Source organism: Streptomyces griseochromogenes (assembly GCF_001542625.1).
Taxonomy (GTDB): Bacteria; Actinomycetota; Actinomycetes; order Streptomycetales; family Streptomycetaceae; genus Streptomyces; species Streptomyces griseochromogenes.
Map to the genome: position 1 here is coordinate 1,989,273 of NZ_CP016279.1, position 115,343 is coordinate 2,104,615.

The window sequence follows — 115,343 nt, forward strand, 5'->3', positions numbered from 1 at the left end:
CGCCGCGATTCGCACCGGTCGTGCGCACCCGGCGATGTTCAACAAGATCGTGGCCGACTACTACGGTGCCCCGACGCCGATCAACCAGCTGGCCTCGTTCTCCGTGCCGGAACCGCGCATGGCGGTCGTGACGCCGTTCGACAAGAGCGCGCTGCGCAACATCGAGCAGGCGATCCGCGACTCCGATCTGGGCGTCAACCCCAGCAACGACGGCAACATCATCCGGGTGGTCTTCCCCGAGCTGACCGAGGAGCGCCGCCGCGACTACATCAAGGTCGCCAAGGGCAAGGCCGAGGACGCCAAGGTGTCCATCCGCTCCGTGCGCCGCAAGGCCAAGGACGCCATCGACAAGCTGATCAAGGACGGCGAGGTCGGCGAGGACGAGGGCCGCCGTGCGGAGAAGGAGCTCGACGACACCACAGCCAAGTACGTGGCTCAGGTGGACGAGCTCCTCAAGCACAAGGAAGCGGAGCTGCTCGAAGTCTGATGAGCGACTCTTCCTGGGGAGTGCCGCCGCAATCCGGGTACTGGGGGCCCACTGAGCGTGGGCCTGTCCAGGGGGCTGCCCCGGCGGGTCCCACGTACGATGCGCCTCAGGCGCAGCAGACTCGCCCCATGCCCATCGTGCCCGACGTACCCGCGTATGGCGGAGACCAGGACGACGACCGGGGGGCCGCCCGGCTGGGTGGCCCCTTGTTCCGGGACGGGACGCCGCACCCGGCGCAGCTTCAGGCGCCGAACGCCACCCAGAGTCCAGCGCAGAATCTCTCGCAGAATCCGGAGCCCATGTCCGACGCCCCGCAGCCGGCGCCAGCGCCGCAGAAGAAGAGCGCGGGCCGTGACCTGAGCGCGGCCATAGGGGTCGGTGTCGGGCTCGGTGTGGTGATCGTCGCGTCGCTGTTCGTCCGCAAGGCCGTGTTCGTGGGCGTGGTCGCGGTCGCCGTGGTCGTGGGTCTGTGGGAGCTGACCAGCAGGCTCCAGGAGCGCAAGGGCATCAAGGCGCCGCTCGTGCCGCTCGCGGTCGGCGGTGCGGCGATGGTGGTCGCCGGGTATGTGCGGGGAGCCGAGGGCGCCTGGGTCGCCATGGCCCTGACCGCGCTCGCGGTTCTGGTCTGGCGGATGACCGAGCCGCCCGAGGGCTACCTCAAGGACGTCACGGCGGGCGTCTTCGCCGCGTTCTACGTGCCGTTCCTCGCCACGTTCGTCGCGCTCATGCTCACCGCCGACGACGGCCCCTGGCGCGTGCTCACCTTCCTGCTCCTGACGGTCGTGAGTGACACGGGTGCGTACGCCGTCGGCTGGCGCTTCGGCAAGCACAAGCTCGCACCGCGCATCAGCCCCGGCAAGACCCGTGAGGGCCTGCTCGGCGCGGTGCTGTTCGCCATGGTCGCGGGCGCGCTGTGCATGCAGTTCCTGATCGAGGGGGGCAGCTGGTGGCAGGGCCTGCTGCTGGGCCTCGCGGTGGCCGGCAGCGCCACCCTGGGCGACCTCGGCGAATCCATGATCAAGCGTGACCTGGGCATCAAGGACATGGGCACGCTGCTCCCCGGGCACGGAGGGATCATGGACCGGCTGGACTCGCTCCTGCCGACGGCTCCCGTGGTGTGGCTGCTGATGGTGATCTTCGTCGGCTCCGCGTGAGGGCCGTCCGCGTACGGCTTTCGGGCCTCGTCCTGCCGTGCGCGGGGCGGGGCCCTTTGTCGTAGGCCCTGGCCCTAGGCGTCGTCGGCGTCCCAGTCCGCCAGCGGCCGGCCCTCGGCGGTGGTGATCTCCAGCAGTGTGCAGCCCATCAGCCGTACGGCCGCGAAGAGGCGGTCGCGGACCTGTGTGCGGTCCTCGGGCGGGAAGGAGACGCGGATCTGGTGGCGGCCGGAGCGGTCGTAGGTGAGGTGCCAGTCCGGGCCGACGGTGGCGAAGTGGTCCTGGCCCCGCGCTCCGTCCTCGGACTGCCACGACCCCCGGTCCACGGTCGGGGCCAGCACATCGCGCAGGATCCGCAGCCGCTCGGCGTACGGCCGTGAGCCCTCGGACAGCCCTAGGCAGCGGTGCAGCCGGGGCCCGCAGCCGTTGAACCAGGGCGCCAGGTCGGGCTCCATGCCGGCCAGAACCTCTGAGCGCAACCGCCCCGTCACCCACTCCTCGACGAACCCGGCCGCACCCGGCGCGAACTCCTCCCGCCCGGCGCCCCGGCCCACGACCACCACCGGCCACTCCCCGGGGTCCCCCTCGGTACGCCAGCACAGCCGGTCGGCGTCCATCGTGCCGCCCCAGACGAGCAGGCCGTCGTACCACTCCAGGCCGTTGTGCGGACTCGTGCCGAACGGCGTGCGCAGATACAGGTAGTCGCAGAACTCGCCCCAGCCGTACGTCTCGGCCAGCAGCTTGTAGTCCGCGGGCAGCAGCACCCCGAGCCGCGCCTCGGCCTCGGCCCAGTCCCCGCGGGCGTCGACCGGGTCGCCGGGCGGGGGCACGGCCCGGGTGAGCGCGTCCAGACCCGTCACGGCAGCTCGACCCGGCGCGGAGCCCTCTCGGCCGACTCTCCGGTGCTGCGGACGTACGAGGTCTTCGCGGCAGGCATGCGCTCAGCGTAGGGAGCGGGCGGGGCCCGGCCAAGCGGGTTTCCGATACCCGAGGCACGAGACCTCCGGGGCTCTTGATTCCCAGGCGCTCAGCGGCGGCCTCGCCGGTCTTCGTAGGAGAGAAAGTAGCTCACCACGCTGAGCAAGCCGAAGATCCCCAGGCCGAAGGTGCCGAGAATCGTCCGGATCCCCTCGCCGTCCCACACGGAGCGCACCCCGCCGGCGAGCCCGCCGACGGCCATGCACACGCCGAGGACGGCGAAGTGCGGACTCCGGAGCCTCAGCCAGTGCCGCAGGTCCGGACGACGGCGCCCCGGCGAGGGCGGACCGGCGGAGTGTGCCATCGGTGCGTCACCCTTCCCGAGTACGGAATCCAGGGCATTGTCCTGCGGGAGGTGTGCGAGGCGTCACCCGGGGGCGACTGGCGCGTTCACAGGGGGAGCAGGCGAAAAGCCCTTCGAAGGATTCAGATGATCAAGTCTTCCCGGATCGCGGCCGTCACACTTCTCACTGTCGGCGGCCTCGCCCTGTCCGCGTCCAGCGCTTCGGCGGTCGCGCAGCACGTCGATTCCCTTCCGGCGGGCGGTACGCACCTGCCGCTGCCGCCCACGGTTTCCCAGCCCGACGGTTCGCCCACCGGCGCAATCCTGTACAGCGTCGCGGATCCCATCGGCTTCGGGCCGCTCAACGTCGGCATCCCCGCACTGGGCGTGCTGTAGGCGGGCCGCACCCGGTCCGGGCGGGCCCGCCCGAGACCGAGGCTCCGGAGCAGCGGATTCGATCTGCGACACTGATACAGCCATGCCTAAGCCCGGAGAACTCACTTTCGTCGCCCCGCGCGGAGCCAAGAAGCCGCCGCGGCACCTTGCCGACCTCACGCCCGCCGAGCGCAAGGACGCGGTGGCCGAGATCGGTGAGAAGCCGTTCCGTGCCAAGCAGCTCGCGCAGCACTACTTCGCGCGGTACGCGCACGACCCCGAGCAGTGGACCGACATCCCGGCCGGCTCGCGGGAGCGGCTGCGCGAGGCGCTGTTCCCGGAGCTGATGACCGTCGTACGGCATCTGTCGACCGACGAGGGGACGACCCGTAAGACGCTGTGGCGGCTCTTCGACGGCACGCTCGTCGAGTCGGTGCTGATGCGGTACCCGGACCGGGTGACCATGTGCATCAGCTCACAGGCGGGGTGCGGGATGAACTGCCCGTTCTGCGCGACCGGGCAGGCGGGGCTCGACCGGAATCTGTCGACCGCCGAGATCGTGCATCAGATTGTCGACGGCATGCGGGCTCTGCGGGACGGAGAGGTTCCCGGCGGGCCGGCGCGGTTGTCCAACATCGTCTTCATGGGGATGGGCGAGCCGCTCGCCAACTACAAGCGGGTGGTGGGCGCCATCCGGGCGCTCACCGATCCCGCCCCGGACGGGCTCGGGCTCTCCCAGCGCGGCATCACCGTGTCGACCGTCGGACTCGTCCCGGCCATCCACCGGTTCGCCGACGAGGGCTTCAAGTGCCGGCTGGCGATCTCCCTGCACGCCCCCGACGACGAGCTGCGCGACACCCTCGTCCCCGTGAACACGCGGTGGAAGGTGCGCGAGGTGCTGGACGCCGGGTTCGAGTACGTCGAGAAGTCCGGGCGCCGGCTGTCCATCGAGTACGCCCTCATCCGCGACATCAACGACCAGGCCTGGCGCGGTGACCGGCTCGGGCGGCTGCTCAAGGGCAGGCCCGTGCACGTCAACCTCATTCCGCTGAACCCGACGCCGGGTTCGAAGTGGACCGCCTCGCGGCCGGAGGACGAGAAGGCGTTCGTGGAAGCGATCGCCGCCCACGGGGTGCCGGTCACCATCCGGGATACGCGCGGGCAGGAGATCGACGGGGCGTGTGGTCAGCTCGCGGCCACCGAGCGGTAATCTGGCCGAGTTCCATCGCATCTCATCACATCTTCATATTCCGACAGGGGAGCGCCACAGCGCTGAGAGTGCGGCAATCGGGCCGCAGACCCTCTGAACCTCGCCCAGGTCATTCTGGGTAGGAAGTTCGGTCTTCACTCATGCTGTTGCGCCCTGCCCGGATTCCTCTCGGAAGGACCGGGCGGGGCCGCGTTCTTCCTGGCCAACCCCCAGGAGGACATTCACGTGCACACCAAGACCCTCGTGGCCGCGGCGGTCGGCCTCGGCCTGCTCACCCTGTCCGCGTGCGGATCGACCGACACCAAGGGTGCTGCGGACTCCAAGACCGTGACCCTCGTCAGCCACAACTCGTGGGCCGTGTCGAAGAACGTGCTCAAGGACTTCGAGAAGCAGTCCGGGTACAAGGTCAAGGTCCTGGAGGACGGCGACGCGGGCCAGGCCGTCAACAAGGCGATCCTGACCAAGGACAACCCGCAGGGCGACGTCTTCTTCGGCGTCGACAACACCTTGCTGTCCAGAGCCCTCGACAACGGCCTGTTCCAGCCGTACGCGGCGAAGGGGCTCGACACGGTCGGCGCCGGCTACCAGCTCGACCAGGGCCGGCACCGGGTCACGCCGGTGGACTACGGCGACATCTGCGTCAACTACGACAAGGCCTACTTCAGCGAGCACAAGCTGGCCCCGCCGCAGACCTTCGCCGACCTCGTCAAGCCCCAGTACAAGAACCTCCTCGTCACCGAGAACGTGGCCACCTCCTCGCCCGGCCTCGGCTTCCTGCTCGGTAGTGCCGCGCAGTACGGCGACGGCTGGCAGGGCTACTGGAAGAAGCTCAAGGACAACGGCGTCAAGGTCGTGGACGGCTGGGAGCAGGCCTACTCCCAGGAGTTCTCCGGCTCTTCCGAGGGCAGGAAGGCGGGCGGCGACCGGCCGCTCGTGGTGTCGTACGCCTCCTCCCCGCCCGCCGAGGTGATCTACGCCAAGAAGCGGCCCGGCACCGCGCCGACCGGCGTCGCGACCGGCACCTGCTTCCGGCAGATCGAGTTCGCCGGGCTGCTGAGCAATGCCAGGAACACCAAGGGCGGCAAGGCGTTCATCGACTTCCTGCTCTCCAAGGAGTTCCAGCAGGACATGCCGCTGAACATGTTCGTGTACCCGGTGGTGAAGGGCGCCGCGGTGCCCGCCGACTTCACCAAGTACGGGCCGGCCGCCAAGAACCCCGAGACGCTGGCCCCCGCCAGGATCGCCGCCAACCGCGACCAGTGGATCAAGTCGTGGACGTCGCTCGTACTGAGGTAGCCGAGGGGCGCAGGCGTGGGAGCGCGGCGCGGCTCGGGCTCATGGCCCTGCCCGTCGCGTTCTTCGCCGTGTTCTTCGCCTGGCCCGTGGCCGCGATCGTCGCGCGCGGGCTGAAGGTGGGCGGCGTCTGGCAGTTCGGGCGGATGGCGGACGTCGTCGCACAGCCGGACATCCGGCACGTGCTGTGGTTCACCACCTGGCAGGCGCTCGCCTCCACCGCGCTCACCCTGCTGCTCGCCCTGCCCGCCGCCTATGTCTTCGCCCGTCTGGACTTCCCCGGCAAGCAGGTGCTGCGGGCCGTCGTCACGGTCCCGTTCGTGCTGCCCACCGTCGTCGTCGGCACCGCCTTTCTGGCGCTGGTCGGGCGCGGCGGGCTGCTGGACGAGCTGTGGGGCGTACGGCTGGACACCACCGTGTGGGCGATCCTGCTGGCGCACGTCTTCTTCAACTACGCGGTCGTCGTCCGTACGGTCGGCGGGCTGTGGGCCCAGCTGGACCCCCGGCAGGAGCAGGCCGCCCGGATGCTCGGCGCCTCGCCCCTGCGGGCCTGGCGGAAGGTGACTCTGCCCGCCCTCGCGCCCGCCGTGGCCGCCGCCGCGCTGATGGTGTTCCTGTTCACCTTCACGTCCTTCGGCGTGGTGCAGATCCTCGGCGGGCCCACCTTCTCCACCCTCGAAGTGGAGATCTACCGCCAGACCTCCGAGGTCTTCGACCTGTCCACGGCAGCGGTCCTCACCCTCGTCCAGTTCGTCGCGGTGGGCGCGATCCTCGCCGTGCACGCCTGGACGGTGCGGCGGCGGGAGACCGCCCTGCGCCTCGTCGACCCGAAGGCCACCGCCCGCCGCCCGCGCGGCGCCGGGCAGTGGGCGCTGCTCGCCGGGGTCCTCGCCACCATCGCCCTGCTCCTCGTCATGCCGCTCGCCGTGCTCGTACGGCGCTCCTTGGACGCGCCCGGCCTCGGCTACTACCGGGCGCTGACGAACGCCGACGGCGGCACCTTCCTCGTGGCTCCGCTGCACGCCGTGTGGACCTCCCTTCAGTACGCCGTCGCCGCCACCGCCATCGCCGTGCTGATCGGAGGCCTCGCCGCCGCCGCACTGGCCCGCCGGGACGCGGGACGGCTGGTGCGCGGCTTCGACGCGCTGCTGATGCTGCCGCTCGGCGTCTCCGCGGTGACGGTCGGCTTCGGCTTCCTGATCGCGCTGGACAAGCCGCCGCTGGACCTGCGCCAGTCCTGGATCCTGGTACCGCTCGCGCAGGCGCTGGTGGGCGCCCCCTTCGTCGTACGGACCATGCTGCCGGTGCTGCGGGCGGTGGACGGACGGCTCCGGGAGGCGGCTGCCGTGCTCGGGGCCTCGCCCTGGCGGGTGTGGCGGGAGGTCGATCTGCCGCTGGTGCGCAGGGCGCTGCTGATCGCGGCCGGGTTCGCCTTCGCCGTGTCGCTGGGGGAGTTCGGGGCGACCGTGTTCATCGCGCGGCCGGACAACCCGACGCTCCCGGTGGCCGTGGCCCGGCTGCTGAGCCGGCCCGGGGACCTCAACTACGGGCAGGCGATGGCCCTGTCGACGATTCTGATGCTGGTGTGCGCGGCCTCCCTGCTCGTCCTGGAGCGGCTGCGCACCGACCGGACGGGGGAGTTCTGATGCTGCTGAGCCTTCGGTCCGCGACCGTGCGCTTCGGCGGGCGGCCCGTGCTCGACGCGGTCGGCCTCGACATCACCGAGCACGAGGTGGTGTGTGTGCTCGGGCCCAGCGGCAGCGGGAAGTCGACGTTGCTCAGGGCGGTGGCCGGGCTGCAGCCCCTGGACTCGGGACGGGTGCTGCTCGACGGCCGCGACCAGGCGGGCGTGCCCGCGCACCGGCGGGGCGTGGGGCTGATGTTCCAGGACCACCAGCTCTTCCCGCAGCGGGACGTCGGCGGCAATGTGGCCTTCGGGCTGCGGATGCACGGGGTGCCGAGGGGCGAACGGGACGCCGAGGTCGGGCAGTTGCTGGAGCTGGTCGGGCTGCCGGGGGCCGCCCGGCGGGCCGTGGCCGCGCTGTCCGGCGGTGAGCAGCAGCGGGTGGCTCTCGCCCGGGCGCTGGCGCCCCGGCCCCGGCTGCTCATGCTCGACGAGCCGCTCGGCCAGCTCGACCGCTCGCTGCGCGAGCGGCTCGTGGTCGAACTGCGCGAACTGTTCGGCCGGTTGGGTACGACCGTGCTCGCCGTGACCCACGACCAGGGCGAGGCCTTCGCGCTGGCCGACCGGGTGGTGGTGATGCGGGACGGGCGCATCGCCCAGTCCGGGACGCCGCTGGAGGTCTGGCAGCGGCCCGCCGACGAGTTCGTGGCCCGCTTCCTCGGCTTCGACAACGTGGTCGCGGCCACCGTCGCGGACAAGGTCGCGAACACCCCGTGGGGCAAGCTGCCGGTGCCCGAGGGCTCGCCCCAGGGCAACCGCCCGCTGCTCGTCCGGCCCGCCGGAGTCCGGCTCGTGGCGGCCGACGGAGGCCTGCCGTGCACGGTGACCGCCCGCACCTTCAAGGGCACCCACGTGGCCGTCCGTCTGCAGCCCCGGGACGGCGGCCCGCTTCTTGAGGCGGCCTGCGCGCTCCGGGACGCGCCGGAGACCGGGGCCGAGGTGGGGACCGAGTTCGACGAGGCGGAGATCGTCGTGCTCGGCTGAGCACGAACGCGGCCCGCCCCCGGGGATACGGGGACGGGCCGCGGTGCTGTACGACTGGGTGCGAAGTGCGGCGTCAGCCGCCGTTCTTCGCGCCACGGCGGCGCATGCCGAAGTAGACCGCGCCACCGCCGATGACGACCAGGGCGCCGGCGAGACCGGCGATCAGACCGGTGTTGGAGTTGGCACCGGTCTCGGCGAGGTTCGAGTCACCGGCCGCCGGGGACGGCGCGTTGCTCGACGTGCCCGCCGGGGCGGTGCTGCTCTCGGAGGACGACGGAGTCGGGGTCGCGGTCTTGGCCGGGGCGGACTTGGACGGCGACGGCGTGGCCGACGGCGTGGGAGTCGGGGACTCCTTCTTCTTGCAGGCCGTGGCAGGGGTCACCAGGTTGGGCTTGATGTCGTCGTCGACGGTCTTGCCCGCCGTGACGTGGATGCGGTAGGTCGCGTTGGGCTTCCACTTCTCGGCGAAGGTCACCGTGGTGCCCGCGGCCGAGCCCTTGATGTCCTGCGGCTCGCCCACCTGCTTGTCGTCGGCACCGTTGTTCTCCAGGAACACGGTGATGGTGGCCGGGGTCCCGGCGGCGTCCTTGTCGGTGACGACGATGACACCCTTGTTTCCGTCGCACTGGGCTTCGGCGGAGAACTCACGGATGTCGCACGCCATCGCGGTGCTGGACAGACCCAGCGCCAGCGCGGCGGACGCGGAGGCAACACCCAGGATGCGCAGGGAACGGTGTGCGTTGCGGCGAGTTATGGACACGTTTGTCCTTTACAGAGTGCATAACTGCGGGGGGCTGAGGGAGAGATGGGACGACGTGGGAGGTGAAGTCCCAGCACCCCCAAGAGGCTCACAGGTTTATAAGCGCTCCGTAAGAAGTGTCAACGCATATGCCCGCACGGGCCGTTGGCTTTACCCGCTTATTAATTGCAGAGACGTTTCAACGCCTTCGGAGGCTGCTCGATCCGGTCAACGAGGGCGATACGGGACTCCCTCGCCCTCGGGCGGGCGAGCCGTGTCGGGCGGGTGCCGGATGCACCCGCCCGTGCCGGGCGCCGACGTTCGGCACGCGAGGGTCAGCCCTGGACCGCCGCCGGGTCCATCCACGTGACCTCCCAGGTGTGGCCGTCGAGGTCGTCGAAGGCCCGGCCGTACATGAAGCCGTGGTCCTGGGGCTCGCCGTGGGCGGTGCCCCCGGCCGCGATCGCCCTGTCCACCAGCTCGTCCACCTTCTCGCGGCTCTCGGCGCTCAGACACAGCAGCACCTCGCTGGACTTGGTCGAGTCCACGATCTCCTTCCCGGTGAACCGGGCGTAGTGGCCGCGGGTCATGAGCATCGCGATGATCGTGTCGCTGATCACTACGCAGACGCAGTCGTCGGTGCTGAACTGCGGGTTGATGCCGTAGCCCAGCTCCGTGAAGAACTTCTTCGTGGCGGGGACGTCGCTGGTGACCAGGTTCACGAAGATCATCTGCTGGTACATGGGGCTCTCCCTCGGGGTCCGTGCGCTTGCTGCCGTTCGGTGGGGTAGACGCCGGGCCCGCGCGGAACTCATCGGCGGCCGCGGAACTTTTTTCCCGCGACTCTCGCGCGTCTCGCGTACGACGTCTCAGCGGGCCCGCGGCAGCGCCGCCAGGTCGGCGACCACGAGGGTGAACGGGCCGAACAGGGCGAGCAGGGCGGCCGCGCGCAGGGCCGCGGCACGGCGCAGCATCGTGGCCGGAGCGCCGAGGCGCAGCAGGGCGGCGGTGGTGTCGGCGCGGCTCTGACGGGCCTCGACGGCCGCCGTCAGCAGGGTCGCCACCGTGCATCCGGTGACCAGGAGCGAGCCCAGGGTGGTGAGCGGGCCGAAGTCGGGTGCGGGACCTTCGTACAGGACGGTCATGGCGTAGGCGGCGGACGCCACCGCGCAGACCACGCCGAGGGGACGGCCGATCCGGGTGGCCTCCGCCATGAGGACCCGGCCGGCCAGGAGGCGGAGCGCGGCCGGGCGGCCGGACTGCAGCAGCCGGCCGCAGAGGTCGGTGAGGCCGGGGGAGACGAGCACGAGGCCGGCGCCGATGATGATCCAGCCGATCAGTACGGCGGCGTCGGAGGGCAGGTCGGTGAAGGTCCGCACGGGAGCGGAACGGCTCGCGTAGGCCAGCACGGTCATTCCCGCGGCGAGCGTGGCGACACCCCAGGGCAGACCGGTCACCGCGCGGCTCGGCCGGCCGCCCGGGACGGCGTCGCTCCAGCCGCTGTCCGGGGCCGGGGGCTCGGCCACGGCGTCCGGGCCCGCGGGGCCGTCCTCCGCGCGGTCTCCGGCGGGTCGCGTTCCGTCGTCGCCCTGCGCGCTCGCCGCGTCGGAGCCACGGCCCTCCGTACGGCTGCCCCGCGTCCCGGACCGCGCGCCGAATCTCCCGTACGCCCCGAAGGTCTCCCTCTTCTGCGGCCGGCCCTGCGCGCCGCAGCGGCCGAGGGCGAGGGCGTGCCGCCCGGTGGGCGGGCGGTGGTTTCGCGGGCGCAGGGCGAGGACCACCGTCGCCGTCGCGACCGCCGGGAGCAGGGCCAGCAGGGTCAGTGTGGCCGGGAGGGGGAGGGGCTGGTCCGTCACCAGGAAACCGGCCGCCGCACCGTCGAGGGGCAGTCCCGTCAGGTCGCCGCGCAGTTGCAGGAAGAGCAGCAGCGCCAGCAGCGAGCCCAGGGCACAGGACAGGGCCGTGGTCAGCGCCGAGATCGCCATCAGACGGGCCGGACCGAGGCCGACCGCCGACAGGCCGGGGCGCGGCCGGGTGCCGGGGTCCGTGCGGGCCACCGCGAGCGCGAAGTGCGCCGCGGCCGCGAGCGGTACCAGGCACCAGGCCAGGCGCAGCGCGGCGGCGCCCGGCGTCTCGGGATGGCCCATCGCGTAGCCGAGGCTGGACAGCAGGAGGAAGCCGGTGCCGGCCGAGGCCACGGCCACCAGGAGGCGGCGCAGCTGTACGGCAGGCCGGGCCGCGTGGGTCAGACGGAGAGCGAGCACGCGGCGGCCCGGCCTTCCGCCTCCGGGAGGTCCGGCAGATGCACGGTCTTCACACACCGCCCGTCCAGCAGGCAGACCGTGCGGTCGACGAGGGGCGCGATCTCGGAGTCGTGCGTGGCCATGACGACGGTGATGCCGTGCGAGCGGGCCGCCGTGGTCAGGGTGCGCAGCACCGGTGTGCGGTCGGCGCGGTGCAGCGGGGCCGACGGCTCGTCCGCGAAGAGGACCGTGGGCCCGGAGGCGAGCGCACGGGCGATGGCGACGCGCTGGCGTTCGGACTGCCGCAGCTCGTGCGGGCGCCTGCGGACCTGTTCGCCGACGTCGAGGCGCTCCAGCCACTCCAGGGCGGCCACCTTGGCCCGGCGGCGGCCGGTGCCGCGCAGCATCAGCGGGAGGGCGGCGTTCTCCCAGACGTTGAGCTCCGGGACGAGCGCGGGGGCCGGGTCGATCCAGCCGAACCGGTCGCGGCGCAGCTGCTCACGGGCCACCGGCCCCATCGTGTGCACCGGCGCACTGTTGAACCAGACCTCGCCGCGCTCCGGCGTGACCTGCCCGGACAGACACCGCAGCAACGTGGTCTTGCCGCTGCCGCGCGGCCCGCTGACGGCGACGATCTCGCCCTCGCGTACGCCGAGCGAGGCCCCGGCGAGACCGGGCGAACCGTCCTGGTGCCTGAAGTGCAGCGAGCGTGCCCAGAGCACATCGTTGTCCGGCGGAGCCTCCATGGGCGTACACCTCGGTTCTGATCCGTATATCCGTGCCTGATCCCCCGTCCGGGGGAACGAAGGCTCGGCCGATCGGTCACTGGAACGCTAGGCAGCCGGGACGGAGAGCCCGGACAGCACACGGCCCCGGGCTGCCGTTCTCACTCGAACGGGCGGCGCCGGGGCCGGTGCTGATCAGCTGATCAGAGGTATGCGGATCAGAGCTTGGTCCACGCCTCGGTCAGCGTCGCGCGCAGGATCTGCTCGATCTCGTCGAAGGTCTCCTGGTTGGAGATCAGCGGCGGGGCGAGCTGGATGACCGGGTCACCGCGGTCGTCGGCACGGCAGTACAGGCCGTTCTCGAAGAGCGCCTTGGAGAGGAAGCCGTACAGGACGCGCTCGGTCTCCTCCTCGTTGAAGGACTCCTTGGTGTTCTTGTCCTTCACCAGCTCGATGCCGTAGAAGAAGCCGTTGCCGCGGACGTCGCCGACGATCGGCAGGTCGTGCAGCTTCTGCAGGGTCTGCAGGAAGGCGCCCTCGTTGTCCAGCACGTGCTGGTTGAGGTTCTCGCGCTCGAACAGGTCGAGGTTGGCGAGACCCACGGCCGCCGACACCGGGTGACCACCGAAGGTGTAGCCGTGCAGGAAGGTGTTGTCGCCCTTGTAGAAGGGCTCGGCGATCCTGTCGGAGACGACGCAGGCGCCGATCGGGGAGTAGCCCGAGGTCATGCCCTTGGCGCAGGTGATCATGTCCGGGACGTAGCCGAACTTGTCGCAGGCGAACATCGTGCCCAGGCGGCCGAAGGCGCAGATGACCTCGTCCGAGACGAGCAGCACGTCGTACTTGTCGCAGATCTCGCGCACGCGCTGGAAGTAGCCGGGCGGGGGCGGGAAGCAGCCGCCGGCGTTCTGTACGGGCTCCAGGAAGACCGCGGCGACGGTGTCCGGGCCCTCGAAGAGGATCTCCTGCTCGATCTGGTCGGCGGCCCAGCGGCCGAAGGCCTCCGGGTCGTCGCCGAAGAGCGGGGCGCGGTAGATATTGGTGTTGGGCACCTTGTGCGCGCCCGGCACCAGCGGCTCGAAGGGGGCCTTCAGGCCCGGCAGGCCGGTGATGGACAGGGCGCCCTGCGGGGTGCCGTGGTAGGCGACCGCACGGGAGATGACCTTGTACTTGGTCGGCTTGCCCTGCAGCTTGAAGTACTGCTTGGCGAGCTTCCAGGCGGTCTCGACGGCCTCGCCGCCGCCGGTGGTGAAGAAGACCTTGTTCAGGTCGCCCGGGGCGTAGTCGGCGATGCGCTCGGCCAGCTCCACGGCCTTCGGGTGGGCATAGGACCACACCGGGAAGAACGCCAGCTCCTGGGCCTGCTTGAAGGCGGTCTCGGCGAGCTCCGTGCGGCCGTGACCGGCCTGGACCACGAACAGGCCCGCGAGACCGTCGAGGTAGCGCTTGCCCTTGTCGTCGTAGATGTAGGTGCCCTCGCCCCGGACGATGGTCGGGACGGGAGAGTTCTCGTACGAGGACATGCGGGTGAAGTGCATCCACAAGTGGTCGTACGCGGTGCGGCTGAGGTCCTTCTGGGTCACGGTTATCGGGTTCCCCACATGTAGGTCTGCTTCTTGAGCTTCATGTAGACGAAACTCTCGGTGGAGCGCACGCCGGGAAGGGCCCGGATGCGTTTGTTGATGACGTCCAGCAGGTGGTCGTCGTCCTCGCAGACGATCTCGGCGAGGATGTCGAACGAGCCCGCGGTCATCACCACGTACTCGACTTCCGACATGCCGGTCAGCGCGTCCGCGATCGACTCGACATCGCCCTCGACGTTGATCCCGACCATCGCCTGCCTGCGGAAGCCCACGGTGAGCGGGTCCGTGACGGCGACGATCTGCATCACGCCCTGGTCCAGCAGCTTCTGGACGCGCTGGCGCACGGCCGCCTCGGACAGGCCGACGGCCTTGCCGATCGCGGCGTACGGCCGGCGGCCGTCCTCCTGGAGCTGCTGAATGATGGCGAGGGAGACGGCATCCAGCGTCGGGGTGCCGTTCCTGGACTCGCGGGACGAGTCCCTCTGGTCTGCGCTTCGACTGGCCACGACCTCACTGTGCACGACGTCTCGACAGTTTCGCAAGGCCCCGGCGATGAAATTCGTTGTTTTCGATCCCGAGACTTGCGGATTTCGCAGAAGCGGTGGCGGTGGGGGTGTTGAAAACGTGAGTCCGGAGACTAGGGTTGGGGTGTCTCAGAGACTGGACAGCCGGACAGCTGGACAGCTCGAACCCTTGAACCAGATCAGGAGGCCGGCAGTGAGCACCGAGCTGCGTCGTCTGCGCAACTACATCGACGGTGAGTTCCGGGACGCCGCCGACGGACGGACCACCGAGGTGGTCAACCCCGCGACGGGCGAGGCGTACGCCACCGCTCCACTGTCCGGGCAGGCGGACGTGGACGCCGCGATGACGGCCGCCGCCGCGGCCTTCCCGGCCTGGCGCGACACGACCCCCGCCGAGCGCCAGAAGGCCCTGCTGAAGATCGCGGACGCGTTCGAGGAGCGGGCCGAGGAACTGATCGCGGCCGAGGTGGAGAACACGGGCAAGCCGACCGGGCTGACCCGCTCCGAGGAGATCCCGCCGATGGTCGACCAGATCCGCTTCTTCGCGGGCGCGGCCCGGCTGCTGGAGGGCCGCTCGGCCGGTGAGTACATGGACGGGATGACGTCGATCATCCGCCGTGAGCCGGTCGGCGTCTGCGCCCAGGTCGCTCCCTGGAACTACCCGATGATGATGGCCGTGTGGAAGTTCGCCCCGGCGATCGCCGCGGGCAACACGGTCGTCCTCAAGCCCTCGGACACGACCCCCGCCTCCACCGTCCTGATCGCCGACATCATCGGCTCGATCCTGCCCAAGGGTGTCTTCAACGTCATCTGCGGCGACCGCGAGACCGGCCGTCTGATGGTCGAGCACGACACCCCGGCGATGGCCTCCATCACCGGCTCCGTACGCGCCGGCATGTCCGTCGCCGAGTCGGCCTCCAAGGACCTCAAGCGGGTCCACCTGGAGCTGGGCGGCAAGGCGCCGGTCGTCGTCTTCGAGGACACCGACATCGCCAAGGCCGTCGAGGACATCTCGGTGGCGGGCTTCTTCAACGCCGGCCAGGACTGCACGGCCGCGACCCGCGTCCTCGTCCAGGAATCCATCCACGACGAGTTCGTGGCGGCGCTCGCCAAGGCGGCCGCCGAGACGAAGACGGGCCAGCCGGACGACGAGGACGTGCTCTTCGGCCCCCTGAACAACCCGAACCAGCTCAAGCAGGTCTCCGGCTTCATCGAGCGCCTGCCCGCGCACGCCAAGGTCGAGGCGGGCGGCCACCAGGTCGGCGACAAGGGCTACTTCTACGCCCCGACCGTCGTCTCCGGCCTCAAGCAGGACGACGAGATCATCCAGAACGAGGTCTTCGGCCCGGTCATCACCGTCCAGTCCTTCTCGGGCGAGGAGCAGGCCGTCGAGTGGGCCAACGGCGTCGAGTACGCCCTCGCCTCCTCGGTGTGGACCAAGGACCACGGCCGCGCGATGCGCATGTCCAAGAAGCTGGACTTCGGCTGCGTGTGGATCAACACCCACATCCCGCTGGTCGCCGAGATGCCCCACGGCGGCTTCAAGAAGTCCGGCTACGGCAAGGACCTGTCGGCGTACGGGTTCGAGGACTACACGCGGATCAAGCACGTGATGACGTCCCTGGACGCGTAGCGCTCCGCCGGTCGGCCGCCTTTCGGGTGCGGGTGCGTGGTGGCTCGTCACGCCCATGCGGCGGAGTCGCACATCGATACGGTCCCGCGCCCCCAGGCGGGTGGTCGACAGGGTGTCGGGAAGACCCGGCCTCGCTTGACGCAGCGTCGATTGTCCATACCCGGGGCACCAGGGCATCCTGCCGTGGTGCCCCGGACATCCTCGCTTTCGCGTCCCGTCTCCCGCCGTTCCCTGCTGCGCGCCCTCGGCGGCACTGCCGCGCTCGGCGCGCTGGCCGGCTGCGGGGTGCCCGCCGCCTATGTCGAGCCCGGCGACCGTGCCGTACCCGACGATTCCGCCGCCGACCGGAAGCTGACCTGGGCGAACTGGCCGCTGTACATCGACACCGATGACAACGACCCGAACAAGCGGCCCACACTGGATGCCTTCCGGAAGCGCACCGGCATCTCCGTCGACTACGTCGAGGAGATCAACGACAACGACGAGTTCTTCGGCAAGATCAGCCCCGCGCTGATGAACCACCAGTCGACCGGTCGCGACCTGATCGTCATGAGCGACTGGATGTGCGCGCGGTTCGTGCGGCTCGGCTGGGTGCAGCGGATGGACCGGGCCCACCAGCCGAACGTGGCGAGGTACCTGGATCCGCTGCTGAGCTCGCCGGCCTTCGACCCGGGCCGCAGGTGCACGGTGCCGTGGCAGTCGGGCATCACCGGCATCGCGTACAACCGCCGCAAGCTGGGTCGCGAGGTACGACAGGTCTCCGACCTCTGGTCGAGCGATCTCAAGGGCCGGGTGACCTTGCTCTCCGGACTCGACGAGGCGTTCGCGCTGCTGATGCAGGGCGACGGCGTGGACATCACCAAGTGGACGGCGGACGACTTCCACCGGGTCTGCGACCAGGTGGAGCGGGAGGTCCACCGGGGCCAGATCCGCCGCTTCACCGGCAACGACTACACCAAGGACCTGGTCAGCGGCGACGTCCTCGCCTGCCAGGCGTACTCCGGGGACGTCATCCAGCTCCAGGCGGACAACCCCGACATCCGCTTCGTCGTCCCCGAGGAGGGCGCCGAGCTGTGGTCGGACTCCCTGATGATCCCCGACCGGGCCCGCCACAAGTCCAACGCCGAGCGCCTGATCGACTACTACTACGACCCCGAGGTCGCCGCGAAGCTCGCCGCCTGGGTCAACTACGTCTGCCCGGTCCCGGCGGCCAAGGAGGTGCTGGCCGCGTCCAAGGACAAGGACACGGCCGCCCTCGCCGACAACTCGCTGATCTTCCCCGACAGCACGATGCGCAAGCGGCTCGTCATCGCCCGGGACATCACGTCGACGGAGCGGGTGGAGTTCGCCAAGCGGTGGAACAGGATCGTGGGGTTGTGAGAGGGGCCGGCCGCCGACTTCCGCCGGCACACCGGCCATGCCTTCTACCGTAGAGAGTCGTACGTGCATGGAGGGGGAGAAGAAGATGACGGTGTGGGGGCTGGTCGTCGAGGCGACCACGGGTGCCGGTGAGCGCAAGCACACGGAGGCCAACGTGGTGGCGCACATCCGCGGATCCCGCTCCGATGCGCTCGCGGAGCTGGAACGACGGGCTCGGACCTACTCGCCCGAGCACCCCAGAAGCCCCAGGCGCCGTCGGCTCCTCAGGGACGGCGACGGATTCCTCCTCGTCGTCGACGGGGCGTGGCAGTCGTTCGTCACCCGTTTCACGGTGGCGGAACTGCTGGAGGACTCCGCCGCACCCGTCGTCCCGGAACCCGTGGAGACGCCGAGCGAGCCCGTCGCCTCACCGGATGAGCCGGACGAGCCGGATGAGCCGGATGATCCGGATGAGCCGGATGAGCCGGTGGACCAGGTCGAGCGGTACGCGGACGGAGTACCGGTCAGGCCGACATGGCTGGGGCGCGACGACCTGCCGTGAGCGGGTGGACCACGTATCGGACGCCGTACCCGCCGCAGGCCGTGCCAGTTGAACACAGGGAACCGAGAGAACCGGGGCGCGTCCGAGCCGGAACCGGGGCGGTCGGCCCGCTCAGGCGATGCGGGCCGCAGCGTTCGTCGCCGCCGCTGCCCCGCGTCCACCCCCGGTCCTCACCACATCCCGTCAAGACCGTCCCGGCACACCCCCATTCCTCGGTACCATCTCAACCCAGTGATGCGCCCGGGGGAGGACTGTTGATCGAACTAGCCGTCATGGTGCGGGAGTTGAGGGAACAACTCAACCAAGCCATGGCCCAGACGGGACCCGGTCCGCTCCGCTTCGAGCTCGGGGCGGTGGAGGTCGAGGCGACCGTCGCGGTCGACCGCACCGCAGGTGCCGGCGGCAAGGTGAAGTTCTGGGTCGTGGAGGCGAGCGGCGACGCGTCCCTCACCGACTCCCGGACCCATCGCATCACGCTCACGCTCCATCCCACCCTGGTGTCACCCGACGGCACCCACCACCGCGTACTGGTCGCGGGCGATGAGGCGGACGGGGAGCGTTGAGGATTACGCCTTGTTCACGCCGATGACGCAGCGGGAAGGCTAGTCGTACGCTGTCCAGTACCGGACTGCGGACGAAACTCGATGACGGCCGGAGGGGGTCACGAGGTGGAGGGGCGCAGCGCCGCACGCGTTCGCAACGAACTCATGGCCGAGATGGCCGGCGTGCTCGCGGCCACGGACACGGTACGGCGGCAGACCGGCGCGGACATGCTCGTGGACGACCTGTGCGCGGAGCTGCGACTGTCCGTCGAGCCACGCCAGGACCAGCCGCTCGGCCTGTGGGCGCGGCGCGTGGTCAAGACGTGTTCGGAGACCGACGAGGGACTCCAGACCCTGGTCCGCTGTCTCGGGTACGCGGAACAAGGATCGGTGAACGTGCTCGCCCTGTGGCGGCTGGTGGACGAGTGGGAGGCCGCGGCCTTCTTCAAGGACACGGATCTGCATCCCCTTCGGCCCATCCTCCGGGAAGTCCGTTCCACCGCGCTGCTCACCACCCTCACCCGCCGGGCCAGCCACTCACGCACCCAGGAGCTGGAGGAATGGTGCGACACGGCCTGGGAGGTCTTCCTGCGCCTGGCCGGGGACAACACGGCGGCGGACGAACTGCCGCCGTCCATGGCGTTCCTCTCTCTCGTCTCCGAGTATCTGGTGAAGGAAGGCCGCACGGAGGACGCGGAGCATCTGCGGCGGTGGAATCGCAGGGAAGCTCAACTCCGCGGGCATGTGGAGGAGTTGGCGGTCTGGCAGCAGGGCGAGTTCGTCTCCCCGGGCGAACCCTCGTTACATCCGGCCTACCTCCTGATCCAGTTCGAGCCGGACGGTGTGGATCCGGACAGCTTCTGGGTGGCCCACTGGCGGCAGTCCGACTCCGACGGCTGGCACCCCATTCCCGGTGAGACGCTCAATCTGCGCCGAGACGAACTTCCGGCGGCCGTGGACCGCCTCATCGAAGAGGCCGAGGAACGCTGGTGGGACCTGCGTCAGCCCGTCGTGATCGAGTTCATCCTCCCTTGGGCCTTGCTGGGAGAGCCCGTGGAGTGGTGGCACAAGGAGAGCGACGCGGCCGTACCCACCCCCTTGGTCATGGACTACACCGTCGTCGTACGAAGCTTCGAACGGCTGCGCAAGGCTGCCTGGCACCGGCCGTGGAACAAGCGCTGGCGGCAGCTGAAGGACAGACCCGCGGAGAGCCGCTCGTACTGGAGCCTGCCGAACCAGCCCGCCTTCGACCTGGAGCGGGAGCTCAAGGACGACCAGCAGATCGTCTGCCTCGTGCTGAGCGAACCGCCCGGCACCGATTCGCCCGCGGCCCGGCAGGAGTTCATCGCGGCCCTGCGCGCCGGTATCCCGGCCATCCTCTGGGACCGCTCGGGCTCCGGCGCCGAATTCCGGGAGGCGGCCGCCGACATAGTCCAGGAACGCGGCCTGGCCGGAGTTCTGGAGCGCACCCGCGGATGGCGCGGTAAGGCGCTGAAGCTGGGACCGGACGAATGGCACAGACATGTGGGCCGTCATCTGGCCCTGCTCCTGGACGATCCGGAGCGCATGCCCGGCCCCTCGGGCTCGGGCGGCGATCCCCACAGCGCGAGGTGAGACGTTGACCGCGGACGGGGGACAGAAGAGAGGGCCTCTGTGATGTCAAGCGCGTCGTCCGATGGGCACGGCCACCCGCCCGGACTGTGGGTAGGCTGGCCCTCCTACGGGGGAGTCACCACCGGAACCGGAGGGCTCCCGTCCTCGTTCCCGCGACCACAGCGATGCCTTGAGAGTGACCATGGCCAGTGACAACGCTCGGCGTGACCGGTCAGGGTCCGGAGCTGATCTGACACGCCTGTGGAGCGACTGGCGCTTCGAAGGCGGGGCATTACCCCGGGAAGTCTTCCTCGTCGTCGACTCCCACGTGACCATGCGGGTATGGGACGAGGCCATCGACGGCCTCGGCCGAGCTCTCGCCGGGAGTTTCACCGCGGTGCACCAGGTGACGCTGCTCGGCACGGACGAGATGCTCCCGGCCTCCGTCCATACCGCGCCCGACCCGGGCACACCGGCGGACGCGGCACGTCGCCTCATCCTCGTGGTCACGGACGGACTCGCGGCCGGCTGGCATCTCGGTTCGGTGCAGCCCCTCTTGAGGCGCTGGGGCCAGTCACAGCCCGTCGCCGTGATCAACCCGCTGCCACCCCACCTCTGGTTCCGTACCGGACTCGACGTGCTGCACGTGCGGATCAGGGCACTCAGCCCCTGGGCCGCCAACGCCGAGTGGGACTGGCAGGAGCGGGAGGTCCCCGTCACGCGGGGAGGCGCTCCGGCCGACTCGGGACCACCGGTCGCCGACACCGACGACGAAGTCCCCCCGGTCGCGGTGCCCGTCCTCTCCCTCACGCACCACGGCGCGCGTGCCCTGTCCGGCATGCTGGGCGGAGCGGAGCCGCATGCGCTGGACCTGCCCGCCACCCCGGCCAACGCGTGGAAGGGGCGGCCCGACGCGGCCCGGAACTTCCCGTGGGCGACCGAGCTCGACGATTCCGCAGAACCGCTCTCCGCCGTCGACCGCGTTTTCGATTTTCGCGCGGCGGCGTCCCCTACGGCCTTCCGGCTGGGCACCCGCCTGGCCGCGGCACCCCTCAGCCTGCCGATCGTCCGCAGGCTGATCCGGTCGACTCCCGGCGCCGGGCCGGTGCACGCCTCCGAGTTCTTCATGAGCGGCCTCGTCCAGCCGACCGGTGTGCACCTCGACGCCCCGGGCGCGATGGTCTACGACTTCCTGCCCGACGCCCGCGAGCAACTGCTCGCCCTGGGCCGCCGCAGCGCCACCGCCCGTACACTCCGCGACGTCCGCGAGGTACTGGCCGCGGATCCGTCGTCCGCGTCCCTCCTGCCGCCCCCCTCGGAGCCGTTGAACAAGGCGTCACAGCCGCCGGTGACCCACAAGAACGCTCCCTTTCTCCGTATTGAGCTGACGGCTCTGGATGCCTTGTCCGGGTCACACCTTCAGCGCGCCCGATTGTTGCGACATGCGCTGAAATGGCACGATCAGCGGTATGCAGTCTCGCTTGCCAAGGCCCCGGCCGCCGGAGCCGCCATAGCCCCGTCCACCGCTTCAGGAGCCACCGAAGGAGCCCCGCCGATGTCGACCACGCCCCAGCGCACCGTGGAGGGAGAGCGCACCGTACAGCCACGCGTCTGGGGGAACCTGCCGCCGCGCAACCAGAACTTCACGGGTCGCAATGAGCTTCTGGACCTGCTCGAACATCGGCTGCGGGAGGGCACGACGACGGTTCTGCCCGAGGCGATCCATGGCATGGGCGGCGTCGGCAAGACACAGCTGGCGATCGAGTACGCCTACCGCCACCAGGCGGACTACGACATCGTGTGGTGGATCCCCTCGGAGCGGCCGGGTCAGATCGGCCAGTCGCTGGTGGAGCTGGCGAAGCGGCTGGGGCTGGTGACCACGTCCGAGGCCAACATCGCGGGCCCGGCGGTCCGGGAGGCGCTGCGCGAGGGACGTCCGTACTCCAGGTGGCTGCTCATCTTCGACAACGCAGACAGCCCCGAACAGGTGCGCCCCTACTTCCCGACCGGCGGCACGGGCACCATCCTGGTCACGTCCCGCAACCGTCGCTGGGGACTCGTGGGCGGCTCCCTCGAAGTGGACGTGTTCACCCGCGAGGAGAGCATGGAACTGCTGCGCGGCTCCGGGCCCGAGCTCGCGGAAGGGGAGGCCGAGGCACTGGCCGAGGCTCTCGGCGACCTGCCGCTGGCCCTGGTGCAGGCAGCCGCCTGGCGGGCGGAGACCGGCATGCCCGCGTCCGAGTACCTCCGGCTCTTCGAGAGCAAGCAGAACGAACTCCTCGAGACGGCCCCGCCGCCGGACTACCAGCTGCCGGTGGCCGCCGCGTGGAACGTCTCCCTCGACCATCTCGAGACGCGCAGTCCGGGCGCCCTGCGGCTTTTGCAGCTGTGCTCGTATTTCGCCCCCGACCCGATTTCCAGGCAAATCCTCTCCGGCCCGGGATACAACACCACTTTTCCCGAGCTGGATTCGGCTCTGAACGATCCGATGAAGCTCGCGCGTGCGATACGGGAAATCAATCGCTATTCGCTCGCCCGAATCGACCACCGCACGAACTCCATCGAGATGCACCGGTTGGTCCAGCACGTTCTGATCAACCGAATGAGCCCAGAGGAGCAGAACCGCATGCGCGAAGGCGCCCACGCCCTGATGGCGTCCGCCGATCCGCGGACGCCCACCAATCCGGAGAGCTGGCCTCGGTACGCGGAGCTGTACTCGCACGTCATCGCCTCTGGCGCCATCACCTCCGAGCAGCCCTGGGTGCGCCAGCTGGTGATGAACATCGCCAGGTACCTGTACTACTGGGGAGATCACGAAGTCTGCCTGGACTTCTCGGAGACCGCCTGGAACGCGTGGGTGGACGTCTTCGGCGAAGAAGACGTGAAGACCCTCCTCATGGGCAATTGGCTGGTTTTCGTGTACCTGATGGTCGGCCGGTACAGCGACGCCTCCACCCTGGTGGAGCGCATCCGGGTCGCCTTCGAGCGCGTCTCCTCGCCGGACAGCGAGGAGACTCTGGACACCATCCAGATGGAAGCCGCCGTTCGCCGTGTCCAGGGCCGCTTCCTCGACGGCGCCGAATTGGACAGGGTCGTCTACGAGCGGGCGAAGCGGGCCTTCGGCGAAGACGACCCGGCCAGCCTGAACATGGCTCACAACCTGGGCGTCACCCTCCGCCTCACCGGGGCCTTCCGCGAAGCCCTGGAACTCGACAGCAAGACCTGGCACCTGAAGCAGCGTCTGTTCGGACGCGACGACCAGCGCAGTCTCATCACGGAGAACTCCATCGCCATCGACGTGCGCGAGTCCGGCGACTACGTCGGCGCGCTCGGGCTCCAGGAAGCCGCGCTGGACGCCTTCCAGGACATCTTCGGCAACGACAACCCGGCCACGATCAGCACCGAGCGTGAACTGGGCATCGCGTGCCGGAAGGCCGGTCTGCACCCCCGCGCGCTGGAACTGGCCATCAAGGCCCACGAGGCCTTCACCCGGCGGTACGGCGACACCCACCCCCAGTCCCTGGCCACCGCCCTGCCGCTGGCCGTCGCCCTCCGCCAGAACGGCGACCTCGAGGCGGCACGGGCACGCGGGGCTCAGGCCTGCACCGGTTACCGCAAGGTCTTCCACGCGCAGCACCCCTACGCCCTCTCCGCCGACGTCGGTCTCGCGGTGTCCGAACGCCTGCTCGGCAAGCCGGAGGAGGCCCGCCGGCTGGACGACGCGGCGCTCGTCGCGCTGTCCGACAGCCTCGGCGCCGACCACCCCTTCACCCTGGTGGCCGCCGTGAACCTGGCCAGTGACCTGGCGGCGCTCGGCGAGCACGAGGCAGCGAAGGACAGGGGGCGTGACACGCTGGACCGGTGCCGGCAGACCTTCGGCCCCGACCACCCGACCACCCTGGCCTGCGCCGGGAACCTGTCGCTGGACCTGATGTCCGTGGGGCTCGACAGCGAGGCCACGGCGCTGCGACTCGACACCGAGGAGCGCCTGCGCCGCGTACTGCACACCCAGCGTGCCGATGAGGAGGAGGCCACGCCCCACCCCGCGACGGTGGCCTTCCTGAGCGGCACACGCCTGAACTGCGACATCGACCCCATGCCGCTGTAAGAAGGCGCCTGAAGGCCGGGGGCCGCGCGGCGTCGTCCGGGCGGCCCCTCAGCCGAACGGCCCCGGCCGGCTCGCGGCGGCACCCAGCCACGCCGCCAGGGCCAGCGGATCGGGCCGCTGTCCGTGCTCCTTGTGCAGACTCTCCCGCACGGCGCGGGCCCACTCCGGCGACCGCGTCAGAAACCGGCACGCGGCCCGGTCTTCGGGACGGTCGGCCAAGGCCCGGCCCAGCGCCGCCCACGAGCCCACCACGGGATCCCCGTGCCGCAGCTGATCCGCTAACTCCCGTAGGGCAGCCGACCGCTCCCCACGAGCCAGGAGGAAGTCGATGGGGTCGGCTCCGCGTACCCGGTCGCCGGTGGCGGAGGGATCCCGCCAGGAGCCGTCCGGATCGGTGAGGCGATGTCTGGCCAGGACCGCCGCCGTGTCGAGGAAACAGGCATCGCCGTCCGGCACGAGCGACGACGCGGTGTGGGCCAGCGGGGGACAGGCGTCTCCCTGTCGCCACGCGCGCACCGCCTCGTCCACCAGGTCCGGCGACGGCCGCACATGATGCTCGCGCCACCGGGCACGGTGACTTGCCAAGGCCTCACGAGCCAGCCGCAGCGGCGCGTCGGGGACGTCGTCGCCGAGCCAGCCGGCACAGCTGTGCAGAAGTGATTCGAGGAGTCGGCGCCCCAGGGGCGTCAGCCGTTCATGACCCCGGACACTGCCCAGCGTCGACCACACGGCCTCCCTCCACAGGGCGAACTCGAAGTGGGCCAGGGGCGCGTGCGCCACGTCCGCGGCACGTCGGTTGACGCGCCAGAACCGGGTCACTCCGAAGAAGGCGTAGATCCCCTGTAAAACGCCCTCCAGCGGCCTGGGATCGTCCCGCCACGGCGCATGGAACAGCTCCGACGGCTCCTGCGTCTCCTCGGCCCGTCGCACCAGTGGCGCCACATGCGTCAGGGCGCCGAGTTTGACGTGCTGGAATTCATGCACCAGGGTCGCGGCCAGCTCACAACCCTCGTCGGGCAGGGAGGCGTTGATCCCTCCGAAGGCCTCGGCGGAGGAGCTGCTGTACGGCCGAAACCTTTCTCCTTTCGGCATGGGAGTGATGGACCTCAGGCCTCGACGTATCGCGTCCGTCTGGGCCGGTGTGTCGCGGAGCAGGACGTTCCATGCCTCGGTGAGCGAGGACTGCCAGGACCGCGCCTCGGAGTCCGGGAGAACTCGGGGGGCGGTGGGCCCGAAGAAGGTGCGATAGGGGTCGTGTTCCTCGAGGGTCACGGACCCGGCGGCCTCGTCCTGTCCCAGCGTCAGCCGGCGAGTGGGCCGCCAGCCCGGTGCCTGCCGCTCCCAGTCGGGCCCCACGACGACCTCGTCGCCGCCACAGGTGATCCGTACGCCCCACCGGTCCCCGGCGACGCGCGCGGTCGTCCAGTCCTCCCGCGCCGGAAGAACCGCGCACCCCAGTCCGGGAAGGGACACCGTCCCCTCGAACGCGGGAACCCTCAGCGTGAACTCGATGCGGGCCGCGGCGGACGCGGCGGCGGCCAGCGAGGCCAGGTGCCCCAGCGTCGCCCAGATCGGGATGTCACTCCGCAGGGTGCCCCGCAGGCGCCTCAGAGCGGCGGACGCCCATGTTCCGGAACCCGGAGCCATCAGGACTTCCTCGACCACCCCGGGTGCCTCGGCCTGCGCGCGCTCGAGCGACTCCCAGGCTTCGCGGAGGGACACCGGGAAATCCCCGGAATCGGAGGCGACGCGGATGCTCCGGTCGTACAGGGCCCGCAGAAGCAGTAGCCGGCGACTGCGCTCGGCGCCGAGCAACTCGTCGATGACAGCACCGTCGCCGTCCCCGTGGAGGAGCCCGTGGAGGCCGTCGGCCGGGATGCTGTGGAAAGCGGATCGATCGTCAGGTGCGCCGCTCACCGAGCGCACCGGCATTCTCCCCGCATCACGGTGGCTGCCCTACTTCTCAGCGACGCCGCCTCCGCCCCCCGGACTGACACCGGCCACCGTGAGGGCGTGAGGATCGTCGACATCCTCCAGCAGACGCCGGAGTGACTCGGACAAGGCGGGGCCGTCCAGAGAACGCAGTGCCTGAAGTGACACTCCTGAGAGGTCCATGAGTCCGGATTCAAAGGCCGGCATCGCCCGCTCCACGGCTGCCAAGTCCCCTCCTCTGCATGATCGTTCGAGCCGTCGCTTCTCATCTAATGATGGCCCAGCCAACGGGTGCCCGAAACCCTGCGTACCGGCCAGTTGTCATACAAGTCAGCTGTGCCACACGGCGAGTTCAGCCGTGTCGCACCGCGAGTTCGGACGCGGCGCGGTCCACTTCGCGCAGTTCCTCCGAGTCCTCCTCCCAATCCCGCAGTACTTCCATGAACCTGTCGAGGGTGCCGGGATAGCGCAGGCAGGTGCGCAGCACGCCGTATACCTCGTACCGCAGCCGGTCGTCGCGGGGCCGATGGGCGGCCACCCGGGGGTCGACGCCCTCCAGGACGGTGTCGAGGCCGTTCGGCCGGCGCAGTGCCGAGAGGGCCGTCAACGCGTCGACCAGGTCTTTGAGTTCGCGCATCGTCAGGGTGTGCGGCAGCGAGGCGAGGCTCGGACGAAGCGGTGACGTGACGTGGGGGGAGACCGGCCCGGGCCGCTCGGGGAGGCCCGCGCAGACGTGGAGCAGTTCGCGCTCGGCAGGGTCCAGTTCGTCGTACCAGCGCCGCACCCGCACCGCCGCGAGCCGGCCGAGGCCGTCGGAGCGGTGGTGGGTGGTGATCATGCCGATGACGACACCGCCGGACCAGAGGACGGCGCCGGACATGCCCTCCCAGGGCGAGTGCTCCGGCCCGACCACGTCGGCCGGAGGCGGGACGGCGACCTCCAGGGTGCCCTCCCGCCGGTTGGACAGGACGGACACCGTGCCGTCGACGTGGCAGGAGTCGCGGTATCTGCCGGGTGAGCCCTCGGGGCCGGGGCCGACGTCCTCGCGCAGCTTGAAGCGGGGGAAGCCGACAGCGGTGACGGGCAGCGTGACGTCCGTCTCCGGGAGCACCGCGTAACGGGGCGCGTGCCGGACGGGCGGGGCCGCCGGGAGGTGTTCGCCCATGTCCAACAGGGCGAGGTCGGCGGGGCCGGAGCGCATGACCACGTCGGAGTCGGCGGACCACTCACCGTCCTGGTCCGCTTCGAAGCGGACCTGAACCTTGGTGAAGGGCGGCTCGACCACGTGAGCGGCGGTCAGAACGTACCGCCCGCCGACGCGGTAGCCGGAGCCCCGGCGACGCGGCGCGCCCGCGGGGAGATCCACGATCACCTCGGCGACCCGGGTTATGTCCAGCCCCGCACTTCCCCGTTGCTGTTCATTCACCCGGGGGATCTACCCCACGCTGTGGCCGGGTAACTGCCTCCGGCGAGGCGCGCCCCCATGGCACCGCGACAGTCCTCCACTCGCCAGGTGATTGACTACGCCGCATGGACCTCGCGCGGACGGCCCAGGACCCTGCTCCCCCCTTGGACCCCGAACTGGGCGTGGCACTGGCGGCTTTGGGGGACAGGGCGAGGGAGCCGTACACCCCGGAGAACCTCGCCGACCGGCAGGAGCGGGATGCCGCGGACCGGCCCAGGCCGACGGTCACGGATCTCCGGGCCGACGGCCGCTTCGAGGTCGATGAGCTGCGCGTGCCGGGGGAGTCGGGTGCGCCGGACGTCACGCTCGTGAGTTCGCGTCCCGCCGGGACCGCCGGTCCGCTGCCGCTGCTCTACTACATGCACGGCGGCGGAATGATCACGGGGAACGCGTGGTCCGTACTGCCGCGTCTGCTGCGCGAGGTGGCGCTCCCGCTGGAGATGGCGGTCGTCTCCGTCGAGTACCGGCTGGCCCCGCGGGCGCGGTATCCCGCACCGCTGGAGGACTGTTACGCCGGGTACGTCTGGGCGGCTGAACACGCTGCCGCGCTGGGCATCGACGCGGACCGCGTCGTCATCGGCGGAAAGAGCGCCGGCGGCGGACTCGCAGCGGCACTCGCTCTCCTCACCCGCGACCGGGGCGGGCCCACCCCGATCGGGCAACTGCTGCTGTGCCCGATGCTCGACGACCGCAATGACACCGTCTCCAGCCATCAGATGGCCGGAATCGACACCTGGGACCGAACCTCCAACGCGACCGCGTGGCAGGCCCTGCTGGGCGACCGGTACGGCGCCGCGGACCTGCCGCCCTACGCGGCTCCCGCCCGGGCCACGGATCTGTCCGGGCTGCCCCCCGCCTACATCGAGGTCGGGTCGGCCGAGACGCTCAGGGACGAGGACGTGGCCTACGCCCAGGGGATCTGGCAGGCCGGCGGCCAAGCCGAACTGCACGTATGGCCCGGGGCCTGTCACGGCTTCGACACCTTCGCCCCGCGAGCGGCTCTGAGCCAGGACGCCCGCGACGCCCGCTCCCGCTGGCTGCGGCGCATCCTGACACCGTCCGGCACGGGCAGTGGGCCCGCCTGCTGAGAAGCCGGGACCCGACGGAGCGCGGCTTTCTGTCAACTCGTCGTACAGCAGGGTGGGTTGCTTACTACAGTCCTTTCATGGCGCGTCGCGAAGAGCAGTGGTTCGAGCTGTCCGAGGTCGTCCGTCAGCTGAGAGGCCAGCTGAATCAGGCGATGGCCGAGGGCAAGGACGACGAGATCCGTTTTGAACTCGGCCCGGTGGAGATGGAGTTCGAGGTCGCCGTGACCAAGGAGCGGGGCGGCGACGGCGGACTCAAGGTGGGCGTGCTGTCGCTCGGCGCGAAGGGATCCCGGTCCACCGGGACCAAGAACCGGATGAAGCTGACCCTCACGCCGCAGAACCGGCAGGGCGGTCCGACCCGCATCTCCGGAGTCGAGCGGACGCTGCCCCAGGGCTGATCGGGCCGCTGATCACCGGACGCCGGACACGGCATGAAGACGGACAGAGTGGTCGAGGTCTGGGTCCGACTCGACAACGGGGAGTGGGCCTGCGGCTCCGGCTATGTGGTGGCCGCACGGCTGGTCATCACCGCCGCGCATGTGATCGTCGCGCACCCTGCCGGGGACAGGTCGTTCCACACGCTTGCCAGCAGCCAGGACATCCGTCTCCGGGCCGAGCACGCCGACACCCTGTTCTCCGGCAGCGTCGTCTGGCGGGGCCAGGGCGAGGACCTGGATGTAGCGCTGATCGAGATCACGGACGAGGCCTGGCCCAAGGACCCCGTGACCCCCGTGCGTTGGGGGCGTACGACTTGTCAGAAGACGCGGGTGGACTGCGTCGCGATCGGATTCCCACAGGTGCTGCGGCTCGCGGATCTTCGCCGTGAGCGGGAGCAGCTGAGCGGCAGCATCAACCCGGCCACCGGAGACAAGTCCGGGCAGTATCACGTCCAGGTCGACGACGCTCCCGCCCGGCACATGGACGGCGACTCGCCCTGGGCCGGGATGTCGGGTGCCGCGCTCTTCAGCAACGGCCTCCTGATCGGTGTCGTGATCATCGACCTCGACGGCTTCGACGGGCACCGGCTGACCGCGGTCCGGATGACCGAGGCTTTCGCCGACGCCGGCTTCCTCCGCCATGTCGGAGCCTACGGCGGCGCCGCCGACCGGCCCGGCACGACATACACACCGGTGCTGGAGTCCGCCGAGCTGGCCGCCCTCTTCAGCGTCCGGCGGGCCCCGCAGCGCCCGCACTCGCCCGCCACCCTCCTGACGGCCCAGGCCGCCGCCGTACGGTGGTTCCGCGGGCGGGACGGAAAGGTCGCCGACCTGCAGAAGTGGCTGGCGTCCGGCGAGCCGCTGAAGGCGCGTCTCGTCGTCGGTCCCGGCGGCTACGGCAAGACCCGCCTCGCGCGCCAACTCGAATGCAGAGCACGTGGTACCGGATGGATCACCGGCATGGTCCAGGCCGAGCGGACCGAGAAGCTGCCCGCCGACCCGCTGGAGAGGCTGGACTCGTGCCGGCTGCCGCTGCTGCTCATCGTGGACTACGCCGAGACCCGGCCCGATGTGGTCCAGCGCCTGCTCGAAGCCGTGGACCCGTACGAGGGCCCCAAGGTCAGACTCCTCCTGCTCGCCCGGTCCCCCGGTAAATGGTGGGAGAGCCTGTGGGGCTCCACCTGGCAGCTCCAGGAGGCCGTGGCCCTCGACGACGTGGACGTGCTGGGACCTCTGCCGCCCGACGGCGACCACCGGCTGCGAGCCTTCCGCGAGGCCGCCACGGATCTCTCCCGCGCACTGCCGAACGTGCGCGGCCTCAGGACGGTGGAGTGGGGCGACCTGACCGAACAGCTCCCTGTCCCCGACCTGAGCCAGAAACGCTTCGGCTCGATCATGCAGATCCACCTGGCCGCGCTGGTCGCCCTGCTGCAGAAGGGGCCCACTCGGGTGTCCGCGGCCAATGGAAGCACCACCACCCACGAGGACCTGCTGATCACCCATGAGATGCCCTACTGGCGGGCGAGCGCGAAGAGCCACCAGGTGAGGCTGGGTGACGACAGCCTGGCCAACGCCGTCACCGTGGCGACCCTGATGGGCGCGGCCAACCGGGACGAGGCCCTCGCGGTGCTCGCCCGCGTGCGCGGACTGGACGGGCAGAGCGAAGGGCAACTGATGGACGTGGACCAGTGGCTGACCACCCTCTACCCCGCCTCCGGCACCGGACGCTGGGGAGCACTGGAACCGGACCGGCTGGGCGAGCACCTGGTCGGCCACCGGTTACGGGACTGGCCCGACCTGCTGGCCAAGCCCCTGGCCGCCGCCACCCCCGCACAGCTCCACCGGGCCTTCCACGTCCTGGCCAGAGCGGGCGTGGACCATGCCACAGCCCGTACGGCACTGCGCTTCCAGGTCGTCGAGCAACTGCGGCGCACCGGCCCCACGGCCTTGGCGGTGGCGCTGGAGACGGAGGTGCCCGAGTTCCTCATCGAGGTGCTGGAAGAAGCGGTCCAAGGCGCGGCCGACTCCCCGGAGACGCTGGCGGAACTGGCCGAGGCCTTTCCCGCCACAGCGCCTGAACTGGAAATACTGGCCGAGCGAGTCACCCGTCTGGAGGTAGCGGTGTGCCACTGTCTGCTGGCAGCCGGTCTCGGCGACTACCTGCCCCGCCTCGCCCGCGCGACCAGACGGCACGCCGAGTACCTGCACGCACTCGGCCGCACCGATGAGGCACTGGCCGTACAGTCCGAGGCGGTCGGCCTGTTCCGGGAACTCGCCGGCAGATCCCGAGGGAAGGGAGCCCAGCCGTGAGCGGCTCCGACTACCAGGCGGAATTCGCCGCGAGCCTGACCGAGCAGGCCGCGTATCTGAGTTCGCTGGGCCGCTTCGCCGATGCCTTGGAGCCGTCCACGGAGGCGTGCGAGATCTACATGAGCACGGGGGTGGGGGACGCGGCCGCCAGGGCCGAGGCGTTCACCCGGCAGGTGATCGTCCTCGCACGGCTCGACAGGACGAATGACGTGCCCATGTGGGCACACCTGGCCCTGGCGCACTGGTACGAGCTGGGGGCGCCCGGCAACCGGATGCTCATGGCGAGGATCCTGCACGTGATCTCCGTACTCCAGATCCTGGCGGGTGAGGACGGTGACGCGGTGATCACTGCCGCGGACGCGGTCGGCCTCGCCCCCGGATCGCGGACGGGACGGCGAGGCCCGACCGAACTCCGGCTTCTGGTACGCGTCCTGACGGCCCACGCTATGGCGCTGGCAGGAGCGGGACGTCCGGGGGAGGCCGCCGAGGTCGCGGGCGAGGCCCTTCGGAAGCGCCTCGCGGACACGGCAGAGACGGCCGACGTTCTCGAAAGCCTTGCCGATCCCGGACAGACGCACAGACCCTCCCCACATCTGCTGCTGGCCGGACTCGACGCCTCCCTGGCCGACATCGCCGGAACGCGCGGCGCCCGTGTCGCGCCGGAGGACTCGGTCCTGCTGAACCGGCATCTCATGCGGGAGGGGAGCGATTCGGCCCAGCCGTCCCTGCTGACCGCGCTGGCCGCGCGTTTCACGCAGCTGAGCGCGGAGGGGCGGAAAGAGGAGGCGGCGGACTGGCTCAGTGAGGCGATCTCCACAAGCCGCCAACTGCTCACGGACGGGGAGCCCGGCTACGGCCGGCACGTCACCCGCGTCATGGGTGACATCGGGGACTTCCTGTGGAGCCGTCTCGACCAGTGCGACGCCGAGGACCTCGATCGGCTGGTCGACATTCGCGGGCTGGCCTACGAGGGCTCGGCCGAAGCGGGAGACACCGGGCGGGCGGATGCCGCGTTCAGACTCGGAACCGGGCTCCTGGCCCGATTCGAACGGGGCCACGAGACGCGGGACCTGGAAGACCTGCTCGCGCTGCTACGGAGATCCGGTGAGCGTTTCCCCACGTCCGAACTTCGGCATGGCATGGCATGGCTGGCCTCGCGTGCGCTGACCCATCGCTATGACCTCACCGGAGATCGCGCTGATCTGTACGAGGCCATCGAGCATGGAATCAAGGCCATCGTCGCCGACGACGAACCCGGCACAGGCACCGGAGCGGCCCACGTCGATGCCATGTCGCGCCTCAGCCACAGGCTGTGGCACCGCTACAACACCTTCGGCACGCCGGACGACCTGGAAGCGGCGATCACGCTGATCGATCGCTCCCTGAGTGTTCTCGGGGACCACCACGCGGAACGCGCACGCCTGCTCGTGAGCCTCGGCACCGTGCTCTTCGCCCGGTACGACAGAAGCGGGGACCCGGCGGATCTCGACCGGACGATCGACCTCGCCCGCGAGGCATCGGGGGACGAACCCGCCAGGATCCCCGCGCTGGAACTGCTGTGCACGGCGCTGATCCGTCGGTACGGGAAGTCGGACAGCAGCCACGATCCGGGCGAGGCCGTCATGGCGCTTCGGCAACTGATCTCGGCGCTGCCACAGGGACATGAAGCAAGGGCCGAACACCTGGTCAACCTGTCGGTCATGCTGCGACAGCGTCACTCGCGAACGATGGATTCCGTGGATCTGCAGGAGGCGTTGGCGGCCGGCAGGCAAGCCGTCGCACTCCTGTCGGCCGACGATCCGCGTAGATCAGCCGCACTGTTCAATCTGACCCGCGTTCTGGAGGACGTTCATAAGCGTTCAGGGGACCGGCAGCTGCTGAGTGAGGCGGTTGACGCAGCGGAGGAGGCTGTTTCCCGCAGCCCTGACAACGCGCCGGACAGAGCGGCGGTCGTCGCCAACCTCGCCCAGGCGCTGGGCGCCAGGTGGCTCGCGCAGGGTGTGAAGGCCGATCTGACCGAGGCCATTTCCCTCGCCCGGCACGCCGTGGAAATCCTGCCGGCCGATTCCCCCACTCGAGCGCCCCTCCTCGATCTGCTCGAAGCGCTTCTGCGGTACGGCGTGGAACACGAGGCCGACCACGGGATCAGAGGTCAGGCGATGAGCCTGGCCTTCGAACGCGGCTCCCCTGAGGCCGGCCTCGCCGAGGCGATCGCCGTGCTGCGGAGCGACACCGCCGCGCCGAACGCGCTGCCCCTGGAACGCATCCGCGCGGCCGAGCGCCTCGGGCGCCTCGCGATGACCGCGGGTCAGTCGGAGGTGGCTCTGGAGGGCTACAGCTTGGCGGTCGACCTGCTGCCGCTCGCTCTCGCCGCTCGCCGTGGCCGTCCGACCCGGCGCGGCGGCACGGAACCAGGTGACCTGGACGAGTTGGTCAACGACGCCGCCGCCGCCGCGATGGCCGCAGAACGCTGGGAGCAGGCGGCCGTACTGCTGGAGCGGGGACGCGTGGCTCTGCTCGCTCATTCGCCGGGCCCCGACCAGCGGCTGGAGTACCTTCGGGCACTCGATCCCGAACTCGCCGATCATTTCGAGGAGTTGGGCGACCGCATCTCCCGGGGCGAGCCGCGGGGAAGGCGCCCCGGCCTCGTGGCCGAATGGGACCGGCTGATCGAGCAGGTGCGTCTGTTGCCGGGCATGAGCTCCTTCCTGGCACCGCCCAGATTTCAGGACCTTGCGGCACAGGTGCAGGACGGCCCCTTGGTGATGGTCAACGTGAGCCGGTACCGGTCCGACGCCATCATCGTCACTTCCGGCGGTGTAATTGCCGTACCGCTGCCCGGCCTGCACGAGGAACTCCCCCAGCAGCTGAGGCGCTTCCGCTCCACGCTCGCGGCCAGGTACGCCCCCTTGGAGGATCACCTCAAGGCGGAGGGAACTCTCCGCGACGTGCTGCACTGGCTCTGGTCGGCCGTCGCCCAACCGGTGCTCGACACCCTCGGCCTGCGGAACCCGCGCCCGGACGAGCCCCTCCCACGCCTGTGGTGGATCCCCACGGGATTGCTCGGTCTGCTTCCCTTGCACGCCGCCGAAGAACCGAGGGCCGTCCAAGGGGCACTGAGCATGCTCGACTGTGTCTGCCCCTCCTACGCGGCCACGATCAGCGCACTCGGCGAGGCACGTAGGAAACCCCACGCCCCCCTGTCCGCCCTCGTGGTCGCTCCGACAGGGAGCCCAAGGGTGGACGACCTGCCCCACGCGGAGCGGGAAGCCCACGAGGTACTGGCCCGCATGGGCACCGCGCGGCTGCTCTCCGGCACCGAGGCGACCAAGGACGCGGTGCTGTCCCAGCTCCCGCAGGCATCCGTGGTGCACTTCGCCTGCCACGGGGTCATGAATCCGGGCTCCCTGCGCGCCGGAGGCCTCGAACTGGCCGACGGACCGCTGACCACCGCCGAGCTGCGCGCCGCCCAGGCGACAGCCCCGCAGCTGGTGGTCCTCTCCGCCTGCGGGACCGCCTCCCGGCCCGCGGCAGACGCGGACTCGCCCTGGCAGGCGGTCAGCCTCCCCGCCACCCTGCACCTGGGCGGATACCGGCACGCCATCGGCACCCTCTGGGAGGTCGACGACCGGACACACGCCGACATGGCCTCACTGTTCTACGCGGCGCTCACCGACAGGGGATCCGTCTCCACGGACGACTCACCCCGGGCGCTGCACGAGGCCGTGCGGAGAGTACGCGCCCGCTACCCGCACATCCCGTCCCTCTGGGCCGCACACATCCACGTAGGACCCTGACATGGGGACAACGTCATCCGGTCCGCCGAAGGCCGATTGCCCCATGGCTGCCGGAGCGTCCTTCCTCCTACGATGGAAGTCACCGTCGGGGGAGGGTGGACGTGACACGCAGATCACCGCAGGGGGCCGGGCACCGGCTGGAGGACTCGATCGCCTGGGCGGTCAGGAACGCGGACGGGGTCGTCGCCATCGGGGTCGCCCTGGTGGTCGGCATCATGGACGTCCTCAACCAGAACATGGACTCCAACATCGTCTCCGGCGCGACCCTGCTGGTCCTCGCCGCACTGGTCTTCGGTTCACTGACCGAGCGCAGACGCCGGGTCGCCGACATCCACCGGGCGACCGAGGGGACGAGCCGGGCCATCGAGGACCTGGCCATGGTGCGGACCCTGACCGGGCCGGAGGTGGCGCTGGCGCACGAGCGGGCCCGGCGCAACACCACCCGCTGGGTGTTCAAGGGCGGCACCGGCACCTATCTGCGTGCCGTCACCCTGCCGGAGTGCGTCCTCGAGGCGCAGCGGCAGCGCCGCTCCCTCAGCATGAAGATCGACATCGTCAACCCGGCCGATGACCAGGTCTGCGCCGCCTACGCCCGGTTCCGGCGCACCTTCGGCCAGGACCACGGGGGCGACTTCGCCGAGTGGACCACCGAGCGCACCCGCAAGGAGTCGTACGCCACCGTGGTCGCCGCCGTCTGGCACCGGCAGCGGCTGGACACCCTGGAGATCGACGTCCATCTCTCCTCGGTGGCACCGGCGTTGCGCTTCGACCTCTCCGACACCTGTCTGATCATCACCCAGGACGACCCGCGCCGGGTCAGCCTGCAGGTGGAGCGGGACCGGCCGCTGTACGACTACTACGTCACCGAGCTGCACCAGAACAGGGAGCAGGCGGTCAAGCTCGACCTGCGGGAGGCCGTCCCGCTCGGCGACGAGCCGACCGTCGACGAGGTCAGACGTCTTCTCGAACGGCTCGGACTGCCGCTGCCGTCCAGCTTCACCGACCCTGACGTCGGCGACATCATCGACAAGGCGCTGCGCGCGGAGAACCCCTACCGCAGGTGAGCGCCGTGTTCCGGCCAAGGGGGACACGATGGACTACCCGGCCCTGGTACGGGCCGCCCGGCGGAAAGCCACCGCCGAGCTGATGCGGCACGCCGCATCCGAACTGGACCGGATCGTCTCGGGCCGTCGCGCCCTGCGCGCGGTGCGCCATCCTCTGGGGTTCGCCTGCCTGCCGATCCTGCGGGACGGTGCCGACGGGGTCTGCGTCCACCTCTTCGGTATCTTCGGGACCGAACCGGCCGCCCGGGAAGTGCCCCAAGTGCACTGCCACAGCTGGGACTTGACCAGCACAGTCCTGTACGGCCGGCTCGGCAACCAGCGCATGGACGTCGACGACGACACCACCGAGGACGCCACCCACCGTGTGTTCGAGGTGCTCAGCGATCCCTCGGGAGTCGACAACGTCCGGCCCACCGCGCGGGTCGTACGCTGCCTGCCCGGCGCGGAGCAGACCAGCTCCCGCGGCCAGATCTATGCCCTGCCGGCGGGTGAATTCCACACCACCAGGGTGCCGGACGGGCGCCCCACCGCCACTCTGGTACTGGGCCGGACCCTGCCCGGCCGGGTGGACCTGTCCCTGGGCCCGTTGTCGGCACCGGGCCACCGCATGGTCCGCCGGACCTGCGACGCGACCGAGACCGCCCGGATCGCTCGGGCCGCCCTCAGGAGGATCCATGAGCCCGAACCCTGACCCCGCGGCCCCGCCGCCCGGCTTCGCCTCCGAGCACCGTACGGCGGTGGCCGCCGCCGAGGAGGCCGGCGCGCTCCTGCGATCCCGCTTCCCCGACGGATTCGCCGCCCGCCCCAAGGGCCAACTCGGCGACGTCGTCACCGACTTGGACGTCATGGCCGAGCAGCTCGTCGTGGGCCGCATCCGCAGTCACTTCCCGCACGACCGCATCCTCGCCGAAGAGTCGGGCGCGATCGACGGCGACGGTGACGGCGGCGGCCGTACCTGGCTGGTCGACCCGCTCGACGGCAGCAACAACGTGGTCATCGGCCTGCCCGTCTACGTCGTCGGCATCGCCCTGTGCGTGGACGACGCCCCCGTGGTCGGTGTCGTCCACGACCCGATGACCGGCCGCACCTGGTCCGCCCTGCGCGGCGGCGGCGCGCACGGCCCGGCCGGACGGCTCGCCGCCCCCGCCCCCGCGCGCCCCCTCCCCGAGTCCGGCCCCCTGCTCGCCTGGACCCAGGGCCACGCCGTCCGCCGCGACGACCTCGCCGCCTGCGCACTGCGCCACACCCTGGAACTCCGCTCCCGGCGGCTGCTCCAGCTGTGGGCACCCCTGGTCGCCTGGGCCATGCTCGCCCGTGGCGACATCGACGGCTTCGTCGGCTACCGCGCCGAGGCGATCGACCTGCCCGCCGGCGCACTGCTCGCCCGCGAGGCCGGCGTGGCCGTACGGCACCTGGACGGCGGCGAGTTCGTCGGCGGCTTCAGCGGGCCGGACACGGGGCGCTCCTTCGTCGCAGGGCGCCCCGACGTACTGCCGTACCTGCTCGACCTGGTCGCTACGACCTCTTCTTCTTCCGGCACCGTGGGCATGCGCACGGCGGGAACCGGCCCGACAGGTCCATCGGCGCGGCGTCCTTCGGCGGCCGGTACGTCACCTTGGGGCCCCAGCTCCGACCGCCGTCCCGGGAGACCCTCAGCGTGAGGTACGCGCCGATCACGCCTTCGTCCTCGTCCTGCTGCATGCCTTCGCCTTTCACTTTCCGTGGTGATGCATGCACAGAGTGGGGTGGAGTTGGGTACCTTCGGAAGGTGACCCAGCGTGACAACGGAGTGCGCAAGAGGGGGAGTTGAGCCGGTGGCCATCGAGGACAATCCGCGTACGCGGGAGCAGTATGGACAGGAGCTGAAGCGGAGGAGGGAGGCGGCGGGGCTCACGCAGGAGGAGTTGGGCGAACGTGTCGTGATGTCGCGCACGCACATTGCGCACATCGAGGCAGGGCGCCGACGGCCGGACGTGGAGGATGCGCGGCGGCTGGATCAGGTGCTGGACACGGGTGGGTTCTTCGAGCGGTTCCTGCCGACGCTGGATGGCAGGAACGTGGCTGAGCACTTCAAGGAAGCCTTGGAATTCGAGGGCGCAGCGACGGTCGTTAAGGAGTACGCACCCACCCTGGTGCCGGGCCTCTTGCAGACGCAGGCGTATGCGTACGAAGTGCTCGGCACGGGCTATCCGCGCCAGAGTGATGAGGGGCGCGAGAAACTGGTGGCGACTCGCCTCGAACGGGCCCGCCTTCTCAACAACTTCGAGTCGCCCGAGGTTTGCTTCCTGCTCGACGAAGCGGTGCTACGACGTGTGGTCGGCGGGCCGACGGTGATGTGCGAGCAACTCCTGCACATCACGGAGTTGGGAACGAGTCGTCGCATCCGCGTCCACGTGCTGCCCTACTCCGTGGGAGCCCATGCCCTCCAAGCAGGCTTCCTCTCACTCATGTGGTTCGAGGAATCGCCCCCCATCGCATACGCGGAGGGTGTGAACAGCGGGCGCATCCTGGAGCTTCCGTCCGTGGTGCGTGGGTGCCAGGAGCTTTACGATCAAGCGCTGGGCGACGCTTTGTCGCACCGTAAGTCCCTGGATCTGCTGAGGTCCGTCGCGGAGGATTACGAACATGAAGCGCAGCGAGCACCTCATCCCTGATGCATCGGTACTGCCGGGCTGGCGCAAGTCGACGTACAGCGGTGGCAGCAGCGACAACTGCCTAGAAGTGAACGACGCCGCCGCCCCCACCCACATCCCCGTCCGCGACAGCAAGACCCCCACCGGCCCCGCGGTCCTCTTCTCGGCCCCCGCCTGGTCGGCCTTCGTCAGTGCTGTGAAGGCCTAGAAGCGGCCGCAGGGCTCGCGGTCAGCTCCAGGGCCAGGCGGCGTTCTCGTTGAGGGAACCCACCGCCAGACCGCCCGCGCAGGCGATCAGCCAGTCCGCCGACGGCCACCGCGCAACCAGGCGACGTACGGCCGCGCCCGCCTGCGTGGGCAGGATGCAGCCCAGCAGCATCAGCGCAGCCAGATCACCGGCCCCGGCATCCTGGTTCTCGGTCAGCGCATACCCGGCGGATATCGCCATGGCGGCGAGGATCAGGTTGCGCAGGTCGATCGCGCTCAGCGACGGAAGATCTGCTCCGGAGCCCCGGCGGACCGTGTAGACGATCAGCGCGGCCACCTCGGCAGCTATGGCGAAAAGTGCCACCAACACGGCTTGCCCTCCTAGAACTTGCAGGCCTTCTTGAGCGCGGGGATACCGAGCAGCGCGGCGATGGCCTTGCGATGCGCGGAGGTGAGCTTGCGGCGCTTGGCGTAGGTGCGGATGAGCTGCGCCGTCTTCTTGACGCCGATCTTCTTCACCAGGCGTACGGCGGTGACGACCCGCTTGGAGGATCCCGCCGGAGTGAACGCGGCGATGAAGCCGGCCACGGTGGCGGCGCACCACAGGACCTTCTTGGTGGTGGACCACCAGGAGGGGTCGATGACGATCGGGAAGGCGCTCTTGGCGTCGAATTCGACGTGCTGGATCAGCTTGTTGCCGACGACCTTGTAGCTGGTGGGGACGTCGTTGCCGTGGGCGTCCTTGGCCCAGGGCGCGTCGAAGAAGCCGGCGGGCTCCTTCTGCGGAGCCTTGTCGGCCCGGTCGTCGCCCTCGGAGTACAGGGACACCGAGCCGTCGTCGTGGGTGACGACCTTCATCCCGGCCGGGATGGTGAAGCCGGTCTCGTAGTCGTGCGGTGCGGTGCTGTCCTTGAGGATGTTCAGGGTGCGCGAACCGCCGTCCGTGGTGGGCTGCACCACCGTGTCGACCGGGCCGGACGAGGTGTAGACGACGTTTCCGCCCACCTGCGTGCCGTGCGTCCCGGCCTCCGGGATGGTCAGCCGGTTGGGCATGGCCTCGTTGCGGATGTCGATGGCGCTGTTCCTGCCGTCCCACGGGATGGAGACGATGTTCTCCTCCGTCGCCGCGATCGAGGCGTACGTGGCGTCCGACGAGGTGGCGGCGGTGATGTCGGCCGCGTCGGAGTACGTGTTCGCCAGGCCCAGGGCCGTTTCGGCGGCCGTCGGCTTCCAGGAGGTGTCCACGGTGAAACGGACGGGGTCGGACCAGCCGTTGGCGTAGTGGGTGCCGTCGTAGGTCGTGGTGCGGAAGCTGTAGGTCCTGCCGGACACGAGCTTCCCGGCCGGGACCTTCACCTGTGACGTGCCGTTGGAGGGAACCGGGTCGGCGTCGACGGTGGCGACGACCTTGCGCGTCGCGACGTCGGTGATCTCGTAGGTGCCGACGACCTGGTCCTCGCCGTTGTGGTCCGCGGTGGAGAACCGGAGGATCGGCGTGGTGGTGTTCACCTTGAAGAGCCCGCCGGTGGAGAGGAACGGCGCTCCGGCCTGGAGGTTGGAGCCGTTGTACGGCCGGTAGTTGTAGGTGACCTCCAGGGTCGGGACCTTGTCCTGGTCGGTGGCGTTGGCGGAGTAGAAGCGCTTCCAGGCGTAGGTGTCGGACTCGTCGGACGCCTTGAGGGCGAGGGAGCCGGTCTCCGCCTTCGCCGAGGACCACGTCTGGGCCAGCTTGGTGATGTCGGCCGTCGCCCATCCGGCGTTGTTGCAGGTGGTGGACTTGGTGTCGGTCGAGGTGGCGATCTTCTCCGTCATCCGGGGCTGCTTGCTCCAGCGGGTGTTCCGGTCGGCGCCGTCGGCGGCCCACACCTCCCAGCCGCGCTTCTCGCACGACCACGCGTGGTAGTTCCACAGCTTCAGACTCGCCTTGGAGACGAGGGAGTCGGCGAAGTTCGCGGTCCGGAAGGTCAGGAACGAGCGGGCCGTGCGCTTGGTCGTCCCCTCGTGGTCGCCGGGCCAGCCGATCTTCAGGTCGGTGCTCGCGGACTGGTCGGTGGTGTCACCGCCTTGCACAAAGGTGTCGAAGAGCACGTCCAGGGCGTCGGTGGCCGGGTCGATCGTCACCGGATACTGCGTCTTCGGGTCCCCCAGCCAGTCGGCGTCCGGCTTGAGCGAGAGCTCGACCGTGCTGCCCGACCGGGTCACCTGCATGGGGATCCGCTTGCGGCGGGTGTGTTCGCCGGAGCGCGGGTCGACCTGGCTGTCCCACATCGTCGGCGCGGACATAATGGCCACCGTCTCGCCGGATCGGTCGAGGAAGTCCACCCCGCCACCGGCGTTCGCCTCGGCGCTCATGCCATGTGGCAGTTCGATCGGCAGCGTCATCGGGGCGCCGCCCTGCGGGGCCTTGTGCAGCTTCAGATACTGCTCGAACCCGGTACGGGTGGCCTCCACGATCAGGTCGCCACCGGGCACGGCGTCCTCGTAGGTGGCGATGTTGCCGGACAGGCGCGGGGCCGGCAGGCCGCCCTTCCACCGCACGGCGATCCGCCGGCCGCCGCTGCCCAGGGTGATCAGGTCACGGGCCTGGTCCTGTGGGGCGGTGGCGGCAGCCCTCAGGGACGCGGCAGGCGCGCCGCCCTTGCCGGCGAGCCTCAGCCCCTCCGGGTGGGCTTCGGCCGAGACGCCGCCCGACGCGTCGCGCTCGAGGTCGAGATCGACGTCGACCCACCTGCCGTCCTTGATCATGCGGATCGGCCCGGCAGCCGTCTCACGGGTCAGGGTGCCGTCCGGATTGGCGTGGACGGTGTCGGTCTCCGTGCGCAGTTGCAGGACCTCGACCTTGCGGTCCTGGACCTTCGCCGCCGCCAGCGCCGCCTCGGGGCTCTCGGCCTCCTTGATCGGGTGCGACTGCACGGACTCCAGCGCCTGCTCCAGCTCCGACATGGCCCGGTCGGCCTGAGCGTCGGCAGCCGTGGGGTCGTTGGCTGCCTCGGCGATGTGCGGAGTGGACAGGAGGACCGCTCCCGCGGTCAGCATGGCTATCCCCGCAGTGCCCGTGGTCCGGGCCCGCCAGGTGCTGCTCATATGTGTGCTCCCCAAATGCGGCCTGCGCGTCAGCCGGTTCGCGGCGGTGAGCAGGCCGTATGTGATCTCTTGGCGGCCCGAATAGAAACATATATGACCTGATCTTGGCCAATTCTTGGTTGTTTCTTTCGGTTGTGCCGTGCGTAAGGGGCGCTTTGGGGTGTGCTAGGGGGATGTCTTCAAACGGTGTGTGCGGCAAGTAAGTTGAAGCCGGCACGGCGGTCTCGCCGTGCCGGCCTGGCTGGATGCCTCGGAGTGCCTCGACCCCGTCAGAGCTTCCCGCCGATCTCGCACGCCCGGCACGGCGGCTGGCCGCAGGTGCACTGCATGAGGGCGTCGAGTACCTCGTGGTCGTGGTAGAGACACTCGTCCCGGCAGGTGTGGCGCGGAATGAACCCCGCCGCGATCTCGCCGGGCCACGGCTCGTGGCCGTCCCTGCAGCGGGCGAACCGCTCGGGATCGGTGGAGTGGAGGTCGTGCATCTTCGACCGCGCCTCGTCCTCCAGCTGTCGCACGCGCTCCATCAGGCTCTTGAGCTCGGCGGCGATGCCGGAGTAGTGGTCGGTACCGGTCCTCACATGTGCGGCCCGCAGCGCCATCGCCGCGTTACCCAGAAACCTGCCGGCATCCTGAAGGTCGGTCACGTGATGCATCTGAATGCCATTCACGCTCCGCACCCATACGGCGTCCATGCTGCTCACTGATCCACCTTCCCGGCGTACACCTGGGTCGTGCGCAAGACGGCATGCGCGGCGCCGGTGCCTCCGCATAAGGAAAAAAATTCAACCTATTTAAGGACGCTAAGGGCGCGAGTTGTGCCCGTCCAGTGGTTTTGGGGTGAATCGGCTCACAAGAGCCGTGTGCGCAGCAGGCACGATGTGCTCCGAAGGTCATTCCCCATTCGTCCGGTGGATCTTATGAATCGTCTGCTGATTTCCTGCCCGTGGGCGCTATTCGTTATCCGGCGACCGTGTAGGAGCGCGCTCCTGTTCCGGCGAGCCCGCCGCCGTCGACGATCAGGTACTCCGGCCGGATCGGCCGCCCGTCGAACCAGCACTCCAGGATCTCCCGGGTACCGGCCGCGTAGCGGGCCTGCGCCGACAGGGTCGAGCCGGACACGTGGGGCGTCATCGCCTCGTGCGGCATGGTGCGCCAAGGGTGGTCCGAGGGCGGCGGCTGCGGATACCAGACGTCGCCGGCATAGCCGGCCAGTTGGCCGCTGTCGAGGGCACGTACCACGGCGTCCCGGTCGACGATGAGCGCGCGTGCGGTGTTGACGATGTAGGAACCCCGCTTCATGGCGCCGATCATGTCGTCGTCGAAGAGATTCATCGTCTGCGGATGCAGCGGAGTGTGGATCGACAGCACGTCGACCGCGGAGGCCAGCGAACGCGCGTCGGGATGCCAGGTCAGCCCCAGTTCCTCCTCGACCTCCTCGGGCAGCCGGTGCACGTCGTGGTAATGCAGGCGGACGTCGAACGGCTTGAGGCGGCGCAGTACCGCCTTGCCGATACGGCCGGAGCCGAGGACGCCGATGTCCATGCCCTCGATGTCGTAGGAGCGGGAGACGCTGTCCGCGATGTTCCAGCCCTTCTTGGCGGTCACCCACTCGTGGGCCGGCATGTAGTCGTGCACCAGGGTGAGGATCTGCATGACGGCGTGCTCGGAGACGCTGATGCTGTTGCTGTACGTCACCTCCGCCACCGTCATGCCGTGGCCGATGGCGCTCGGCAGGTCGACGTGGTCCGAGCCGATCCCCGCGGTGATCGCGAGTTTGAGCCGGGGAGCGGCGGCGATCCGCTCGGGGGTCAGATAGGCGGGCCAGAAGGGCTGCGAGATCACCACGTCGGCATCGGGCAGCTCGTGGTCCAGGGTGGAGCCGGGCCCTTCCTTGTCGCTGGTCACGACATAGGTGTCGCCCCGGTCCTCCAGAAATCTGCGCAGTCCCAGCTCGCCCGAGACGCAGCCGAGGAGCCGGCCCGGGGTGAAATCTATGGCTCGTGGGGTCGGTGTGGTCTGTCCGCCCGGATATCCGGTGATGCTGGGAATGGCGTCGCGGGCGTAGTCCGGAGGGTAACCGCCCACAGGGTCGGGGTAGAGCACCGCAAGGATCTTTGCCATGGCTGTCCTCCATCGGTGAGGCCGCTGTACCGGTAAATGAGGCCGGACACCGAGGATTTTCTGATTTTAGTCGAGTGCGTGTCGGCGCTTCAATCCCCACCGATGGCGAAACCGGTGGCTGCTGGATAGGTGTGCAACGGGTGCGCGGCCGGTGCCTCGGTGATCACCATCATGAAGGCGCCGACGATCACACATCCCACGGGGTTCATCCGCAGCGTGGTCCAGGGGAACGCCGTCGCGCATCGGGCGCAGCGCCGCTCCCCTCATGAGTCCCTGAGCCCGTCGCGAAGCCAATCCGTCGCCATCGCTTCGGCACACCATTTTATCGGCTGCCTTTTCTGCGGCGCCCGTGCGGAGTTCTCCAGCCGTCAGCGGCTTGACACGGAGATTTATGAGACGTCTCCTGGAAGGGAGAAAAAAGTGTCGGGGACTGCTGATGGCAATCTACGAATATCTATGCAACTGCTGTGGGGCCTTCGAAGTGCAGTTGCCGTTCGGCACGGCACCCAAAGCCTGGGACTGCCCTGTTTGCGCGGGTGCGGCAAGGCGTGTGTACTCCGCCCCCGGCTTCGCACGGACCTCAAGTGCGATCGCTGCCCTCCGTGCCCGGGAGGAGCAGTCGCGTGAGGCCCCGGCAGTGGTCTCCGAAGTGCCAACGGGCAGGAGGGTGCACAGGCAACCGCCCTCCGCGCTCTCCCGGTTGCCGCGGCCCTGAGGGCGGTGGTGGACGCGGCAGAACCCTTCACGCGGCGACATCCGGACACGGACGTCCTCCCCATGCGGACTTAGGAGGTGCGTCCCTGTGGCAAACGCGGGACTGCTCTTCGTCGGTGCGGTGCTCTTCATGAACGGGCTGATCCTCCTCTATAAGGTCACCCCCCGGTCAGGTGCGGTTTTCAACCTTTTCGTCGGTGCACTCCAGGTGCTGACGCCGACGTACCTCATCTTCACCGCCGGCAACGACCCCATGAAGATACTGGCGGCATCCGGAATCTATCTTTTCGGTTTCACCTATCTTTATGTGGGCGTCGGCCTGCTGGCCGGCCTCGACAACGACGGGGTCGGCTACTATTCACTCTTTGTGGCAATCGCTGCCCTGGGATATTCATTCGTCAATTTTCACCTGTTCAAGGATTACCCGTTCGGAGTCATCTGGCTCTACTGGGCATTCCTGTGGTTCCTGTTCTTCCTGTTGCTCGGACTCAAGAAGGACGGGCTCCGCATCTACGTCGGCTGGGTCACGGCGATCGAGGGTTGGGTCACCGGCGTGATACCCGCCGGGCTGCTGCTCTCCGGCTACTGGAAACACCCCGACGAGACCGCCATCGCACTGGGCGTCTTCGCCGTGGTGGTGTTCTTCGCTCTGTGGCCGCTCACCCGGGCATCGCGCCAGCCGGCCCCCGCCATCCCGACGACCGGCGCGGACGCATCAACGTGACCGGATCAGAAGTACGAGGAAGCTGTCATGCCCGAAGTCATCTTCAAAGTGGACCAGAGCAAGTCCATGCGTGATCAGGACGTCCCCGGACACAACAGGTGGCATCCGGACGTCCCCACGGCCGTCATGGTGAAGCCGGGATCGGAGTTTCGCCTGGAGTGCCGTGACTGGACCGACTGCCAGGTCGGCAACAACGACTCCGCCAACGACGTACGGGACATCGACCTCACCGTCCCGCACATGCTCAGCGGCCCGATAGGAGTGGAGGGCGCCGAGCCGGGTGACCTGCTGGTCGTCGACCTCCTCGACCTCGGCCCCGTGCCCCAGCAGACCGGGACCGCGGCAGGCCAGAGCTGGGGCTATACCGGGATCTTCGCCAAGGCCAACGGCGGTGGTTTCCTGACCGACTACTTCCCGGACGCCTACAAGGCGATATGGGACTTCCACGGCCAGCAGGCGGTCTCCCGCCACCTTCCCGGCATCCGCTTCACCGGAATCACCCACCCCGGGCTGTTCGGAACCGCCCCGTCCGCCGAGATGCTCGCCCGCTGGAACGCCCGCGAGAAGGCGCTGATCGACACCGATCCGAGCCGGGTCCCGCCGCTCGCCGTACCACCGGACACCAGCAACGCGCTCGCCGGCACGGCCACCGGAGACCTGGCGCGGCACATCGCCGAGGAAGGCGCCCGCACGGTGCCGGCCCGGGAGAACGGAGGCAACCAGGACATCAAGAACTTCACCCGAGGGTCGAGGGTCTTCTACCCCGTATACGTCAAGGACGCCAAGCTCTCCGGAGGCGACCTGCACTTCAGCCAGGGCGACGGGGAGATCACCTTCTGCGGCGCCATCGAGATGGGCGGTTTCGTCGACCTTCACGTCGACCTGATCAAGGGCGGCATGGAGAAGTACGGCATCTCCACCAACCCGGTGTTCGTACCGGGCAACGTCGAGCCGAGGTACACGGAGTTCCTCACCTTCATCGGAGTCTCCGTCGACCACGACACGGACACGAACTTCTACCTGGACGCGACGCTGGCCTACCGCCGGGCCTGCCTCAACGCCGTCGAGTACTTCAAGAAGTTCGGCTACAGCGGAGAGCAGGCCTACCTGCTGATCGGCTCCGCCCCCGTAGAGGGACGCATCAGCGGCATCGTCGACATCCCCAACGCCTGCTGCTCGCTGTACATCCCTACCGCCATCTTCGATTTCGAGATCCGGCCCAGCGCCGCCGGCCCCATGAAGGCCGACCGTGGCCGGTGCGCCGTCGCCGCAGCCTGACCGGACGCCAACGGCCCCGTGGAAAGGCAAGGCGGATCAGGGGCGCTGCGACGAGCGCCCCTGATCGGTGCATGCCCGCCCCGGGGCAGTCGAGAACTAGCGCGTCAGCGCCAGCGCGGTCACCGACGTCACCACCGCCGCCGTGGCCAGCACCGCACCCGTTCCCATCAGACGCGCCACCGGCACCCGCACCCCGTACGCGTGACAGCGCTCGTACCAGAGCAGCGTCGCGAGGGAGGCCCACGGCGTGATCACCGGCCCCGCGTTGGTGCCGACCAGCAGGGCGAGGAGTTGGTCGTGGTTGGCGACCGGGACGGCGGCCTCACCCGCGAGATACACGGGGAGGTTGTTGAGGGCGTTGGACAGGCCGCCGCCGACCGCCGCCGCGCGGAACATGCCGAGTACGCCGCCGTCGTGGCCGACCGCCGACGCCAGCAGATCGTGCAGCCCGTGCGCGTTGACCGTCTCGACCACCAGGAACATGCCCGGCACCATCACGAGCAGCCGCCAGGGAATGAGGGACGGCCGAAGTACGGACGGGCGCCGTACCGCGAACGCCGCCACGGCCACCGCCGCCGCCGTCGCGGAGGCCGTCCACAGCGGTACGTCGGCCACGAGAATGGCCAGCAGGAAGCCGGCGCAGGCGAGCGCGCAGGCGCGGAAGAGCACCGGGTCGGCGGGGCTGTGCACCTCTGGGGGCGCGTACCGGTCGGTGGCGCGCGGGCGCACGTCGTCCGCCCGGGCCGCGCCCGGTCCGGAGACAGAGACGCCCACCAGGTCGGCGCTGCCCGTGCCCGTGGCGTCCTCCTCAGCCCCACGCCTGCCCCGCCGCCAGAAGAACAGCCACAAACAAGCCATCGTCACTGCGACCGCGGCCAGCTGCGGCGCCCACATGCGTCCCGCCAGGCCCAGGGGTGACAGAGCGACCCGGTTCGCCGCCAGCAGGTTGGTGAGATTGGAGACCGGCAGGAGCAGGCTCGCCGTGTTGGCCAGCCAGACCGTCGTCATCGCCAGTGGCACGGGAGCGATGCCGACCCGGGAGGCGAGCGCCAGCATCACCGGGGTCAGCAGGACGGCGGTGGTGTCCAGGTTCAGCGCGATGGTGGTGACGGAGGCGAAGGCCACGCAGAGCAGGAAGAGGAGCGGGTAACTGCCCCGGCCGGCCCGGGCCATGCGTGCCGCGAGGACGTCGAAGACCTCTGCCCTGCTGGTCAGCTCGGCCAGCACGATGACCGTGCCCAGGAACGGCAGGAGCGGGGCGATGCGGGTCATCGCGTCGGACGCCGACCCGGTGGGCAGCAAGCCCGTGGCCACGCACAGCAGCCCGATCACCAACAGGCCGATCGCCACCCGGTCGAGGACATGCAGACGGAGGAGGACACGCACACCTGGCAGCCTCGCACATCTGTGCCCCGCTGTGGCCACAGGGCCGTCGAACGCCTGGAAACGGCCGGTATCACGCTGGCTACTCACGGCATCATGGATACATGGTGGCTCGACAGATCATCCCGGGGGACACCGGGCCATTGGATTTCTTCATCAGCTACTCACCCGCCGACGAACGCTGGGCGTCGTGGATCGCCTGGACGCTGGAGGAGGCCGGCTACCGCACGGTGCTCCAGGCCTGGGACTTCGTGCCGGGCACGAACTTCGTCGACTTCATGGACCGCGGTGTGAGCGAGTCCGCCGCCGTCATCGCCGTACTCTCGCGCAACTACGAGCGCTCGCGGTACGGACGGATGGAGTGGCAGGCCGCCCTGCGGGCGGATCCGGACGCGCCCGAGCGAAGACTTCTCACCGTGCGCGTCGAGGACATCCCGGTGGAGGGGCTCCTGGCCACCATCACCTATGTCGACCTGGTGCCGGTCACCGATCCCTCGGCCGCCCGAGACCTGCTGCTCACCCGCGTCCGGCAGGCTCTCGACGGCCGCGCCCGGCCCGCCCTGCGCCCCGACTACCCGGGCGGCAGCGGCCATCCCGCACCGTCGGCGCCGTCCGTGCCGTCCCTTCCGCCCTCCGGGCGGCCGCTCGGCCGGTCCGGCTGGGCGGGGCGGCGCAGGCCCGCCGCCCCGCCGTCGTACCCGCGGGTCTCGGGCGAGGCCTCGGGGCGCGAGGCGGTCACCCTGCTCCATCTGGCCGGGCCCGCCTTCGGCCGGGGCCAGGACCCCGCCGAATTACAGGCGGCGATCTGGGGCGACCTGGTGGAACTCACCGATGCCGGAGCGCCCGCGCCCGATCTGCTGGTGGTCACCGGCGATCTGACCGCGAGCGGCAGCCGCCGGGAGTTCGAACAGGCCCTGTCCTTCCTCACCGGGCTGCGGGCCCTGCTGGGCCTCGAACCGCACCGGGTCGCCCTCGTCCCGGGCGGCCAGGACGTCAACCAGGCCGCCTGCCAGGCCTACTTCAGCACCTGCGAGGCCGACGAGATGCCGCCCCGGCCGCCGTACTGGCCCAAGTGGCGCCACTTCGCGGGGCTCTTCCAGGAGCTGTACCAGGGCCTCGACGTCGTCTTCGACAGCGACCAGCCGTGGACCCTCTTCCCCGTGCCGGAACTGCACACCGTGATCGCGGGACTCAACTCCTCGATGGCCTACAGCCACCGCCGCGACGACCAGTACGGACTCGTCGGACCCGAGCAGGCCGCCTGGTTCGCCCAGGCGCTGCGCCCACACGAGACCGAGGGCTGGCTGCGCATCGGCGTGCTGCGCCACGCACCCGGCGCCGCCCGGCCGCCGGCCGCCCGCCGCCCCGCTGCCTCGCCGGACGGCACGGGACCGCTGCGCGACACCGACGTGCTCACCCGGCTGACCGCGCCCCGGCTGCACCTGCTGCTGCACGGCCCCACCGACCCCGGTGCGCTGCCCGCCCTGACCACCGCCTCCGGCGAGGTGCCGGTGATCGGCTCCCTCGGCCCGGGCCGGCACCAGCTGCTCCGCGTCACCCGCGAGGGCCTCGCGACCTGGCAGGGCCCGGGAGAGCCGCGGCGCCGCCCGGTCCAGTGGCGGCGGGCCCAGCGGGCCTTCGGGCCCGAGGACACCGAAGTGACGGCGGGCGCCACGGCGGGCAACCCGGAACCGGACCGGTCCCCGAGCCCCGAGCCCGAGCCGCGCGCCGTGCAGACCCCGGCCGAGATACTGCTGGCCCGGGTCACCGAGGTCTGCCGCACCCGCCACGAAGGCGCCCAGATCCGACAGGTCGACGGACCGGTGCCGCAACTCCTCGTCACCTGGAGCCAGTCGGGCTTCGTGCGCCAGCAGCGGGTGGCCGTCCACACCGGCACCCCGAGCGCGCAGGACATCGACCGCTTCGTGGCCCTGGTGCACGCCGCCGACTCCGAGACCGAGGCCGAACTCGTCCACGACGGCCCGCCGCCCGCCCGCGAACTGCGCGACGCGGCCCGCCGCAGAGGCGTCAGGGTACGCAGCTTCACCGAGTACCAGGGCCTGCTCGACCTGCGCGGATACGTCTCCGCGCAGAGCGAGCGGCTGCGCACCGACCCCCGCTATCCACCGGGCATGTACCTGCCCCAGCGGTACCGGGAGGTGGAGCGCCTCGACGCCGAGGACCGCGACGGCCTGGTGGACGAGATGCTCCGGCTGCTCGACTCCGACCAGGGCCGCTTCCTGCTGCTCCTCGGCGACTTCGGGCACGGCAAGACCTTCGCGCTGCGCGAGCTGGCCCGGCGCATCCCCAATGAACTGCCGCACCTCGTCCCCCTGCTGGTCGAACTGCACGCCCTGGACCGGGCCTACTCCTTCGAGGGGCTCGTCGCCGCCCACCTCGCCGCCCACGGCGTCGACAACATCGACCTGCGCGCCTTCCGCTACATGCTTCAGCAGGGCCGCATCGCGCTCCTCTTCGACGGCTTCGACGAACTCGTCAACCAGGTGACGTACGACCGTGCCGCCGAGCGCCTCCAGGTGCTCCTCGACTCCGCCGTGGACAGCGCCAAGATCCTGGTCAGCAGCCGCACCCAGCACTTCCGCTCCCAGGGCCAGGTGCTCACCGCGCTCGGCGAACGCGTCGGCCTGCTCCCGCACCGCCGGGTGCTGGCCGTCCAGGAGTTCACCCCGCGGCAGATCCGCGCCTACCTGGTCAACCGCTACGACGGCGACACCCAGGCCGCCGAGCGCCGGCTCAGGCTCCTCGACGCCATCCCCGACCTGCTCGCCCTGTGCCGCAACCCCCGGCTGCTCGGCTTCGTCGCCGACCTGGACGACGACCAGCTGCGCGCGGTCGCCGGCGCGGGACGCGCGCTCAGCGCCGCCGGCCTCTACCAGGAGGTGCTCACCGCCTGGCTCGGCTTCGAGGAACAGCGTGCCGGGGCCGCCCCCGGCCGGGCCCCCGGGCTCAGCCTGGACCAGCTGTGGCACGCGGTCACCGCGCTCGCCCTCAGGCTGTGGGAGAGCGGCCAGGACTCGCTGCGCCTGGACGAACTGACCGATGTCGCCGAGACTCTGACCGGACTCGCGGGCACCCGCCTCTCGGTGCCGCAGACCGCGCACGCCATCGGCTCCGGCACCCTGCTGGTGCGCAGCGACGAGGGCCTGTTCCGGTTCATCCACGGCTCGGTGGTGGAGTGGCTCGTCGCCCGGGAGTGCGCCGAGCGGCTGACCGCGGGCGACGCCACCCTGCCGACGCGGCGTCAACTGAGCCAGCTGGCCGTCGAGTTCCTGTGCGACCTCGCCGACCACCGGGTCTGCCAGGCGTGGGCCGAACGGCAGCTCGGCGGCGGCGAAGCCGACGGGACCGAGGCCGGGCGCGCCAACGCCGTGAAGATCCTCAGCCGGCTGCGGGTGCCCGCCCACACCGATCTGCGCGGCGCCGCCCTGGCCGGTGAGGACCTCTCGCACCGTGACTTCTCCGGTGTCGACCTCACCCGCGCCGACCTCACCGACGCCCGCCTCGTCGGCGCCAACCTCTCCGGCGCCGTCCTGCGGCACGCCCGGCTGACCGGTGCCCGGCTCGACGGCGCGGATCTGACCGGCGCCGATCTGCGCGGCGCCGATCTGCGCCGGGCCCGGCTGATCCGCACCGACCTGAGCGGCGCCCGGGTGGACGGCGGCCGCTGGCGGCAGGCCGCCCTGATCTCGGCGACCACCGGGCCCCTGGCCGAGACCCCCGAACTGGCCGCCGCCGCGCTTGCTCCCGGCCTGGCCGTCGACGCCGGCTTCCGGCCCTCCGCGGTCGGCGTCCCCTACGGCTTCGACATGCAGACCAGCCGGCTGCCCGAGCCCATCTCCTACAGCCCCGACGGTGAACTCCTCGCCGTGGGCAGCGAGGACGGCGGCGTGCTGGTCTGCGACGCCACCACCGGCCTCGCCCTGCGCACCCTGGAGGGCCACACCGGACGGGTCTACGCGGTCAAGTTCCGCGAACGGGCACTGGCCACCGGCAGCTCCGACGGCACCGTACGGCTGTGGGACCCGGTGTCCGGCCGCTGTCTGCACCGGCTGGAGATCCACCCCGGCGGGGTCTGGCCGGTCGCCCTCGACGCCGACGGACTCCTGCTGGCCACCGGCGACGCCGACGGCGTCATCACCGTCTGGGACCCGGCCACCGGCACCCCCCTGCACCGGCTGCCCGGACACACCGCGCCCGTCTACACCGTGGCCTTCGCACCGGGCAACACCACCCTGGTCACCGGGGACGCCTCCAGCGCCGTACGGCTGTGGGACCTCACCACGGGAGAGCGGTCGGGCGAACTGCCCGGCCACCGCAGCGCGGTGTTCCGGGCGCGGTTCAGCCCGGACGGCACCCTGCTGGCCACCGGCGACCGTGGCGACGATCGGCTGGGCGGCACCGTCCGGGTGTGGGACGTCGCCACCCGGACCGTCCGGCACGAGTTCACCGGCCACTCCGGGCGCGTCTACACCCTGGACTTCCACCCCGGCGGCCGGTTCCTGGTCAGCGGTGACACCGACGGCGAGGTGCGGCTGTGGGACCTGGCCGCCGGGCGCAGCGCCGGGCTGCTCGGCGGCTGCCGCGGCGGCGTCTACCAGGTGCTGTTCGATCCTGACGGGACCCAGCTCGCCGCCGGTGACAGCGCCGGAGTGGTCCGGCTGTGGCGGATCGACCCGGAGTCCGACCCCGTCGCCGTGCCCCTGAACCGGCAGCCCGCCGAGCACCGCGGCTCGGTGTGGGTGTGCAAGTTCCGTCCGCACGGCGACACGCCCGCCCCGGGCGCCGGCCCGCTGCTGGTGACCGGTGGCAACGACGGCGTCGTCCGTCTCTGGGACCCCGCCACCGGCCAGGGCAGACGCATTCTGCGCGGCCACGGACGCCGCATCGGCACCCTGTCCTTCAGCGCCGACGGTTCCATGCTGGCGGCCGGCGGCAACGACGGTGTCGTCCGCGTGTGGCACTCCGCCTCCGGCCGGCGGCTGCGCGAACTGACCGGTCAGAGCGACCGCCTGGTCTCGGCCGCGTTCGGCCCCGCCGGCCCCCTGCTGGCCACCGCGAGCAGCGACGGCGACATCTATCTGTGGAACGCCGCCACCGGCGAGTACCAGCGCGAGCTGGACGTCGAGACGGATCATGTGTGGGCCGAGGCGTTCAGCGCCGACGGCGAACTGCTGGCCACCGCCAACGACGACGACACGGTACGGCTGTGGTACCGGGTGACCGGGGCCCATGTGGCCACCATCACCGAGCACTTCGGCCGGGTCCGCGCGATCGCCTTCCGCGGCGACGGCGCGAACCTGGTCACCGGCTGCGACGACCGCAAGGTGCGGATCTGGGACATCGCCGAGCGCCGGATAACCGGCGTCCTGGACGGGCACCAGGACCGGGTGTACGCCGTGGCGTTCGCCCCCGACGGCTCCTGGCTGGCCAGTGCCTCCTGGGACGGTACCGCGGTGATCTGGAAGGACGGGGAGATCGACCACCGCCTGACCGGCCACACCGGCAAGCTGTGGACGGCGGCGGCACATCCGCTGCGGCCCCTGCTGGCGACCGCCGGCGACGACCGCACCGTCCGCCTGTGGGATCCGCACACCGGAGCCGAGACCGCCGTGCTCACCGGCCACACCGGCCGCGTGCTGGCCGTCGCCTTCAGCCCCGACGGCTCCCGGCTCGCCTCGGGCGGCGAGGACGGCACGGTACGCCTGTGGAACGTCCCCGCCGACGCCCCGCCCACCCTGCGCGCCACCCTCGTCGGCATGCCCGGGGGCTGGGCCGCCCTGTCACCCTCCGGCGGCTACAAGTACGAGGGAGACGTCACCGGCGAGTTCTGGCACGCGGTCGGCATGTGCCGCTTCGAGCCCGGAGAACTCGACGGGCATCTGCCGGGGGTGCGGCAGGTGCCGCTGGACGAGCAGCTGGGGTGAGAGGAGGCACCCCGAAAGCCATTTTGAACATGTTCAATTCCAGGCGTACGCTCCTGCCATGAGCGACAGAGCCGCCCTGCTCAAGGGCATTCGCGTCTGGCTGGTCTCCTTCGTCGTGTGCCTGGTGCTCAGCGGGGCCACCGCCTTCCCGCTCGTGCACGAGCTGCGCTGGACCGAGGACGTGCTGAGGTCCCTGTCCGTGCCGGAGCACCTGCCGGGGCTGATGCACTGGATCTCGCGGGCGCGGCAGGGGCTGGACACCGTCGATGCCAAGTACCCCTTCGTGCTGTACGGCACGGACTGGCTGGCGTTCGCCCACCTCGTCATCGCGGTCGGCTTCTACGGGCCCTACCGCGACCCCGTCCGCAACATCTGGGTCGTCGAGTTCGGGATGATCGCCTGTGCCGGCATCATCCCGCTCGCGCTGATCTGCGGACCGGTGCGCGGGATCCCCTTCTGGTGGAGCCTGATCGACATGTCGTTCGGCGTGTTCGGGATCATCCCGCTGTACGTCGTACGGCAGAAGATCAAGCGGCTGGAGACCCTGACCCAGGCGTACGTCAGCGCTTGAACGCGGGGTACGCGAAACGCTCGGCTATGGCCTGGCCGTCGCCCTTGGCGTCGGTCGCGTCGACCGAGTAGACCAGGGTGCGGGAGAGGTCGGGGGTGGCGGCCATCACCGTGGCGTAGCCGGGCCGTGAGCCGGTCTTGCCCCAGATCACCTTGCCGTTCAGCTCGAACCGCTCCAGCGCCGCGCCGTAGCGCGCGCCGGGCACGTCGGGAAGCGTGAACATCTCCTTCAGCTGCGGCTCGGGCACCACCCGGCCGCGGAACAGCCCCACCAGCAGCTTCTCCAGGTCGGCGGTCGTGGAGATCAGGTCGCCGGCCGCCCACCGGTCGGACATGTTCCACTCGGTCACATCCACCAGCTTGCCGTCGATCCAGTCGTAGCCACGGTTGTGCGGTCCGTGGATACGCGGGTCGGCTCCGACGGGGAACGAGCTGTCCCGCATGCCGAGCGGCCGGAAGATCCGCACCGCGGCCTGGTGGGCGTACGAGTCGCCGGTCACCTTCTCTATGAGCATGCCGAGCACGGTGTAGTGAATGTTGTCGTACTCCTGGTGGGTGCCCGGCTCGTACGCCGGACCCTGGGCGACGGAGGACGCCACGACCTGCTGGGGCGTCAGCGTCTCGAAGCGGTGCGGGTACCCGTCCTCGACCGTGTCCCCGAGGGACGCACCCGGCCGCAGACCGCTGGTGTAGTTCAGCAACTGCCTCACGGTGATCGGGCGGAAGGCGTCGGTGAGCAGGCCCGGCAGATACCGCTGCACAGTGCCGTCGAGGTCGATGCGGCCCTCGGCGGCCAGCTGCAGCACGACCGCCGCGGTGACCACCTTCGTCACCGAACCGGCCCGGAAGCGTCCGTTCTCCAGCACCGGCGCCCCGGACCGGACGTCCCGCACTCCGGCCGTCCCACGCCACGTCCCCTTGCCGCCGACGCGGAGGGCCGCGGCGGTGGCGTCGTGGTCGGGCAGCCCGGCGATCGCCGCGGCCAGGGCTTTGGCGTCCGGACCGGTCGTCGTGCCGGTCGCCGTGCCGCTCGTCGTGCCGGTCGCCGTCCGGTCGGGCGCGGCGAAGGCGGGGGCCACCAGCGGGCCGGCCGCCAGGGCCAGCGCGAGGGCGGCGGCGAGGACGGTGCCGCGGCTGCGTGGGCGCATGAGGATGCTCCTTGAGTTGTCGAGCCCTTGAGAGACCGGTCTGCGGTTCGTGATCATCTTCGGGCTCCGCGGGCTCCCGGCACATCGGGGCCGCCCCTGACCGGACCCCGGTCAACTGACGGAGATGTCAGGGAAATTGTCAGGGTCGACCCTCAGGGGGCGCGGCGCGCCCGTCCGCTCCCGCGTGCCCGAGACACGCAAAAAGTGTTATCCGCGGGACCCGCGGCCCGTCTCCGGCGTGTGACCCCCGACATGGCAGGCGGCCCGGTCCCGGCTGAGAGGGTGCGGGCATGAACGCGGGCACCGGAACGGACCTGGACGGACGGCGGTGGCGTGCCACCGTGGCGGCCGCGCAGGCCGGTGACCGGCAGGCGCTGGACGAACTGCTCCAGGGCTGGTTGCCGCTGGTCTACAACGTCGTCGGCCGCGCGCTGAACGGCCACGCCGACGTCGACGACGTCGTCCAGGAGACCATGCTCCGCGCCGTCGACCATCTCGGCACGCTCCGCGACCCGGACAGCTTCCGGTCCTGGCTGATGGCCATCGCCATGCGGCAGATCCGCGAGCGGGCGCGCAAGGGGAGGGCGCACCGGTCGGTCGAGGGCGCACCGGACGGCACCGGCGACTTCGCCGAGCTGGCCGTTCTGCGGCTCCAGCTGGAGGGCCAGCGGCGCGAGGTGGCGCAGGCCGTGCGCTGGCTGGACGCCGAGGACCGGCAGTTGCTGTCGCTGTGGTGGCTGGAGGTGGCCGGCGAGCTGACCCGGCGCGAGCTGGCGGCGGCCGTCGGTATCAGCAGGCAGCACGCCGCCGTCCGCGTCCAGCGGATGAAAGCGCGTCTGGAGACCTCCCGGGGCATCGTGCGGGCCCTGGCCGACGCCTGCCCCGAACTGCGCGAACTGACCGCCCGCTGGCCCGGTCGCCCCGACTCGGTGTGGCGCAAGCGGCTCGCCCGGCACATACGGGGCTGCGGCCACTGCGGCGACGTCCGCGAGCCCGTCGTACCCGCCGAGCGGCTCATCGCCGGGATCGCCCTCGTGCCCGTGCCCGCCGGCTTCACCCTGTCGCTGGCCCTCGGCGGCAAGACGGCGGCCCCGGCCACCACCGCCGGCTGGTCCGCCAAGGTGCTGGGCGCCCTGACCAAGCCCGCCGTGGCCGTGACGGCGAGCGCGACCCTCGTGGCGGGCGGCGCCTACGTCGTCGTACGCCCCCCTGGCACATCACCCGCACCAACGGCACCGACACCCACAGCGCCCCACACGACCGGCCGGCCCCCGGCCGCCTCGGCATCCCCGCCGCCCTCCCTCTCTCCCACCCCGTCGCCGGCCCGGCGGACGGACGCCTACGGCACGGTCGTCGACGCGGTCGACCGGGCGCCCGCGCCGGACACGCCTCCGGCGGCGCTGCCCCAACGGCCGGAGACCCGCGTGACCAGCACCGGTGGCGCGCACGCCGTCATGAACCACCGCGGGGACAGCGTGACGCTCAGCGGCGAGGGCTATGTGCTGGTCCGCTGGCAGATCTCGCCGCAGCACCGGGCCGGCAGCCTCGTCATGCCGAGCTGGACCGGACTCAAGGGCAGGCTCTTCCACGTGGCCTCGGGCGGCGGCCGCCGCATGGACGACCCCGTCAGCGCTTCCGACCGGACCGCCACCGGCATGGGCGACTCGGCCGTCGGCTACGCCGTCCCGCCGGCCGGCACCCAGCAGATGTGGCAGAACGAGTACTTCTACCTCGACGGCAGTGTCACCCTCACCTCGAACGAGCGCGGTGCCGACTACGGCCTGAGCGTCTTCCCGACCACCTGGGACGCCGTGGAGAAGGACATCACGACCGGCCCCGCCCAGGGCGCGAAGCGCTACGGCCTGGTCCGCGACACCGGCGAGGACTCCGCCCCCGTCCCGCAGTACCTCACCCGCACCACCCCCGCCGACCCGGCGACCGTGCCTCAGCACTCACGCGTGTAGCGCTCCTCGGGAGTTCGCCGGCCGGCCGCCGTTGCGCAGGGCGTGCAGTGTGTCGATGCGGTTCGTGGTGATCGAGTCGACGCCCAGGTCCAGGAGGCGGCGCATGGTGCGGCGGGTGTCCGGGGTCCAGACCGACAGGAGGCAGCCGTCGTGGTGGACGCGGGCCGCCAGGTCCCGGTCGACCAGGGAGAAGCGGTAGTTGAGCCAGCGGGGACGCACCGCCGCCAGCAGCGCGGGGCGGGGCGGAGCCAGGGTCGTCCAGGTCAGGGCGATCTCGGCGGACGGATCCTCGGCGCGGACGGCGAGCATGGCCTCGGCGTGCGCGCAGTAGTAGACGCGGTCCTGGGCTCCGGACTGTCGTACGACGTCCATGATCTGCCGCACGGTCCGGCGGTCGACCCGGCCGCACAGGTCCACCATCACCCGGCTGTCGCCGGTCGCGGTCAGGGCCTCGTCCAGGGTGGGCACTCCGCCCGCCGTGAGCCCGCGCACCTCGTCGGCCGAGAGCGAGCGCAGGGGACGGTCGTGTTCCCACAGCCGCTTCAGCGTCTCGTCGTGCAGCAGCACGGGGACGCCGTCGCGGGTGAGCCGTACGTCGATCTCCACCGCGTCCGCGCCCTGGTCGAGCGCGGAACGCAGTGAGGCGACGGTGTTCTCGCGGAAGCGGTAGGGGTCGCCGCGGTGGGCCACGGCGGTCACGGTCTGCATGCCCCCCATTGTGGCCATGCGGACCGTGGTCATGGCGCAGGGATCAGGGAGCGAGCCAGTTCGTGGTGTACGTGTCGATCTCCTGGGCGATCCGGGCCTTGCCCGCCGCGTCCAGGAAGGACGCCTCGACGGCGTTCTTGGCGAGGCCGGCGAGGCCTCGCTCGTCCAGGTCGAGAAGGCGGGCGGCGACCGCGTACTCGGTGTTGAGGTCGGTGCCGAACATGGGCGGGTCGTCGGAGTTGATCGTGACCAGAACCCCGGCCGCGGTGAACTCCTTGACCGGGTGCTCGTCCAGGGTGCGGACCGCGCGGGTGGCGATGTTGGAGGTCGGGCAGACCTCCAGCGGGATGCGGTGCTCGGCGAGGTGGGCGAGCAGCCTGGGGTCCTGGGCGGAACTGGTGCCGTGCCCGATGCGCTCCGCGCCCAGCTCGGTCAGCGCGTCCCACACCGTCTCGGGTCCTGTCGTCTCCCCGGCGTGCGGGACGGAGTGCAGACCTGCGGCGATGGCCCGGTCGAAGTACGGCTTGAACTGCGGGCGGGGCACGCCGATCTCGGGCCCGCCGAGCCCGAAGGACACCAGGCCCTCCGGGCGGATCCGGTCGTCGGTGGCGAGCCGGGCGGTCTCCTCGGCGGACTCCAGACCGGCCTCGCCGGGGATGTCGAAGCACCAGCGCAGCACGGTCCCGAACTCCGCCTCGGCCGCCTTGCGGGCGTCCTCGATCGCGGCCATGAAGCCCAGCTCGTCGATGCCGCGACGGGTCGAGGAGAACGGGGTGATGGTCAGCTCGGCGTACCGCACCTGCTGCCGGGCCAGGTCACGGGCCACCTCGTAGGTCAGCAGCCGCACGTCCTCCGGGGTGCGGATCAGGTCCACGACGGACAGGTACACGTCGATGAAGTGCGCGAAGTCCGTGAACGTGAAGTAGTCGACCAGCGCCTCGGGGTCGGAGGGGACCTTGGAGTCGGGGTGGCGGGCGGCCAGCTCCGAGACGATGCGCGGGGAGGCGGAGCCCACGTGGTGGACGTGCAGCTCGGCCTTGGGCAGTCCGGCGATGAAGCTCTGCAGATCGCGGTCGGTCAAGGGTTCCTCCCCGGGAACGGCGCCCGCGGAGCGAGGTCCGTGGTGCGGGCGCGGGTGATCGGCTGATCGATGACTCGGGATCATCCTAGGCCGGGCCCGGCCCGGCACCCGTGGTGCCCGGGCCTCTCCGACGGGCCCTGCGGGCATCACCGGGGACTCGGGTCGCGGAGCGGCTGAGGCGAGGCCTTAGCATGACCTGACGATCGACCGAGGGGGGGATGCCGACATGACGGACCGGACGCAGCCGGGCGCGGGTGAGGGAGCGGGCTTCGACCCGTGGGCGCCGCCCGACAGCAAGCCGTCGCTGGACAAGGGCGCGCAGCAGCCGGCGCCCGGGCAGCAGCCTCCTGTCCAGGACCAGCAGCCCCCGGTGCGGCCGCCGTCCGTGCACGACCAGGCCACCATGACGTCCCTGCCCAGCAGCGGCTTCGGCGCGCCCGGCTTCGGGGCGCCCGGCTTCGGCGCACCCGGCGCGGCCCCGGGGCAGGGCTGGAGCGAATCCGCCGTGCCGCCCCCGCCGGTCGCACCCACCGTCCCCGGCCCGGCGGCGCCGGGCGGGTACGGCTACCCTGCCTTCCCGCAGGGACAGGGGTACGGCTGGGGCGGCGGTATGCCGATGGCCCCGCAGAACGGGATGGGCACCGCGGCATTGGTGCTCGGCATCCTGTCCTGCTGTCTGTTCTGCGTCTACGGTGTGCCCTCCCTCGTGCTCGGCGTCATAGCCGTGGTCCTCGGCGTCAAGGGGAAGAGGCGGGCCGAGCGTGGTGAGGCCACCAACCACGGTCAGGCCCAGGCGGGCTTCGTCACCGGCATCATCGGGATCATCCTCAGCCTGGTGGTCATCGCGTTCTTCGTCGTCGCCATCGTCTTCGCCATCAAGGACTCGAAGGACCACGGCACGGACACCGAGCCGTCCTACAACTCCGCCCCCCGGATCTCCGCACCCGTGCTGACACGGGGCTGACCCCGGCCCACGCGGCCCACCCGCTCGCCTCCCCCCCCGCGGTGCGAGCGGGCGGGCCGCTGTCATACGCGCCGCAGCCGCTCCCGCGCCTCCATCAGTGCGAAGCCCAGCAGGTTCGGCCCGCGCCAGCGCTCGGGGTCCGCGGACGCCTCGTCGTCCGCGGCGAGGCCGATGCCCCACACCCGGTCCAGAGGGCTCGCCTCGACCAGGACCCGGTCACCGGTGTCCAGCAGGAACCCCCGCAGGCCGTCGTCCGACGCGAACTTGTGGACGCTGCCCTCGACGACGATTCCGAAGCGCTCCCGCTCCCATATCTCCTCGTCGAAGTCACGGACCAGCCGCCCCGCCTTCTTCGCCGCGGCCGGATGCTCCGCCGCCAGCACCCGGCGCTCGGCCTCGGCGTCCCCGAACAGCCGTGCCTTGCCGGCCATCATCCAGTGCTCGGCCGTCGCATACCGCACACCGTCCACCACGAACGGTGACGGCCACCACTGACTCAGACAGCTCGCGCCGATCCGGCCGTCCGGCCGCGGCCGGTGCCCCCAGAAGTGCAGATACCTGATCCGGGCACCCGCCCGGACCTCCCTGATCAGGGCTTCCGCCCCGTCGATCTTCCCCATGCACGCGAGTCTGGCACGCACCACTGACACTCCGTCCGTCCTTTTCCTCGCCGACTCGACATCTGGTCGACAGATTTCGTCGCGTAACCAAAAGGCAACAACGGAATCACTTGTTGGAGGCTTGTTGCTCTGTCAGGATCGGCACTCAAATCGAGCTGGAGCTACGCCACCCACCCCCCGGGACGGGGCGAACGGCGGAGGAGAGCGACATGCACAACCCGGGCACCGCCACCCCGGAACGATTTCCCGCGCAGGAGCGCTTCGCGGACGGCGCGCAGTTCATCGCGGGCCGGCTGACGAAGGGCACCTCGGGCCGTACCCACGCCGTGGTCGACCCGGCCACCGGCGAGGAGGTGTACACCTACGAGCTGGCCGGCCCCGACGACGTCGACGCGGCCGTGGCCGCCGCGCGCGATGCCTTCCCGGGCTGGGCCTCGGCCACCCCCGGCGAGCGCTCCGAGGCCCTGCACCGGTTCGCCGCGGTCCTCGCCGAGCGTGCGGAGGACTTCGCCCGCGCGGAATCCCTGCAGTGCGGCAAGCCGCTGAAGCTGACCCGCGAGTTCGACGTGCCGGGCACCATCGACAACACCGCCTTCTTCGCGGGCGCGGCCCGGCATCTGCAGGGGCAGTCCGCCGGTGAGTACTCGGGCGACCACACGTCGTACGTCCGGCGCGAGCCCATCGGGGTCGTCGGGTCGATCGCGCCCTGGAACTACCCCCTGCAGATGGCCGCCTGGAAGATCCTCCCGGCGATCGCCGCGGGCAACACCATCGTGCTCAAGCCCGCCGAGCTGACCCCGCTGACCTCGCTGCTGTTCGCGCAGGCCGCCACGGATGCCGGCATCCCGGACGGCGTGATCAACATCGTCACCGGGACCGGCAAGGAGGCCGGCGAGCGCCTCGTCGGGCATCCCGACGTGGCCATGACCTCCTTCACCGGGTCCACCGCGGTCGGCAAGCGGGTCGCCGAGGTCGCCACCGCCACCGTCAAGCGGCTCCACCTGGAACTGGGCGGCAAGGCTCCCTTCGTCGTCTTCGACGACGCCGACCTGGAGGCCGCCGTCAACGGCGCGGTCGCGGGCTCCCTCATCAACACCGGGCAGGACTGCACGGCCGCCACGCGCGCGTATGTGCAGCGGCCGCTGTACGAGGCGTTCGTGGAGCGCACGGCCGCCCTGATGGAGACCGTGCGGATCGGCGACCCGTTCGCCGCGGGCACCGACCTCGGCCCGCTGATCTCGCACGTCCAACGCGACCGCGTGGCCGGTTTCGTGGACCGTGCGCGCGCCTACGCGCGCGTGGTGACCGGCGGCGAGGCCCCGCAGGGGGATCTCAGGGACGGCGCCTACTACCGGCCCACCCTCGTCGCCGACGCCGCCCAGGACAGCGAGATCGTCCAGTCCGAGATCTTCGGCCCGGTATTGGTCGTACTGCCGTTCGATGCGGATGAGGAAGGCATTCGGCTGGCCAACGACACCCCGTACGGCCTCGCGGCCTCCGCGTGGAGCAGCAACGTCTACCGGGCGAACCGCGCCACCCGCGAGATCAAGGCGGGCTGCGTGTGGATCAACGACCACATCCCGATCATCAGTGAGATGCCGCACGGCGGCTACAAGGCCTCCGGCTTCGGCAAGGACATGTCGGCGTACTCATTCGAGGAGTACACGCAGGTCAAACACGTAATGTTCGACAACACCGCGGTGGCCGCGAAGGACTGGCACCGCACCGTCTTCGGGGACCGCTAGAAACAACGATCCGGCCGCCGACCAGGCCGAACCTCCCGAAAGGGCACCACGCGCATGGAGCAGTACGAGCCCGACCGCCTGACCCCGGCCGAAGCGGCCGCCATGCGGCGCAGCCTGCGCAGCGGCCGGGCCGCCATGACCCGGCGGTCGCTGCTGCGCGCCTCCGCCGGCGGCGCGCTCACGGTCGGCGGCCTCGGGGCGCTGAGCGCCTGCGGCATCCCCGCGGCGACCAAGACGCAGGGCGGCGTGTCCGCCGACGACCACTCGGCCAAGGAGAAGACCGTCAACTTCTCCAACTGGCCCGAGTACATCGACGTGGACGACAAGGGCAAGCACCATCCCACGCTCGACGCGTTCGCCCGGCGGACCGGCATCCAGGTCAAGTACACCGAGGACATCAACGACAACGACGAATTCTTCGGCAAGATCCAGCCGCAGCTCGCCGCCGGCCAGGACACCGGCCGCGACCTCATCGTGCTCACCGACTGGCTGGCCGCCCGCATGATCCGGCTGGGGTACGTCCAGAAACTGGACGCGTCCAACCTGCCGAATGCCTTCGCCAACCTGTCGGACCAGTTCCGCGACCCCGACTGGGACCCGGGCCGTGCCTACTCCTACCCCTGGCAGGGCATCTCGACGGTCATCGCGTACAACAAGAAGGCGCTCGACGGCATCGAGGTGAAGTCGGTCTCCGACCTGCTGGACAACCCCAAGCTCAAGGGCCGCGTCGGTTTCCTCACCGAGATGCGCGACAGCATCGGCATGACCATGCTCGACATGGGCAAGGACCCGGCGAAGTTCAGCGACGACGACTTCGACGCGGTGATCGCCCGCCTCCAGAAGGCGGTCGACCGCGGCCAGATCCGCCGCTTCACCGGCAACGACTACACGTCCGACCTCGCCAAGGGCGACTTCGCCGCGTGCATCGCCTGGGGCGGCGACGTCGTCCAGCTCCAGGCGGACAGCCCGGACGTCGGCTACGTGATCCCGGGCAGCGGCTACATGACCTCGACCGACAACATGCTGATCCCCAACAAGGCGCGTCACAAGACGAACGCCGAGCGGCTCATCGACTACTTCTACGAGCTTCAGCCCGCGGCCGAGCTCGCCGCCTACATCAACTACGTGAGCCCGGTCGCCGGGGTGGCGCCCCATCTCGCGAAGATAGACAAGTCGGCGGCGAGCAATCCGCTGATCATTCCCGACAAGGCCATGCAGGCCAGGTCCCATGCCTTCCGCGCCCTGACGCAGAAGGAAGAGACGGCCTACCAGCAGAAGTTCTCGAAGCTCACAGGGGCGTGACGACGATGACGACGAAAGACACCAGCGGCGACGTCCGCCTCTCCGGTATCGGCAAGACCTACGACAACGGCTTCACCGCCGTACACCCGCTGGACCTGACCGTGCCGCAGGGCTCCTTCTTCGCCCTGCTCGGCGCCTCCGGCTGCGGCAAGACGACCACCCTGCGCATGATCGCGGGTCTGGAGGAGCCGACGAGCGGCACCGTGTACCTCGGCGACCAGGAGGTCACCCACCTGCCGCCGTACAAGCGGCCGGTCAACACGGTCTTCCAGTCCTACGCCCTCTTCCCGCACCTCGACATCTTCGAGAACGTCGCCTTCGGGCTGCGCCGGCGCGGCATCAAGAGCGTGAAGAAGCAGGTGGAGGAGATGCTGGAGCTTGTCCAGCTCGGCGAGCAGGCGCGCAAGAAGCCGCACCAGCTCTCCGGCGGCCAGCAGCAGCGTGTCGCCGTCGCTCGCGCGCTGATCAACCACCCGAAGGTGCTCCTGCTCGACGAGCCGCTCGGCGCCCTCGACCTCAAGCTGCGCCGCCAGATGCAGCTGGAGCTCAAGCGCATCCAGACCGAGGTCGGCATCACCTTCGTCCATGTCACGCACGACCAGGAGGAGGCCATGACGATGGCCGACACGGTCGCCGTGATGAACGCGGGCCGCGTCGAGCAGCTCGGCTCGCCCACCGACCTCTACGAGAACCCGCAGACCACCTTCGTCGCGAACTTCCTCGGCACCTCCAACCTCATCGAGGCCGAGGTCGACTCCAAGAGCGGCGACGACATCGTCCTGAAGGCGGGCGGCGGCAAGCTGGTGCTGGCGCAGGCGCGATGTTCCGCCCCGGCGAAGACCGGCGGCAAGGTGCTGGTCGGCATCCGTCCCGAGAAGATCTCCCTCACCCACGCCGACGACGCCGACTCCATCCCCGAGGGCCGCAACCGCCTCACCGGCAAGATCGCCGACGCCAGCTTCATCGGTGTCTCCACGCAGTACGTGATCGACACCCCGGTCTGCGACGAGTTCGCGGTCTACGTCCAGAACGTCGAGCGCGACGGCCGGCTCGTCCCCGGGGCCGAGGTCGTCCTGCACTGGAGCCCGGCCCACACCTTCGGCCTGGACGCGGCCCAGTCCCTGCTTGCTGGGACAGTGGGCTCCGCCGGCGTGGAGACCGTCGAGGAAGAGGCCGCGTAGACATGTCGACACTCACCGAGGCGCCACCGCCTCTCGCACCCGCGGAATCCGCGAAGAAGCCCCCGCGCAAGCGCGGCCGGTTCACGCCGTACTGGCTGCTGCTGCCCGGCATCCTGTGGCTGGTCGTCTTCTTCGCGCTGCCGATGATCTACCAGGCCTCCACGTCCGTGCAGACGGGCTCCCTGGAGCAGGGGTACAAGGTCACCTGGCACTTCGTGACGTACTGGAACGCGCTGTCCGAGTACTGGCCGCAGTTCCTGCGCTCCGTCTTCTACGCGGCCGCCGCGACCCTGCTGTGCCTGGCGCTCGGCTATCCGCTGGCCTATCTGATCGCGTTCCGGGCGGGCCGCTGGAAGAACCTGATCATGATCCTGGTGATCGCGCCGTTCTTCACGAGCTTCCTGATCCGCACCCTGGCCTGGAAGACGATCCTCGCCGACAACGGCCCGGTCGTGCACACCCTCAACTCGCTGCACATCCTGGACCTGACCAACTGGCTCGGCTGGACGGCCGGCGACCGCGTCCTCGCCACCCCGCTCGCGGTGGTGTGCGGACTGACGTACAACTTCCTGCCGTTCATGATCCTTCCGCTCTACACCTCGCTGGAGCGGATCGACGGACGGCTGCACGAAGCGGCCGGCGATCTGTACGCCAAGCCGTGGACCACCTTCCGCAAGGTCACCTTCCCGCTGTCGATGCCGGGCGTGATCTCCGGCACGCTGCTGACCTTCATCCCCGCGGCCGGTGACTACGTCAACGCCGAACTCCTCGGCTCGACCGACACCCGCATGATCGGCAACGTCATCCAGACGCAGTTCCTGCGCATTCTGGACTACCCGACGGCCGCCGCCCTCTCCTTCATCCTCATGGCCGCGATCCTGGCCATGGTCACGATCTACATCCGCCGGGCCGGGACGGAGGATCTGGTCTGATGCCCCTCGTCACCTGGTTCAAGCGCCATCTCGTCGTCATCGCGGGCCTTCTGACGCTCGCCTACCTGCTGCTGCCCAACGTCATCGTGACGGTGTTCTCCTTCAACAAGCCGAAGGGGCGCTTCAACTACCAATGGCAGCAGTTCTCCACGGACGCCTGGAAGGATCCGTGCGGCGTCGCCGACATGTGCGGCTCGCTGTCCATCAGCCTCCAGATCGCCGTCTGGGCGACCGTCGGGGCCACCGTCCTCGGCACGATGATCGCCTTCGCGCTGGTCCGTTACCGCTTCCGCGCCCGCGGCGCCATCAACTCGCTGATCTTCCTGCCGATGGCGATGCCCGAGGTCGTCATGGCCGCCTCGCTGCTCACCCTGTTCCTCAACATGGGCGCCCAGCTCGGCTTCATGACGATCCTGATCGCGCACATCATGTTCTGCCTCAGCTTCGTCGTCACCGCGGTCAAGGCACGCGTGATGTCGATGGACCCGCGCCTGGAGGAGGCCGCCCGGGACCTTTACGCCGGCCCCGTGCAGACCTTCCTGCGAGTCACCCTGCCGATCGCCGCACCCGGAATCGCGGCGGGCGCGCTGCTGTCGTTCGCGCTCTCCTTCGACGATTTCATCATCACCAATTTCAACGCGGGCTCGACCGTCACCTTCCCCATGTTCGTGTGGGGTTCGGCGCAGCGCGGAACGCCCGTTCAGATCAATGTGATCGGTACGGCCATGTTCCTGGTCGCCGTGCTGTTCGTCCTGGTCTCGATGTTCATCACCAACCGCCGTAACAGTCAAAAGGCATAGAACCCTCTGTAGGGAGTTGAAATCATGGCCCCAAGCGCCATGAGTCGTGGCAAAGACAACTGGATCGCCTCTCTTTCCGAAGCCCAGCCGGTCCCGTACTGGCTGGAAGACCCCGGCAAGCCCCACGCCGAGCCCGCCCTCACCGGCTCCGAGACCTGCGACCTGCTGGTCGTCGGCGGCGGCTACAGCGGACTGTGGACCGCGCTCAACGCCAAGGAGCGCGACCCACGGCGAGATGTGGTGCTGCTGGAAGGCCGCGAGGTGGGCTGGGCCGCCTCGGGCCGCAACGGCGGCTTCTGCGCCGCCTCTCTCACCCACGGCCTGCCCAACGGCCTCACCCGCTGGCCGGACGAGATCCACCAGCTCCAGAAGCTGGGCGAGCGCAACCTCGACGAGATCGAGGCGGCGGTCGCCCGGCACGGCATCGACTGCGAGTTCGAACGCACCGGCGAGATCGACGTCGCCACCGAGACCTACCAGGCCTGGGAGCTGCGCGACTGGCACCGGGAGCTGCAGGAGCAGGGCCTCGCGGACGGCATCGAGTTCCTCGACGCCGACGCCGTGCGCGAACAGGTCGCCTCGCCCACCTTCGAGGCGGGCCTGTGGGACCGCCGGGGCGTGGCCATGCTGCACCCGGCCAAGCTGGCCTGGGGCCTGAAGCAGGCCTGCGTCGCCCTCGGCGTACGGGTCTACGAGCACACGCCCGCCCTGAGCCTGAAGCAGTACGGCGCCGGCATGGCCGTACGCACCCCGTACGGCTCGATCCGCGCCCGCAAGGTCGCGCTCGCCACGAACATCTTCCCGAGCCTGCTGCGGCGCGTGCGCTCGTACACCGTTCCGGTCTACGACTACGCGCTGATGACGGAGCCGCTCTCCGCCGGCCAGCTGGAGTCCATCGGCTGGAAGAACCGCCAGGGCCTCGGCGACTCGGCGAACCAGTTCCACTACTTCCGGCTGTCCGCCGACAACCGGATCCTGTGGGGCGGTTACGACGCGATCCACCACTACGGCGGCCGGGTGCGCGCCGAGTACGACGACCGCCCGGAGACCTACGCCAAGCTCGCCGGCCACTTCTTCACCTGCTTCCCGCAGCTGGAGGGCGTCCGCTTCACCCACGCCTGGGGCGGCGCGATCGACACCTGCTCGCGCTTCTCGGCGTTCTTCGGCGCGGCCCACCGCGGGAACGTGGCGTACGCGGCGGGCTACACCGGCCTCGGCGTCGGCGCCACGCGCTTCGGCGCCGATGTGATGCTGGATCTGCTGGACGGCGAGGACACCGAGCGCACCCGACTGGAGATGGTCCGCAAGAAACCGCTGCCGTTCCCGCCGGAGCCGTTCGCCTGGACCGGTATCGCGCTCACCAAGTGGTCGCTGGCGCGTGCCGACGCGCACGGCGGCCGCCGCAATCTGTGGCTGCGGGCGATGGACCGGCTGGGTCTCGGCTTCGACAGCTGAGCCCGATCCCGGCGGGGTGTGACCCGGCTCACTCGAAAGAGGAGTGGCAACCCGCGTAATGCCCGCCGAGGGGCCTCCCTCTCCCTCGTGGACGCGACCGCGTCCACGAGAGAAAGGGAGGCCTTCTCATGACCGGGACGAAGACGGCGGTCGAATGGCTGGCATCCGTCGCGCCTGATCCCGAGGCCTGCCGCTGGGAGTGGGAGCGCAACCCCTCGGGGATCGCGCTGCTGCCCGCCGGCAAGGCCTGGGACGTGCTGATCCTGCCGGGCGACCTCGGCTGTCCCACGCTCGACGTGCTCACCCGCGTCCTCGACCGGCCCGGCCCGGTGCTGGCCGACTTCGGGGACGACCGGGTGGGCTTCTTCGTGCCGCCGGGCACCGCGGCCCGCTGGCTCGGCACCGGGATCCGCACCGCCGGACCCGGCACCTGGATCGTCGTACCGCACCCGGGCCGGGCGACACGGGGGGTGCGCTGGCTGGTGCCGCCGGACGGCTCCGGAACGCTCACCGACCCGGCCCTGCTGGAACTGGCGATGCACGAGGCGGTGGCGGGGCCGGCGAGGGGCGGGGGTGAGGACGGGTAACGTCCGGACACCTTGACAAGGCAATTGGTCTGGACCAAGTTGAGTGCGCTCCACCCCTCCAACTCCCCCCTCACCGGAGGTCCTTGTGGAACGCGCCCCACGCGCACACGGCGCCGGACGTCCCGGATCCGTCCTCGCCCTGCTCACGGCCGTGCTGCTGGCCGTGTCCGGCATCACCGCGCTCTCGTCGGCCGCCCGTGCGGCCGACGCGGACCTCGCGCGGAACGGCGGCTTCGAGTCCGGCCTCGACGGCTGGACCTGCACGGCCGGTACGACGGTCGACTCACCCGTGCACAGCGGGAGTTCCGCGTTGCGGGCCACCCCGGCCGGCGGTGACGACGCCCAGTGCGCGCAGACGGTCACCGTCCAGCCCGGCGCGCGGTACACACTCTCCGGCTACGTCCGCGGCTCCTACGTCTACCTCGGCGCGAACGGCACCGGCACCACCGACGTCTCCACCTGGACCCGGTCCGCCCCCGACTGGCAGAAGCTGACCACCACCTTCACCACCGGCGCCGCCACGACCCGGGTGACCATCTACACGCACGGCTGGTACGGCACCGGCGCCTATGACGCCGACGACATCTCCCTCCTCGGCCCGGGCGCGTCCGCCGGACAGCCGCCCGCCGTGCCCACCGGCCTTACGGCGGGCACGATCACCTCCTCCTCCGTCGCCCTCACCTGGTCGGCGGTGACCGGCGCCACCGGCTACACCGTCTACCGTGACGGCGTCAGGGTCCGGACGGCGAGCGGCACTTCGGCCACCCTCACGGGTCTCACGCCGTCGACGGCGTACAGCTTCCAGGTCACCGCGAGCAACGACGCCGGAGAGTCCGCCAAGTCGGCCGCGGTGACCGCGACGACCACGGCGGGCAGCGGCGGCGGCTCGCCCGGCCTGCCCGCCCACGCCCTGGTCGGCTACCTCCACACCACCTTCGCCAACGGCTCCGGATACACCCGCCTGGCCGACGTACCCGACAGCTGGGACGTCATCGACCTCGCCTTCGGCGAGCCCACCTCGGTCACCTCCGGCGACATCCGCTTCAACCGCTGCCCGGTCACCCAGTGCCCGAACGTCGAGAGCGACGCCGACTTCAAGGCGGCGATCAAGGCCAAGCAGGCCGCGGGCAAGAAGGTCCTGATCTCGATCGGCGGCCAGAACGGCCAGGTCCAGCTGACCACGACCGCCGCCCGCGACACGTTCGTCGCCTCCGTCTCGAAGATCATCGACGACTACGGCCTCGACGGCCTCGACATCGACTTCGAGGGCCACTCGCTGTCCCTGAACGCGGACGACACGGACTTCGAGAACCCCACCACCCCCGTGATCGTCAACCTCATCTCGGCGCTGAAGACCCTGAAGGCCGCATACGGCTCGAAGTTCGTGTTGACCATGGCCCCGGAGACGTTCTTCGTCCAGATGGGCCACCAGTACTACGGCACCGGCAAGTGGGGCGGCCAGGACCCGCGCTGCGGCGCCTACCTGCCGGTCATCCACGCCCTGCGCGACGACCTGACGCTCCTGCACGTCCAGGACTACAACTCGGGCCCGATCATGGGCCTGGACGGCCAGTACCACTCCATGGGCGGCGCCGACTTCCACATCGCCATGACCGACATGCTGCTCACCGGCTTCCCGGTCGCGGGCGACGCGAACAACGTCTTCCCGCCGCTGCGCCCCGACCAGATCGCCATCGGCATGCCGGCGTCGACGAACGCGGGCAACGGCTACGTCGCACCGTCCGAGGTCACCAAGACCCTGGACTGCCTGACGAAGAAGGTGAACTGCGGCTCGTATCCGACCCATGGGGCCTGGCCGGCTCTGCGCGGTCTGATGACGTGGTCGGTGAACTGGGACCGGTACGCGAACTGGGAGTTCCAGAAGAACTTCGACGCGTACTTCGGCTGAGCACGAGGGACAGGGCGGTCAGCAGCACCGTGCACAGGCACCAGCTGGCCACCACGTCCAGCGGCCAGTGGAAGCCCCGGCGCACCAGACCGTAGGAGACCCCGAGCACGAGGGCCGCGCAGACGCCGGCAACGGCTCGGCGGGCGGCGGGGGAGCGGAGCCAGGGGAGGAGGAGCAGGGTCGCGGAGCCGTACGCGATCGACGCGGTCGCCGTATGACCGGAGGGGAAATAGCCGACGGCCGGGGGCACCACGGGGGTCCCCGGCCGGGCGGTCCAGTCCTTCAGCGGTACGACGATCGCCGGGACCAGCGCCATCAGGACGGCCGCCGCGACGGGAGGCAGCCACCACAGATGTCTGCGGGCGGCGCGGCCACGCCGGGCGGAGTGGGCCAGGGCGACGAGCAGCACCGGCACGGCGACCTGGACGTTGCCGAGATCGGAGAGCAGCTCGGAGAACCGGTCCGGGTGGACGAGGGCCCGGCTCAGCCGTGCGTCCAGGCCGAGGAGCGGGCCGTGGGCGACCACCTGCCAGGTGATCAGGGCGAGGAGCAGGGCAGGGGCGGCGAGGAGCAGGGCGCGGCGGACTGAGGTCGACACGGGCCACAGCTTCGCAGGTCCGGACCGGAGAGTGAGGAAGGAGGTCGGCCGCCCCGGAACAGGGGGGGGGTGGTTCCGAGGCGGCCGTCCGGATCGGGACGTCGCGCGCCCCGGGGGGTTTGGGGCGGCGACCGTCCGATCGGTGAGGAGATCCCGGAACCGTCAGGTCCCGGTTGTGTGCGCGAGGGCACGACCAGGTCGAAGCTGGGGAGGCCCCGGCCTGAAATCGTCCACAGTCCCCTGTGGACGGGGTGTATCTCTCATCTGGGTAGAACCTACGGCAGCCCGAGGCGCTTGGGCAGACGGAATCGCGTCCCGTCATCCACCCCGCACACCTTCTTCACACCGCCTGCCGCAGGTGCCCTTCAGAGGCGCGGACCGCTCGCTCAGATGCGCGAAAAGGCCTGCTCGATGATGTCGAGGCCCTCGTTCAGCAGGTCCTCGCCGATGACCAGCGGGGGCAGGAAGCGCAGCACGTTGCCGTAGGTGCCACAGGTCAGCACCAGCAGGCCCTCCTGGTGGCAGGCCTTGGCGAGCGCGGCGGTGGCCTCCGGGTTCGGCTCCTTGGTGGCGCGGTCCTTGACCAGCTCGATGGCGATCATGGCGCCGCGGCCGCGGATGTCACCGATGATGTCGAACTTCTCGGCCATGGCGCCGAGGCGCGCCTTCATGACCGCCTCGATGTTCTTCGCCTTGGCGTTGAGGTCCAGCTCCTTCATCGTCTCGATGGAGCCGAGCGCACCGGCGCAGGCGACCGGGTTGCCGCCGTAGGTGCCGCCCAGGCCGCCCGCGTGCGCGGCGTCCATGATCTCGGCGCGACCGGTCACGGCGGCCAGCGGCAGACCGCCGGCGATGCCCTTGGCGGTGGTGATCAGGTCCGGGACGATGCCCTCGTCCTCGCAGGCGAACCACTGGCCGGTGCGGCAGAAGCCGGACTGGATCTCGTCGGCGACGAAGACGATGCCGTTGTCCTTGGCGAACTGGCTGATCGCCGGCAGGAAGCCCTTGGCCGGCTCGATGAAGCCGCCCTCACCGAGCACCGGCTCGATGATGATCGCGGCCACGTTGTCCGGGCCGACCTGCTTGGTGATCTGGTCGATGGCCATCTTGGCGGCCTCGGGGCCCGCGTTCTCCGGGCCGGTCGGCCAGCGGTAGGCGTAGGCGACCGGGACGCGGTACACCTCGGGGGCGAAGGGACCGAAGCCGTGCTTGTACGGCATGTTCTTCGCGGTCAGCGCCATCGTCAGGTTGGTCCGGCCGTGGTAGCCGTGGTCGAACACGACGACCGCCTGGCGCTTGGTGTACGCGCGCGCGATCTTGACGGCGTTCTCGACGGCCTCGGCGCCGGAGTTGAACAGCGCGGACTTCTTGGCGTGGTCACCCGGGGTCAGCTCGGCGAGGGCCTCGGCGACCTCCACGTAGCCCTCGTACGGGGTGACCATGAAACAGGTGTGGGTGAAGTCGGCCAGCTGGGCGCTCGCGCGGCGTACGACGGCCTCGGCGGAGGCGCCGACGGAGGTCACGGCGATGCCGGAACCGAAGTCGATGAGGCGGTTGCCGTCGACGTCCTCGATGATGCCGCCGCCCGCGCGCGCGGTGAAGACGGGCAGCACCGAGCCCACGCCCTGCGCGACCGCGGCCAGGCGGCGGGACTGCAGCTCCTGCGACTTCGGGCCGGGGATGGCGGTGACGACGCGGCGCTCCTGCGGAAGTGCGGTCATGCGGGGCTCCTGGGGGTATTACGGACGCTTACCTTCTTTTGTCGCAGGCTAAGGCGGGGTGTGGGGGGTGGGCATGCTCCATGTGGGCGTTGTCGGGGAGGTCGGTTGTCCGTGGTGGACATAGCAGTACGGCGAAAGTGCGCCCGGTCGGACCCTTCTTGCGGCCGCGTAAGCGGTGAACTCCCCTTGCCGGGGCGTTAGATTGGCTCGCTGACGGTGGACGGAACGGCTGGTCAAGGGGCAGGCTCGATGGACTCGGACGGCACGCAGGACACACGCGGCACGCGGCGGCACGGCGTGCCGCGGCCCTCCGCGCCGCCGAGCGGTACGGGTCGTGAGGCCGCCCCCGCGCCGTCGGGACCCGCCGCGTATCCACCGGCCCCGGCTCTTCCGCCGCGCCCCGCCCACCAGCCCGGCAGCGGGCAGCCGGGCGCGCACACCGGCGGCCTGCTGGCCTGGCTGGTCACCCCGCGCGCCGACGCCGAGCCGGGGCTGTGGCGCTACGGACACCGTCCCCGTCCCCAGGACGCGCCCGACCGGGTGTCCGACCGGGCCTTGCTGGCCGGGGCGGTCGGCGCGCTGCTCGCCGCACTCCTCGTGTGGTCGCTGTGGGACAACAACCTGGTCCCCCACAAGAACATCCTGCTGGAACTGGTGACACCGTCCGACTGGTGGGGGCTGGAGCAGCCCCGCGCGGCGCTCACCGCACGGGCCGTCTACGACAGCCTCTTCGCCACCCTCGTCCTCTACTACTTCGGGCGCGTGGGCAACTGGAGGGAAGTGGCCCAGCGTTATGTGATCTCCCGTCCGCAGCCCTCCCGCGCGCTGCGCGCCGCCGTCCTCGGGGCACTGGTCGTCTGGCTGGTCGTCTGGCGCGAACTGCTGCCCTACGAGCGGCTCGCCGTCAGCCTGACCCCGTCCGACTGGCTCTTCGGGCCCACCGACGTGAGCACCGTGCACCGGCTGCGCGTGTTCAACACGCTGCTCACCCTGCTGGGCCTGTGGCCGTTCGCGGTCGCGGGCGGCTGGCGGGGGCTGCTGCGCGGAACGCGCCGCCCCGAACCGGGGGCCGAATCCTCCAAGGAAGCCGTCGCCGAGACCCCGGCCGACTGGCCCGAGCTGCGTGCCCTCGGGCAGGACGCGGCGGCCGAGCGGCTGGCCGAGGAGGTCCGCACCGGCCGGATGAACGACGTGGACTGCGCACGCATCCGCCGCGCCTGGACCTCCGTGGTGGCCAGCCCCTCACGCCTGGACGCGTTCACTGCGGCCGTGCTCCGGGAGGGCGCCCACGCCTGTGCGCACCCGTCGGGGGAGCGGGATCTGCCCGCCCGCACGGCGGTCCACGACCTGCTGACCTCCCAGGTGCGCCTCGGCCGGTACGCGGCCACCGAACGCACACCGCCGGCCCGCCGGGACGCGGGCGCCGCCGTCGACCCCGGAACGCTGGGCACCTCCCTGCTGGCCGTCGGCCCCTCCGGCTCGGGCAAGACCGAGCGCCTGGTGCGGCCCGTCGCCGAGTCCCTCGCGCTCCAGGCGCTGGCCGGGCAGGCGGCGCTCGTCGTGGTGGCCGCCGCCGGAACCCCGCTGGGGGCCGACCAGGGCTACGACATCGTGGTGCGGCCGGGAGACCAGTCGTCGGAGTACGACCTCGACCTGTACGGAGGAGCCGAGGACCCGGACGAGGCGGCCGCGCTGCTCGCGGACGCCCTGGTGGGAGACCTGGGCGAGGTCGATCTGCGCAGGGCGGGGACCGTACTGGCCCAGCTGCTGGGCCCCTTCAGGACCGCCCACGGCCGGTTCCCGTCCGTCAGCGAGCTGCGGGAGCTGCTGGACGGGGCGCCCACGGCGCTGGACGGGCTGAGGGCGATGCTCGACCCCGAGACGCACCCGGCCCTGCACCGGGAACTCGACGCACGCGCGCGGCAGGCGGGCCTGCCCGGGGATCCGGGGATCGTGCTCGCCGACCGGATCGCCTGCCTGGACCGCCCGGCCTTCGCGGGCTTCTTCGACACCTCCCCGGACGCCCGGCCCTTCACCCTGCGCTCCCTCGACCACCCGCTGCGGGTCAGGGTCGACCTGCCGGAGCGGGCCCACCCGGAGGCCGCCCAGCTCCTGACCCGGCTGCTGCTGGTCCAGTTCACGGCGGCGATGACCGCCCGCCAGGACCGTTCGCTGTTCGCCTGCCTCGTCGTGGACGACGCCACGCACGCGATCACCGCCGAGTCCGTACGCTCCCTGCGGCGGCTGCGGCAGAGCAACGCCGGCGTCGTGCTGAACCTGCGGGCCCTGGGCGACGTACCGGAGCAACTGCGTCAGCCGCTGCTCGCCGCGGTCGGCTGCCATGTCGCCTTCGCGGGCGTCACCACGTGGGAGGGCGCCCTGTTCGCCCAGGTGTGGGGCACCGAGTGGGTGGAGACCACCGAGGTCGCCAAGCACACGGTGTTCGCGGACCAGCCGCTGACCCGGATGATCCACGCCGTGCGGAAACTGGGCACGGGCAAGCCGGTCACCACGGACGCCGTGACGGTGCGCAAGGTCGAGCGCGAACGCTGGTCGGCATCCCAGCTGGCGCACGAGGTGCCGCCGGGACACGCGGTGCTGTCGCTGACGACCGTGCGCGGGGAGCACGCTCCGCCGCTGCTGGTGGATCTGCGGGGCTGAGGCCCTGGCCGCAGGGGCGTCCCGGGACCGTACGGTCAGGCGGAATCGACATAGGCTGTTCATACGTGGCGGCCAATTGATCGCAGTGATCACCGGATCTCCGCGACCCGCTGTTCCGGTTCTCTCCCTGAAGGCCTCATGCCCCCGACCCTCGCCTCGCTCGTCCACCACTCCGCGCTCAAGCTGACCGTGCGCGCCGGCGAGGACCATCTCGACGTGCCCGTCCGCTGGGCACATGTGAGCGAGCTGGCCGATCCCGTGCCCTACATGGAGGGCGGCGAGCTGCTGCTGATCACCGCGCTCAAGCTGGACGCGGAGGATCCCGAGGCGATGCGGCGGTATGTGAAGCGGCTGGTCGGCGCGGGTGTCGTAGGGCTGGGCTTCGCGGTCGGCGTGAACTACGAGGAGATCCCCGACGCCCTCGTGGACGCCGCCGAGGAGGAGGGGCTGCCGCTGCTGGAGGTGCCGCGCCGCACCCCCTTCCTCGCCATAAGCAAGGCCGTGTCCGCGGCGATCGCGGCCGACCAGTACCGGGCCGTCACGGCGGGCTTCGCCGCCCAGCGCGAGCTGACCAAGCAGGCCCTCAGCGCCGGACCCGAGGGCCTGCTGGCCGCGCTCGCCGCGCAGGTCGACGGATGGGCGGCACTGTACGACGCCTCGGGCGCCGTGGTCGCCGCCGCGCCCGAGTGGGCCGGGCGCCGGGCCGCCCGGCTCACCGCCGAGGTCGAACGGCTCCGGGAGCGGCCCGCACCGGCCTCCGCGGTGGTCGGCGGGCCCGACAACCCCGACGGCCAGGACCGGGTGGAGCTGCACTCCCTGGGGACGGGCCGGCGCCCGCGCGCCGCCCTCGCCGTCGGCACGGCCGCCGCCCTCGGCACCGCCGAGCGCTACGCCGTCCACTCCGCGATCGCCCTGCTCACCCTCACCACCGAACGCTCCCGCTCCCTGCACGAGGCCGAGCAGCGCGTCGGCGCCGCGGTGCTGCGCATGCTGCTGGCCGGCGAGCCGGACCACGCCCGGGCCGTCGCCGGGAGCCTGTACGGGGGGCTGCTCGACGCGCCGTTCCGGATCATCGTCGCGGAGTCGGCGCCCGGCTCGGCCGCGCGGGCGGACGGCGACGCGCTGGGCGGCATCGCCGAGGCCGCCGAGTCGGCGGCGGCGCGTGCCGGGGAGGCCGTGCTGGTCGTACCCGAGGGGGAGCGGCTGGTGGTGCTGGCCGCGGACGGGGGCGCGGCGGTGGCCGCGTGTGCCGCGTACGCGGCGACGCTGGAGGCCGGGCGGGCCGTACCCGAGCAGACGGCGGGCGACGAGGCCGAACTGGTCGTCGGTCTGTCGGCGCCGGCCGGACCGATCGCCGCGGCCGCGGCCTACAAGCAGGCCGAGCAGGCGCTGTCGGTGGCCCGGCGGCGGGGGCGGGTGCTGGTGGAGCACGAGCAGCTGGCGGCGGGGTCCGTGCTGCCGCTGCTGGCCGACGACGCGGTGAAGGCGTTCGCCGACGGGCTGCTGCGGGCGCTGCACGAGCACGACGCGACGGGGCGCGGCGATCTGGTCGCCTCCCTGCGGGCGTGGCTCTCCCGCCATGGCCAGTGGGACGCGGCCGCGGCCGATCTCGGGGTGCATCGGCATACGTTGCGGTACCGGATGCGCAGGGTGGAGGAGATCCTCGGGCGCTCGCTGGACGATCCCGACGTCCGGATGGAGCTCTGGCTGGCATTGAAGGCCACGTCCCCGGAGTGACCGTCCCAGGCGGGCTCCGCCCCCTGGACTCCCGGCCCGTGCCCACCCACCACCCGACTCGGTCGGCCGAGAAGCGCGCCTCAGGCGTCTCGGCCCCGTCCGGCAAGACTCGCGACCCCAGCCCCCCCACCACGCCAAACCGGAGCGTCACCCACCCCCACCAGTACGACACGGACAAGCGACCGCCGCGCGCCTCCGCCCTACCGTGGACCACGAACCGTAAGAACACCCCCAACGCGGAAGGGCCGGGACTCACATGACTTCCACCTACGCCTTCTGGCTCGCCGGCCGCCAGGTCACCGGCGAGGACACCTTCGACGTCACCTCCCCGTGGGACGGCCGGCTCGTCGGCAAGGTCAGCGTGCCGACCGACGCCCAGGTCGAGGAGGCCGTGGCCGCCGCGTACGCCGTGCGGGACGAGTTCGCCGCCACCCCGGCGCACGTCCGCGCCGCCGCCCTCGACCACGTCAGCAAGCGCCTGGTCGAGCGCACCGAGGAGATCGCCCAGCTGATCTCCGCCGAGAACGGCAAGCCGATCAAGTGGGCCCGCGGCGAGGTCGGCCGTGCCGTGTCCGTGTTCCGGTTCGCGGCCGAGGAGGCCCGCCGGTTCAACGGCGGCGAGGCCCAGCGGCTCGACACCGACCTCGGCGGCCAGGGCCGTCTGGCGCTGACCCGCCGCTTCCCGAAGGGCGTCGTCCTCGGCATCGCGCCGTTCAACTTCCCGCTGAACCTGTGCGCGCACAAGGTCGCCCCGGCCATCGCCGCCGGCGCCCCCATCATCCTGAAGCCGGCTCCGGCCACCCCGCTCTCCGGCCTGATCATCGGTGACCTGCTCGCCGAGACCGACCTGCCCGCCGGCTCCTGGTCGATCCTCCCGGTCGCCAACGACCGCATGCCCGCCCTCGTCCAGGACGAGCGCCTGCCGGTGATCTCCTTCACCGGTTCCGAGAAGGTCGGCTACGCGATCATGGACTCGGTGCCGCGCAAGCACTGCACCCTGGAGCTGGGCGGCAACGGCGCGGCCGTCGTCCTCGGCGACTTCGCGAGCGACGCGGACCTGGACTGGGCCGCGACCCGCATCGCGACCTTCTCCAACTACCAGGGCGGCCAGTCCTGCATCTCCGTGCAGCGCGTGATCGCGGACGCCACCGTGTACGACCGGCTCCTGCCGCGCATCGTGGCCGCCGTCGAGGCCCAGGTCACCGGTGACCCGACCGACGACAAGACCGATGTCGGCCCGCTGGTCAGCGAGGACGCCGCCAAGCGCGTCGAGTCGTGGGTGGACGAGGCGGTCGCCGCCGGCGCCAAGCTCCTCACCGGCGGCAAGCGTGACGCCGCCTCCTACGCGCCGACCGTCCTCACCGAGGTGCCGGCCGACACGACGATCTCCTGCGAGGAGGTCTTCGGCCCTGTCCTGACGGTGCAGAAGGTCGACGGCGAGGCCGAGGCGTTCGCCGCCGTCAACGAGTCCAAGTACGGCCTCCAGGCGGGCGTGTTCACCCACGATCTCCAGGTCGCCTTCCGCGCCCACCGCGCTCTCGAGGTCGGCGGTGTCGTCATCGGCGACGTCCCGTCCTACCGCGCCGACCAGATGCCGTACGGCGGCGCCAAGCAGTCCGGTGTGGGCCGCGAGGGCGTGAAGTTCGCGATGGACGACTACACATACGAGCGCGTGCTGGTCCTCACCGGTCTCGCGCTCTGACCTGCCACGGACAGGTCGGCCGAACGGCCGCAGCCCACTGTGCGGGGGCTGCGGCCGTTTCGTGTACCCGGGGAGGCGCCGGTCCGCGCGCGCCCGGCGGTACTGCCTGGGTAAAGGATTCGACATCTACAGTTCAATAACCTTGTCCTGTGCATGACTCGCCCGGTGGGATGCGCATGACCACTTCGTCCGACTCAGGACGTCTCAGGGCCACTCAGGGGAATTCATGCACATAGCCCGTACCGGGCGCGGCGTCGCGGCATCCGCGGCCGCCACCGCCGCCCTCGTCGCCGCCGCGCTGGCGACCACCTCCCAGGCCGGCGTCACCGCTGCCGCGCCCGCCCCCGTACCGCACACCAAGGCGGTTCCGGCCATCGCCGGCCACAATCTGGCCCACGGCGTGTCCAGCCCGCTCTCCATCGCGCAGTGCCAGACCAAGTGGCACATCAACTGCTACACCCCGCTCCAGTACCGCAAGGCGTACAACCTCAACCCGCTGTACCGCCAGGGCGTCACGGGCAAGGGGCGCACCATCGTGATCGTCGACTCGTTCGGTTCCCCGACCGTCCAGCACGACCTCGACGTCTACAGCAGGCAGTTCGGCCTGCCCAGCACCAAGGTCAAGGTGGTCAAGTGGGGTCACGTCCCCGCCTTCGACCCCAAGAACTCCGACATGACCGGCTGGGCCGGCGAGACCACGCTGGACGTCGAGATGGCCCACGCCGTCGCGCCCGGCGCCAAGATCGTCCTGGTGGAGACGGCGGTCTCCGAGACCGAGGGCACCACCGGCCTGCCGGAGATGATGTCCGCCGAGAAGTACATGATCGACCACGGTGTCGGCGACGTCATCACCCAGAGCTTCGGCGCCACCGAGAACACCTTCCCCGGTTTCGGCAGGGGCGACTTCACCAGCATCAAGAAGCTGCGGTACGCCTTCCAGGCCGCCGACCGCAAGCACGTGACCGTTCTCGCCTCCTCCGGCGACGGCGGCGCCACCGACCTCATGACGGACGGCAAGACGTACTACAAGAAGCGCGTCAACTCCTGGCCGTCCTCGGACCCGCTGGTCACCTCCATCGGCGGCACCCAGCTGCACCTGAACGACAAGGGTGAGCGCGTCAAGCCGGACAGCGTCTACAACGACTACGGCGCGGGCGGCGGCGGCCAGTCCCACGTTTTCTCGCGGCCGTCCTTCCAGAACGGCGTGAAGAACCTGGTCGGCGCCCGCCGCGGCACCCCGGACATCTCGATGGCCGCCGCGGTCAACGGCGGCGCCTGGGTCTACTCCAGCTACGACCCGACCGCCACCGGCTGGGACGTCTCCGGCGGCACCAGTGAGGCGAGCCCGCTCTTCTCGGGCATCGTCGCCCTCGCCGACCAGGTGGCCGGCCACCGCCTGGGCAACATCAACACGTCGCTGTACGGCCTCCTGGCCCGGCACAGCCGGAACACCGGCATCGTCGACGTCAACGACGGCACGGACAACAGCTACAAGGACGTCACCGGCTACAAGGCCGTCAACGGCTACGACATGGCCACCGGCGTGGGCACGGTGGACGCCCTCCGCTTCGTACCGGCCCTCGCGAAGGCCCGCCACCAGGGCTGACGCTCCGCGGATCGCTCCGCTCCCCAGGACGGCCCGGGTTGCGCACCCGGGCCGTCCGCTCGTCCGGCCCCGTAACCCGCGCCGCCGATATCCGTTGCGCCCGGCATGGGCGAACTCCTGGATCCCTCGTACGGCGTGCCGGACCTCTCCGAGCCGCGCCTGCCGCTCTTCACCCCGGCGGAGGCACACGAACTGCTCGACGTCCTGCAGCACTTCGGCACGACCGACCACGACTGGGGAGCCCGGGCCCGGCACTTCGCGGCGGAACTGGCGGTCCGGCTGCCGTCGGTCGACGCGTAGGGATCCGCCGCCGCAGCGGGACCGCCGGCGCGGGCACGCCCGGCGGTCACAGCGGCACCGTGACCCTCACCGTCCGTCTGACGTGAGAGAGACCGGGATCGGTGTGAGACTGGGCGGGGAAGGGGTGATCCCCGTGTCGGACCCACACGCGTCCGCCGGTTCCGACACCGCCGTCGACGAGAATCGGCTGGAAGAGCTGATCATCGAGGCGCAGACGGCCCTGCCGGTCGAACTGCCGGCCCTGGCGAACCGGTGCGCTGCGGCCCTCGGCCTGGACACCGCGCTGATCTACCTCGCCGACCTGCAACAACGACTGCTCATCCCCCTCGACGAAACCTTCGAGCCGCTGCCCGTGGACGGCTCGTCGGCCGGCTGGGCGTACCGCACGGTCTCCCCGCGGGTGGTCGACGCCGACGACGGCTTGATCGTCTGGATGCCCCTGATCGACTGCGCGGAGCGGCTCGGCGTGCTGGCGGTGCGGACCAGCTCGCTCGACGGGGCGCGGATGCGCCGCAGCCGGATACTGGCCCATCTCTTCGCCATGCTGATCACCTCCAAGCGCACCTACAGCGACTGGCTCGCCGCCCGCACCCGCACCGCGACCATGACGCTGCCCGCCGAGATGCTGCGGGCCTTCCTGCCGCCGCGCACCGTCGGCAGCGGCAGATGCGTCTCGACCGCGGTCCTGGAACCCGCGTACGACATCGCCGGCGACGCCTTCGACCACTCGGTGGTCAAGAACGTGCTGAACACCATGATTCTCGACTCCATGGGGCACGACCTGGCCTCCGGCCTGACCGCGTCGGTCGCCATGGCCGCGGCGCGCAACGCCCGCCGCGGCGGCGGCAGCGACCTGACCGAAATCGTCCGCTCTGTCGACCAGGCCATCGCCCAGTGGCTGCCCGACCAGTTCTGCACCGGCGTGCTGTGCCGGCTCGACGCGATGACGGGGGAGCTGCGCTGGGTCAATTGCGGTCACCCGCCGCCGCTGCTGATCCGTGCCGAGCGGGTGCTCGACGGGGCGCTGGACAGCACCCCGCAGCCGCCGATCGGTCTGGCCGGGCAACTCGCCGCGCCGGCCCGGCAGGTCCACGAGACGACACTGGAACCGGGCGACTGCGTGCTGCTCTACACCGACGGTGTCGTCGAGGCCCGCGACGCGGACGGTGCGGAGTTCGGCCTCGACCGGTTCACCGACTTCATCATCCGTTTCTCCGCCGCCGGCCAGCGCCCGGCCGAGGTGCTGCGGCTGCTGATCAACGCCATCGTCGACCACCAGCGCCATCGACTGCGGGACGACGCGACGATCCTGCTCTTCGAATGGCACCCGCACTAGTGCTAGCTCATGGGAATCATTTTCATGTAGCCTGGGTCGCGGCGCAGGCCTGCCGCCCTTCGAAGAGGCCCGGCACCGCTGCCTTCCGGTGCCGGGCCTCCTCCCTGCGCCGGGCTTCCCCGGAGGCAGAGGCAGGGTGGCGCCGGCCCGCTCGACACCAAGTCCTACTCCGTCGACATCGACTGAGTATCCGCTGAACGGACGCGCGAGGGGTGGTGGGGTCGCCCCGTTTCGGGTACCAACGATCCAGTAGCACCGATCGGTAACGAGCGGTCCCCCATCATCCTCTTCGCGGCGAGGTGAGCCTCATGTCCGCCCCCACCACCCAACGCACGACCGTCTCCGAGCGCGAGGCCCGTCAGGTGGCGGAGGCCGCCCGGGAACAGGACTGGCGCAAGCCCAGTTTCGCCAAGGAGCTGTTCCTCGGGCGCTTCCGGCTCGACCTCATCCACCCCCACCCGCTCCCGGACCCGGAGAGCGTGCGGCGGGGCGAGGAGTTCCTCGCCGAGCTGCGCGCCTTCTGCGAGAGCACGATCGACTCCGCCCGCATCGAGCGCGAGGCACGCATCCCCGACGAGGTCGTCGCGGGCCTGAAGGAACTCGGCGCGCTCGGCATGAAGATCGACCCCAAGTACGGCGGCCTCGGTCTCACCCAGCTGTACTACAACAAGGCCCTCGCCCTGGCCGGCTCCGTCAGCCCCGCGGTCGGTGCCCTGCTCTCCGCCCATCAGTCGATCGGCGTACCGCAGCCGCTGAAGATGTTCGGCACCCAGGAGCAGAAGGACGCCTTCCTGCCCCGCTGCGCCCGCACCGACATCTCCGCCTTCCTGCTCACCGAGCCGGACGTCGGCTCCGACCCGGCCCGTCTCGCCACCACGGCCGTCCCGGACGGGGACGACTACGTCCTCGACGGGGTGAAACTGTGGACCACCAACGGGGTGGTCGCCGACCTGCTCGTCGTCATGGCGCGGGTGCCGAAGTCCGAGGGGCGCAAGGGCGGCATCACCGCCTTCGTGGTGGAGGCCACCGCCGAGGGCATCACCGTCGAGAACCGCAACGCCTTCATGGGCCTGCGCGGCATCGAGAACGGCGTCACCCGCTTCCACCAGGTCCGGGTCCCGGCAGCCAATCGCATCGGCCCCGAGGGCGCAGGCCTGAAGATCGCGCTCACCACCCTCAACACCGGCCGGCTCTCGCTGCCCGCGATGTGCGCCGGCTCCGGCAAGTGGTGCCTGAAGATCGCCCGCGAATGGGCGGCCGAGCGGGAGCAGTGGGGCAAGCCCGTCGCGCTGCACGAGGCCGTCGGCTCCAAGATCAGCTTCATCGCCGCGACGACCTTCGCCCTGGAGGCCGTGCTCGACCTGTCCTCGCAGATGGCCGACGAGGACCGCAACGACATCCGCATCGAGGCCGCCCTCGCCAAGCTCTACGGCTCCGAGATGGCCTGGCTGATGGCCGACGAACTGGTCCAGATCCGCGGCGGCCGCGGCTACGAGACGGCCGAGTCGCTGAAGGCCCGCGGCGAACGGCCCGTCCCGGCCGAGCAGATGCTGCGCGACCTGCGCATCAACCGCATCTTCGAGGGCTCCACGGAGATCATGCATCTCCTCATCGCCCGCGAGGCCGTCGACGCCCACCTGTCGGTCGCCGGCGATCTCATCGACCCCGACAAGTCCCTGTCGGACAAGGCGAAAGCGGGCGCGAACGCGGGCGTCTTCTATGCCAAGTGGCTGCCGCGGCTGGTCGCCGGACCCGGCCAACTGCCGTCCTCGTACCACGAGTTCAAGCGCGAGACCGACCTGTCCGGGCATCTGCGCTACGTCGAGCGGCACGCCCGCAAACTGGCCCGCTCCACCTTCTACGCCATGTCCCGCTGGCAGGGCCGGATGGAGACCAAGCAGGGCTTCCTCGGCCGGATCGTGGACATCGGCGCGGAGCTGTTCGCGATGAGCGCGGCCTGTGTGCGCGCCGAGCGGCTGCGCGGTGAGGGCGAGCACGGCCGCGAGGCCTACCAACTCGCCGACGCCTTCTGCCGCCAGGCCCGCATCCGGGTGGCGGAACTCTTCGGCCGGCTGTGGGCCAACACCGACGACCTCGACCGCAAGGTGGTCAAGCAGGTGCTCGGCGGGGCCTACGAGTGGCTGGAGGAGGGCATCATCGACCCGTCCGGGGACGGCCCGTGGATCGCGGATGCGACCCCCGGACCGTCCGCACGGGAGAATGAACGGCGCCCCTTCGGCGCCTAGGCCGTTTCCCCGTGGACCGGGGCGGCCGGGGCTCAGACGCCCCAGGTGCCCTGGTCCACGGCGCAGTTCCAGCCCGTGCCCCTCAGGGTGAACTTCACCTTGTAGGAACGGGTGTTGAGCAGGTGCGTGGGCACCTTCAGACCGAGACTGGCCTTCTTCTTGAGCGTCGAGGCGTACACGGACACCGTCTTCGACGTGTTCTTGGTGACCTTGCCGCCGGTGGCCCTGGCGTGGCCGAAACGGATGTTCTTGACGTCCGTGACGGTGAACGTGACCTTTCCGAAGTTCTTGGTGGTGCTCTTGTTCTTGATTCCGAAGTAGAGGCCGCCGTTGGTCACCCAGCCGTGCGAGTCGACGTAGAAGCGGCTCGGGTAGACGAGGTCGATCGGGCAGCCGCCGGCCTGCGGCGTCCGCGCCGTGTGCGGCGCGGCCGAAGCGGCGGTGCCGAGGCCGAGTTGGGCGGCGGTGACCAGCCCTGCCGTGGCCAGGACGGCTGCGGTCGTGCGTGTGCGGTTCATCGTGGTGACTCCTCCCCGTTGGGGGCCCTGTTGGACGGGCCGAACAGGAAGGATGCCATCCTTGGTGGCCGAAAGCGCGCCATTTGCCGCAGTGTTGAACTGTCACCCATGTGCCGGACGTGGGCACGCCGCTCCCGGTACGCGTCCGACCCGGTGTCCGGGCCGCTGCCGGAGTTCTCGATCTGTGCCCACTCGGTGCTCAGGTTTGTGTCGGACCGGTTGTCCACCGGCCCGGGACCGAAATGTGATCACGGGATCTTCACCGTGACTTTACAACGGGAAAACCACTCCATCCGGCGACGAAAGCTGTTAACGCACCCGCCCGAGGGATGCCCTGTCCTGGCGGCCGGCACTTGCGGCAACAATGGAGGGATGACCGACAGTCCCGCCAGTCCGGCGCCCCTCGCCGATCCGCACCTCGTCTACGACCCCCTCGCGGCCGACGGCCCGAAGGACGTGGTGATCCTCGGCTCCACCGGGTCCATCGGAACCCAGGCCATCGACCTCGTGCTGCGCAACCCCGACCGCTTCCGGGTCACCGCCCTCTCCGCGCACGGCAGCCGCACCGCCCTCCTCGCCGAGCAGGCGCACCGCCTGCGGGTGCGGACCGTGGCCGTCGCCCGCGAGGACGCCGTACCGGCCCTGCGCGAGGCGCTGGCCGAGCGGTACGGCGCCGGTGAGCCGCTCCCCGAGATCCTCGCCGGACCGGACGCGGCCACCCAGGTCGCCTCGTCCGACTGCCATACCGTTCTCAACGGCATCACCGGATCCATCGGCCTCGCGCCCACCCTGGCCGCCCTGGAGGCGGGCCGCACCCTCGCGCTCGCCAACAAGGAGTCGCTGATCGTCGGCGGCCCACTGGTCAAGGCGCTCGCCAAGCCCGGCCAGATCATCCCGGTCGACTCCGAGCACGCCGCGCTCTTCCAGGCGCTCGCCGCCGGCACCCGCGCCGATGTGCGCAAGCTGGTCGTCACCGCCTCCGGCGGCCCCTTCCGCGGCCGCACCAAGGCGGAGCTGGCGAACGTCACCGTCGAGGACGCCCTGGCCCACCCCACCTGGGCGATGGGCCCGGTGATCACGATCAACTCGGCGACCCTCGTCAACAAGGGACTGGAAGTCATCGAGGCCCATCTCCTCTACGACATTCCCTTCGACCGCATTGAGGTCGTCGTGCATCCCCAGTCGTATGTTCACTCGATGGTCGAGTTCACCGACGGATCCACGATCGCCCAGGCGACGCCCCCCGACATGCGCGGGCCCATCGCCGTCGGCCTGGGCTGGCCCGAGCGCGTCCCGGACGCGGCGCCCGCCTTCGACTGGAGCAAGGCCTCCACCTGGGAGTTCTTCCCGCTGGACAACGAGGCCTTCCCCTCGGTGAACCTCGCCCGGCACGTGGGGCGGCTCGCGGGCACCGCCCCGGCGGTGTTCAATGCGGCCAACGAGGAGTGCGTCGAGGCCTTCCGCACCGGCGCGCTGCCCTTCAACGGCATCATGGATACCGTCACCAGGGTGGTCGAGGAGCACGGCACCCCGGTCACGGGAACTTCACTCACCGTTTCGGACGTCCTCGAAGCGGAGACCTGGGCACGGGCCCGGGCACGCGAACTGACAGACCGGACGGCAACCGCGGAGGCGCGTGCATGACGACCTTGATGTTCATCCTCGGCATAGTGGTCTTCGCGGTCGGCCTGCTCGTCTCGATCGCCTGGCACGAGCTGGGGCACCTGTCCACGGCCAAGCTCTTCGGCATCCGCGTCCCGCAGTACATGGTCGGCTTCGGCCCGACCGTCTGGTCGCGGAAGAAGGGCGAGACCGAGTACGGCATCAAGGCGGTCCCGCTCGGCGGCTACATCCGCATGATCGGCATGTTCCCGCCCGACGACGCCGGCCGGATCTCCGCCCGCTCCACCTCGCCGTGGCGCGGCATGATCGAGGACGCCCGCTCGGCGGCCTTCGAGGAACTCAAGCCCGGTGACGAGACGCGCATGTTCTACACGCGCAAGCCGTGGAAGCGCGTCATCGTCATGTTCGCGGGCCCGTTCATGAACCTGATCCTCGCGGTCGCCCTGTTCCTCACCGTGCTGATGGGCTTCGGCATCCAGCAGCAGACCACGACCGTCGCCTCGGTCTCGCCCTGTGTCATCGCGGCGAGCGAGAACCGCGACAGCTGCAAGAAGTCCGACGCGCCCTCCCCGGCCGCGGCCGCCGGCATGAAGAACGGCGACAAGATCGTCTCCTTCGACGGCAAGCCGACCAAGGACTGGAACACGCTGTCCGACCTCATCCGCGACAGCGCCGGCAAGGAGGTGGCCGTCGTCGTCGACCGCAAGGGCCAGGAACTGACCCTGCACGCGAAGATCGCCACCAACCAGGTCGCCAAGAAGGACTCCAGCGGCACCTACGTCCAGGGCCAGTACGTCAAGGCCGGCTTCCTGGGCTTCAGCGCCGCCACCGGCGTCGTCCAGCAGGACTTCGGCGACTCCGTGACCTGGATGACCGACCGGGTCGGCGACGCGGTCGACTCCCTGGTCGCTCTGCCCGGCAAGATCCCGGCCCTGTGGGACGCGGCCTTCGGCAACGGCCCGCGCGAGCCGGACTCCCCGATGGGCATCGTCGGCGCGGCCCGGATCACCGGCGACATCGCCACCCTGGACATCCCCGCCTCGCAGCAGGTGGCCATGTTCGTCTTCGTGCTGGCCGGCTTCAACCTCTCCCTGTTCCTGTTCAACATGCTCCCGCTGCTCCCGCTCGACGGCGGGCACATCGCGGGCGCCCTGTGGGAGTCGCTCAGGCGGAACGTGGCGCGGGTGCTGCGCCGGCCGGACCCCGGTCCGTTCGACGTGGCCAAGCTGATGCCAGTGGCCTACGTGGTGGCCGGGATCTTCGTCTGCTTCACCGTCCTGGTGCTCATCGCGGACGTGGTCAACCCGGTGAAAATCTCCTAGCCATCGCAGGTTCGAGGCGGCCTGGAACGCTGTGTTCCGGGCCGCCTTCCATTGAGTGGGTTTGCCGGGTGGGATGTGCTGGCGCGGGGCCCGGTGCCGTAACCTCGAAGCCTGGAGCCCGCCGTTCACGGGACCGGACCTTGATCCACGACTTGGGGTTGCACAGCAGATGACTGCGATTTCTCTCGGCATGCCGTCCGTTCCGACCAAGCTCGCCGAGCGCCGGAAGAGCCGGCAGATCCAGGTCGGATCCGTGGCGGTCGGCGGAGACGCGCCCGTCTCGGTCCAGTCGATGACCACGACCCGCACGTCCGACGTGGGCGCCACCCTGCAGCAGATCGCCGAGCTGACCGCCTCCGGTTGCCAGATCGTCCGCGTGGCCTGCCCCACCCAGGACGACGCCGACGCCCTCGCGACCATCGCCCGCAAGTCGCAGATCCCGGTCATCGCGGACATCCACTTCCAGCCCAAGTACGTCTTCGCCGCGATCGAGGCCGGCTGCGCCGCCGTGCGCGTCAACCCCGGCAACATCAAGCAGTTCGACGACAAGGTCAAGGAGATCGCCAAGGCCGCCAAGGACCACGGCACCCCGATCCGTATCGGCGTCAACGCCGGTTCCCTCGACAGGCGCCTGCTGCAGAAGTACGGCAAGGCGACCCCCGAGGCCCTGGTCGAGTCGGCCCTGTGGGAGGCGTCCCTCTTCGAGGAGCACGACTTCCGGGAGATCAAGATCTCCGTCAAGCACAACGACCCGGTCGTCATGATCGAGGCCTACCGCCAGCTCGCCGAGCAGTGCGACTACCCCCTCCACCTCGGCGTCACCGAAGCGGGCCCGGCCTTCCAGGGCACCATCAAGTCGGCCGTCGCCTTCGGCGCCCTGCTCTCCCAGGGCATCGGCGACACCATCCGCGTCTCCCTGTCGGCCCCGCCCGCCGAGGAGGTCAAGGTCGGCATCCAGATCCTGGAGTCCCTGAACCTCAAGCAGCGCGGCCTGGAGATCGTCTCCTGCCCGTCCTGCGGCCGCGCCCAGGTCGACGTCTACAAGCTCGCCGAAGAGGTCACCGCCGGCCTGACCGGCATGGAGGTCCCGCTGCGCGTCGCCGTCATGGGCTGCGTCGTCAACGGCCCCGGCGAGGCCCGCGAGGCCGACCTCGGTGTCGCCTCCGGCAACGGCAAGGGCCAGATCTTCGTCAAGGGCGAGGTCATCAAGACCGTCCCCGAGTCCAAGATCGTGGAGACCCTCATCGAGGAGGCCATGAAGCTCGCGGAAAAGATGGAGGCCGAGGGCGTCGTGTCCGGCGAGCCGTCCGTGTCGGTGGCGGGCTGAGGTCTCAGTGGGGCCGCGCCCCCGAAAGGGGCGCGGGGAACCGCGCGACCGGCCACAGGAGACCGGCAGCCGCCCGCAGACCAGAACCCCCTGGCTCCGAGGCGCACCGGCCAAGCGGCGCAGCTATAGTGCGGAGATCAGCAGAACCCCAGCGTGAGGCCCCGCACGTGTTGACCCAGACCACCTCACGGGTGCTCGATCCGAGCGACCTTGACGCCGCGCTCGCGGTCCTCGACCGCGAGCCGGTCGCGAACGCCTTCGTGACCTCACGGGTCCAGATCGCGGGCCTCGACCCGTGGCGCCTCGGCGGCGAGATGTGGGGCTGGTACGAGGACGGCATGCTCACGTCCCTGTGCTACGCGGGCGCCAACCTCGTGCCCATCTGCGCCACCCCGCGCGCCGTGCGCGCCTTCGCCGACCGGGCCCGCAGGGCCGGTCGGCGCTGCTCCTCCATCGTCGGCCCCGCCGAATCCACCGCCGCCCTGTGGCGCCTGCTGGAACCGCACTGGGGCCCGGCCCGCGAGGTCCGCGCCCAGCAGCCCCTGATGGTCACCGACCGCATGCCCGTCGACATCGCCCCGGATCCGTACGTCCGACGCATCCGCAAGGACGAGATGGAGACGATCATGCCGGCGTGCGTGGCGATGTTCACCGAAGAGGTCGGCGTCTCCCCGATGGCCGGGGACGGCGGCCTGCTCTACCAGGCCCGGGTCGCCGAGCTCGTGGGCTCCGGCCGCTCCTTCGCCCGTGTCGACGAACAGGGCAAGGTCGTCTTCAAGGCGGAGATCGGCGCGGCGACCACCCAGGCCTGCCAGATCCAGGGCGTATGGGTCGCCCCCGAATACCGGGGGAAGGGCCTGGCGGTCCCCGGCATGGCGGCGGTCCTGCGCTACGCCCTGGCGGATGTCGCCCCCGTGGTCAGCCTCTATGTGAACGACTTCAACACGGCGGCGCGACGGACGTACCGGCGGGTGGGGTTCCAGGAGGTCGGCGCGTTCATGAGCATCCTCTTCTAGAGGGGGAAGAGGCCTGGTTCACTCCGGCAGCAGGGCCAGGAGCTGCTTAGTGTGGCCGGGCAGTTCCACGTCGGCGAGACCCGTGATGAGGTCCCTGAGCGGCATGGGCCGATCGACCAGAAGCGTGTCGGCGGAGAGGAGCAGGCTGGGCACCCGGGTGTCGAGTTCGGCCTCGCTCAGCATCGGCCCGCCGAGTGCGCACAGGGCGTCCGCCTGGATCCGGATGCGCTCCCGGAGCCCCGCGTTGCCGCCGGCGAGCGCGATGGCGCGTTCGATGGTCCAGGTGTCGAGCGCGACGCGGTTGTCGTACGTGGTCCTCGCCCCCGCGGTGACGGCGGAGACCGCGGTGATGGTGGCGCCGTTGACGAGGGTGACGTGCGCCAGGATCTGGTCGGCGTTCCACTCACCGGCCGGCGGGACGGGTTTCGCGCCGGAGCCGGCCACTGTGGCGGCGGCCTCCAGCAGTGCGCGGTAGGCGTCCCGAAGCGATGCGGTGTCCATCAGTCTGCTCCTCGCCGTCGTCGCTGTCCTTGCTGTCCTAGCTGTCCTCGTGATCGTCGTGCCGTTTCAGCTGTGCGCACGATGCATCTCCCACGGCGCCTGCGGGAGGACCTCCCCGGTCTCCAGCAGCGACTTGAGGTTCGCCAGCACGGCCGGCCAACCCTGCGAAATCCCGTTGAACATCGCCTCGTTGGCGAGGTTCTCGTGGGTGACGGTGAGACGGACGATGTCGTGGTGCGGCTCGACGAGGAAGGTGACGACCGACGGCTCGCGGGGCAGCTCGGCGTCGGGGGCGTCGTCGAAGGTGATGACGAGGCGCGTCGGGGGTTCGGCCGCCAGCACGCGGCCGAAGACGTCGACGGTGCCCGATCCGTCCACCCGCCGGTGCTCCCAGTCCGAGCCCGGCTGCCAGTCCGAGACATTGGCGTGGCCCCAGTAGCGTGCCGTCAGGTCGGCGTCCGTCAGGGCCCGCCACACCTGCTCGGCGCTGGCGCGGATGTAGGTGACGTAGACGTACGTCGGCACGGATGCGGGTGTGTCGGTCATGGCGTACTCCTCTGCCTGTTTCTTGATGGCACTGATGGCTTGCAGGCGGGGCTTGTCGAACTCCGAGATCCAGCGCTCCTCGATCTCGTGGATCGGGGCCGGGTTGAGGTAGTGGAGCCGTTCCCGTCCGCGCCGTACGACCGTGACGAGGTCGGCCTGCCGGAGAAGGTCGAGATGCTGTGTCGCCGACTGGCGTGTCATGGCCAGGCGTTCGCACAGCTCTCGCAGCGTCTGCCCGTTCTGTTCGCGCAGACGGTCGAGCAGGAGTCGTCGGGTGGGGTCGGCCAGCGCTTTGAAGACCGAGTCCATCGCTCTCGCTTCGTGGCTCACCCTTCGATTATGCAGGCATTTACCTGCCTAATGTCAAACGGTGCCCGGGCTGCGGGCGCCACCTGCCCTGTACGCTCCCCCGCATGGACGTCGTGATCGGCCCCCTGGACCTCTCAGCCCACGTAGACGAGGCCTTGGCAGTCCAAGCCGTAGCCTTCGGACTCGGCCCCGACGAGGTGGCCGTACGCCGCCAGATCGTCCAGCGCCACATGCAGTACACGGGCGCGCGCGCCCTCGGCGCGACCAGCGAAGGGCGCCTCGTGGGGTTCGTCTACGGCATGCCCAACTCGCGCACCCACTGGTGGTCCACGGTCGTGGAGCCCTATCTGCGCGCCCGGGACAACGACTTCTGGCTGGACGACTCCTTCGTCATCACCGAGCTGCACGTCCACCCCGGCCACCAGAACCGCGGCATCGGCCGCCGCCTGATCACGACGATCACCGACGGCGCCGGCGAGCCCCGCTCGATCCTCTCCGCGATCGACACCGACAGCCCCGCCCGCGGCCTCTACCACTCCCTCGGCTACGTCGACCTCGCCCGCCAGGTCCACTTCCCGAGCGCCCCCAAGCCCTACGCCGTGATGGGCGCCCCCCTGCCGCTGCGGCGGAGATAACCGATTTCCACCGGCACAGCAAGCCCGGCTAACCTCCTAGCCATCACCGTTTTCCCGGCAGGAGTACGAGAACCATGGCGAACGCACCGGTCCAGCGCATGTCCCAGTTGATGGCGAAGACGCTGCGCGACGACCCGGCGGACGCCGAGGTCCTCAGCCACAAGCTCCTCGTCCGCGCGGGTTACGTCCGCCGCACCGCGGCCGGCATCTGGTCCTGGCTGCCGCTCGGCATGAAGGTCCTGTCCAACGTGGAGCGGATCGTCCGCGAGGAGATGGACGCCATCGGCGCCCAGCAGGTCTCGCTCCCCGCCCTGCTGCCCCGCGAGCCCTACGAGGCGACCGGCCGCTGGGACGAGTACGGCCAGGAGCTCTTCCGGCTGAAGGACCGCAAGGGCGGCGACTACCTCCTCGGCCCCACCCACGAGGAGATCTTCACCCTCCTGGTCAAGGACCAGTGCACGTCCTACAAGGACCTGCCGGTGATCCTCTACCAGATCCAGAGCAAGTTCCGTGACGAGGCCCGTCCCCGGGCCGGCATCCTGCGCGGCCGCGAGTTCCTGATGAAGGACTCGTACTCCTTCGACCTGGAGGACGAGGGCCTGGCCAAGTCCTACGCCCTGCACCGCCAGGCGTACCAGAACATCTTCGACCGGCTCGGCCTCGACTACCGCATCTGCGCGGCCACCGCCGGCGCGATGGGCGGTTCCAAGTCCGAGGAGTTCCTGGCCCCGGCCGAGGCCGGCGAGGACCTCTTCGCGGACTGCCCGAACTGCGACTTCGCGGCCAACACCGAGGCGATCGCCTACGAGCTGAAGCCGGTGGACGGCTCCGCCGTGCCGGCCGCCGAGGAGATCCCCACCCCGGACACCCCGACCATCGAGACCCTCGCCGCCCACCTCGGCGTCCCGGCCTCCGCCACGCTGAAGAACCTGCTGGTCAAGGTGGACGGCGAGATCATCGCCGTCGGCGTGCCCGGTGACCGCGAGGTCGACATGGACAAGGTCGAGGCGCACTTCGCCCCGGCCGCCGTCGAGCTGGTCACCGCCGAGGACTTCGTCGGCCGCCCCGACCTGGTCCGCGGTTACGTCGGCCCGCAGGGCCTGGGCGAGAAGGTCACGTACATCGCCGACCCGCGCGTGGCCCCCGGCACCGCCTGGATCACCGGCGCCAACAAGGAGCACACGCACGCCAAGAACGTCGTCGCCGGCCGTGACTTCGAGGTCGACGCGTACGTGGACGTCGTGGTCGTGCAGGAGGGCGACCCCTGCCCCAAGTGCGGCACCGGCCTGAAGCTGGACCGCGCCATCGAGATCGGCCACATCTTCCAGCTGGGCCGCAAGTACGCCGACGCCCTCAAGCTCGACGTGCTGGGCCAGAACGGCAAGCCGGTCCGCGTCACCATGGGCTCCTACGGCGTCGGCGTCTCCCGCGCCGTCGCCGCGATCGCCGAGCAGACCGCCGACGAGCACGGCCTGTGCTGGCCCAAGGAGGTCGCCCCGGCCGATGTGCACGTCGTCGCGGCCGGCAAGGCGCTGCAGACCGAGCTGGCGCTCGACGTCGCCGAGAAGCTGGCCGCCGCGGGCGTCCGCGTCCTCGTCGACGACCGGGCGGGCGTCTCCCCGGGTGTGAAGTTCACCGACGCCGAGCTGATCGGCGTGCCCCAGATCCTGGTCGCCGGCCGCCGCTCCGGCGAGGGCGTGCTGGAACTGAAGGACCGCAGGACCGGCGAGCGCGAGGAGCTCTCCGTCGAGGAAGCGATCGCCCGCCTGACGGCCTGATCACACCCCGCCGTGCCGCGCCCCGAAAGGGGCGCGGCCCACAGCTTTCCGTCCGAGAGCCTTCTCGGCAGGCCCCAGCTGCAATAAAAGGGGGCGCGAGCAACCGCACGCGACCCGCAGTGTCACGACGGCCCGCACCACCCCGGACCGCCCTAGAGCCACCCCGCAAACTCCAGCAACAGCTCCGCATCCTTCGGCCGCCCCACGCGGAGCGCTCGCACACCCGACTCCACCGCCCGGAACAGCGTCCACCCCCGCAGCCGCTCCAGATCCACGTCCAGCGACTCCGCGAGCCGCTTGATCCGCCGCCGGGTGGTGGCCGCCCCGGACGGCACGGCGATCAGATCCTCCACCCGGTCCCGCACCAGCCGCGCCAGGTCGAAGGCGCACTCGCCGACCACCGGGTCCGGGCCCACCGCGAGCCAGGGCATCCGCTCCCCGGCGAGCACCTTGCTCTGCCGGAACGTGCCGTGCAGCAAGCGGTGTTCGGGCGGCGCGGCCAACAGCTCCTCGCGCGCCGCGAGCGCCGCGTCCACCAGCGCGGCCGCCTCGGGATCGGCCTCGGCGCTCGCCCGCATCGCCTCGGCCTGCCGCCCGGTCCGCTCCGCCACCGTCTCGAACGCATGGCCGGCCGGTGGCTCCACCCACAGCCGCCGCAGCGTCCCCGCGGCCTCCAGCAGGGCCTTCGCCTCCGGCAGCGACCGCACCGACACGTCGGGGTGCAGGCGCTCCAGCAGCAGCGCTCCCTCGGCCGTGTCCTCGGCGGCGTTCTCGGCCTCCGCCGGCAGAAGCTGCACGGCCCCCAGACCGGCCCAGTGCGCCAGCGCCGCCCGCTCGCTCTCCGGGCGGGCCCGGGGCGGGGCCAGCTTCAGCACGGCCGGGCTGCCGTCCGCCCGCCGGACCAGCACCACCAGGCTGCTGCGCCCGCCGGGTACCTGGAGCCGTTCCACGCTCAACTCGCGCCGGGCGACCGCCCGTTCGGCCGCCTCGGGCAGCCGCGCCAGCCAGTCGTCCCCGGCGGGCGCCGTCTCACCGAGCGCCCGCACCAGCCGCTGGGGCGGTTCGAAAGCCATGCGCGAGTTGTTCCTTCCTGCTGGGCCTGCCGTAGGGCGGCTGCGCGGTCACGTCGTCGGCGACGCCGAGGTACGGGGTCCGGCCGCACCCGCTTCGTCACCGGCCCGCTCGGCGAGCCCAGGGAAGGCTACGCTCTCCCCGCTCCAGCGCACCGCCCGCACCGCGGCCTCGCGCAACGCCCCGGCGGCCGCGCCGCGCCGCGGGCCGCTCGCCGCCCGCACCAGGTCCGAGTACACCCCGGCCACCCTCTCCTCCAGCCGGGCCGCCAGCCGCACCGCGGAGGCCGCGTCCGGCACCGGGAACGGCAGCGCGTAGGCGGCGCTCGCCGCGACCGGCTCGCCGCCCAGGTCGCGCACCTCGCGCACCAGCGCGTCCCGGCGGGCCCGGTGGGCGGCGTAGGCCGCCCGCGCCTCGACCCGCCGCCGCTCGTCGACGCGCCCGCCGACGACGCCGTACCCGTACACCGCCGCGTGCTCGGCCGCCAGCGCCTCCTGCAGGGCGGTCAGCTCGGCCTTCTTGGCCTCGTCGCTCACTTGGCCCCCTCGGTCAGCAGATACGCGTGCACCGCCCCGGCCGCGGCCACCGAGGCCATCAGCCGGGCCAGTTCGCCCTCCACGTCCAGCAGGGCCTTCGCCCGCCGGTCGGCGAGGGCGCGCTCGGCTGCGGCGAGCTCGGCGAGCGCGTCCTTCTCGGCGGCGGGCACCGTCGGGGACGCCGTGGAGGCCTTGGGGGAGGGGGACTTGGTGGCCGAGGTCCCGCCGAAGGCCGACGCGTGCGCCGCGACCTCGGCGCGCAGCGGCCGCAGCCGCCGGGCCAGCGCCGGATGGGCGGCGAGCACCGCGTCGTAGTGCTCCAGCAGCCCCGCGCTGTCCAGGGCCGCACGCGCGCGTACCCGTGCGGTCACCGAAGGGGTGCCGCCGGCGTGCGCCGGGTCCGGACCGGCCGAGCAGCCGACCAGCAGGGCGGCCCCGGCGGCCGAGGCGAGCAGGGTTCTTCTGCGCGGCCCCGAGGGGGTGCGCGGCGGCGGAGGGTACGGCACTGCAGACGTCCTCGGGGCGACTCGTACGAAAGGAAGAACAGCAACGGGCGGCACGCCCGTGATCACCGTACCCGCGCGCCCCGCGCACACCACTCACCGGCACCGTCCGGACACAGGTGGACGGCAACACTCCCCGCGACCGGATACCCTTTGACCAGACACGCGACCCATCCCACAACAGCACACGCGGCCGAGGAGTCACCCGGATGAGCACCACCCAGAGCGAGAGGCTGCGAGAGCTGCTGGAACCGCTCGTCACCTCCCAGGGGCTGGATCTCGAAGAGATCGCCGTGGACTCCGTCGGACGCAAGCGGGTGCTGCGTGTGGTCGTCGACTCCGACACCGGAGCGGATCTGGACGCGGTCGCCGATGTGAGCCGCGCGCTCTCGGCGAAGCTCGACGAGACCAACGCGATGGGCGACGACGCGTACGACCTGGAGGTCGGAACCCCCGGCGCGGAGCGCCCTCTCAGCGAGCACCGGCACTTCGTCCGCGCCACCGACCGGCTCGTGAAGTTCCAGCTGGCCGAGGGCGGTGAGGTGACCGCCAGGATCCTGGCGGTCGACGAGGAGGGCATCGACGTGGAGGTGCCCGGGGTGAAGGGCCGCAAGGCCACCACCCGCAGACTCGGCTTCCCGGAGATCGTCAAGGCGCGGGTCCAGGTCGAGTTCAACCGCAAGGACAAGAAGGACATGAAGGAAGAGGAGGAGGCGTAGCCGTGGACATCGACATGAGCGCCCTGCGGGGCTTGGTTCGGGAGAAGGAGATCTCCTTCGACCTGCTGGTCGAGGCGATCGAGTCGGCCCTCCTCATCGCGTACCACCGCACCGAGGGAAGCCGCCGGCACGCGCGCGTGGAGCTCAACCGGGAGACCGGCCACGTGACCGTGTGGGCGAAGGAGGACCCGGAGGACCTCGAGGAGGGCCAGGAGCCCCGCGAGTTCGACGACACCCCCTCCGGCTTCGGCCGGATCGCCGCCACCACCGCCAAGCAGGTGATCCTGCAGCGGCTGCGCGACGCCGAGGACGACGCCACGCTCGGCGAGTACGCCGGCCGCGAGGGCGACATCGTCACCGGCGTGGTCCAGCAGGGCCGCGACCCGAAGAACGTGCTCGTGGACATCGGCAAGCTGGAGGCCATCCTGCCGGTGCAGGAGCAGGTCCCCGGCGAGTCGTACCAGCACGGCCTGCGGCTGAGGTCGTACGTCGTCCGGGTGGCCAAGGGCGTGCGCGGCCCGTCCGTGACCCTCTCCCGTACACACCCCAACCTGGTGAAGAAGCTCTTCGCCCTGGAGGTGCCGGAGATCGCCGACGGGTCGGTCGAGATCGCGGCCATCGCCCGCGAGGCCGGCCACCGCACCAAGATCGCCGTACGGTCCACCCGTTCGGGCCTGAATGCCAAGGGCGCCTGCATCGGCCCGATGGGCGGCCGGGTGCGCAACGTGATGGGCGAGCTGAACGGCGAGAAGATCGACATCGTCGACTGGTCGGACGACCCGGCCGAGATGGTGGCGAACGCGCTGTCACCCGCTCGGGTGAGCAAGGTGGAGGTCGTCGACATGGCCTCCCGCTCCGCCCGGGTGACCGTGCCGGACTACCAGCTGTCGCTGGCGATCGGCAAGGAAGGGCAGAACGCCCGGCTCGCGGCCCGGCTCACCGGCTGGCGGATCGACATCCGTCCGGACACCGAGCAGGCCGGAGAGCGCACCGGGGAATAGATCTCGGCCGTGCACCGCTGAGATCACGACAGTCTTATATCGAGCAACTGTTCGACTTTTCCCCCGGAGGGGTGAGGTCGGTACGGGGAGGTAGACTTAGCGGTGTCTGGCCGGACGCGTGCCCGCGCATGCCCTGAGCGCACCTGTGTGGGGTGCAGGCAGCGAGCGGCCAAGGACGATCTGCTGCGCACCGTGGCGGATCAGGAGCAATGTGTTCCCGATCCTCGCGGTACGCTGCCCGGCCGGGGTGCGTATGTACACCCCGACCCGGTCTGTCTCGACCAGGCGGTGCGCCGCCGGGCGTTTCCTCGGGCGCTACGCGTCCCCGGGCCGCTCGACATAAAGGCGTTGCGTCAGTACGTCGAGCAGACGGACAGTTGCTGAGTAGGCAACACGGCAAGAAAGCGAGTCGCACGGAACCCCCCGTGCGGCCTGGTACCTCGCGAGTCGAAAGCAGGTCGAGATTGCGATGAGCACTCGATGAGTACGCGATGAGTACGCCCATGAACTAGCGACGGTCCGGCTTCCCCGGACCTCAGAGGAGCGAAGTGGCTAAGGTCCGGGTCTACGAACTCGCCAAGGAGTTCGGCGTTGAGAGCAAGGTCGTCATGGCCAAGCTCCAGGAACTCGGTGAATTCGTCCGTTCGGCGTCTTCGACGATCGAAGCGCCTGTTGTACGCAAGCTGACCGACGCCTTCCAGGGTGGCTCCGGCAAGTCCGCCGGCAAGCCCGCCCCGCGCAAGGCCGCCCCCAAGCCCGCCGCGCCTTCTCCGGCGCAGGCGGCCCGTCCGGCTGCCCCGAAGCCGGCGGCCCCCAAGCCTCCGACGGCTCAGCAGCCCGCTGCTCCGTCGGCCCCCGTGGCCCCGTCGGCCCCCGCGCCGACGCCGGGTCCGCGTCCGGTTCCGGGCCCGAAGCCCGCGCCGCGTCCGGCTCCGGCCGCCCCGGAGTTCACCGCTCCGCCGGCCGCTCCGGCCGCGCAGGCCCCGCAGGCTCCGGCCGCGCAGGGTCCGCGTCCCGGCGCCCGCCCCGGTGCTCCGAAGCCCGGCGGGCGTCCGTCCGGTCCCGGCCAGGGCCAGGCCCGTCCGGGCCAGGGTGCCCCGCGTCCCGGTGGCCAGGCTCCGCGTCCCGGTGCCCGTCCGGCCGGTCCGCGTCCGGGTAACAACCCCTTCACCTCCGGTGGCTCCACCGGCATGGCCCGCCCGCAGGCCCCGCGTCCGCAGGGCGGACCCCGGCCGGGCGGCCACGGCGGCCCCGGTGGTCCCGGTGGCGGTCCCCGTCCGCAGGCGCCCGGCGCCCAGGGCGGCGGTCCGCGTCCGCAGGCTCCGGGCGGACACGGCGGCGGCTCCGGCCGTCCGTCCCCGGCCGGCATGCCCCGTCCGCAGGGCGGTCCGCGTCCCGGCCCGGCCGGTCCGCGTCCGAACCCCGGCATGATGCCGCAGCGTCCCGCTGCCGGCCCGCGTCCCGGTGGCGGTGGCCCCGGTGGCCGCGGTCCCGGCGGTGGCGGTCGTCCCGGTGGCGGCGGCGGTCGTCCCGGTGGCGGCGGCTTCGCCCGTCCCGGTGGCGGCGGTGGCGGCTTCGCCGGTCGTCCCGGTGGTCCCGGTGGCGGCGGCGGTGGCGGCGGTTTCGCCGGTCGTCCCGGTGGTCCCGGTGGCGGTGGCGGCGGTGGCCGTCCCGGCTTCGGTGGCCGTCCCGGTGGTCCCGGTGGCCGCGGTGGCACGCAGGGCGCCTTCGGCCGTCCCGGCGGTCCCGCGCGTCGCGGTCGCAAGTCGAAGCGGCAGAGGCGCCAGGAGTACGAGGCCATGCAGGCCCCGAGCGTCGGCGGCGTGATGCTGCCGCGCGGCAACGGCGAGACCATCCGTCTCTCCCGCGGCGCGTCGCTCACCGACTTCGCGGAGAAGATCAACGCCAACCCGGCGTCCCTCGTCGCGGTCATGATGAACCTCGGCGAGATGGTCACGGCCACGCAGTCCGTCTCCGACGAGACGCTGCAGCTCCTCGCGGGCGAGATGAACTACGAGGTTCAGATCGTCAGCCCCGAGGAGGAGGACCGCGAGCTGCTCGAGTCCTTCGACATCGAGTTCGGCGAGGACGAGGGCGACGAGGAGGACCTGGTGGTCCGTCCGCCGGTCGTCACCGTCATGGGTCACGTCGACCACGGTAAGACCCGACTCCTCGACGCCATCCGCAAGACGAACGTCATCGCGGGCGAGGCCGGCGGCATCACCCAGCACATCGGTGCCTACCAGGTCTCGACCGAGGTCAACGACGAAGAGCGCAGGATCACCTTCATCGACACCCCGGGTCACGAGGCGTTCACCGCCATGCGTGCCCGTGGTGCGAAGTCGACCGACATCGCGATCCTGGTCGTCGCGGCCAACGACGGCGTCATGCCGCAGACGGTCGAGGCGCTCAACCACGCCAAGGCGGCCGACGTCCCGATCGTCGTCGCGGTCAACAAGATCGACGTCGAGGGCGCGGACCCGACCAAGGTGCGCGGTCAGCTGACCGAGTACGGCCTGGTGGCCGAGGAGTACGGCGGCGACACCATGTTCGTCGACATCTCCGCCAAGCAGGGTCTGCACATCGACAGCCTCCTCGAGGCCGTCGTCCTCACCGCCGACGCCTCGCTCGACCTGCGGGCCAACCCGGCCCAGGACGCGCAGGGCATCTCGATCGAGTCCCGTCTCGACCGCGGCCGTGGTGCCGTGGCTACGGTCCTCGTCCAGCGAGGCACGCTGCGGGTCGGCGACACGATGGTCGTGGGCGACGCCTACGGCCGAGTGCGCGCCATGCTCGACGACAACGGCAACAACGTCGCCGAGGCCGGCCCGTCGACGCCGGTCCAGGTCCTGGGCCTGACCAACGTCCCGGGTGCGGGCGACAACTTCCTGGTGGTCGAAGAGGACCGTACGGCCCGTCAGATCGCCGAGAAGCGCGCCGCCCGCGAGCGCAACGCCGCGTTCGCCAAGCGCACGCGCCGCGTGTCGCTGGAGGACCTGGACAAGGTGCTCAAGGCCGGCGAGATCCAGCAGCTGAACCTGATCATCAAGGGTGACGCCTCTGGTTCCGTCGAGGCCCTCGAGTCCTCCCTGCTCCAGCTGGACGTCGGCGAAGAGGTCGACATCCGCGTCCTGCACCGCGGTGTCGGTGCGGTCACGGAGTCCGACATCGACCTGGCGATGGGCTCCGACGCCATCGTGATCGGCTTCAACGTCCGCGCGGCCGGCCGCGCGGCGCAGATGGCCGAGCGCGAGGGTGTGGACGTCCGGTACTACTCGGTCATCTACCAGGCGATCGAAGAGATCGAGGCGGCCCTCAAGGGCATGCTCAAGCCGGAGTACGAAGAGGTCGAGCTCGGCACGGCGGAGATCCGCGAGGTCTTCAAGTCGTCCAAGCTGGGCAACATCGCCGGTGTCCTCATCCGCTCGGGCGAGGTCAAGCGCAACACCAAGGCGCGCCTCATCCGCGACGGCAAGGTGGTCGCGGAGAACCTCAACATCGAGGGCCTGCGTCGCTTCAAGGACGACGTCACCGAGATCCGCGAAGGCTACGAGGGTGGTATCAACCTCGGAAACTTCAACGACATCAAGGTCGACGACGTCATCGCGACGTACGAGATGCGGGAGAAGCCGCGGGCGTAATCACGCCGACGGTTCGTGCTGGCCGACGGGACTCCGGTCCTGTCGGCCAGCGCGCCGTTCCCGGGCTCCGAGCGGAGTCCAGGGTGCGGTAAAACCCCGTCGAGCCTCCGGCAGGAACGGGGTACCGTTCTTGATGTCCCCGGCCCACACGGGCCCGGGGCCATCGATCCCGTACCGGCGGGTGAACCGGCACACAACATGTACGTGGGGACTCTGTCCTTCGACCTCCTCCTCGGCGACGTCCACTCGCTGAAGGAGAAGCGCTCCGTCGTCCGCCCGATCGTCGCCGAACTCCAGCGGAAGTACGCCGTGAGCGCGGCCGAGGTGGACCACATGGACCTCCACCGGCGAACGATCATCGGCCTGGCCATGGTCTCCGGCGACGCGGCGCACCTCACCGACGTACTGGACCGGTGCGAACGGCTGGTCGCCGGCCGCCCCGAAGTGGAGCTGCTGTCCGTACGACGGCGCTTCCACGGCGACGACGACTGACCACAGAACGCAAGAAGAAGAAAGAACGGGAGACGGACCAGTGGCCGACAACGCGCGGGCGAAAAGGCTGGCGGACCTCATCCGGGAGGTGGTGGCCCAGAAGCTGCAGCGCGGGATCAAGGACCCGCGGCTCGGCTCGCACGTCACCATCACGGACACCCGGGTCACGGGTGACCTGCGGGAGGCGACCGTCTTCTACACGGTCTACGGGGACGACGAGGAGCGGCAGGCGGCGGCCGCCGGCCTGGAGAGCGCCAAGGGCATCCTGCGCTCCGAGGTCGGCCGCGCGGCCGGCGTGAAGTTCACGCCGACCCTCACCTTCGTCGCCGACGCCCTCCCCGACACCGCCCGGACCATCGAGGACCTCCTCGACAAGGCACGGCAGTCCGACGCGAAGGTCCGCGAGGCCTCCGCGGGTGCGGCGTACGCGGGCGGCGCGGACCCGTACCGCAAGCCGGCCGACGACGAGGCGGCCGAGACCGAGACGGACGGCGACGCCGCGGAATGACCCAGAAGCACACCACGCCCGACGGCCTCGTCATCGTCGACAAGCCGTCGGGCTTCACTTCGCACGACGTGGTCGCCAAGATGCGCGGCATCGCGCGCACCCGCCGCGTCGGCCACGCCGGCACCCTCGACCCGATGGCGACCGGCGTCCTCGTTCTCGGGGTGGAGCGCGCCACCAAGCTCCTCGGGCATCTCGCCCTGACCGAGAAGGAGTACCTGGGCACCGTCCGGCTCGGCCAGAACACCGTCACCGACGACGCCGAGGGGGAGATCACCTCCTCCACCGACGCGTCCAAGGTGACCCGGGACGCCATCGACGCCGGCATCGCCAAGCTGACCGGCGACATCATGCAGGTCCCGTCCAAGGTCAGTGCCATCAAGATCGACGGCGTGCGGTCGTACAAGCGGGCCCGCGAGGGCGAGGACTTCGAGATCCCCGCCCGGCCGGTGACCGTCTCCGCCTTCACCGTGTACGACGTGCGGGACGCCGTCGCCGAGGACGGCACCGCCGTGCTCGACCTGGTGGTCTCGGTGGTCTGCTCCTCCGGCACCTACATCCGTGCCCTCGCCCGCGACCTGGGCGCCGGCCTCGGCGTCGGCGGCCACCTCACCGCGCTGCGCCGCACCCGCGTCGGGCCGTACAAGATCGACTCCGCGAAGACGCTGGACCAGCTCCAGGCCGAGCTGACCGTCATGCCGATCGCCGAGGCAGCCGCGGCCGCGTTCCCCCGCTGGGACGTGGACGCCAAGCGCTCCCGGCTGCTACTCAACGGCGTCCGGCTGGAGATGCCCGAGGAGTACGCGGGGGCGGGTGCCGTCGCCGTCTTCGACCCCGAGGGCCGCTTCCTCGCACTGGTCGAGGAGCACAAGGGCAAGGCGAAGAGCCTGGCCGTCTTCGGCTGACCGGAATCCGCGCCGGCCCGCACGGTCCTCACCGATTCCGTGCCGTCGGCGCCGGTCCGCACGGGAGTCTGCCCGTGGAGCGGCGACCACGGGGTCCTGCCACTGCCGCCGCTCCACGGTCCCCCCTCGGTTCCCCCACCCCTAGGGTGTATCCAGCCGCCCCCGCCTATTCACCCGACCGGGCAGGCGCTCGGAGTGAAGCGGGGGAGCGGAAGGGGGCGCTTTCGCCCCGCGAGCTGTCCCGCTGATCACCACACGCCTACCGTCGAGGACGAGGGCACGTGTGTACGGGCGGGGAGGTACGGCCATGGCGGGTCGGGGCGGCGACGCGAACCGTACCGGCGTCTTGGGCCGGAGCCGGGACGAGCACCCGGGAGAGAGCCGGGCCGGGCACCGGGGCGAGAAGCGTACGGAGTACGACGGGGGCCGCGCGGAGCGCACGGACCGCCGGGACGGCGCGGACGGCTCGGGCTCGGCTGCCGACGGGCCCACTCGCACAGACGTCCTCGTCCAGATCCGCGACCTGGCCGGCCGTCCCCGCGGGGTCGGCTTCCTCGTCGACCACCACGGCACCCTCCTGACCAGCCACGAGGCCGTCGACGGCCTGCCCCGGCTGGTACTGATGACCGCGGGGAACCGCACCTGCGCGGTGGACGCCGACGCCGTCACCCCGCTGCCCGCGCTCGATCTGGCCCTCGTCCGCACCGAGGGCCTGGGGGTGGAACCCCTGGCGCTCACCGTCCGGGAACGTGTCGAGGCCGGCACCTACGTCCGGATCGCCGCGGGCTGCTGGCGCGAGGCACGGGTGCTGACCGCCACCCAGGTGACCTACACCGCAACGGACCGCGTCCACCTCCTCGAAGACGCCCTGGAGCTGGCCATCGGCACGGCCGGCCGGGACGCGCTGCGGCTCGGCGGCGGCGCGGCCGGGGGACCGGTGCTCGACGCCGCCACCGGCGCGGTGCTCGGCATCCTCGGCACCGCCCTGCGCTCCGCCCAGCACGACGCCGGCTTCGCGGTGTCCCTGAGGCCGTCGGACGGCCCGCTGGCCGAGCTGCTCGCCCGCAACGCCGCCACCGTGCCCGCGTACGGCGCCGACCTCAACCTGGCCGGCGTCCTGGAGCTGACCGCCACCTCGGTGGGCCAGGACGGCCCGCCGGGCGCCCTCTCCGGCACGGCCGGTCCCGGCCGCGTCCAGCCGGTCGAACGTGCCGACGTGGCAAGGGAGTTGGCGGCCTTCGCCGACGGCGACCGCGCCGTGCTCGGCCTCGTCGGCGCCCCGGGCAGCGGTCGTACGACCGAACTCGCGGCCCTCGCGGCCCGGCGAAGCCGCTGCGAGCGGCCCGCGCCCACACTGTGGCTGCGCGGTGCCGACCTGAAGGACGCCGACGGCTCGGTCGCGGACGCGGCCCGTCGCGCCCTGGAGCGCGCCGTCCGGATCGTCGCCGCCTCCCGTTCCGTACGCCCCGCCGACCTCGGCGACCTCGGCCCGGAGCGCCTGGCCCGCTGCGCCGGGCGGGCCGGCCGGCCGCTGCTGCTCCTGCTGGACGGCCCCGAGGAGATGCCGCCCGTCCTCGCCCACCGGCTGTCCCGGTGGACCGAGGGGACCGCCGAGTGGCTGCGGAAGACCGGTGCCCGGCTGGTGGTGGCGTGCCGGGAGGAGTACTGGGAGCGCACGGGGGCCGAGTTCCCGGCGGACCTCCGCCACACCCCGGAGGGCGACGGCTCCGGCCTTCCGCCGTGCGTGCGGCTCGCGGACCTCGCCGAGGACGAGGCCCGCCGGGCCCGTTCCCGCTACGGCATCCCCGACGACGCCCTCACGGGCCACGACGCCCGGCACCCGCTCACGCTGCGCCTCCTCTCCGAGGTCCGCGCCGCGCTCCCGGACGCCCCGCCCGCCCGGCCCGTCGACCGGCACGAGGTCTTCGCCGCCCACCTCGACCTGATGTGCCTGCGCATCGCGGTCCGCCTCGCCGCCGAGAACGGGCTGCGAGGCACGGCCGTACGGCGGCTCGCCGCCCGGGTGGCCGGTCAGGTGCACGAGGCCGCCCGGCGCAGCCTCGGACCCGGCCAGGGCGAGCTGGACCGCGCCTCCTTCGAGGCGGTGTTTCCCTGGGGACCCGCCCCGGCCCGCCTCGGCGGCGGCGCCGGCTGGGCCTCGGCCGTCCTCACCGAAGGCCTCCTGGTCCCGGCCGGGGCCGGCTACCGCTTCGCGCACGAAGAGCTGGCCGACTGGATCCAGGGCATGCATCTCGACCTGGACGAGGCCCTGCACGCCCTGGTGCACCGTCCCCGCACTCCTCGGGGCGCCCACCCGCTCCCCGTCCCGCACCACCGCATCGGCCCGGTCGTCCAGGCCCTGCTCCTCCTCGGCCGCCAGTGCGGACCTGGCGAACTCTCCTGCCGACTGCGGGAGTTGGTCGACGCGCTGGACCTGGACCCCACCTCCTGGTGGGCCGGCCGACTGCTCACCAGGACCCTGCTCCAGGTTCCGGACGCGACGCCGTACACCGAGGTGCTGCGCCTTCTCGCCGACCGCATCGTCGCCTGGCGTCACTGTCAGCGGCCCGTACCGGACGCGCTCGCCCCCGCCTTCTGGCTCGCCCTGCCCATCCCCGGCATCGAGCGCTTCGCACTGCTGCGGCAGCTGGTCCTGGCGGACGCGGCACCGGTGGAGCCGGCCGGTGAGGGTGAGGGCCGGGGCCACGGCGAGCGTGTGGGTTCGGGCCCGGGCGGACGCGAGGGCCCGGGTGCCCTCGGCGGCGCCGGTGAGCCCGTAGGCGCGAAAGACCGCGGCGTGGACGAGCCCGGCGGCGCGGGCGCCCCTGGGAGCGGGTCCGGGCGCGCTGCCACCACCGACGGGGCGACCGAGCGCGCGGCCGTGGCGGAACGGTACCTGGACGCCGTGGCGCGGCTGCTCGCCGCCGACCCCGCCGCCGTACAGCCCCACCTCGCCCGCTGGTTCGCCGACGAGCGGCCGCTGCCCGCGACCCCGGACGCCACCGTGGCGACCGCAGCGCAGGCTCTGCTGCACACACACCGGCACGGCGCCCTGGACGACCTCACCGAGGTGCTCGTGGAGAGCGCGCACCGCAGGGCCGACGAGTTGCTGACCGTACTCGCCGAGGACGAGCCCTCGGCGATCTGCCGGGCCGTGGACCGCTGGGCGCACGACGAACGCCCCGCCCGCCGGGTGGCCGCGGTGGCGTTCGCGCTCCGAGCCGCCCCGCACGTCCGCTCGGCCGCCGACCGCGAACTGCTGCGCTACGCCGCCCTCGCCCTGCTCGCCCGACCCGCCGACTGCAGCCTGCACGGCGGTGCCCTCGCCCTCCTGGTCCGCGACCCGCACACCCGCGACCGCCATCTCCCCGAGGCCCTGCGCCACTTCGCCGACGGCGATCCGCAGCTCCCGCCCGAAGCCCTGGTGACGGCCCTGACCACCCACACGGAACCCGTCCTGCAGGCCTTCCGAGCCCGCCTGCGCCGCGGCGCGGACGCCGGGGAGGCGCTCCGCGCGCTCGCCGACGTCACCACCCCTGCCCTCGCCCGCCGGGTCGCCGCTCTCGTCCGGGAGGCGGTGGGGGCGCGGCCGGAGACCGCCCGGCACGTGGCCGCGTACGTGGACCGCCGTCTCGACCAGGGCCCCGCCGCTCGTTCCGTCCTGCTGCCGCTGGTCACCGGTCTCCTCGACGGCGGCGCCGAACAGGTCCGGGCGGCCCTCGCCACCGTGCTCGCCGCCCCCGGCGCCCCCGCCTCCCGCCCCCTGCGCCGTGAGCTGCTGGACTTCCTCCTCATCCACGAGCAGGACCCGGACGTCCTGGACGCCCTCCTGCACGCGGCGGTCCCGCACGGAGACGGCCGGGACGCGGAGCTGCGCGCCCTGGTCCACCGCGTCGGCCTCCTCCTCGTCCGCACCCCCGACGGGGCAACCCGCTTCGACTGGGGACTGGTCGTCCTCGCCCGGCACGTGCCCGGCTTCGCCGCGCGGGTGGCCCGCTGGCTGGGCGAGACCCCGGACGACTGGGCCGTGGTGGTGGGCCCCAGCGCCCGCCGCATGATCGAGAATCTGGCGGGGGTGCGAGTACCGGCCTGACCGGTCGGCGAACGTGCGCCCGGTCACAGCCCCTATGCCGATGAGGGTCCAGGGCACCCGGCATGGCACCCTTAGACCTGCACAAGAGGTCAACGGTAGACACGGACACGGGTTCGAGGAGCGGTCACAGTGCAGCGCTGGCGTGGCTTGGAGGACATTCCCCAGGACTGGGGGCGCAGCGTCGTCACCATCGGTTCCTACGACGGCGTCCACCGCGGCCACCAGCTGATCATCAAGCACGCCGTCGACCGCGCCCGCGAGCTGGGCGCCCCGGCCGTCGTCGTCACCTTCGACCCGCACCCCAGCGAGGTCGTCCGCCCCGGCAGTCACCCGCCCCTGCTCGCCCCGCACCACCGCCGCGCCGAGCTGATGGCGGACCTGGGCGTGGACGCGGTGCTCATCCTCCCCTTCACCACCGAGTTCTCGAAGCTCTCGCCCGCCGAGTTCGTGGCCAAGGTCCTGGTCGACAAGCTGCACGCCAGGGCGGTCGTCGAGGGCCCGAACTTCCGCTTCGGCCACAAGGCCGCCGGCAACGTGGAGTTCCTCGCCGAGCAGGGCAAGAACCACGACTTCGAGGTGGAGGTCGTGGACCTGTACGTCTCCGGTGCGGCGGGCGGCGGCGAGCCGTTCTCCTCGACCCTGACCCGGCGCCTGGTCGCCGAGGGCGACGTGGCCGGTGCCCGCGAGATCCTGGGCCGTCCGCACCGGGTGGAGGGCGTGGTCGTCCGCGGCGCCCAGCGCGGCCGCGAGCTGGGCTTCCCCACGGCCAACGTCGAGACGCTCCCGCACACCGCGATCCCCGCCGACGGTGTGTACGCCGGTTACCTGCACGCGCAGGGGGAAGTCATGCCGGCCGCGATCTCCGTCGGCACCAACCCGCAGTTCGACGGCACCGAGCGCACGGTGGAGGCGTACGCCATCGACCGCGTCGGCCTCGACCTGTACGGGCTGCATGTCGCCGTCGACTTCCTGGCGTACGTGCGCGGCCAGGCGAAGTTCGAGTCGCTGGACGCCCTGCTGGAGCAGATGGCCGCGGATGTGAAGCGGTGCCGGGAGATCGTGGCGGAGGAGGAGTAAGTCCTTTTCGCACAGCGAAAGGGCGGCCGGTGCGGAAGACGCACCGGCCGCCCTTCTGCATGCCGTCCTACTGCTGGGGCGGCTGCTGCTGCCCCTGCGGAGGCTGCTGGTGGCCCTGCTGCGGCGGGTAGGGCTGACCGGGAGCCTGCGGCGGGTAGGGCTGGCCCGGGGCCTGCGGCTGTGCCTGCTGCGCCGGATACGGCTGCGGCGGCCCGGTGTACAGCTGCTGGCCGGGGGCCTGCGGGTACGGCTGGCCCGGCTGGCCCTGCTGGGGCGGATACGGCTGCTGCCCCTGCGGCGGGTAGGCCTGACCCGGCATCGGCTGACCCGGCATCGGCTGACCCGGTATGGGCTGACCCGGCATCGGCTGACCCGGCATCGGCTGACCGGGCATCGGCTGACCGGGCATCGGCTGACCGGGCATCGGCGGGGCGGCCACGGGTGGCGGGTTGCCGTCGCTGGTCCACAGCCCGTGCGACTGCTGGTGCCGCACCAAGTCCTCGGCGACCATGGCCGCGAGGTTGAAGTACGCCTCCCGCACCTTCGGTCGCATCATGTCGAGGTCGACCTCGGCACCGGCGGCCAGGTGCTCGTCGAAGGGCACCACGATGACGCCGCGGCAGCGCGTCTCGAAGTGCGACACGATGTCCTCGACCTTGATCATCTTGCCGGTCTCGCGCACTCCGGAGATCACGGTGATCGACCGCGAGACGAGGTCGGCGTACCCGTGCGCGGACAGCCAGTCCAGCGTCGTACTCGCGCTGCTCGCACCGTCGACCGACGGGGTCGAGATGATGATCAGCTGGTCGGCGAGGTCGAGCACCCCGCGCATGGCGCTGTACAGCAGGCCCGTGCCCGAGTCGGTGAGGATGACCGGGTACTGCCTGCCGAGCACGTCGATCGCGCGCCGGTAGTCCTCGTCGTTGAACGTGGTGGAGACGGCCGGGTCGACGTCGTTGGCGATGATCTCCAGTCCGGAGGGCGCCTGGGACGTGAACCGCCGGATGTCCATGTACGAGTTCAGGTACGGGATCGCCTGGACCAGGTCACGGATGGTCGCCCCCGTCTCCCGGCGCACGCGTCGCCCGAGCGTACCGGCGTCCGGGTTGGCGTCGATGGCGAGGATCTTGTCCTGCCGCTCGGAGGCGAGCGTGGAGCCGAGGGCGGTGGTCGTGGTGGTCTTGCCGACACCGCCCTTGAGGCTGATGACCGCGATGCGGTAGCAGGACAGCACCGGCGTGCGGATCAGCTCCAGCTTTCGCTGCCGCTCGGCCTCCTCCTTCTTCCCGCCCAGCTTGAAGCGGGACGCGGCAGCGGCGGGCCGGCCGCTCTTCGCCTTCTGCCTCTTGTTGTTGAGCAGCCGGTCCGAAGAGAGCTCCACGGCCGCGGTGTAACCCAGTGGCGCTGCACCCGGGTTGGTCGGCTGCCGCTGGTCGTGCTGGATGGGCTGTGGCCAGGCGGCACCGGCCCGAGGATCGGCGGGCTGCTGCGGAGCCTGGGCGGACTCGGGGTTCTGCGGGGGCTGAGGCTGCTGTCCCGGCGGCGGGAAGCCGTAGCCGGACTGCGGTGCGGGGCCGCCAGGGGCCGCCTGCTGACCCTGCGGAGGGAAGCCGTAACCGCCGGGCTGGGCAGCGGGGTTGGGCACGCCGGGCGGCGGGAAGCCGTAACCCCCCTGCGGGTTGGGGCCGTTCGGGGCCGGGGGCGGCGGGAAGCCGTAACCGCTCGGCGGAGTGGGCATGCCGGGGTTCGGCTGCGGTGCGGGGGGCGCGGGCTGGTCGGCCATAGGGCCGGGTGCGCCGGGGACGCCGGGGGTTCCCGGGGCGTAGGGCTGACCGGGCTGCAGTACGGGCTGCGCGGGAGCCGGCGGAGCGGGGGTGCCGGGCTGGTTCCATGCGGCGGGCGCGGGCTGGGGTGCCTGCGGCTGGAACGGCGGCTGCTGTCCGGGCACGCCCGCGGGGCCCTGCGCGGCAGCCGGCTGCTGACCGGGCGTCGGGCCCGGCTGCTGCGGTGCGCCCTGCGCGGGCCACTGGGCCGCGGGGGCGGGAGCGGCCGGCTGGTACGACGGCGGCAACGGAGGCATCCCGTCCTGCGGCGTCGGCGGGGGAGTCCAGGCGGGCGGCGCGTCCTGGGGGGCGGTGTCCTGCGGAGCACCGCTCTCGGGCGTGCCGTTGCGCGGTACGGCGTCCGTGTCCGTGGACTTCGCCGCGTCGGAGGGGGTTTCGGCGGCCGTATCGTCCTGGGCCGGTCCCGGGACCGCAGCCTCGGCGGCGGTGTCGCCCTCGGCCTTGTTCTCGGCCTCGACGTCCGCGCCGGTCTCGGTCGCGGCCTCGTTCTCCTCGGACCCGGAGGCCACTGGCGCGTCGACGCCGGTCTCCTCGGCATCGGTGGCATCGGCCGCCTCGGAAACGTCGGCCTCGGCGCCCTGCCCGGAGCCGTCCGTACCCGACTCGTCCGGCGCGGAAGGCTCCGCCTCGGCCCGCGCGCCCTCGCCGTCGGCGGCACCCTTGTCGTCGCCGTCGGCCGGTCCGGCGTCCTCCGGGGCGTCCTCTGCGGAGGCCTCGTTCCCGGCTTCGGCCGCCTTCTCGGCGGCAGCGTTGCGCTCCGCGATCTCGGCCATCTCGCGCTTCAGGGCGACGGCGGAGAACTTCATCGTCGCCCCGCTCTCCAGGTCACCGCTGTCCGACTCGGGCTGTGGGACGGGCGCGAGGGACGGAGCGACCGGAGCGGCAGGAACAGGGGGCTCCTGCTGAGGCTGCTGCGGGGCCTGCGGCTGCTGCAGCTCGAACCCCTCGGGCAGCCTCGGCATCGGAACCGGGTTCCCGGCAGGCGGAGTGTGCGCGGCGTACGGTGCCCCGGGACCGGGAGCCGGCGCGGAGGGAGCGTACGGGGCCCCTTGAGCAGGGGCAGGCGGGGCGGGCGGGGCGTACGGCGCCGCCGGGCCGGGGGCAGGCTGAGCGTAAGGTGCCGCGGGACCGGGGGCGGGCGGGGCGTACGGGGCCCCTGGCATCGCCGTACCGGCCGCCGGAGTCCCCTGCGGCGGTGGGGTCGGGCCCGCAACGGGCGCCTGCGGAGGGAACGGCGGAGGCGGCGCGGCACCGACACCGCCCGGACCGCCCGCCGTACCGGAACCGCTCGGGTCACCGGCGCCGCTCACACCGTCGGGGCCGGAGGCGGCCGGAGCCGCGCCGCCCGTGGTGCCGGAACCACCCGAGGTCCCGGACGCGTTCTGCGTGTACCAGGCGGGCGGGGCGTAGTCGATGGTGAACTCGCCGGTGGTCTCGAAGGCCGACTCCGCGTCGGGCTGGTCATCGCCGGGTGTGGCCCAGCCCCCGCGGATCCCGTCCCGATCGCTGCTCACAGTTCCTCCTGGTGTGGTCGAGCACCCTTGTGCCGTGCCGGGGCGACCATGTCGTGTCGTTCACGTCGTCCGTAGTCGTTCGAGGCAGTCCGAATCCACCGGCCCTCCCCCTGGGGTGACGACGCCTGGTCCACGGGTTCTGGCATCGCGCCCGCTCCCAGCCTAATCACCACGAGGCACACCTCGGCAGCCCCGCCCACCTCTCGGCTCGCGGCCGACGACGCCAGCCGCGAACAAACGTCGAACAATCCACGCAGGAGTAACGAAGAAGAGTTGAATAAACCGGACGAGACGGGGCAGTTCGGCCCCATCAGTCCATGCGTCGCGGTGTGCCCAACAATCCGATCTCGGCATCGGTGGGTTGGGTCATCACATACTGCCGGTCGCGGTCGGTGCACCACAGCGTCACGCCGTCGGGCAGCGCGGGCAGCGACTCCGCCTCGGTCCGGGTCAGCCCCATGGTGCGGCCCAGTTCCGCCGCCTCGTCCGGCGAGACCCGCTGGATACCGGCGAGCCGGGCCTGCCGCAGCAACCGCGGGGCGACCGGGCTGAGATACGGCAGCAGGGTCAGAACCGACTGCCAGGGCCCCGACACCGTGCGCCCGCGCGGCGGCCGCATACCGCAGTCCCGCACCACGAGCACGGGCGTACCGGCCGAGGCACCCTGCGGCGGGACCCGGCCCACGTCGTGCACGGCGAGCCCGTTCTGCCCCCCGCCCATGGCGTGCACCATCTGCATCCAGGCCTGCGGCCGGCCCGTCTCCACGGCGACCCGCGCCCCCGTCGCCGCCGTACGCAGCGCCAGCACCTGAGCCGTCCACAGCCCGCCGATCAGCACGACGTCGTACGGCGTCGGCCGGTTTATCCCCAGCACGGCCGGCTGGCCCTCGGCATCGATCCCGGCGACCACGCCGTCGTCCCCTATGGGCAGGAACAGCGTTTCGGCCTGCTCCACGGACAGCGCGTGCCGCGGATGACGGGGGCCCAGCAGGCCGAAGCCGGTGCGCAGTCGCGCGCCGAGGCTCGGTGTCGGCGGGGTCGTGCCCGACGGGGCAGGCGATGTCGTCATGGCCATCAGCGGGCTCCTCCGAGCGGCAGGGTGGCTAGAACGCCAGGGAGTTGCTCACGGTCCAGACGTGCGAGCCCGGTCCGCGCCTGCCGCGCCGCCTGCTCCAGATCGCGCCGTGCGTTGGTCAGCTCCTGCTTGCTGCGCCCGGTGATCCGCACGTGGCCGGTGATGGACACGTCCTGCTGCGCACCCTTGGCCAGCGTCAGACTGAAGGTCGTCGCCAGCGCGGGTACCGTCGTCAGCTGCGCCACCAACTGCGCCAGCGATTGGCCCGATCCGCTCAGTTGGGGCCATCGGCGCACCCAGTAGGTGGTGTGACGGCGGTTGTCGCAACGCCAGCTGCGGCTGGACTCTTCGGTACGGCGCTGCGGCGCCTCGCCCCGCCCGGCCTGGGACGCCTGAGCCGTCACCATCGGGTTGGCGCAGGCGGAGGTGGCGATGGCGGCGGTCAGCTCCTCCTCGGTGAGCACACTCGCCCGGAACCCTGCGCCGGTCAGACGGCTCGACAGGTGCTCGGACGAGCGCGCCAGACACTTCTGCGCCCCCAGCAGACCGCCGCCGCGCGCGGCCACCGCCTCCGGACACAGCTCGGGATCGAGCTTCAGCGCTATCCACGTGATGCGCACCGCGGGTGAGCCCGTCTGGGCCTGCAACGGCGCGTAGTTGTTGACCACGACCGACTGCTGGGGCAGGTGCAGCGCGGGTGCCGGCTGCGTGTGCACCACGATCTGCGCCGACTCCAGCCGGATCCCGTCGACTTCGAGGACGTCCCGTACGAGGGCCACCGGCAGCGGCCTGCGCATGCGCTCCGCGCGCAGCGCGTCCGCGTCCGACTCCACCTGGAGCACCGCGGTGAGGAAACCACCGTCGCCCACCATGCCGATCGGCCGCTGGTCGCGGTCGTCGCCGCGGGTGTAGCTGCAGGTACGCAGGCTCGGGTCGCACTCCGCGGCAGGCGCGAGACCGGAGTCGGTTCCCGGCGGGACCGGTGTACCCGCAGCTCGCCGTCTGCGGGCCCGCAGCGCCAGCAGCGTGCCGAGCCATTCCGGCAGAGAGCGCCCCCGCCGTCGTACGACGGCCAGCACCACGATTACTACGGAGAGCGCGATGGCGGCGATCATCGCGACCGTACCGACCAGCCACCCGCACACCACGAGCGCGCCCGCGATCTCCAGCAGCACCAGCCGCTGCACCGCGAACGAACCGCCGCGCCCCGAGCGCGACACCAGATGCGGCGTGAAAGCCCCTTGGGAGGACGCGGAGGTCTGCCGGGCGCCCGACTGGGAGGAGGAGGAAGAGTCGCGGCCACCCGACCGGCCCGAGTCACCCGGTCGTGATCCCGATTGCGATCGCGACCGGGCCCGCGTTGCGGAAGCCATCACTGCCAAAACCCCCGAACTCTCCCGAAAACCCTAGCGCTCCGGTCTCTGCAAACCCTGAGCACCCTACCCGTGCCACAAGCAGGCCCGCGCAACAGGCATAGTAGGGGCCGGGTCTGACAGTCGAGGCACCAGAGGCAACCGAGGGCGGGGGACGGATCTTCACAGGTCCCCCACGGCTCCGCAACGGGGAGAGAGCGGACACAGATGGCATCACGGCGGGACGAACTCAACGCCTACACCTTCGCGAAGCGCCGTACGCTCGCGTCATTCCTGCAGCCCTCGCCCTCCGGCTCAGAGGAGGG

General features: G+C 71.1%; 88 protein-coding genes and 2 pseudogenes (2 of these 90 cut by a window edge). 60 read left to right on the forward strand and 30 right to left on the reverse strand.

The window, feature by feature from the left end:
* Positions 1 to 487 carry the 3' portion of a ribosome recycling factor gene (frr, locus tag AVL59_RS09195; protein WP_067317050.1) on the forward strand. It extends 71 nt beyond the left edge of the window, so 487 of the gene's 558 nt are visible here — the last part of the coding sequence; its start codon lies off the left edge, out of view; it ends in the stop codon at positions 485 to 487.
* The gene (locus tag AVL59_RS09200; protein ID WP_067301375.1) at positions 487 to 1,641 is read left to right on the forward strand and encodes a phosphatidate cytidylyltransferase; all 1,155 of its coding nucleotides are present in this window, start codon (positions 487 to 489) and stop codon (positions 1,639 to 1,641) included. Before frr ends, AVL59_RS09200 begins: the two co-directional genes overlap by 1 nt.
* Before the next feature lie 74 nt (positions 1,642 to 1,715).
* Here the strand turns inward: AVL59_RS09200 and AVL59_RS09205 are convergent, their stop codons facing one another.
* Together AVL59_RS09205 and AVL59_RS09210 are read right to left on the reverse strand one after the other, a co-directional pair.
* On the reverse strand, positions 1,716 to 2,501 hold the full coding sequence (locus AVL59_RS09205; RefSeq protein ID WP_067301378.1) for an SMI1/KNR4 family protein: 786 nt from the start codon (positions 2,499 to 2,501) through the stop codon (positions 1,716 to 1,718).
* A 167-nt stretch (positions 2,502 to 2,668) separates the two neighbouring features.
* On the reverse strand, positions 2,669 to 2,923 hold the full coding sequence (locus tag AVL59_RS09210; protein ID WP_067301380.1) for a hypothetical protein: 255 nt from the start codon (positions 2,921 to 2,923) through the stop codon (positions 2,669 to 2,671).
* A 126-nt stretch (positions 2,924 to 3,049) separates the two neighbouring features.
* On the opposite strand from AVL59_RS09210, the gene AVL59_RS09215 reads away from it, so the two are divergent.
* The 5 genes from AVL59_RS09215 to AVL59_RS09235 all read left to right on the forward strand — a co-directional run bounded on the left by AVL59_RS09215 (position 3,050) and on the right by AVL59_RS09235 (position 8,448).
* Positions 3,050 to 3,298 carry a hypothetical protein gene (locus AVL59_RS09215; protein WP_067301382.1) on the forward strand — a complete coding sequence of 83 codons (249 nt, stop codon included), beginning with the start codon at positions 3,050 to 3,052 and terminating at the stop codon, positions 3,296 to 3,298.
* An 82-nt stretch (positions 3,299 to 3,380) separates the two neighbouring features.
* Positions 3,381 to 4,487: a dual-specificity RNA methyltransferase RlmN gene (gene rlmN, locus AVL59_RS09220; protein ID WP_067301384.1), complete on the forward strand. Its 1,107-nt coding sequence runs from the start codon at positions 3,381 to 3,383 to the stop codon at positions 4,485 to 4,487.
* Positions 4,488 to 4,712: 225 nt separating this feature from the next.
* The gene (locus tag AVL59_RS09225; RefSeq protein ID WP_067301386.1) at positions 4,713 to 5,783 is read left to right on the forward strand and encodes a thiamine ABC transporter substrate-binding protein; all 1,071 of its coding nucleotides are present in this window, start codon (positions 4,713 to 4,715) and stop codon (positions 5,781 to 5,783) included.
* 41 nt (positions 5,784 to 5,824) lie between these two features.
* Positions 5,825 to 7,426 carry an ABC transporter permease gene (locus AVL59_RS09230; protein ID WP_067301389.1) on the forward strand — a complete coding sequence of 534 codons (1,602 nt, stop codon included), beginning with the start codon at positions 5,825 to 5,827 and terminating at the stop codon, positions 7,424 to 7,426.
* Positions 7,426 to 8,448 (forward strand): ABC transporter ATP-binding protein, encoded by a 1,023-nt coding sequence (locus tag AVL59_RS09235; protein WP_067301391.1) that lies wholly within the window; start codon positions 7,426 to 7,428, stop codon positions 8,446 to 8,448. Before AVL59_RS09230 ends, AVL59_RS09235 begins: the two co-directional genes overlap by 1 nt.
* Before the next feature lie 73 nt (positions 8,449 to 8,521).
* Here AVL59_RS09235 and AVL59_RS09240 read toward each other — a convergent pair whose 3' ends face one another.
* The 6 genes from AVL59_RS09240 to AVL59_RS09265 form a co-directional block, all read right to left on the reverse strand.
* A complete protein-coding gene (locus tag AVL59_RS09240; RefSeq protein ID WP_208870339.1) occupies positions 8,522 to 9,208 on the reverse strand; it encodes an LAETG motif-containing sortase-dependent surface protein in 687 nt (228 codons plus the stop codon).
* A gap of 314 nt (positions 9,209 to 9,522) precedes the next feature.
* Positions 9,523 to 9,930, reverse strand: coding sequence for a VOC family protein (locus tag AVL59_RS09245; RefSeq protein WP_067301394.1), 408 nt, complete (start codon positions 9,928 to 9,930; stop codon positions 9,523 to 9,525).
* Positions 9,931 to 10,056: 126 nt separating this feature from the next.
* Positions 10,057 to 11,451: a hypothetical protein gene (locus AVL59_RS09250; RefSeq protein WP_067301397.1), complete on the reverse strand. Its 1,395-nt coding sequence runs from the start codon at positions 11,449 to 11,451 to the stop codon at positions 10,057 to 10,059.
* The gene (locus AVL59_RS09255) at positions 11,433 to 12,176 is read right to left on the reverse strand and encodes an ABC transporter ATP-binding protein (protein WP_067301399.1); all 744 of its coding nucleotides are present in this window, start codon (positions 12,174 to 12,176) and stop codon (positions 11,433 to 11,435) included. The genes AVL59_RS09250 and AVL59_RS09255 overlap by 19 nt, the downstream gene beginning before the upstream one ends.
* A 197-nt stretch (positions 12,177 to 12,373) precedes the next feature.
* A complete protein-coding gene (locus AVL59_RS09260; RefSeq protein ID WP_079146591.1) occupies positions 12,374 to 13,756 on the reverse strand; it encodes an aspartate aminotransferase family protein in 1,383 nt (460 codons plus the stop codon).
* Positions 13,741 to 14,259, reverse strand: coding sequence for an Lrp/AsnC family transcriptional regulator (locus AVL59_RS09265; RefSeq protein ID WP_067301404.1), 519 nt, complete (start codon positions 14,257 to 14,259; stop codon positions 13,741 to 13,743). The genes AVL59_RS09260 and AVL59_RS09265 overlap by 16 nt, the downstream gene beginning before the upstream one ends.
* A 196-nt stretch (positions 14,260 to 14,455) precedes the next feature.
* On the opposite strand from AVL59_RS09265, the gene AVL59_RS09270 reads away from it, so the two are divergent.
* The 6 genes from AVL59_RS09270 to fxsT all read left to right on the forward strand — a co-directional run bounded on the left by AVL59_RS09270 (position 14,456) and on the right by fxsT (position 24,059).
* The gene (locus AVL59_RS09270) at positions 14,456 to 15,895 is read left to right on the forward strand and encodes a gamma-aminobutyraldehyde dehydrogenase (protein ID WP_067301407.1); all 1,440 of its coding nucleotides are present in this window, start codon (positions 14,456 to 14,458) and stop codon (positions 15,893 to 15,895) included.
* 186 nt (positions 15,896 to 16,081) lie between these two features.
* On the forward strand, positions 16,082 to 17,275 hold the full coding sequence (locus AVL59_RS09275; protein WP_067317053.1) for an ABC transporter substrate-binding protein: 1,194 nt from the start codon (positions 16,082 to 16,084) through the stop codon (positions 17,273 to 17,275).
* A gap of 67 nt (positions 17,276 to 17,342) precedes the next feature.
* Positions 17,343 to 17,816, forward strand: coding sequence for a hypothetical protein (locus tag AVL59_RS09280; protein ID WP_372450387.1), 474 nt, complete (start codon positions 17,343 to 17,345; stop codon positions 17,814 to 17,816).
* A gap of 254 nt (positions 17,817 to 18,070) precedes the next feature.
* Complete coding sequence (locus tag AVL59_RS09285; RefSeq protein WP_067301409.1) at positions 18,071 to 18,379, forward strand: trypco2 family protein; 309 nt, start codon at positions 18,071 to 18,073, stop codon at positions 18,377 to 18,379.
* 81 nt (positions 18,380 to 18,460) lie between these two features.
* Positions 18,461 to 19,972, forward strand: coding sequence for a VMAP-C domain-containing protein (locus AVL59_RS09290; protein ID WP_067301412.1), 1,512 nt, complete (start codon positions 18,461 to 18,463; stop codon positions 19,970 to 19,972).
* Between the two features lie 313 nt (positions 19,973 to 20,285).
* Positions 20,286 to 24,059 (forward strand): FxSxx-COOH system tetratricopeptide repeat protein, encoded by a 3,774-nt coding sequence (gene fxsT, locus AVL59_RS09295; protein WP_237281858.1) that lies wholly within the window; start codon positions 20,286 to 20,288, stop codon positions 24,057 to 24,059.
* A 48-nt stretch (positions 24,060 to 24,107) separates the two neighbouring features.
* On the opposite strand, the gene AVL59_RS09300 is transcribed toward fxsT, so the two are convergent.
* A complete protein-coding gene (locus tag AVL59_RS09300; protein WP_159399884.1) occupies positions 24,108 to 25,976 on the reverse strand; it encodes an HEXXH motif domain-containing protein in 1,869 nt (622 codons plus the stop codon).
* Between the two features lie 367 nt (positions 25,977 to 26,343).
* The gene (locus AVL59_RS09305; protein WP_079146593.1) at positions 26,344 to 27,417 is read right to left on the reverse strand and encodes an effector-associated domain 2-containing protein; all 1,074 of its coding nucleotides are present in this window, start codon (positions 27,415 to 27,417) and stop codon (positions 26,344 to 26,346) included.
* Positions 27,418 to 27,521: 104 nt separating this feature from the next.
* Between AVL59_RS09305 and AVL59_RS09310 the strand changes: the two genes are divergently transcribed.
* From AVL59_RS09310 to AVL59_RS09350, 9 genes are all read left to right on the forward strand, one after another.
* The gene (locus tag AVL59_RS09310) at positions 27,522 to 28,544 is read left to right on the forward strand and encodes an alpha/beta hydrolase (protein ID WP_067301419.1); all 1,023 of its coding nucleotides are present in this window, start codon (positions 27,522 to 27,524) and stop codon (positions 28,542 to 28,544) included.
* 77 nt (positions 28,545 to 28,621) lie between these two features.
* Entirely contained in the window at positions 28,622 to 28,942 is a 321-nt protein-coding gene (locus AVL59_RS09315) for a trypco2 family protein (RefSeq protein WP_067301422.1), read from the forward strand.
* Positions 28,943 to 28,975: 33 nt separating this feature from the next.
* Positions 28,976 to 31,291: a S1 family peptidase gene (locus AVL59_RS09320; RefSeq protein ID WP_067301425.1), complete on the forward strand. Its 2,316-nt coding sequence runs from the start codon at positions 28,976 to 28,978 to the stop codon at positions 31,289 to 31,291.
* A complete protein-coding gene (locus AVL59_RS09325; protein ID WP_067301428.1) occupies positions 31,288 to 35,088 on the forward strand; it encodes a CHAT domain-containing protein in 3,801 nt (1,266 codons plus the stop codon). The genes AVL59_RS09320 and AVL59_RS09325 overlap by 4 nt, the downstream gene beginning before the upstream one ends.
* Positions 35,089 to 35,189: 101 nt before the next feature.
* Complete coding sequence (locus AVL59_RS09330) at positions 35,190 to 36,152, forward strand: hypothetical protein (protein WP_237281460.1); 963 nt, start codon at positions 35,190 to 35,192, stop codon at positions 36,150 to 36,152.
* Between the two features lie 28 nt (positions 36,153 to 36,180).
* Entirely contained in the window at positions 36,181 to 36,843 is a 663-nt protein-coding gene (locus tag AVL59_RS09335) for a hypothetical protein (RefSeq protein WP_067301430.1), read from the forward strand.
* The gene (locus AVL59_RS09340) at positions 36,827 to 37,813 is read left to right on the forward strand and encodes an inositol monophosphatase family protein (RefSeq protein WP_067301433.1); all 987 of its coding nucleotides are present in this window, start codon (positions 36,827 to 36,829) and stop codon (positions 37,811 to 37,813) included. The genes AVL59_RS09335 and AVL59_RS09340 overlap by 17 nt, the downstream gene beginning before the upstream one ends.
* A gap of 153 nt (positions 37,814 to 37,966) precedes the next feature.
* Positions 37,967 to 38,806, forward strand: a complete 840-nt coding sequence (locus AVL59_RS09345; RefSeq protein WP_067301436.1) for a helix-turn-helix domain-containing protein — start codon at positions 37,967 to 37,969, stop codon at positions 38,804 to 38,806.
* Positions 38,778 to 38,993 (forward strand): DUF397 domain-containing protein, encoded by a 216-nt coding sequence (locus AVL59_RS09350; RefSeq protein WP_067301439.1) that lies wholly within the window; start codon positions 38,778 to 38,780, stop codon positions 38,991 to 38,993. Before AVL59_RS09345 ends, AVL59_RS09350 begins: the two co-directional genes overlap by 29 nt.
* Positions 38,994 to 39,014: 21 nt before the next feature.
* Here the strand turns inward: AVL59_RS09350 and AVL59_RS09355 are convergent, their stop codons facing one another.
* The 4 genes from AVL59_RS09355 to AVL59_RS09370 form a co-directional block, all read right to left on the reverse strand.
* The gene (locus tag AVL59_RS09355; protein ID WP_067301441.1) at positions 39,015 to 39,362 is read right to left on the reverse strand and encodes a hypothetical protein; all 348 of its coding nucleotides are present in this window, start codon (positions 39,360 to 39,362) and stop codon (positions 39,015 to 39,017) included.
* Between the two features lie 11 nt (positions 39,363 to 39,373).
* Positions 39,374 to 42,076 carry a DNRLRE domain-containing protein gene (locus AVL59_RS09360; RefSeq protein WP_067301444.1) on the reverse strand — a complete coding sequence of 901 codons (2,703 nt, stop codon included), beginning with the start codon at positions 42,074 to 42,076 and terminating at the stop codon, positions 39,374 to 39,376.
* A 269-nt stretch (positions 42,077 to 42,345) separates the two neighbouring features.
* Positions 42,346 to 42,768 carry a hypothetical protein gene (locus tag AVL59_RS09365; protein WP_067317060.1) on the reverse strand — a complete coding sequence of 141 codons (423 nt, stop codon included), beginning with the start codon at positions 42,766 to 42,768 and terminating at the stop codon, positions 42,346 to 42,348.
* A 265-nt stretch (positions 42,769 to 43,033) separates the two neighbouring features.
* On the reverse strand, positions 43,034 to 44,197 hold the full coding sequence (locus AVL59_RS09370; RefSeq protein WP_067301447.1) for an NAD-dependent formate dehydrogenase: 1,164 nt from the start codon (positions 44,195 to 44,197) through the stop codon (positions 43,034 to 43,036).
* Positions 44,198 to 44,633: 436 nt separating this feature from the next.
* On the opposite strand from AVL59_RS09370, the gene AVL59_RS56280 reads away from it, so the two are divergent.
* The 3 genes from AVL59_RS56280 to fmdA all read left to right on the forward strand — a co-directional run bounded on the left by AVL59_RS56280 (position 44,634) and on the right by fmdA (position 46,913).
* Positions 44,634 to 44,912: an FmdB family zinc ribbon protein gene (locus AVL59_RS56280; protein WP_079146596.1), complete on the forward strand. Its 279-nt coding sequence runs from the start codon at positions 44,634 to 44,636 to the stop codon at positions 44,910 to 44,912.
* Positions 44,913 to 44,999: 87 nt separating this feature from the next.
* Complete coding sequence (locus tag AVL59_RS09375; RefSeq protein WP_067301450.1) at positions 45,000 to 45,635, forward strand: AmiS/UreI family transporter; 636 nt, start codon at positions 45,000 to 45,002, stop codon at positions 45,633 to 45,635.
* Between the two features lie 27 nt (positions 45,636 to 45,662).
* Positions 45,663 to 46,913: a formamidase gene (fmdA, locus tag AVL59_RS09380; protein WP_067301453.1), complete on the forward strand. Its 1,251-nt coding sequence runs from the start codon at positions 45,663 to 45,665 to the stop codon at positions 46,911 to 46,913.
* Positions 46,914 to 47,009: 96 nt separating this feature from the next.
* Here the strand turns inward: fmdA and AVL59_RS09385 are convergent, their stop codons facing one another.
* Positions 47,010 to 48,299: an ArsB/NhaD family transporter gene (locus tag AVL59_RS09385; RefSeq protein ID WP_067301455.1), complete on the reverse strand. Its 1,290-nt coding sequence runs from the start codon at positions 48,297 to 48,299 to the stop codon at positions 47,010 to 47,012.
* 101 nt (positions 48,300 to 48,400) lie between these two features.
* Here AVL59_RS09385 and AVL59_RS09390 point away from each other — a divergent pair, with 101 nt between their 5' ends.
* Positions 48,401 to 54,241 (forward strand): WD40 domain-containing protein, encoded by a 5,841-nt coding sequence (locus AVL59_RS09390; RefSeq protein ID WP_067301457.1) that lies wholly within the window; start codon positions 48,401 to 48,403, stop codon positions 54,239 to 54,241.
* Positions 54,242 to 54,299: 58 nt separating this feature from the next.
* A complete protein-coding gene (locus AVL59_RS09395) occupies positions 54,300 to 54,812 on the forward strand; it encodes a hypothetical protein (RefSeq protein ID WP_067301460.1) in 513 nt (170 codons plus the stop codon).
* Here AVL59_RS09395 and AVL59_RS09400 read toward each other — a convergent pair.
* A complete protein-coding gene (locus AVL59_RS09400) occupies positions 54,802 to 55,959 on the reverse strand; it encodes a serine hydrolase domain-containing protein (RefSeq protein WP_067301463.1) in 1,158 nt (385 codons plus the stop codon). The two genes, AVL59_RS09395 and AVL59_RS09400, sit on opposite strands and share 11 nt — an antisense overlap.
* A gap of 290 nt (positions 55,960 to 56,249) precedes the next feature.
* Here AVL59_RS09400 and AVL59_RS09405 point away from each other — a divergent pair, with 290 nt between their 5' ends.
* Positions 56,250 to 57,923: an RNA polymerase sigma factor gene (locus AVL59_RS09405; protein WP_067301466.1), complete on the forward strand. Its 1,674-nt coding sequence runs from the start codon at positions 56,250 to 56,252 to the stop codon at positions 57,921 to 57,923.
* On the opposite strand, the gene AVL59_RS09410 is transcribed toward AVL59_RS09405, so the two are convergent.
* Complete coding sequence (locus AVL59_RS09410) at positions 57,912 to 58,631, reverse strand: glycerophosphodiester phosphodiesterase (protein WP_067317062.1); 720 nt, start codon at positions 58,629 to 58,631, stop codon at positions 57,912 to 57,914. The two genes, AVL59_RS09405 and AVL59_RS09410, sit on opposite strands and share 12 nt — an antisense overlap.
* Positions 58,632 to 58,674: 43 nt before the next feature.
* Positions 58,675 to 59,771: pseudogene (locus AVL59_RS09415) on the reverse strand (adenosine deaminase).
* A 167-nt stretch (positions 59,772 to 59,938) separates the two neighbouring features.
* Here AVL59_RS09415 and AVL59_RS09420 point away from each other — a divergent pair.
* On the forward strand, positions 59,939 to 60,676 hold the full coding sequence (locus AVL59_RS09420; protein ID WP_067301472.1) for a DUF4190 domain-containing protein: 738 nt from the start codon (positions 59,939 to 59,941) through the stop codon (positions 60,674 to 60,676).
* Between the two features lie 62 nt (positions 60,677 to 60,738).
* Here AVL59_RS09420 and AVL59_RS09425 read toward each other — a convergent pair whose 3' ends face one another.
* Positions 60,739 to 61,296 carry an NADAR family protein gene (locus AVL59_RS09425; RefSeq protein WP_067301475.1) on the reverse strand — a complete coding sequence of 186 codons (558 nt, stop codon included), beginning with the start codon at positions 61,294 to 61,296 and terminating at the stop codon, positions 60,739 to 60,741.
* Positions 61,297 to 61,505: 209 nt separating this feature from the next.
* On the opposite strand from AVL59_RS09425, the gene AVL59_RS09430 reads away from it, so the two are divergent.
* From AVL59_RS09430 to AVL59_RS09465, 8 genes are all read left to right on the forward strand, one after another.
* Positions 61,506 to 63,041 carry a gamma-aminobutyraldehyde dehydrogenase gene (locus AVL59_RS09430; protein ID WP_067301478.1) on the forward strand — a complete coding sequence of 512 codons (1,536 nt, stop codon included), beginning with the start codon at positions 61,506 to 61,508 and terminating at the stop codon, positions 63,039 to 63,041.
* A gap of 54 nt (positions 63,042 to 63,095) precedes the next feature.
* Positions 63,096 to 64,343 (forward strand): ABC transporter substrate-binding protein, encoded by a 1,248-nt coding sequence (locus AVL59_RS09435; RefSeq protein ID WP_067301481.1) that lies wholly within the window; start codon positions 63,096 to 63,098, stop codon positions 64,341 to 64,343.
* Positions 64,340 to 65,524, forward strand: a complete 1,185-nt coding sequence (locus tag AVL59_RS09440; RefSeq protein ID WP_067301484.1) for an ABC transporter ATP-binding protein — start codon at positions 64,340 to 64,342, stop codon at positions 65,522 to 65,524. Before AVL59_RS09435 ends, AVL59_RS09440 begins: the two co-directional genes overlap by 4 nt.
* A 2-nt stretch (positions 65,525 to 65,526) precedes the next feature.
* Positions 65,527 to 66,456 carry an ABC transporter permease gene (locus AVL59_RS09445; RefSeq protein WP_067301487.1) on the forward strand — a complete coding sequence of 310 codons (930 nt, stop codon included), beginning with the start codon at positions 65,527 to 65,529 and terminating at the stop codon, positions 66,454 to 66,456.
* On the forward strand, positions 66,456 to 67,256 hold the full coding sequence (locus AVL59_RS09450) for an ABC transporter permease (RefSeq protein WP_067301490.1): 801 nt from the start codon (positions 66,456 to 66,458) through the stop codon (positions 67,254 to 67,256). Before AVL59_RS09445 ends, AVL59_RS09450 begins: the two co-directional genes overlap by 1 nt.
* 24 nt (positions 67,257 to 67,280) lie before the next feature.
* A complete protein-coding gene (locus AVL59_RS09455) occupies positions 67,281 to 68,711 on the forward strand; it encodes an NAD(P)/FAD-dependent oxidoreductase (protein ID WP_067301493.1) in 1,431 nt (476 codons plus the stop codon).
* A 128-nt stretch (positions 68,712 to 68,839) separates the two neighbouring features.
* Positions 68,840 to 69,298, forward strand: a complete 459-nt coding sequence (locus tag AVL59_RS09460; protein WP_067301496.1) for a hypothetical protein — start codon at positions 68,840 to 68,842, stop codon at positions 69,296 to 69,298.
* Positions 69,299 to 69,383: 85 nt separating this feature from the next.
* Positions 69,384 to 71,207: a chitinase gene (locus AVL59_RS09465; RefSeq protein WP_067301498.1), complete on the forward strand. Its 1,824-nt coding sequence runs from the start codon at positions 69,384 to 69,386 to the stop codon at positions 71,205 to 71,207.
* Between the two features lie 52 nt (positions 71,208 to 71,259).
* Here AVL59_RS09465 and AVL59_RS53980 read toward each other — a convergent pair.
* Together AVL59_RS53980 and gabT are read right to left on the reverse strand one after the other, a co-directional pair.
* A pseudogene (locus AVL59_RS53980) lies at positions 71,260 to 71,523 on the reverse strand (phosphatase PAP2 family protein); the annotation flags it as partial.
* A 668-nt stretch (positions 71,524 to 72,191) separates the two neighbouring features.
* The gene (gene gabT / locus AVL59_RS09475) at positions 72,192 to 73,526 is read right to left on the reverse strand and encodes a 4-aminobutyrate--2-oxoglutarate transaminase (RefSeq protein WP_067301503.1); all 1,335 of its coding nucleotides are present in this window, start codon (positions 73,524 to 73,526) and stop codon (positions 72,192 to 72,194) included.
* A 249-nt stretch (positions 73,527 to 73,775) separates the two neighbouring features.
* Here gabT and AVL59_RS09480 point away from each other — a divergent pair, with 249 nt between their 5' ends.
* The 7 genes from AVL59_RS09480 (at position 73,776) to AVL59_RS09510 (ending at position 85,114) form a co-directional block, all read left to right on the forward strand.
* A complete protein-coding gene (locus tag AVL59_RS09480) occupies positions 73,776 to 76,187 on the forward strand; it encodes an ATP/GTP-binding protein (RefSeq protein ID WP_067301505.1) in 2,412 nt (803 codons plus the stop codon).
* A gap of 138 nt (positions 76,188 to 76,325) precedes the next feature.
* A complete protein-coding gene (locus AVL59_RS09485) occupies positions 76,326 to 77,924 on the forward strand; it encodes a PucR family transcriptional regulator (protein WP_067301508.1) in 1,599 nt (532 codons plus the stop codon).
* A gap of 256 nt (positions 77,925 to 78,180) precedes the next feature.
* A complete protein-coding gene (locus AVL59_RS09490) occupies positions 78,181 to 79,626 on the forward strand; it encodes an aldehyde dehydrogenase family protein (protein ID WP_067301510.1) in 1,446 nt (481 codons plus the stop codon).
* Between the two features lie 226 nt (positions 79,627 to 79,852).
* On the forward strand, positions 79,853 to 81,232 hold the full coding sequence (locus tag AVL59_RS09495; RefSeq protein WP_067301513.1) for a S53 family peptidase: 1,380 nt from the start codon (positions 79,853 to 79,855) through the stop codon (positions 81,230 to 81,232).
* 105 nt (positions 81,233 to 81,337) lie between these two features.
* Positions 81,338 to 81,532 carry a hypothetical protein gene (locus AVL59_RS09500; protein ID WP_067301515.1) on the forward strand — a complete coding sequence of 65 codons (195 nt, stop codon included), beginning with the start codon at positions 81,338 to 81,340 and terminating at the stop codon, positions 81,530 to 81,532.
* A 133-nt stretch (positions 81,533 to 81,665) separates the two neighbouring features.
* The gene (locus AVL59_RS09505) at positions 81,666 to 82,868 is read left to right on the forward strand and encodes a PP2C family protein-serine/threonine phosphatase (protein WP_237281462.1); all 1,203 of its coding nucleotides are present in this window, start codon (positions 81,666 to 81,668) and stop codon (positions 82,866 to 82,868) included.
* A gap of 308 nt (positions 82,869 to 83,176) precedes the next feature.
* A complete protein-coding gene (locus tag AVL59_RS09510; protein WP_067301520.1) occupies positions 83,177 to 85,114 on the forward strand; it encodes an acyl-CoA dehydrogenase family protein in 1,938 nt (645 codons plus the stop codon).
* Between the two features lie 32 nt (positions 85,115 to 85,146).
* Here AVL59_RS09510 and AVL59_RS09515 read toward each other — a convergent pair whose 3' ends face one another.
* A complete protein-coding gene (locus AVL59_RS09515; protein ID WP_067301524.1) occupies positions 85,147 to 85,632 on the reverse strand; it encodes a hypothetical protein in 486 nt (161 codons plus the stop codon).
* A gap of 372 nt (positions 85,633 to 86,004) precedes the next feature.
* Here AVL59_RS09515 and dxr point away from each other — a divergent pair, with 372 nt between their 5' ends.
* The 4 genes from dxr (at position 86,005) to AVL59_RS09535 (ending at position 90,920) form a co-directional block, all read left to right on the forward strand.
* The gene (dxr, locus tag AVL59_RS09520) at positions 86,005 to 87,276 is read left to right on the forward strand and encodes a 1-deoxy-D-xylulose-5-phosphate reductoisomerase (protein WP_067301527.1); all 1,272 of its coding nucleotides are present in this window, start codon (positions 86,005 to 86,007) and stop codon (positions 87,274 to 87,276) included.
* Positions 87,273 to 88,577, forward strand: a complete 1,305-nt coding sequence (locus AVL59_RS09525; RefSeq protein WP_067301529.1) for a M50 family metallopeptidase — start codon at positions 87,273 to 87,275, stop codon at positions 88,575 to 88,577. Before dxr ends, AVL59_RS09525 begins: the two co-directional genes overlap by 4 nt.
* Before the next feature lie 169 nt (positions 88,578 to 88,746).
* Positions 88,747 to 89,904 carry a flavodoxin-dependent (E)-4-hydroxy-3-methylbut-2-enyl-diphosphate synthase gene (gene ispG, locus AVL59_RS09530; RefSeq protein WP_067301532.1) on the forward strand — a complete coding sequence of 386 codons (1,158 nt, stop codon included), beginning with the start codon at positions 88,747 to 88,749 and terminating at the stop codon, positions 89,902 to 89,904.
* A gap of 167 nt (positions 89,905 to 90,071) precedes the next feature.
* Entirely contained in the window at positions 90,072 to 90,920 is an 849-nt protein-coding gene (locus AVL59_RS09535) for a GNAT family N-acetyltransferase (RefSeq protein ID WP_067301535.1), read from the forward strand.
* An 18-nt stretch (positions 90,921 to 90,938) separates the two neighbouring features.
* On the opposite strand, the gene AVL59_RS09540 is transcribed toward AVL59_RS09535, so the two are convergent.
* A complete protein-coding gene (locus AVL59_RS09540) occupies positions 90,939 to 91,421 on the reverse strand; it encodes a hypothetical protein (protein ID WP_237281463.1) in 483 nt (160 codons plus the stop codon).
* 66 nt (positions 91,422 to 91,487) lie between these two features.
* Positions 91,488 to 92,276, reverse strand: a complete 789-nt coding sequence (locus tag AVL59_RS09545; protein WP_067301539.1) for an ArsR/SmtB family transcription factor — start codon at positions 92,274 to 92,276, stop codon at positions 91,488 to 91,490.
* Positions 92,277 to 92,380: 104 nt separating this feature from the next.
* Here AVL59_RS09545 and AVL59_RS09550 point away from each other — a divergent pair, with 104 nt between their 5' ends.
* The gene (locus tag AVL59_RS09550; RefSeq protein WP_067301542.1) at positions 92,381 to 92,911 is read left to right on the forward strand and encodes a GNAT family N-acetyltransferase; all 531 of its coding nucleotides are present in this window, start codon (positions 92,381 to 92,383) and stop codon (positions 92,909 to 92,911) included.
* Between the two features lie 74 nt (positions 92,912 to 92,985).
* Positions 92,986 to 94,689 (forward strand): proline--tRNA ligase, encoded by a 1,704-nt coding sequence (locus AVL59_RS09555; RefSeq protein WP_067301544.1) that lies wholly within the window; start codon positions 92,986 to 92,988, stop codon positions 94,687 to 94,689.
* A 152-nt stretch (positions 94,690 to 94,841) separates the two neighbouring features.
* On the opposite strand, the gene AVL59_RS09560 is transcribed toward AVL59_RS09555, so the two are convergent.
* The 3 genes from AVL59_RS09560 to AVL59_RS09570 are packed head-to-tail and all read right to left on the reverse strand — an operon-like array spanning position 94,842 to position 96,802.
* Positions 94,842 to 95,762: an aminoglycoside phosphotransferase family protein gene (locus AVL59_RS09560; protein ID WP_067301547.1), complete on the reverse strand. Its 921-nt coding sequence runs from the start codon at positions 95,760 to 95,762 to the stop codon at positions 94,842 to 94,844.
* Between the two features lie 48 nt (positions 95,763 to 95,810).
* Positions 95,811 to 96,296 carry a ferritin-like domain-containing protein gene (locus AVL59_RS09565; RefSeq protein WP_067301549.1) on the reverse strand — a complete coding sequence of 162 codons (486 nt, stop codon included), beginning with the start codon at positions 96,294 to 96,296 and terminating at the stop codon, positions 95,811 to 95,813.
* The gene (locus AVL59_RS09570; RefSeq protein ID WP_067301552.1) at positions 96,293 to 96,802 is read right to left on the reverse strand and encodes a hypothetical protein; all 510 of its coding nucleotides are present in this window, start codon (positions 96,800 to 96,802) and stop codon (positions 96,293 to 96,295) included. Before AVL59_RS09570 ends, AVL59_RS09565 begins: the two co-directional genes overlap by 4 nt.
* Before the next feature lie 206 nt (positions 96,803 to 97,008).
* On the opposite strand from AVL59_RS09570, the gene rimP reads away from it, so the two are divergent.
* The 9 genes from rimP (at position 97,009) to AVL59_RS09615 (ending at position 109,232) form a co-directional block, all read left to right on the forward strand.
* A complete protein-coding gene (gene rimP / locus AVL59_RS09575) occupies positions 97,009 to 97,518 on the forward strand; it encodes a ribosome maturation factor RimP (RefSeq protein WP_067301555.1) in 510 nt (169 codons plus the stop codon).
* Positions 97,519 to 97,520: 2 nt separating this feature from the next.
* Positions 97,521 to 98,519: a transcription termination factor NusA gene (gene nusA, locus AVL59_RS09580; protein ID WP_067301558.1), complete on the forward strand. Its 999-nt coding sequence runs from the start codon at positions 97,521 to 97,523 to the stop codon at positions 98,517 to 98,519.
* A gap of 102 nt (positions 98,520 to 98,621) precedes the next feature.
* Positions 98,622 to 98,903, forward strand: a complete 282-nt coding sequence (locus tag AVL59_RS47620) for a YlxR family protein (protein ID WP_079146598.1) — start codon at positions 98,622 to 98,624, stop codon at positions 98,901 to 98,903.
* 164 nt (positions 98,904 to 99,067) lie between these two features.
* Positions 99,068 to 102,160: a translation initiation factor IF-2 gene (gene infB, locus AVL59_RS47625; protein WP_079146599.1), complete on the forward strand. Its 3,093-nt coding sequence runs from the start codon at positions 99,068 to 99,070 to the stop codon at positions 102,158 to 102,160.
* A gap of 198 nt (positions 102,161 to 102,358) precedes the next feature.
* On the forward strand, positions 102,359 to 102,652 hold the full coding sequence (locus tag AVL59_RS09595) for a DUF503 domain-containing protein (protein ID WP_067301563.1): 294 nt from the start codon (positions 102,359 to 102,361) through the stop codon (positions 102,650 to 102,652).
* 40 nt (positions 102,653 to 102,692) lie between these two features.
* The gene (gene rbfA, locus AVL59_RS09600; protein ID WP_067301566.1) at positions 102,693 to 103,160 is read left to right on the forward strand and encodes a 30S ribosome-binding factor RbfA; all 468 of its coding nucleotides are present in this window, start codon (positions 102,693 to 102,695) and stop codon (positions 103,158 to 103,160) included.
* Positions 103,157 to 104,062 carry a tRNA pseudouridine(55) synthase TruB gene (gene truB / locus AVL59_RS09605; RefSeq protein WP_067301569.1) on the forward strand — a complete coding sequence of 302 codons (906 nt, stop codon included), beginning with the start codon at positions 103,157 to 103,159 and terminating at the stop codon, positions 104,060 to 104,062. The genes rbfA and truB overlap by 4 nt, the downstream gene beginning before the upstream one ends.
* Positions 104,063 to 104,369: 307 nt before the next feature.
* The gene (locus AVL59_RS09610) at positions 104,370 to 108,155 is read left to right on the forward strand and encodes a trypsin-like peptidase domain-containing protein (protein ID WP_237281464.1); all 3,786 of its coding nucleotides are present in this window, start codon (positions 104,370 to 104,372) and stop codon (positions 108,153 to 108,155) included.
* A gap of 129 nt (positions 108,156 to 108,284) precedes the next feature.
* Complete coding sequence (locus AVL59_RS09615) at positions 108,285 to 109,232, forward strand: bifunctional riboflavin kinase/FAD synthetase (RefSeq protein WP_067301572.1); 948 nt, start codon at positions 108,285 to 108,287, stop codon at positions 109,230 to 109,232.
* A 67-nt stretch (positions 109,233 to 109,299) separates the two neighbouring features.
* Here the strand turns inward: AVL59_RS09615 and AVL59_RS09620 are convergent, their stop codons facing one another.
* From AVL59_RS09620 to eccE, 3 genes are all read right to left on the reverse strand, one after another.
* On the reverse strand, positions 109,300 to 112,590 hold the full coding sequence (locus tag AVL59_RS09620) for an SCO5717 family growth-regulating ATPase (RefSeq protein ID WP_067301574.1): 3,291 nt from the start codon (positions 112,588 to 112,590) through the stop codon (positions 109,300 to 109,302).
* Positions 112,591 to 112,900: 310 nt separating this feature from the next.
* Positions 112,901 to 113,659 carry a hypothetical protein gene (locus AVL59_RS09625; RefSeq protein ID WP_067317065.1) on the reverse strand — a complete coding sequence of 253 codons (759 nt, stop codon included), beginning with the start codon at positions 113,657 to 113,659 and terminating at the stop codon, positions 112,901 to 112,903.
* Positions 113,660 to 113,664: 5 nt separating this feature from the next.
* A complete protein-coding gene (gene eccE / locus AVL59_RS09630; RefSeq protein ID WP_079146601.1) occupies positions 113,665 to 115,038 on the reverse strand; it encodes a type VII secretion protein EccE in 1,374 nt (457 codons plus the stop codon).
* Between the two features lie 207 nt (positions 115,039 to 115,245).
* Between eccE and eccB the strand changes: the two genes are divergently transcribed.
* Positions 115,246 to 115,343: the start of a type VII secretion protein EccB gene (gene eccB / locus AVL59_RS09635; RefSeq protein ID WP_067301577.1), read on the forward strand. It continues 1,435 nt past the right edge of the window; the window shows 98 of its 1,533 coding nt (coding positions 1-98); the start codon lies at positions 115,246 to 115,248; its stop codon lies beyond the right edge, outside the window.

Coding starts and splice junctions, on each gene's coding strand:
- AVL59_RS09200 (WP_067301375.1), top strand. CDS start 487: ATGAGCGACTCTTCCTGGGGAGTGCCGCCGCAATCCGGGTACTGGGGG.
- AVL59_RS09210 (WP_067301380.1), bottom strand. CDS start 2,923: ATGGCACACTCCGCCGGTCCGCCCTCGCCGGGGCGCCGTCGTCCGGAC.
- AVL59_RS09215 (WP_067301382.1), top strand. CDS start 3,050: ATGATCAAGTCTTCCCGGATCGCGGCCGTCACACTTCTCACTGTCGGC.
- rlmN (WP_067301384.1), top strand. CDS start 3,381: ATGCCTAAGCCCGGAGAACTCACTTTCGTCGCCCCGCGCGGAGCCAAG.
- AVL59_RS09230 (WP_067301389.1), top strand. CDS start 5,825: ATGGCCCTGCCCGTCGCGTTCTTCGCCGTGTTCTTCGCCTGGCCCGTG.
- AVL59_RS09235 (WP_067301391.1), top strand. CDS start 7,426: ATGCTGCTGAGCCTTCGGTCCGCGACCGTGCGCTTCGGCGGGCGGCCC.
- AVL59_RS09245 (WP_067301394.1), bottom strand. CDS start 9,930: ATGTACCAGCAGATGATCTTCGTGAACCTGGTCACCAGCGACGTCCCC.
- AVL59_RS09255 (WP_067301399.1), bottom strand. CDS start 12,176: ATGGAGGCTCCGCCGGACAACGATGTGCTCTGGGCACGCTCGCTGCAC.
- AVL59_RS09280 (WP_372450387.1), top strand. CDS start 17,343: ATGGAGGGGGAGAAGAAGATGACGGTGTGGGGGCTGGTCGTCGAGGCG.
- AVL59_RS09290 (WP_067301412.1), top strand. CDS start 18,461: ATGACGGCCGGAGGGGGTCACGAGGTGGAGGGGCGCAGCGCCGCACGC.
- fxsT (WP_237281858.1), top strand. CDS start 20,286: ATGCGGGTATGGGACGAGGCCATCGACGGCCTCGGCCGAGCTCTCGCC.
- AVL59_RS09310 (WP_067301419.1), top strand. CDS start 27,522: ATGGACCTCGCGCGGACGGCCCAGGACCCTGCTCCCCCCTTGGACCCC.
- AVL59_RS09315 (WP_067301422.1), top strand. CDS start 28,622: ATGGCGCGTCGCGAAGAGCAGTGGTTCGAGCTGTCCGAGGTCGTCCGT.
- AVL59_RS09320 (WP_067301425.1), top strand. CDS start 28,976: ATGAAGACGGACAGAGTGGTCGAGGTCTGGGTCCGACTCGACAACGGG.
- AVL59_RS09335 (WP_067301430.1), top strand. CDS start 36,181: ATGGACTACCCGGCCCTGGTACGGGCCGCCCGGCGGAAAGCCACCGCC.
- AVL59_RS09340 (WP_067301433.1), top strand. CDS start 36,827: ATGAGCCCGAACCCTGACCCCGCGGCCCCGCCGCCCGGCTTCGCCTCC.
- AVL59_RS09350 (WP_067301439.1), top strand. CDS start 38,778: ATGAAGCGCAGCGAGCACCTCATCCCTGATGCATCGGTACTGCCGGGC.
- AVL59_RS09360 (WP_067301444.1), bottom strand. CDS start 42,076: ATGAGCAGCACCTGGCGGGCCCGGACCACGGGCACTGCGGGGATAGCC.
- AVL59_RS09365 (WP_067317060.1), bottom strand. CDS start 42,768: ATGGACGCCGTATGGGTGCGGAGCGTGAATGGCATTCAGATGCATCAC.
- AVL59_RS09370 (WP_067301447.1), bottom strand. CDS start 44,197: ATGGCAAAGATCCTTGCGGTGCTCTACCCCGACCCTGTGGGCGGTTAC.
- AVL59_RS56280 (WP_079146596.1), top strand. CDS start 44,634: ATGGCAATCTACGAATATCTATGCAACTGCTGTGGGGCCTTCGAAGTG.
- fmdA (WP_067301453.1), top strand. CDS start 45,663: ATGCCCGAAGTCATCTTCAAAGTGGACCAGAGCAAGTCCATGCGTGAT.
- AVL59_RS09390 (WP_067301457.1), top strand. CDS start 48,401: ATGGTGGCTCGACAGATCATCCCGGGGGACACCGGGCCATTGGATTTC.
- AVL59_RS09395 (WP_067301460.1), top strand. CDS start 54,300: ATGAGCGACAGAGCCGCCCTGCTCAAGGGCATTCGCGTCTGGCTGGTC.
- AVL59_RS09400 (WP_067301463.1), bottom strand. CDS start 55,959: ATGCGCCCACGCAGCCGCGGCACCGTCCTCGCCGCCGCCCTCGCGCTG.
- AVL59_RS09405 (WP_067301466.1), top strand. CDS start 56,250: ATGAACGCGGGCACCGGAACGGACCTGGACGGACGGCGGTGGCGTGCC.
- AVL59_RS09410 (WP_067317062.1), bottom strand. CDS start 58,631: ATGCAGACCGTGACCGCCGTGGCCCACCGCGGCGACCCCTACCGCTTC.
- AVL59_RS09420 (WP_067301472.1), top strand. CDS start 59,939: ATGACGGACCGGACGCAGCCGGGCGCGGGTGAGGGAGCGGGCTTCGAC.
- AVL59_RS09425 (WP_067301475.1), bottom strand. CDS start 61,296: ATGGGGAAGATCGACGGGGCGGAAGCCCTGATCAGGGAGGTCCGGGCG.
- AVL59_RS09430 (WP_067301478.1), top strand. CDS start 61,506: ATGCACAACCCGGGCACCGCCACCCCGGAACGATTTCCCGCGCAGGAG.
- AVL59_RS09435 (WP_067301481.1), top strand. CDS start 63,096: ATGGAGCAGTACGAGCCCGACCGCCTGACCCCGGCCGAAGCGGCCGCC.
- AVL59_RS09445 (WP_067301487.1), top strand. CDS start 65,527: ATGTCGACACTCACCGAGGCGCCACCGCCTCTCGCACCCGCGGAATCC.
- AVL59_RS09450 (WP_067301490.1), top strand. CDS start 66,456: ATGCCCCTCGTCACCTGGTTCAAGCGCCATCTCGTCGTCATCGCGGGC.
- AVL59_RS09455 (WP_067301493.1), top strand. CDS start 67,281: ATGGCCCCAAGCGCCATGAGTCGTGGCAAAGACAACTGGATCGCCTCT.
- AVL59_RS09460 (WP_067301496.1), top strand. CDS start 68,840: ATGACCGGGACGAAGACGGCGGTCGAATGGCTGGCATCCGTCGCGCCT.
- gabT (WP_067301503.1), bottom strand. CDS start 73,526: ATGACCGCACTTCCGCAGGAGCGCCGCGTCGTCACCGCCATCCCCGGC.
- AVL59_RS09480 (WP_067301505.1), top strand. CDS start 73,776: ATGGACTCGGACGGCACGCAGGACACACGCGGCACGCGGCGGCACGGC.
- AVL59_RS09485 (WP_067301508.1), top strand. CDS start 76,326: ATGCCCCCGACCCTCGCCTCGCTCGTCCACCACTCCGCGCTCAAGCTG.
- AVL59_RS09490 (WP_067301510.1), top strand. CDS start 78,181: ATGACTTCCACCTACGCCTTCTGGCTCGCCGGCCGCCAGGTCACCGGC.
- AVL59_RS09495 (WP_067301513.1), top strand. CDS start 79,853: ATGCACATAGCCCGTACCGGGCGCGGCGTCGCGGCATCCGCGGCCGCC.
- AVL59_RS09500 (WP_067301515.1), top strand. CDS start 81,338: ATGGGCGAACTCCTGGATCCCTCGTACGGCGTGCCGGACCTCTCCGAG.
- AVL59_RS09510 (WP_067301520.1), top strand. CDS start 83,177: ATGTCCGCCCCCACCACCCAACGCACGACCGTCTCCGAGCGCGAGGCC.
- AVL59_RS09515 (WP_067301524.1), bottom strand. CDS start 85,632: ATGAACCGCACACGCACGACCGCAGCCGTCCTGGCCACGGCAGGGCTG.
- dxr (WP_067301527.1), top strand. CDS start 86,005: ATGACCGACAGTCCCGCCAGTCCGGCGCCCCTCGCCGATCCGCACCTC.
- AVL59_RS09525 (WP_067301529.1), top strand. CDS start 87,273: ATGACGACCTTGATGTTCATCCTCGGCATAGTGGTCTTCGCGGTCGGC.
- ispG (WP_067301532.1), top strand. CDS start 88,747: ATGACTGCGATTTCTCTCGGCATGCCGTCCGTTCCGACCAAGCTCGCC.
- AVL59_RS09540 (WP_237281463.1), bottom strand. CDS start 91,421: ATGGACACCGCATCGCTTCGGGACGCCTACCGCGCACTGCTGGAGGCC.
- AVL59_RS09545 (WP_067301539.1), bottom strand. CDS start 92,276: ATGGACTCGGTCTTCAAAGCGCTGGCCGACCCCACCCGACGACTCCTG.
- AVL59_RS09550 (WP_067301542.1), top strand. CDS start 92,381: ATGGACGTCGTGATCGGCCCCCTGGACCTCTCAGCCCACGTAGACGAG.
- AVL59_RS09555 (WP_067301544.1), top strand. CDS start 92,986: ATGGCGAACGCACCGGTCCAGCGCATGTCCCAGTTGATGGCGAAGACG.
- AVL59_RS09560 (WP_067301547.1), bottom strand. CDS start 95,762: ATGGCTTTCGAACCGCCCCAGCGGCTGGTGCGGGCGCTCGGTGAGACG.
- rimP (WP_067301555.1), top strand. CDS start 97,009: ATGAGCACCACCCAGAGCGAGAGGCTGCGAGAGCTGCTGGAACCGCTC.
- AVL59_RS09595 (WP_067301563.1), top strand. CDS start 102,359: ATGTACGTGGGGACTCTGTCCTTCGACCTCCTCCTCGGCGACGTCCAC.
- truB (WP_067301569.1), top strand. CDS start 103,157: ATGACCCAGAAGCACACCACGCCCGACGGCCTCGTCATCGTCGACAAG.
- AVL59_RS09610 (WP_237281464.1), top strand. CDS start 104,370: ATGGCGGGTCGGGGCGGCGACGCGAACCGTACCGGCGTCTTGGGCCGG.
- AVL59_RS09625 (WP_067317065.1), bottom strand. CDS start 113,659: ATGACGACATCGCCTGCCCCGTCGGGCACGACCCCGCCGACACCGAGC.
- eccE (WP_079146601.1), bottom strand. CDS start 115,038: ATGGCTTCCGCAACGCGGGCCCGGTCGCGATCGCAATCGGGATCACGA.